Origin of the sequence: Streptomyces sp. NPDC090106 (genome assembly GCF_044747265.1) — a bacterium.
GTDB lineage: Bacteria > Actinomycetota > Actinomycetes > Streptomycetales > Streptomycetaceae > Streptomyces.
On the sequence record NZ_JBIVDS010000004.1, the window covers coordinates 279,357 to 391,558 of the forward strand.

At 71.4% G+C, this 112,202-nt stretch carries 108 protein-coding genes, 1 tRNA gene and 1 pseudogene (2 of these 110 cut by a window edge); 54 read left to right on the forward strand and 56 right to left on the reverse strand.

The features are described 5' to 3' along the window. On the forward strand, positions 1-304 hold the 3' portion of the coding sequence (locus ACIPSE_RS15000; RefSeq protein WP_401662373.1) for a helix-turn-helix domain-containing protein. 68 nt of this gene lie to the left of the window's left edge; the window shows 304 of its 372 coding nt (coding positions 69-372); its start codon lies off the left edge, out of view; it ends in the stop codon at positions 302-304. A gap of 10 nt (positions 305-314) precedes the next feature. After that, the gene (locus ACIPSE_RS15005; protein ID WP_401662375.1) at positions 315-863 is read left to right on the forward strand and encodes an ImmA/IrrE family metallo-endopeptidase; all 549 of its coding nucleotides are present in this window, start codon (positions 315-317) and stop codon (positions 861-863) included. Positions 864-938: 75 nt separating this feature from the next. On the opposite strand, the gene ACIPSE_RS15010 is transcribed toward ACIPSE_RS15005, so the two are convergent. Continuing rightward, the gene (locus ACIPSE_RS15010; RefSeq protein WP_401662377.1) at positions 939-1,466 is read right to left on the reverse strand and encodes a phosphoribosyltransferase; all 528 of its coding nucleotides are present in this window, start codon (positions 1,464-1,466) and stop codon (positions 939-941) included. Then, positions 1,463-2,038 (reverse strand): dCTP deaminase, encoded by a 576-nt coding sequence (dcd, locus tag ACIPSE_RS15015; protein ID WP_401662379.1) that lies wholly within the window; start codon positions 2,036-2,038, stop codon positions 1,463-1,465. The genes ACIPSE_RS15010 and dcd overlap by 4 nt, the downstream gene beginning before the upstream one ends. Positions 2,039-2,548: 510 nt before the next feature. On the opposite strand from dcd, the gene ACIPSE_RS15020 reads away from it, so the two are divergent. Next, a tRNA-Gly gene (locus ACIPSE_RS15020) sits at positions 2,549-2,622 on the forward strand. A 557-nt stretch (positions 2,623-3,179) separates the two neighbouring features. After that, a complete protein-coding gene (locus tag ACIPSE_RS15025; protein WP_401662381.1) occupies positions 3,180-3,680 on the forward strand; it encodes a DUF3761 domain-containing protein in 501 nt (166 codons plus the stop codon). Between the two features lie 224 nt (positions 3,681-3,904). Here the strand turns inward: ACIPSE_RS15025 and ACIPSE_RS15030 are convergent, their stop codons facing one another. From ACIPSE_RS15030 to ACIPSE_RS15055, 6 genes are all read right to left on the reverse strand, one after another. Next, positions 3,905-4,597 carry a hypothetical protein gene (locus ACIPSE_RS15030; protein ID WP_401662383.1) on the reverse strand — a complete coding sequence of 231 codons (693 nt, stop codon included), beginning with the start codon at positions 4,595-4,597 and terminating at the stop codon, positions 3,905-3,907. Between the two features lie 786 nt (positions 4,598-5,383). Then, a complete protein-coding gene (locus ACIPSE_RS15035) occupies positions 5,384-6,538 on the reverse strand; it encodes a helix-turn-helix domain-containing protein (RefSeq protein ID WP_401662385.1) in 1,155 nt (384 codons plus the stop codon). Between the two features lie 36 nt (positions 6,539-6,574). Continuing rightward, positions 6,575-7,234: a hypothetical protein gene (locus ACIPSE_RS15040; protein WP_401662387.1), complete on the reverse strand. Its 660-nt coding sequence runs from the start codon at positions 7,232-7,234 to the stop codon at positions 6,575-6,577. Positions 7,235-7,435: 201 nt separating this feature from the next. Next, the gene (locus ACIPSE_RS15045) at positions 7,436-8,587 is read right to left on the reverse strand and encodes a tyrosine-type recombinase/integrase (RefSeq protein WP_401662389.1); all 1,152 of its coding nucleotides are present in this window, start codon (positions 8,585-8,587) and stop codon (positions 7,436-7,438) included. Next, positions 8,587-8,799 carry an excisionase family DNA-binding protein gene (locus tag ACIPSE_RS15050; protein ID WP_401662391.1) on the reverse strand — a complete coding sequence of 71 codons (213 nt, stop codon included), beginning with the start codon at positions 8,797-8,799 and terminating at the stop codon, positions 8,587-8,589. The genes ACIPSE_RS15045 and ACIPSE_RS15050 overlap by 1 nt, the downstream gene beginning before the upstream one ends. 143 nt (positions 8,800-8,942) lie before the next feature. Then, entirely contained in the window at positions 8,943-9,200 is a 258-nt protein-coding gene (locus ACIPSE_RS15055) for a helix-turn-helix domain-containing protein (RefSeq protein ID WP_401662393.1), read from the reverse strand. Positions 9,201-9,674: 474 nt separating this feature from the next. On the opposite strand from ACIPSE_RS15055, the gene ACIPSE_RS15060 reads away from it, so the two are divergent. The 6 genes and pseudogenes from ACIPSE_RS15060 to ACIPSE_RS15085 all read left to right on the forward strand — a co-directional run bounded on the left by ACIPSE_RS15060 (position 9,675) and on the right by ACIPSE_RS15085 (position 15,406). Next, entirely contained in the window at positions 9,675-10,523 is an 849-nt protein-coding gene (locus ACIPSE_RS15060) for a helix-turn-helix domain-containing protein (RefSeq protein WP_401662395.1), read from the forward strand. Positions 10,524-10,528: 5 nt separating this feature from the next. Continuing rightward, on the forward strand, positions 10,529-11,218 hold the full coding sequence (locus ACIPSE_RS15065; RefSeq protein WP_401663103.1) for a hypothetical protein: 690 nt from the start codon (positions 10,529-10,531) through the stop codon (positions 11,216-11,218). 52 nt (positions 11,219-11,270) lie between these two features. Beyond that, positions 11,271-11,630, forward strand: a pseudogene (locus ACIPSE_RS15070) (ATP-binding protein); the annotation flags it as partial. Between the two features lie 88 nt (positions 11,631-11,718). After that, on the forward strand, positions 11,719-13,050 hold the full coding sequence (locus ACIPSE_RS15075; RefSeq protein ID WP_401662397.1) for a hypothetical protein: 1,332 nt from the start codon (positions 11,719-11,721) through the stop codon (positions 13,048-13,050). A 311-nt stretch (positions 13,051-13,361) separates the two neighbouring features. Next, positions 13,362-13,703 (forward strand): plasmid mobilization relaxosome protein MobC, encoded by a 342-nt coding sequence (locus ACIPSE_RS15080; RefSeq protein WP_401662398.1) that lies wholly within the window; start codon positions 13,362-13,364, stop codon positions 13,701-13,703. Then, a complete protein-coding gene (locus ACIPSE_RS15085) occupies positions 13,700-15,406 on the forward strand; it encodes a mobilization protein (protein WP_401662400.1) in 1,707 nt (568 codons plus the stop codon). The genes ACIPSE_RS15080 and ACIPSE_RS15085 overlap by 4 nt, the downstream gene beginning before the upstream one ends. A gap of 189 nt (positions 15,407-15,595) precedes the next feature. On the opposite strand, the gene ACIPSE_RS15090 is transcribed toward ACIPSE_RS15085, so the two are convergent. Genes ACIPSE_RS15090 through ACIPSE_RS15100 form a run of 3 tightly spaced genes read right to left on the reverse strand, consistent with a single transcriptional unit; the run spans position 15,596 to position 18,061 of the window. Beyond that, on the reverse strand, positions 15,596-16,390 hold the full coding sequence (locus ACIPSE_RS15090) for a WbqC family protein (protein WP_401662402.1): 795 nt from the start codon (positions 16,388-16,390) through the stop codon (positions 15,596-15,598). Continuing rightward, the gene (locus ACIPSE_RS15095; RefSeq protein ID WP_401662404.1) at positions 16,332-17,021 is read right to left on the reverse strand and encodes a YdcF family protein; all 690 of its coding nucleotides are present in this window, start codon (positions 17,019-17,021) and stop codon (positions 16,332-16,334) included. The genes ACIPSE_RS15090 and ACIPSE_RS15095 overlap by 59 nt, the downstream gene beginning before the upstream one ends. Further along, positions 17,018-18,061, reverse strand: a complete 1,044-nt coding sequence (locus ACIPSE_RS15100; protein WP_401662406.1) for a helix-turn-helix domain-containing protein — start codon at positions 18,059-18,061, stop codon at positions 17,018-17,020. The genes ACIPSE_RS15095 and ACIPSE_RS15100 overlap by 4 nt, the downstream gene beginning before the upstream one ends. Before the next feature lie 120 nt (positions 18,062-18,181). Here ACIPSE_RS15100 and ACIPSE_RS15105 point away from each other — a divergent pair, with 120 nt between their 5' ends. The 4 genes from ACIPSE_RS15105 to ACIPSE_RS15120 are packed head-to-tail and all read left to right on the forward strand — an operon-like array spanning position 18,182 to position 20,551. Then, positions 18,182-18,601, forward strand: coding sequence for a recombinase family protein (locus ACIPSE_RS15105; protein ID WP_401662408.1), 420 nt, complete (start codon positions 18,182-18,184; stop codon positions 18,599-18,601). Then, complete coding sequence (locus ACIPSE_RS15110) at positions 18,601-19,068, forward strand: hypothetical protein (protein WP_401662410.1); 468 nt, start codon at positions 18,601-18,603, stop codon at positions 19,066-19,068. Before ACIPSE_RS15105 ends, ACIPSE_RS15110 begins: the two co-directional genes overlap by 1 nt. An 11-nt stretch (positions 19,069-19,079) precedes the next feature. Continuing rightward, positions 19,080-20,201, forward strand: coding sequence for a hypothetical protein (locus tag ACIPSE_RS15115; protein WP_401663105.1), 1,122 nt, complete (start codon positions 19,080-19,082; stop codon positions 20,199-20,201). Continuing rightward, positions 20,198-20,551, forward strand: a complete 354-nt coding sequence (locus ACIPSE_RS15120) for an ASCH domain-containing protein (protein WP_401662412.1) — start codon at positions 20,198-20,200, stop codon at positions 20,549-20,551. Before ACIPSE_RS15115 ends, ACIPSE_RS15120 begins: the two co-directional genes overlap by 4 nt. A gap of 343 nt (positions 20,552-20,894) precedes the next feature. On the opposite strand, the gene ACIPSE_RS15125 is transcribed toward ACIPSE_RS15120, so the two are convergent. The 3 genes from ACIPSE_RS15125 to ACIPSE_RS15135 all read right to left on the reverse strand — a co-directional run bounded on the left by ACIPSE_RS15125 (position 20,895) and on the right by ACIPSE_RS15135 (position 23,684). Beyond that, positions 20,895-22,259, reverse strand: coding sequence for a hypothetical protein (locus ACIPSE_RS15125; protein ID WP_401662414.1), 1,365 nt, complete (start codon positions 22,257-22,259; stop codon positions 20,895-20,897). A gap of 544 nt (positions 22,260-22,803) precedes the next feature. Continuing rightward, positions 22,804-23,289 (reverse strand): hypothetical protein, encoded by a 486-nt coding sequence (locus tag ACIPSE_RS15130; RefSeq protein WP_401662416.1) that lies wholly within the window; start codon positions 23,287-23,289, stop codon positions 22,804-22,806. After that, positions 23,286-23,684, reverse strand: a complete 399-nt coding sequence (locus ACIPSE_RS15135; RefSeq protein ID WP_401662418.1) for a hypothetical protein — start codon at positions 23,682-23,684, stop codon at positions 23,286-23,288. Before ACIPSE_RS15135 ends, ACIPSE_RS15130 begins: the two co-directional genes overlap by 4 nt. A 222-nt stretch (positions 23,685-23,906) precedes the next feature. Between ACIPSE_RS15135 and ACIPSE_RS15140 the strand changes: the two genes are divergently transcribed. Both ACIPSE_RS15140 and ACIPSE_RS15145 read left to right on the forward strand, forming a co-directional pair. Then, a complete protein-coding gene (locus ACIPSE_RS15140; protein ID WP_401662420.1) occupies positions 23,907-24,257 on the forward strand; it encodes a hypothetical protein in 351 nt (116 codons plus the stop codon). Continuing rightward, the gene (locus ACIPSE_RS15145; protein WP_401662422.1) at positions 24,254-25,375 is read left to right on the forward strand and encodes a helix-turn-helix domain-containing protein; all 1,122 of its coding nucleotides are present in this window, start codon (positions 24,254-24,256) and stop codon (positions 25,373-25,375) included. Before ACIPSE_RS15140 ends, ACIPSE_RS15145 begins: the two co-directional genes overlap by 4 nt. Positions 25,376-25,459: 84 nt before the next feature. Here the strand turns inward: ACIPSE_RS15145 and ACIPSE_RS15150 are convergent, their stop codons facing one another. From ACIPSE_RS15150 to ACIPSE_RS15160, 3 genes are all read right to left on the reverse strand, one after another. Next, complete coding sequence (locus ACIPSE_RS15150) at positions 25,460-26,230, reverse strand: hypothetical protein (RefSeq protein ID WP_401662424.1); 771 nt, start codon at positions 26,228-26,230, stop codon at positions 25,460-25,462. Between the two features lie 505 nt (positions 26,231-26,735). Continuing rightward, on the reverse strand, positions 26,736-27,260 hold the full coding sequence (locus ACIPSE_RS15155) for a SigE family RNA polymerase sigma factor (RefSeq protein WP_401663107.1): 525 nt from the start codon (positions 27,258-27,260) through the stop codon (positions 26,736-26,738). Positions 27,261-27,478: 218 nt separating this feature from the next. Further along, positions 27,479-28,267, reverse strand: coding sequence for a sigma factor-like helix-turn-helix DNA-binding protein (locus ACIPSE_RS15160; RefSeq protein ID WP_401662426.1), 789 nt, complete (start codon positions 28,265-28,267; stop codon positions 27,479-27,481). A gap of 282 nt (positions 28,268-28,549) precedes the next feature. Here ACIPSE_RS15160 and ACIPSE_RS15165 point away from each other — a divergent pair, with 282 nt between their 5' ends. Continuing rightward, positions 28,550-28,765: a hypothetical protein gene (locus ACIPSE_RS15165; RefSeq protein ID WP_401662427.1), complete on the forward strand. Its 216-nt coding sequence runs from the start codon at positions 28,550-28,552 to the stop codon at positions 28,763-28,765. A 437-nt stretch (positions 28,766-29,202) separates the two neighbouring features. On the opposite strand, the gene ACIPSE_RS15170 is transcribed toward ACIPSE_RS15165, so the two are convergent. Next, positions 29,203-32,262 carry an FG-GAP-like repeat-containing protein gene (locus ACIPSE_RS15170; RefSeq protein WP_401662429.1) on the reverse strand — a complete coding sequence of 1,020 codons (3,060 nt, stop codon included), beginning with the start codon at positions 32,260-32,262 and terminating at the stop codon, positions 29,203-29,205. A gap of 186 nt (positions 32,263-32,448) precedes the next feature. Between ACIPSE_RS15170 and ACIPSE_RS15175 the strand changes: the two genes are divergently transcribed. The 4 genes from ACIPSE_RS15175 to ACIPSE_RS15190 all read left to right on the forward strand — a co-directional run bounded on the left by ACIPSE_RS15175 (position 32,449) and on the right by ACIPSE_RS15190 (position 36,813). Next, a complete protein-coding gene (locus tag ACIPSE_RS15175; RefSeq protein WP_401663109.1) occupies positions 32,449-33,072 on the forward strand; it encodes an RNA polymerase sigma factor in 624 nt (207 codons plus the stop codon). Beyond that, complete coding sequence (locus ACIPSE_RS15180; protein WP_401662431.1) at positions 33,069-34,130, forward strand: CU044_5270 family protein; 1,062 nt, start codon at positions 33,069-33,071, stop codon at positions 34,128-34,130. The genes ACIPSE_RS15175 and ACIPSE_RS15180 overlap by 4 nt, the downstream gene beginning before the upstream one ends. 152 nt (positions 34,131-34,282) lie before the next feature. Then, on the forward strand, positions 34,283-35,044 hold the full coding sequence (locus tag ACIPSE_RS15185; RefSeq protein ID WP_401662433.1) for a polysaccharide deacetylase family protein: 762 nt from the start codon (positions 34,283-34,285) through the stop codon (positions 35,042-35,044). Between the two features lie 146 nt (positions 35,045-35,190). After that, positions 35,191-36,813, forward strand: a complete 1,623-nt coding sequence (locus ACIPSE_RS15190) for a GMC oxidoreductase (RefSeq protein WP_401662435.1) — start codon at positions 35,191-35,193, stop codon at positions 36,811-36,813. A 124-nt stretch (positions 36,814-36,937) separates the two neighbouring features. Here ACIPSE_RS15190 and ACIPSE_RS15195 read toward each other — a convergent pair whose 3' ends face one another. The 11 genes from ACIPSE_RS15195 to ACIPSE_RS15245 form a co-directional block, all read right to left on the reverse strand. Next, positions 36,938-37,426, reverse strand: a complete 489-nt coding sequence (locus ACIPSE_RS15195) for a carboxymuconolactone decarboxylase family protein (protein ID WP_401662437.1) — start codon at positions 37,424-37,426, stop codon at positions 36,938-36,940. A gap of 2 nt (positions 37,427-37,428) precedes the next feature. After that, positions 37,429-38,505, reverse strand: coding sequence for a dihydrodipicolinate reductase (locus tag ACIPSE_RS15200; RefSeq protein ID WP_401662439.1), 1,077 nt, complete (start codon positions 38,503-38,505; stop codon positions 37,429-37,431). Between the two features lie 88 nt (positions 38,506-38,593). Beyond that, on the reverse strand, positions 38,594-38,881 hold the full coding sequence (locus ACIPSE_RS15205; protein WP_401662441.1) for a hypothetical protein: 288 nt from the start codon (positions 38,879-38,881) through the stop codon (positions 38,594-38,596). Positions 38,882-38,989: 108 nt separating this feature from the next. Further along, positions 38,990-40,372, reverse strand: a complete 1,383-nt coding sequence (locus tag ACIPSE_RS15210; RefSeq protein ID WP_401662443.1) for a phosphatase PAP2 family protein — start codon at positions 40,370-40,372, stop codon at positions 38,990-38,992. A gap of 476 nt (positions 40,373-40,848) precedes the next feature. After that, the gene (locus ACIPSE_RS15215; protein WP_401662445.1) at positions 40,849-41,262 is read right to left on the reverse strand and encodes a hypothetical protein; all 414 of its coding nucleotides are present in this window, start codon (positions 41,260-41,262) and stop codon (positions 40,849-40,851) included. Beyond that, positions 41,246-41,737 (reverse strand): RNA polymerase sigma factor, encoded by a 492-nt coding sequence (locus tag ACIPSE_RS15220; RefSeq protein ID WP_401662447.1) that lies wholly within the window; start codon positions 41,735-41,737, stop codon positions 41,246-41,248. Before ACIPSE_RS15220 ends, ACIPSE_RS15215 begins: the two co-directional genes overlap by 17 nt. Then, positions 41,734-42,345, reverse strand: coding sequence for a class F sortase (locus ACIPSE_RS15225; protein ID WP_401662449.1), 612 nt, complete (start codon positions 42,343-42,345; stop codon positions 41,734-41,736). Before ACIPSE_RS15225 ends, ACIPSE_RS15220 begins: the two co-directional genes overlap by 4 nt. Next, positions 42,342-42,722, reverse strand: a complete 381-nt coding sequence (locus ACIPSE_RS15230; RefSeq protein ID WP_401662451.1) for a sortase-dependent protein — start codon at positions 42,720-42,722, stop codon at positions 42,342-42,344. The genes ACIPSE_RS15225 and ACIPSE_RS15230 overlap by 4 nt, the downstream gene beginning before the upstream one ends. A gap of 149 nt (positions 42,723-42,871) precedes the next feature. Further along, a complete protein-coding gene (locus ACIPSE_RS15235) occupies positions 42,872-43,927 on the reverse strand; it encodes a formylglycine-generating enzyme family protein (RefSeq protein ID WP_401662453.1) in 1,056 nt (351 codons plus the stop codon). A gap of 167 nt (positions 43,928-44,094) precedes the next feature. Beyond that, a complete protein-coding gene (locus ACIPSE_RS15240; protein ID WP_401662455.1) occupies positions 44,095-44,874 on the reverse strand; it encodes an inositol monophosphatase family protein in 780 nt (259 codons plus the stop codon). Between the two features lie 272 nt (positions 44,875-45,146). Next, positions 45,147-45,398, reverse strand: a complete 252-nt coding sequence (locus ACIPSE_RS15245) for a hypothetical protein (RefSeq protein ID WP_401662457.1) — start codon at positions 45,396-45,398, stop codon at positions 45,147-45,149. 87 nt (positions 45,399-45,485) lie between these two features. Between ACIPSE_RS15245 and ACIPSE_RS15250 the strand changes: the two genes are divergently transcribed. After that, on the forward strand, positions 45,486-45,896 hold the full coding sequence (locus ACIPSE_RS15250; RefSeq protein WP_401662459.1) for a VOC family protein: 411 nt from the start codon (positions 45,486-45,488) through the stop codon (positions 45,894-45,896). On the opposite strand, the gene ACIPSE_RS15255 is transcribed toward ACIPSE_RS15250, so the two are convergent. After that, positions 45,880-46,950, reverse strand: coding sequence for a phosphotransferase family protein (locus ACIPSE_RS15255; protein ID WP_401662461.1), 1,071 nt, complete (start codon positions 46,948-46,950; stop codon positions 45,880-45,882). The genes ACIPSE_RS15250 and ACIPSE_RS15255 overlap by 17 nt on opposite strands. 81 nt (positions 46,951-47,031) lie before the next feature. Here ACIPSE_RS15255 and ACIPSE_RS15260 point away from each other — a divergent pair, with 81 nt between their 5' ends. The 4 genes from ACIPSE_RS15260 to ACIPSE_RS15275 all read left to right on the forward strand — a co-directional run bounded on the left by ACIPSE_RS15260 (position 47,032) and on the right by ACIPSE_RS15275 (position 53,174). Continuing rightward, on the forward strand, positions 47,032-47,364 hold the full coding sequence (locus ACIPSE_RS15260; RefSeq protein ID WP_401662463.1) for an antibiotic biosynthesis monooxygenase family protein: 333 nt from the start codon (positions 47,032-47,034) through the stop codon (positions 47,362-47,364). Between the two features lie 79 nt (positions 47,365-47,443). Continuing rightward, positions 47,444-49,129: a PucR family transcriptional regulator gene (locus ACIPSE_RS15265; protein ID WP_401662465.1), complete on the forward strand. Its 1,686-nt coding sequence runs from the start codon at positions 47,444-47,446 to the stop codon at positions 49,127-49,129. Positions 49,130-50,000: 871 nt separating this feature from the next. Then, positions 50,001-51,371 carry an MFS transporter gene (locus tag ACIPSE_RS15270; RefSeq protein WP_401662467.1) on the forward strand — a complete coding sequence of 457 codons (1,371 nt, stop codon included), beginning with the start codon at positions 50,001-50,003 and terminating at the stop codon, positions 51,369-51,371. 210 nt (positions 51,372-51,581) lie between these two features. Further along, the gene (locus ACIPSE_RS15275) at positions 51,582-53,174 is read left to right on the forward strand and encodes a carbohydrate-binding protein (protein WP_401662469.1); all 1,593 of its coding nucleotides are present in this window, start codon (positions 51,582-51,584) and stop codon (positions 53,172-53,174) included. A gap of 62 nt (positions 53,175-53,236) precedes the next feature. Here ACIPSE_RS15275 and ACIPSE_RS15280 read toward each other — a convergent pair whose 3' ends face one another. From ACIPSE_RS15280 to ACIPSE_RS15290, 3 genes are all read right to left on the reverse strand, one after another. Beyond that, a complete protein-coding gene (locus ACIPSE_RS15280) occupies positions 53,237-53,833 on the reverse strand; it encodes a Uma2 family endonuclease (RefSeq protein ID WP_401662471.1) in 597 nt (198 codons plus the stop codon). A 120-nt stretch (positions 53,834-53,953) separates the two neighbouring features. Then, a complete protein-coding gene (locus ACIPSE_RS15285) occupies positions 53,954-55,087 on the reverse strand; it encodes a sugar ABC transporter substrate-binding protein (RefSeq protein WP_401662473.1) in 1,134 nt (377 codons plus the stop codon). A gap of 245 nt (positions 55,088-55,332) precedes the next feature. Beyond that, positions 55,333-57,051 carry a lysyl oxidase family protein gene (locus tag ACIPSE_RS15290; RefSeq protein WP_401662475.1) on the reverse strand — a complete coding sequence of 573 codons (1,719 nt, stop codon included), beginning with the start codon at positions 57,049-57,051 and terminating at the stop codon, positions 55,333-55,335. A gap of 274 nt (positions 57,052-57,325) precedes the next feature. On the opposite strand from ACIPSE_RS15290, the gene ACIPSE_RS15295 reads away from it, so the two are divergent. Next, positions 57,326-57,700, forward strand: a complete 375-nt coding sequence (locus ACIPSE_RS15295; RefSeq protein ID WP_401662477.1) for a luciferase family protein — start codon at positions 57,326-57,328, stop codon at positions 57,698-57,700. A 24-nt stretch (positions 57,701-57,724) separates the two neighbouring features. On the opposite strand, the gene ACIPSE_RS15300 is transcribed toward ACIPSE_RS15295, so the two are convergent. Then, positions 57,725-58,774: an NAD-dependent epimerase/dehydratase family protein gene (locus ACIPSE_RS15300; RefSeq protein ID WP_401662479.1), complete on the reverse strand. Its 1,050-nt coding sequence runs from the start codon at positions 58,772-58,774 to the stop codon at positions 57,725-57,727. 79 nt (positions 58,775-58,853) lie between these two features. Next, positions 58,854-59,906 (reverse strand): hemin ABC transporter substrate-binding protein, encoded by a 1,053-nt coding sequence (locus ACIPSE_RS15305; protein WP_401662481.1) that lies wholly within the window; start codon positions 59,904-59,906, stop codon positions 58,854-58,856. Between the two features lie 164 nt (positions 59,907-60,070). On the opposite strand from ACIPSE_RS15305, the gene ACIPSE_RS15310 reads away from it, so the two are divergent. From ACIPSE_RS15310 to ACIPSE_RS15325, 4 genes are all read left to right on the forward strand, one after another. Beyond that, entirely contained in the window at positions 60,071-60,775 is a 705-nt protein-coding gene (locus tag ACIPSE_RS15310; RefSeq protein ID WP_401662483.1) for a hypothetical protein, read from the forward strand. 65 nt (positions 60,776-60,840) lie between these two features. Continuing rightward, positions 60,841-61,758 (forward strand): hypothetical protein, encoded by a 918-nt coding sequence (locus ACIPSE_RS15315; RefSeq protein ID WP_401662485.1) that lies wholly within the window; start codon positions 60,841-60,843, stop codon positions 61,756-61,758. 72 nt (positions 61,759-61,830) lie between these two features. Then, positions 61,831-62,349: a hypothetical protein gene (locus ACIPSE_RS15320; protein WP_401662487.1), complete on the forward strand. Its 519-nt coding sequence runs from the start codon at positions 61,831-61,833 to the stop codon at positions 62,347-62,349. A gap of 32 nt (positions 62,350-62,381) precedes the next feature. Beyond that, a complete protein-coding gene (locus ACIPSE_RS15325) occupies positions 62,382-64,964 on the forward strand; it encodes an immunoglobulin I-set domain protein (protein ID WP_401662489.1) in 2,583 nt (860 codons plus the stop codon). A gap of 70 nt (positions 64,965-65,034) precedes the next feature. Here ACIPSE_RS15325 and ACIPSE_RS15330 read toward each other — a convergent pair whose 3' ends face one another. Further along, positions 65,035-65,976 carry an SMP-30/gluconolactonase/LRE family protein gene (locus ACIPSE_RS15330; RefSeq protein WP_401662491.1) on the reverse strand — a complete coding sequence of 314 codons (942 nt, stop codon included), beginning with the start codon at positions 65,974-65,976 and terminating at the stop codon, positions 65,035-65,037. 127 nt (positions 65,977-66,103) lie between these two features. Between ACIPSE_RS15330 and ACIPSE_RS15335 the strand changes: the two genes are divergently transcribed. After that, on the forward strand, positions 66,104-66,466 hold the full coding sequence (locus ACIPSE_RS15335) for a DUF6479 family protein (RefSeq protein ID WP_401662493.1): 363 nt from the start codon (positions 66,104-66,106) through the stop codon (positions 66,464-66,466). Positions 66,467-66,819: 353 nt separating this feature from the next. Here ACIPSE_RS15335 and ACIPSE_RS15340 read toward each other — a convergent pair whose 3' ends face one another. Next, the gene (locus tag ACIPSE_RS15340; protein WP_401662495.1) at positions 66,820-67,323 is read right to left on the reverse strand and encodes a hypothetical protein; all 504 of its coding nucleotides are present in this window, start codon (positions 67,321-67,323) and stop codon (positions 66,820-66,822) included. 101 nt (positions 67,324-67,424) lie between these two features. Here ACIPSE_RS15340 and ACIPSE_RS15345 point away from each other — a divergent pair, with 101 nt between their 5' ends. Then, complete coding sequence (locus ACIPSE_RS15345; RefSeq protein WP_401662497.1) at positions 67,425-67,871, forward strand: FxLYD domain-containing protein; 447 nt, start codon at positions 67,425-67,427, stop codon at positions 67,869-67,871. Positions 67,872-67,904: 33 nt separating this feature from the next. Here ACIPSE_RS15345 and ACIPSE_RS15350 read toward each other — a convergent pair whose 3' ends face one another. After that, complete coding sequence (locus ACIPSE_RS15350) at positions 67,905-68,579, reverse strand: DUF6445 family protein (protein ID WP_401662499.1); 675 nt, start codon at positions 68,577-68,579, stop codon at positions 67,905-67,907. Between the two features lie 354 nt (positions 68,580-68,933). Here ACIPSE_RS15350 and ACIPSE_RS15355 point away from each other — a divergent pair, with 354 nt between their 5' ends. Next, a complete protein-coding gene (locus ACIPSE_RS15355) occupies positions 68,934-72,353 on the forward strand; it encodes an AAA family ATPase (RefSeq protein WP_401662501.1) in 3,420 nt (1,139 codons plus the stop codon). Between the two features lie 10 nt (positions 72,354-72,363). Here ACIPSE_RS15355 and ACIPSE_RS15360 read toward each other — a convergent pair whose 3' ends face one another. Next, positions 72,364-73,125: a carboxypeptidase regulatory-like domain-containing protein gene (locus ACIPSE_RS15360; RefSeq protein ID WP_401662503.1), complete on the reverse strand. Its 762-nt coding sequence runs from the start codon at positions 73,123-73,125 to the stop codon at positions 72,364-72,366. A gap of 220 nt (positions 73,126-73,345) precedes the next feature. On the opposite strand from ACIPSE_RS15360, the gene ACIPSE_RS15365 reads away from it, so the two are divergent. Continuing rightward, complete coding sequence (locus ACIPSE_RS15365) at positions 73,346-75,499, forward strand: M12 family metallo-peptidase (RefSeq protein ID WP_401662504.1); 2,154 nt, start codon at positions 73,346-73,348, stop codon at positions 75,497-75,499. Positions 75,500-75,569: 70 nt separating this feature from the next. Beyond that, on the forward strand, positions 75,570-76,319 hold the full coding sequence (locus ACIPSE_RS15370) for a DUF4142 domain-containing protein (RefSeq protein WP_401662506.1): 750 nt from the start codon (positions 75,570-75,572) through the stop codon (positions 76,317-76,319). On the opposite strand, the gene ACIPSE_RS15375 is transcribed toward ACIPSE_RS15370, so the two are convergent. Beyond that, the gene (locus tag ACIPSE_RS15375; protein ID WP_401662508.1) at positions 76,316-78,085 is read right to left on the reverse strand and encodes a glycoside hydrolase family 13 protein; all 1,770 of its coding nucleotides are present in this window, start codon (positions 78,083-78,085) and stop codon (positions 76,316-76,318) included. The two genes, ACIPSE_RS15370 and ACIPSE_RS15375, sit on opposite strands and share 4 nt — an antisense overlap. Positions 78,086-78,221: 136 nt before the next feature. On the opposite strand from ACIPSE_RS15375, the gene ACIPSE_RS15380 reads away from it, so the two are divergent. Then, a complete protein-coding gene (locus tag ACIPSE_RS15380; RefSeq protein WP_401662510.1) occupies positions 78,222-79,178 on the forward strand; it encodes an LAETG motif-containing sortase-dependent surface protein in 957 nt (318 codons plus the stop codon). Between the two features lie 365 nt (positions 79,179-79,543). On the opposite strand, the gene ACIPSE_RS15385 is transcribed toward ACIPSE_RS15380, so the two are convergent. Both ACIPSE_RS15385 and thrS read right to left on the reverse strand, forming a co-directional pair. Further along, entirely contained in the window at positions 79,544-80,533 is a 990-nt protein-coding gene (locus ACIPSE_RS15385) for a nucleoside hydrolase (RefSeq protein ID WP_401662512.1), read from the reverse strand. Between the two features lie 29 nt (positions 80,534-80,562). Then, on the reverse strand, positions 80,563-81,798 hold the full coding sequence (gene thrS, locus ACIPSE_RS15390; protein WP_401663111.1) for a threonine--tRNA ligase: 1,236 nt from the start codon (positions 81,796-81,798) through the stop codon (positions 80,563-80,565). 242 nt (positions 81,799-82,040) lie between these two features. On the opposite strand from thrS, the gene ACIPSE_RS15395 reads away from it, so the two are divergent. Then, positions 82,041-82,835, forward strand: a complete 795-nt coding sequence (locus ACIPSE_RS15395; RefSeq protein ID WP_401662514.1) for a hypothetical protein — start codon at positions 82,041-82,043, stop codon at positions 82,833-82,835. A 242-nt stretch (positions 82,836-83,077) separates the two neighbouring features. Here the strand turns inward: ACIPSE_RS15395 and ACIPSE_RS15400 are convergent, their stop codons facing one another. The 4 genes from ACIPSE_RS15400 to ACIPSE_RS15415 form a co-directional block, all read right to left on the reverse strand. Then, positions 83,078-83,872, reverse strand: coding sequence for a GAF and ANTAR domain-containing protein (locus ACIPSE_RS15400; RefSeq protein WP_401662516.1), 795 nt, complete (start codon positions 83,870-83,872; stop codon positions 83,078-83,080). Between the two features lie 95 nt (positions 83,873-83,967). After that, complete coding sequence (locus ACIPSE_RS15405) at positions 83,968-84,726, reverse strand: TIGR03943 family putative permease subunit (protein ID WP_401662518.1); 759 nt, start codon at positions 84,724-84,726, stop codon at positions 83,968-83,970. Then, complete coding sequence (locus tag ACIPSE_RS15410; RefSeq protein WP_401662520.1) at positions 84,723-85,730, reverse strand: permease; 1,008 nt, start codon at positions 85,728-85,730, stop codon at positions 84,723-84,725. The genes ACIPSE_RS15405 and ACIPSE_RS15410 overlap by 4 nt, the downstream gene beginning before the upstream one ends. Before the next feature lie 73 nt (positions 85,731-85,803). Continuing rightward, entirely contained in the window at positions 85,804-87,147 is a 1,344-nt protein-coding gene (locus ACIPSE_RS15415; RefSeq protein ID WP_401662522.1) for a helix-turn-helix domain-containing protein, read from the reverse strand. 142 nt (positions 87,148-87,289) lie between these two features. Here ACIPSE_RS15415 and ACIPSE_RS15420 point away from each other — a divergent pair, with 142 nt between their 5' ends. Then, positions 87,290-87,451: a hypothetical protein gene (locus ACIPSE_RS15420; protein WP_401662524.1), complete on the forward strand. Its 162-nt coding sequence runs from the start codon at positions 87,290-87,292 to the stop codon at positions 87,449-87,451. A 9-nt stretch (positions 87,452-87,460) separates the two neighbouring features. Here the strand turns inward: ACIPSE_RS15420 and ACIPSE_RS15425 are convergent, their stop codons facing one another. The 3 genes from ACIPSE_RS15425 to ACIPSE_RS15435 form a co-directional block, all read right to left on the reverse strand. Further along, complete coding sequence (locus ACIPSE_RS15425) at positions 87,461-88,519, reverse strand: hypothetical protein (protein WP_401662526.1); 1,059 nt, start codon at positions 88,517-88,519, stop codon at positions 87,461-87,463. 98 nt (positions 88,520-88,617) lie between these two features. Next, on the reverse strand, positions 88,618-89,772 hold the full coding sequence (locus ACIPSE_RS15430; RefSeq protein WP_401662527.1) for a PP2C family protein-serine/threonine phosphatase: 1,155 nt from the start codon (positions 89,770-89,772) through the stop codon (positions 88,618-88,620). 4 nt (positions 89,773-89,776) lie between these two features. Beyond that, positions 89,777-90,412, reverse strand: coding sequence for an NAD(P)-dependent oxidoreductase (locus tag ACIPSE_RS15435; RefSeq protein ID WP_401662529.1), 636 nt, complete (start codon positions 90,410-90,412; stop codon positions 89,777-89,779). Positions 90,413-90,557: 145 nt separating this feature from the next. Here ACIPSE_RS15435 and ACIPSE_RS15440 point away from each other — a divergent pair, with 145 nt between their 5' ends. Then, complete coding sequence (locus ACIPSE_RS15440) at positions 90,558-90,998, forward strand: hypothetical protein (protein WP_401662531.1); 441 nt, start codon at positions 90,558-90,560, stop codon at positions 90,996-90,998. Between the two features lie 61 nt (positions 90,999-91,059). On the opposite strand, the gene ACIPSE_RS15445 is transcribed toward ACIPSE_RS15440, so the two are convergent. Continuing rightward, entirely contained in the window at positions 91,060-91,596 is a 537-nt protein-coding gene (locus ACIPSE_RS15445; RefSeq protein ID WP_401662533.1) for an SH3 domain-containing protein, read from the reverse strand. A gap of 187 nt (positions 91,597-91,783) precedes the next feature. Between ACIPSE_RS15445 and ACIPSE_RS15450 the strand changes: the two genes are divergently transcribed. After that, positions 91,784-92,329, forward strand: a complete 546-nt coding sequence (locus tag ACIPSE_RS15450) for a hypothetical protein (RefSeq protein ID WP_401662535.1) — start codon at positions 91,784-91,786, stop codon at positions 92,327-92,329. Here the strand turns inward: ACIPSE_RS15450 and ACIPSE_RS15455 are convergent. Further along, entirely contained in the window at positions 92,232-93,560 is a 1,329-nt protein-coding gene (locus tag ACIPSE_RS15455) for a PLP-dependent aminotransferase family protein (protein ID WP_401662537.1), read from the reverse strand. The genes ACIPSE_RS15450 and ACIPSE_RS15455 overlap by 98 nt on opposite strands. A 97-nt stretch (positions 93,561-93,657) precedes the next feature. Between ACIPSE_RS15455 and ACIPSE_RS15460 the strand changes: the two genes are divergently transcribed. The 3 genes from ACIPSE_RS15460 to ACIPSE_RS15470 all read left to right on the forward strand — a co-directional run bounded on the left by ACIPSE_RS15460 (position 93,658) and on the right by ACIPSE_RS15470 (position 97,364). Further along, entirely contained in the window at positions 93,658-94,404 is a 747-nt protein-coding gene (locus ACIPSE_RS15460; protein WP_401662539.1) for an alpha/beta fold hydrolase, read from the forward strand. A 75-nt stretch (positions 94,405-94,479) separates the two neighbouring features. Then, complete coding sequence (locus ACIPSE_RS15465; RefSeq protein WP_401663113.1) at positions 94,480-95,412, forward strand: endonuclease/exonuclease/phosphatase family protein; 933 nt, start codon at positions 94,480-94,482, stop codon at positions 95,410-95,412. Between the two features lie 14 nt (positions 95,413-95,426). Continuing rightward, positions 95,427-97,364, forward strand: coding sequence for an FUSC family protein (locus ACIPSE_RS15470; RefSeq protein ID WP_401662541.1), 1,938 nt, complete (start codon positions 95,427-95,429; stop codon positions 97,362-97,364). Positions 97,365-97,447: 83 nt separating this feature from the next. Here the strand turns inward: ACIPSE_RS15470 and snpA are convergent, their stop codons facing one another. Further along, complete coding sequence (snpA, locus tag ACIPSE_RS15475) at positions 97,448-98,128, reverse strand: snapalysin (protein ID WP_401662543.1); 681 nt, start codon at positions 98,126-98,128, stop codon at positions 97,448-97,450. 152 nt (positions 98,129-98,280) lie between these two features. Here snpA and ACIPSE_RS15480 point away from each other — a divergent pair, with 152 nt between their 5' ends. After that, the gene (locus tag ACIPSE_RS15480) at positions 98,281-99,225 is read left to right on the forward strand and encodes a LysR substrate-binding domain-containing protein (RefSeq protein ID WP_401662545.1); all 945 of its coding nucleotides are present in this window, start codon (positions 98,281-98,283) and stop codon (positions 99,223-99,225) included. A 26-nt stretch (positions 99,226-99,251) separates the two neighbouring features. On the opposite strand, the gene ACIPSE_RS15485 is transcribed toward ACIPSE_RS15480, so the two are convergent. Beyond that, positions 99,252-101,312, reverse strand: coding sequence for a PhoX family protein (locus tag ACIPSE_RS15485; RefSeq protein WP_401662547.1), 2,061 nt, complete (start codon positions 101,310-101,312; stop codon positions 99,252-99,254). 305 nt (positions 101,313-101,617) lie between these two features. Here ACIPSE_RS15485 and ACIPSE_RS15490 point away from each other — a divergent pair, with 305 nt between their 5' ends. Further along, positions 101,618-103,186, forward strand: coding sequence for a VWA domain-containing protein (locus ACIPSE_RS15490; RefSeq protein ID WP_401662549.1), 1,569 nt, complete (start codon positions 101,618-101,620; stop codon positions 103,184-103,186). Between the two features lie 127 nt (positions 103,187-103,313). Next, the gene (gene metG, locus ACIPSE_RS15495) at positions 103,314-105,029 is read left to right on the forward strand and encodes a methionine--tRNA ligase (protein WP_401662551.1); all 1,716 of its coding nucleotides are present in this window, start codon (positions 103,314-103,316) and stop codon (positions 105,027-105,029) included. Between the two features lie 66 nt (positions 105,030-105,095). Here the strand turns inward: metG and ACIPSE_RS15500 are convergent, their stop codons facing one another. Together ACIPSE_RS15500 and ACIPSE_RS15505 are read right to left on the reverse strand one after the other, a co-directional pair. Continuing rightward, positions 105,096-105,308: a DUF397 domain-containing protein gene (locus ACIPSE_RS15500; RefSeq protein WP_401662553.1), complete on the reverse strand. Its 213-nt coding sequence runs from the start codon at positions 105,306-105,308 to the stop codon at positions 105,096-105,098. Beyond that, the gene (locus ACIPSE_RS15505) at positions 105,305-106,180 is read right to left on the reverse strand and encodes a helix-turn-helix domain-containing protein (RefSeq protein WP_401662555.1); all 876 of its coding nucleotides are present in this window, start codon (positions 106,178-106,180) and stop codon (positions 105,305-105,307) included. Before ACIPSE_RS15505 ends, ACIPSE_RS15500 begins: the two co-directional genes overlap by 4 nt. 158 nt (positions 106,181-106,338) lie before the next feature. Here ACIPSE_RS15505 and ACIPSE_RS15510 point away from each other — a divergent pair, with 158 nt between their 5' ends. The 4 genes from ACIPSE_RS15510 to ACIPSE_RS15525 all read left to right on the forward strand — a co-directional run bounded on the left by ACIPSE_RS15510 (position 106,339) and on the right by ACIPSE_RS15525 (position 109,517). Further along, complete coding sequence (locus ACIPSE_RS15510) at positions 106,339-106,875, forward strand: ATP-binding protein (protein ID WP_401663115.1); 537 nt, start codon at positions 106,339-106,341, stop codon at positions 106,873-106,875. A gap of 158 nt (positions 106,876-107,033) precedes the next feature. Further along, on the forward strand, positions 107,034-107,900 hold the full coding sequence (locus ACIPSE_RS15515; protein ID WP_401662557.1) for a helix-turn-helix domain-containing protein: 867 nt from the start codon (positions 107,034-107,036) through the stop codon (positions 107,898-107,900). Positions 107,901-108,003: 103 nt separating this feature from the next. Next, positions 108,004-108,588, forward strand: a complete 585-nt coding sequence (locus ACIPSE_RS15520; protein WP_401662559.1) for a DUF6932 family protein — start codon at positions 108,004-108,006, stop codon at positions 108,586-108,588. After that, positions 108,585-109,517 carry a hypothetical protein gene (locus ACIPSE_RS15525; protein ID WP_401662560.1) on the forward strand — a complete coding sequence of 311 codons (933 nt, stop codon included), beginning with the start codon at positions 108,585-108,587 and terminating at the stop codon, positions 109,515-109,517. Before ACIPSE_RS15520 ends, ACIPSE_RS15525 begins: the two co-directional genes overlap by 4 nt. A gap of 78 nt (positions 109,518-109,595) precedes the next feature. On the opposite strand, the gene ACIPSE_RS15530 is transcribed toward ACIPSE_RS15525, so the two are convergent. After that, positions 109,596-109,961, reverse strand: coding sequence for a VOC family protein (locus tag ACIPSE_RS15530; RefSeq protein ID WP_401662562.1), 366 nt, complete (start codon positions 109,959-109,961; stop codon positions 109,596-109,598). Between the two features lie 93 nt (positions 109,962-110,054). Here ACIPSE_RS15530 and ACIPSE_RS15535 point away from each other — a divergent pair, with 93 nt between their 5' ends. From ACIPSE_RS15535 to ACIPSE_RS15545, 3 genes are all read left to right on the forward strand, one after another. Then, the gene (locus ACIPSE_RS15535; protein ID WP_401662564.1) at positions 110,055-111,020 is read left to right on the forward strand and encodes a helix-turn-helix transcriptional regulator; all 966 of its coding nucleotides are present in this window, start codon (positions 110,055-110,057) and stop codon (positions 111,018-111,020) included. Between the two features lie 315 nt (positions 111,021-111,335). Further along, the gene (locus tag ACIPSE_RS15540; protein ID WP_401662566.1) at positions 111,336-111,800 is read left to right on the forward strand and encodes a hypothetical protein; all 465 of its coding nucleotides are present in this window, start codon (positions 111,336-111,338) and stop codon (positions 111,798-111,800) included. A gap of 151 nt (positions 111,801-111,951) precedes the next feature. Beyond that, positions 111,952-112,202, forward strand: partial view of a PH domain-containing protein gene (locus ACIPSE_RS15545; protein WP_401662568.1) — the 5' portion only. It continues 115 nt past the right edge of the window; only the first 251 of its 366 coding nucleotides appear in the window; the start codon lies at positions 111,952-111,954; its stop codon lies off the right edge, out of view.

Here is a 112,202-nt window from a genome sequence, read left to right on the forward strand (position 1 = left end):
GCAGGAGCGTGGGCTTCTCTGGAAGGACGTTGCGAAGCAGGCGGGGGTTAGTGCCTCCACGCTGACGCGTCTAGCACAGGGGCGACGCCCTGATGTTGACGGACTAGCGGCCCTAGTCTCATGGGCCAACCTGAGCGCGGATGACTTCGTGCGCAGGCATGATGCGCCACAAGAAGCCGGCACTCTGGCGAAGGTGGCCACCCATCTACGGGGAGACCGGAACTTGACTCCGGAGGCTGCCGATGCGCTAGAAGCGCTGATCGCTGTGGCCTACAAGCAGTTGGCGGAGAACGGCCCAGAGTAGGGGGAGCCTCATGGTGTTGCGGCACGGCTTCAAGGCGGAGGCCAATCGCTTGGCTGTACAGCTCCGGGAGGAGCTGGGGCTGTATGCCTCAGCCCCTCTGCCGTCGACCGTGCTGGCTGAACACCTTTCGATTCCGATCAGCACTTTTAGTGCCGCAGTGGAGGCCGATGCTCGCGTGGCGGTTCTGCTGGGAACGGAGAAGGAGTCGGTGAGCGCTCTGACGGTTCACTGCGGTCCGCGTCGGCACATCTGGGTGAACGACGCGCACGAGGTACCCCGGCAGAACAGTTCCGTGCATCACGAGCTTTCCCATGCCCTGTTGCAGCACACACCGGGCCCTGCCTTCGACCCGAGGGGTTGTCGACACTGGGACGGCGACGTGGAGGCGGAAGCAGACTGGCTTGCTGGCAATCTCTTGATCACGAACGAGGCTGCCTGGTTGATCGCCCGCCGCCGGATGAAGGACGGTGCAGCAATGCTGCATTACGGGGTCAGCAAGCAAATGTTGACGTGGCGCATGAACATGAGTGGTGCCGGGGCTCGGCGCCGATCGGCTTGATACCGAGCGTCCCGGGACGTACCAATCCAAAGATCCCCGGTCTGTCCAGGCCGGGGATCTCCTCAAAGCAGCAGTTCAGAGTGCCTCTTTCGACGGGGTGACCGGCTCCCCCGACTTGCGTACTACAGGCAAAACGCTCCACGGGAAGTTGATCCAGTCGTCCGTGCGCTTCCAGACGTACTCGCACTTCACCAGGGACTGGGACTTCTCGTAGACGACGGCGCTGCGGACCTCGGCGACGGTGTCGAGGCAGAAGTCGCGGACCAGCTTGAGGGTCTTGCCGGTGTCGGCGACGTCGTCGGTGATGAGGACCTTCTTGTCGGAGAAGTCGATGACGTTGGGCACGGGCGCGAGCATGACGGGCATGTCGAGGGTGGTGCCCACGCCGGTGTAGAACTCAACGTTCACCAGGTGGATGTTCTTGCAGTCCAGCGCGTACGCCAGCCCGCCCGCGACGAAGACGCCGCCCCGGGCGATGGAGAGCACGATGTCCGGCTGGTAGCCGTCGTCGGCGATGGTCTGGGCGAGCTCGCGCACGGCCGTGCCGAACATCTCGTAGGTCAGGTTCTCCCGCACGGGGTCCGACGGAGAGACCTCGCTCATACCTGGGTCCGGTGGAAGTTGAGGAAGGACCGGGAGGCCGTGGGACCGCGCTGGCCCTGGTAGCGGGAGCCGTAGCGCTCGCTGCCGTACGGGGACTCCGCTGGCGAGGTGAGCCGGAACATGCAGAGCTGGCCGATCTTCATGCCGGGCCAGAGCTTGATGGGGAGCGTCGCGAGGTTGGACAGCTCCAGGGTCACGTGCCCGGAGAAGCCCGGGTCGATGAACCCGGCGGTGGAGTGCGTGACGAGCCCGAGCCGCCCGAGGGAGGACTTGCCCTCCAGCCGGGACGCGAGATCGTCGGGCAGGGTGATGACCTCGTACGTCGAGGCGAGGACGAACTCCCCGGGGTGCAGGATGAACGGCTCGTCGCCCTCCGGCTCCACCAGGCGCGTCAGGTCCGCCTGCTCGATGGAGGGGTCGATGTGCGGATAGCGGTGGTTCTCGAACACCCGGAACATGCGGTCGAGGCGCACGTCGATGCTCGACGGCTGCACCATGGATTCGTCGTAGGGATCGATCCGTACCCGCCCGGCGTCGATCTCGGCCCGGATGTCCTTGTCTGAGAGAAGCACGCCCCGAGGATACGCAAGGCGCGCGGACCGACCACAATCGGACGGCCCACGCGCCTGGAACTGCCTACGGAATTCCTACCGCTGCTTCTCCAAGGTCACCGGTACGACACTGCGGAGCCGGGCACACCGTGGACATCGCACGAGCCGACCGGGGCCGAGACGCTCGGCCTGCTGCATCGGGAACGAAGCGGTGCTGAACACGTGCCCATCGGCACAACGGACGACGGTGGTTTCCATCAAGTCCTAGAGTCCCTTCCCCAAGAGCCCCGTCCGGCTGCTGCTCGCCGGACGCGAAATGCCACATTACGGGATCAAAGGAACGACTCTCCAGGCGGCACTCCGGCCACTCCCGGACCCTCTCCCACGTCTCCACCGTACGCCCCAACTCCGGCCCCCCGCAGCCGTGTCACCGGCCCGTAACGCACTCGGACCCCACGGCTCCAGCACCGGGGGTCCGCCATGAGGTAAGGTGACGATGCGTGCCGACACCGGTTCCGTCCGGCGTCTTACGCGGGTGTAGTTTAGTGGTAGAACATCAGCTTCCCAAGCTGAGAGTGCGAGTTCGATTCTCGTCACCCGCTCCAATTTGAACCCCCTGGTTACCGACCCGGGGGTTGTTTGTTGTCTAGACCACTTAGGGGGATCCGTGCCCTCCGCGTGCCCTAAGTGCAGGTCAACCCCTCTCCGCAGGGGTGCACGGGCACGGGTTGGGGCGACAGGACATCCGGCCGTCTCGAATGATGAGATATATTTTCGGTGACCTGGGTCACAGCACGAGCAAACGGTGGACAAGTCGCCTACGCAAAGAGGGACTTGCTGACCGATGACCCTGTCGGCAGCCGCGCGAGAACCGCTTCGACCGTTCCGCCCTGCCGATGTCGGCCGGTGGTCCACAATGCGCGGCATGTCCACCAGGTACACCCGCTCCCGAAGACGCCGTCCAGCCCCGCGGTGCGGGCGCCGCACCCAGAAAGGGACGCCCTGCAAGCTCCCTCAAGAGATAGGCCGTGGCTGCCGCCATCACGCCACACGGGCCGAGCGCGAAAGCGCAGAGGCAGAGGCCGAGCTCCGAGCCGAGAGGGCACGGCAGCGGGTCGAACTAGAGCGGAGGCGGATCCGCGCCGGCCTCGCTCTCGTCGCCTTGGCGCTGGTGACGGGTCTGGGCTCCTGCGCGTGGTCCTCCTGGAAGGACGACGGGCATGAAGCCGCATGCAGCCCGCCCCGAGACAAAGCGCGCACGCTGAACTACAAAGCGCAGGCGGTCCGGATCCCTCTCGTGTCTGCCATAGACCCGAGCATCCTCGACCTGCAGCTCGGCCTTGAGTTCCCGGCCGACCTTGGAGACCTCAATGCCACGTCGGCCACCGAGGTGGACATCTCGGCGGCGTACAGAGAGAAGCGTGAGCTGGCTGGAAAGGCGGCACAGGTCGTCCTCGATCAGCCGGATTGCTTCAACGACCTCTACACAGATCAAGCCTCCCGCATAAAGCGGTCCCCTGCAGAGGTCAGCCAGGTGGTGATGCCCTCACCCGCGCACTGCAAGGACGGGTGGCCCTCGACGTCCATCGGGCGGCAGGGGGCGTGCTCTCATCATGGCGGCGTCGTTCCCGCGCAGCCTTGGGCAACGCTAGTCTTCGATTAATCGTGTAGGGCAAGTCCCGCGCTATCGGTGCCGCGACCGTTGCTTTGCCCGGGCCACCAAGTCTCGCGGCACGTCGCGATGAGTGGCACCGGTGACCGCGGAGCCGGCCCAGGGCCTGTCGGTCTAGTTGATAACCGCGACGCCCTCGTGTTCCGCACCGATGCGTCGGAGCTGGAATTCGAGATGCTCACCTCTGCGGAGCAGCTCTAGCCCTGCACCGCCAGCTACCCCGTAACACGACTCAACAATTGATCCTTCTTGCTGTGACCGGCGCAAGCGCGGGCCGGGATCTCTGCCTGAAATTCAGGAAGGAGAGCTGTTACATCATTCACATCTCTCGTGTCCAAGATACCGCTACTCGTCAAGATTTTACAGGCGGCTTCTTCGACTGTAGAGCTCAGAGGAAAATCAGGCTTAGGCACGTGCAGCCATGCCGTCAGAGGATGACGGGCCGCGACTTTCGGATCTTTCAGACGCTCATCGATTGCCGATTTAATCAGATACCCCACAGCCATCAAATCGGACACAACTTTCGAGTCCACCTCAACACCACGGTGAATTACATCATTCCTTGCGGCCCAGATCTTCGTAAAGGCTTCCCTGGCAGGGTCCCAAAGCTTCGAAGAACCGCCGAGGTGAGCCTGAATGGCCGAGAACGCACTGCTGCTATTACCGGGTAGATTCTGGATCCCGAAATCAGATCTCCTCCAATTGTGGTCGACTAGAATCGCATCGAGCACGTGCCACAACAGTTGCTCTTGGGAAGCTTCGTAGGCGACGACAGCCTCAGCCCACTCACCTCGCGAAAGTCGGTGAAAGAAGCGCGCATCCCAGGACCTAAGGCGCCGAATATTCGAAAATGCATTGCTGAAATCTTCAGCAACGACGAGAAGGCCCCCGTCCTCTTCGGTGAGCACGCGCCCGGGGCTACTAATTCCCCAGCTGCCAATCGGAGAACTAGGCAATAGCGGAAGTAGGTACTCTTTCCCGTCGGGGGTCCCAAACTTGAGCGCCCCGGCACCCACCAGATCAGCTCGGCACAGAGGACCGACAGAACCCGGAGAACTCGTTGTATCCAAAGCGACTCTCATAGCTTCAGAAGTCAGGTCTAGCGTGAGATCGCCGATCCTGCTTAGACCAGAATAGCTGACCTCAAATGGTTCATCATCACCAGAGATCCAAATTACGTCATCAACCCTCGGAAGTTCACACATGACAGTCACCAAACAAAGCGGCTCCTCCCAGGAACCGCTCGCCAAGTCAGCGGTCGATGGATGCATCTCTCCATCACCGGTGACCATTTCCGCCACAGGGTCAATCATCGCCGTCTCATAGTCTCCGCTAGCAGGATTCACTACCTGGAAAGCTACGCGCGCGGCTACCGGCTCCGAGCCCAGAATACTTCCTACCGATACGGAAACGTGCTCTCCAACGGATACTCCCGGAGACCAGTGCAGCGCAAAATACGCCCACATACTTGTGATCGAGACAGCAGTGGCGTTACTGGCATTCAGCAAATTGGCCCCACTTTCCTAAACCGCCAAGCCATGGACGGAGAACTGGTAGATGGGGCGTGGCATGCTGTGCTCGCCCCTTGCGCCCGACGTATCTCGACCTTGCCAGGGAACGATCTGCACTCTGGGCTCGCCCAATCTGCCGCAGGTTCCACCAACTGCGCACCCCAGGACCGTTCCGGCACTTGGTCAGCGGACGACAGATAGTCGCGGCCGATTGGTCGCGCCCTGGTGCCGCTGCCCGTCGCCCTCCTGCGCAGTGACAACCAGGCCAAAGACCAAGTCATTTAGGTCGGCGGGCCGAAGATGCAGGTCGCGAGCCACGTCTACGAGCCTCGTACCTTCGCTGCGCAGGACCGCGAACACCTTGCCCAGCACCTGGGAGGTCTCGCGAGCGACTCCGCTGCGAGGCTCCGACTTGCGATAGCCGAGACGGCCGAGTTCCACGCAGTGGGTGCGGTATTGCCATTCGGTGGTCAGGCCCAGTTCGTGCAACCGGTGTGCGAGCGCCATGGCGGCGACTTTCCAACGGCGCTTGGCCTGGAGGATCCAACTCGTGCTCGCGCCATGCGGCGCGTAGGCGAGGACGTCCGCCCGTGGCATGAGCAATGCCGCTGCGAACCGATGCGCTTCCGCCTCAGCCTGCGGCCCATGCGGCATCTGTTCCTCACCATGCAAGACGAGGTGCCCAAGTTCATGGGCGGCGTCGAAGCGCCCACGCTCCGCGGTCTTCTCGGTGCTCAGCAGAACGAACGGGATCCCCCGGTCCCAGAAGGAGAACGCGTCGACTTCAGGACAGTCCCTGGAGAGGGAGAAGACGCGGACCCCATGCGCCTCCAGAAGGTGCACGACGTTGGGAATCGGTGTGTTCCCAAGTCCCCAGCGAGCGCGGACCAAGGAGGCAGCCTCCTCCGCCGGTACGTCCACACCGGCCGCCTCCCCTGGATGGGGAATCTGATCCTCGTCCGAGCCCAGGCGGCTGAACGAGGTGAGCGACGGGATATCAGGGACGGGCAAGCGGAAGTGCGCGCCCATCCAGTCTTGCAGCGCGCGCGCCAACCGTCCGGAGCTGAGGGCGATGTCCCGCTGGGACGCGGTCATCTTGCTCAGGGCACGGAAGCTGACCGAGTCGACCGTCAACTCGGCGACCTCCTCGGCGCTGAAGAAGGAAATGGGAAACTCCAGCGCTGTCGCGATCGCCTCCAGCGACGGAGGGCTCGGAGCTGCCCGTCCGTTCTCGAAGTCGGACAGTCTGCGTGGCGTCAGGCCGGCCATCTGGGCAAGTCGGGTGACGGTCAGCCCTCGGCGCTTGCGCGCCAGGACTAGCCGGGATGCGGTGGTCATGGGAGGAGCCAAGTGGGGAAGTCGGGAGCAGGGCGGTCAAGACAGGCGCTCGATAGGGATGTCAATGCCGCCGTCTCCGTCGTCATTGTCATCTTCGGCGAACGGAGTGAAGCCGCCCTCGAAGTCAATCCAGGGGAGGATGATCCGCTCGTACCAGCTGCTGATCTTGCCACGACCGCCGGTGTCGTTCGGAAACGACAGTTCGGAGTGGAGTCGGGTGCCCTGATCGGTCTTCGAGTGGTGGTAGAGCAGAAACCACGTCGGGATGCCGTCTCCGGCGTCATGTTCTTCGGGCTCCGCCTCGGTCTCGCCAAACAGCAACAGCTGCCGGTTGGCCTCCACTCGCTTCATCACCGCGTTGCCCTTGGCGTAGCGAGTGGAGGGTGTGAGTGCCGCGTATCCGGTCTCCGGACTACCGCTGGAAGCCGTGATCGCGAAGCCACCAGTGGGTGCGACGAGCAGCGGAACGTTGCTAGGACTGGCGCTGGTCCACCCGTCCGGGATGTACGTCTCCCGCAGGAACCGGATCGTCCGGCCCCAGAAAATGTTGCCGGGCAGAGACACCGGGTCCAGCGGGGTGCAGAAGTTGCGCTCCGACTCAGCTCGGCGCAGGGCGCCCTCGATTTGCTCGACGGACAGCCCCAGCTCGGCAAGTCGATTCCGGACCGGGAGGTCCTCCGCGTGCACGACAGTCATGTCCAGCCTCCCGACGCACCCTACTAGACTTCCGGAAATCCTCCCTCAAATGAGGTGGGAAATCAAGAAATATAGCTGGTCAGTAGCCGAACCGCTCGTGTCATGAGCGCGTACGATTCCCCTTCTACCGGAAACCAGCAGCTCAGCCACGTACGGTGTCCGGGCCGAGTCGGCAGGACACCGTACGTGGGCAGCGGCCCCTTACGCCTCGCGGGCACTCTGCTGGGCTCTACCCGCTCCACTGGGTTGTGCGCGTACTTCCGTGTCGATGCCCTGCGCCAGCTTTCGCTGATGCCTCTCAGTCGAGTGCTGGTAGATCAGCTGAGCCCGCTCAGAGGACTGGCCGGCGCGAACCATGAGGTCCTTGAGCTTGGCACCGGTGTCGGCTGCGAGGGTGTTGCCGGTATGGCGGAGGTCGTAGAAGCGGAAGTTGGCTGGCATGCCGACCTTCGTCCTCGCCTTGCGCCATTTCCGGCCGAAGGTCGAGCGGCGGAAGGGGGCGCCCTTCTCGCCGACGAAGATCAGGCCGTCCGGTTCCTTCTCGGCGAACCACTGGAGGTGGCGGCGGAGCTCGGGGAGCAGGAAGTCGGGCAAGTAGATCGTGCGTTTGCCCGCGCGGGACTTGGGGCCACCGGTGACCCGCCGCCCGTTCGTCAGCTCGGGGGACGCATGCGTGACTCGCAGGGAGCATTCGTCGAGATCGACACTGTGACGGCGTAGTTCGGCCAGCTCCTCCGGGCGGAGGGAGGCGAAGGCGCCCAGCAGGACGATCAGGCGCCAGCGCGGGCCCATAGCGTCGGCCAGGTCGAAGACCTGCTCGATGGTGGCCGTGGGGCGTTCGTCGGCCTCCTCCTTGCCGGCGCCCTTGATGCGGCACGGGTTACTGCGGAGGAGGTCGTCGTCGACTGCCGTCTGCAGGATGGCCTTCAGCAGGCGGTACGACTTGGCGACCGTCGTGGCACCGGTCGCCTTCAGTCGCTCGGCTCGCCATGTGCGGACGGAGGGTGGGGTGATCTCGTCCAGGTCCTTGCCGCCGAACGTCGGCAGGATGTGGAGGCGGAGCAGGCCGTTGTAACGGTCGACGGTGGTGGGTGCCAGGCCACGCTCCTCCAGCCAACGCAGCGCGTACTTCTCGAAGTTGACCGCACCGGCGTCCGGGTCGCGCCACACGTTGCGCTCGATGTCGGCGCGGACGAGGTTGAGCCAGTCCTGGGCATCGGACTTGGTCTCGAAGGTCTCCGGTGCGGTGTACCGCTCGCCATCGGGGCCGATGTAGCGAGCCTGCCACCGGCCGGAGGCGAGCTTGCGCACCGTGCCGAACTCGCGCCGCCGCTGCGGCTTGCGTCCCGCCATCAGGCCGCCTTCCCGTAGCGGATACGGATGCGGCGGACCGGCTCGACGGTGCGCGCCTCGACGTACTCGGCGACCGCGCTCTCGGGGATGCGGACCGGGCGACCGAGCTTGACGTAGCGGATGCGGCGTTCGGCTATCAGGCGGCGCACGAAGCGCTCACCGGTGCCGAGCAGTTCGCCGGCCTCGGCGACTGTCAGGAGGCGGTCAGCCATTCGCGATCACCTCCTTTGCGGTGCCAATGGTGCGGCGGGAGTGGGGAAGGGCAGGGGGTATTGCGGGTCGGCGCAAGGGCGACGGGTCCTTTACTCGGGGGCGGTTCGGGGTGGCAGGCCGGTCCGGCTGGCGACGCCTTGGCCTACGCGGCGCTGGGCCCTTGAAGGAGGGCCAGAGGCGAGACGCTGAGGGCCTGGGCGAGGGCGACGAGGTCGTCGATGTCGCAGCGGCGTTGGGCGCGTTCGATGCGGGACAGCATCGTGTTGGTCATCGGACGGCCGAAGCCTGTGACGCGGGCGGCGAGCTCGCGCTGGGCGAGGCCGCGTTCGGTACGGAGGATTTCGATGGTGCGGGCGGTCTGCATTCCGGCCGGACCGATTTCCAGGGATCGTGCTGCCATGGCTCCATTAGTAGCTTTCGATCGCCGGTTTTGGTAACCGGCGATCGTCGGCTATGTTGCCCCGCGCGGACGGCGGGGAGCTACCTGCGGGATGGGTTTCGGGTGGCCGGCGAACGTCGTCTTCGCCAGCCCCACGTCGTGCTCTGACGTGGGATGTTGTGTTGTAGCTTGCGCTCCGGCGGAGAGTCAACGGCCTTCCGATGTGATCATTCTGGCTGTTGTCTGACGGTGCATTATTTCGGCAACAGCCGATCCGGGTTTATGGTTTTGGTGATGCCTCACAGCATGCGTTCGCCGTCGGCTGTCTGAATTCCTGACGGAATGCTGGACTTGTGCGGCATTGATGTGGCTGTCTTGGCTATACGACGCCACCAGCCCTCCCAGTGCCTTCAGCCCAGGGCTGTGAACCCTCCCCCGCGCACGCCCGACGAGGGCCGACCGCACCTCCCCACCTGACCTAGGAGCCGCCGCCCGATGAGCCATGACGCCCGCGAATGTGTGTGGGACCACAGCCGCAGCAAAGGCACCGCCCGCATGGTCCTCGCCCTGATCGCCGACCGGTGCCGCGACCGGCAGTGCGTCGCATACGCGTCCGTGCCCACCCTCATGAAACGCGCCAACGCCTCCCGCACCGCCGTGCGTGACGCGCTGGCCACCCTGATCGCCAGCGGCGAGTTGGTGCCGCTCTCCGACCGCAAGGGGCCGCGGGGAGAGACGTACTACTGCCTCCCGCTCACCGCCCAGTTCCTCGCCGAGCGGGCCACGGCGGGGGACCGGAACCCGGCCCCCGAGGGGGGTCACATTCCGGCCCTCGGGGGGTCGGAATCCGACCCTGTCGAGCCCTTAGGGGAGGGGTCGAAATCCAACCCCGGGGAGCGGATTCCGGCCCCCAGGGGGGTCAGTTTCCGACCCGAGGGGGGTACGGATTCCGACCCCCAGAACAGAAGAGAACCGAAGGTGAACGGTAAGAGCAGCAGCAGCTCTGCCCCGCTCATCTCCGCCACCGAGTGGCAGATCGACGACGACGCCCGTGCCTGGCTCCAGCAGCACGGTCACCTCGACCGACTCGGCGAGCACGCCTTGCACGCCGCCGACGAGAAGTGGCGCGCCTACCGCGCCGCATGGGCGCCCCGCAGCGCCGCCGCGTGGGCCGCCGACTGGCGCGCGTGGATCACCCGCGAGCACGCCCCCACCCCAGGCCGTCCCAACCTCTACGCCCTGCCCGGCGGCACACCCGCCCCACCGACGCCGGGCATGACCCGCAACGAGGCGCACATGGCCGCCCTGTTCGCGGCCCTCGACGAACCGACCGGAACGGAATAGCCACCCTGGAACGAAACGAAGTCGCCGCCGTCCTGGCCTACATCGGCCGCCTCGACCCCCGCACCATCCGCAGCGGCACGGGCGAGACCCGTGACCAGCTCGCCCAGTGGCACGAGCTGCTCCACGACGTGCCCTTCACCACCGCCCACGGCTGGGACGTCCGCGAGGCCATACGAGCCCACACCCTCGACTCCCCGTACCCGATCCTCCCCGTGGACCTCGCCCGCAAATGGCGCGCGCACCGGCGCGACCGCCTCGACCGGCACACCGACCCCACACCAACTGCCGACCCGGACGATCCTGCCGTCTGGCGAGCCGAGCTGCTCCGAACCCGGAACTCCGTCGCCGCTGGTGTGGCTGCCCCTTCGACCCACCGGCAGATCACCAGGGGCAGTCCGCCCCGTCACGTCGAGGAGCGCCTGCGCGAGATCGGATCGCCCATTCCGCCGGCCGCCCGTGCCGAGCTGGCCCGCTACCGTCCCACCCGCGCCGCGCGCCTGGCTGCCGTCGACACCAGTGTTCCCGATGCGCTCGGGGTGCGGTGCGAGTGGTGCCACGCACCCGTGGGTGCCCCGTGCCGTCAGCGGCGGACGACCCCTGACGGTGCCGCCAGGGGCAATGCCGTACGTGCCACTCCCCACCCGTCGCGCATCGACCTCGCCGTTGCCCGCATGGGCCGACACAGGCCAGCGTGACACGGCCCGGTCGTGCACCTCTTCGTGGCCACGTAGCCCTCCGCCCGTCGGTCTCCTCGGCCGTGGCGTCCGCCTGCACTGGGACGCGACCACCGGCGCCGATCTGCACGCGCGCCGGCGTCCGCGCGCCGCGCACGACGCCGAACGGGACCTGCAGATGCTCGTCCGTTGCCAGCTGCTGCTTCTGGACGACCTCGCCGCGGCCAAGAGCAGCGAATGAACCGAGGAGCTCACCTACCGGCTCATCAACCACCGATACGAGCACATGCTCCCCACCCTCATCACGACCAACCTCCCCGCCGCCGAGCTGCGCACCGCGGTGGGCGACCGCGTCGCCTTCCACCTCGCCGAGATGACCGAACGCGTCATCCTGACCGGCCCCGACCAACACCGCACCGCGCCCGCCGCCTGACGGCAACACCGCGTCTCCCCTCCCTTTCCCTCACCCCGCCCGCGCACAGGCGTGCCCTCACACGCGCGAGCCCCAGGAGAGCCCCTGCATGACACCTGGCGACACCATGCCCGCAAGCGCCGAAGAGACTCCGGCAGCATCTCTGACGCACTGGATCACCTCGCCCACCGCCGCCGTACTGCTGCTCGTCGGTCTCGCCCTGACCGCTGGATGGCGGTGGCAGCGCGCCCGCAAGCCCGGCACAAGACAGCGACGTGACACCGCCGCGATCCCGGTGGCCGCCGTCGCCGCGATCGGCTGCACCGCCTACAGCGCGGACACCAGCTGGCGCTTCGCCGCCGACTACCTCGACATGAGTGGCACCACCGAGCGCGCCGCGATGTTCGCCGTCGCCGAACTCGCCTTGTTCTCCACCGCGCTGATGGCCCGGGCCAACCTCAACGGCCCGAAGCAGGCGCCCGGCCTGCCCGGCACTCTCACCTGGGTGATCACCGGCGTGCAGATCGTGCCCGCCTACGCCGAGTCCGGGCTGGTCGGCGGAACCATACGGGCCTTCGTCGGCCCGGTCCTGGCGGCGATGCTGTGGCACCTGGCCATGGGCATCGAACTGCGCAACCGCAGCCCGCACTCCGGCTCCCGCAGCCTGACCGCCGTCCTCGCCCGACAGGCACGCGAACGGCTGCTGGCCCGCCTGGGGATCGCCGACCGGGACGCGGACGCAGCCCGGCTCATCCGCGAGCGTGCCCTCGACCGGGCCGTCACCCTGATCCTGCGCGCCGAGGCCATGACGCCGGAGAAGCGCGCCAAACGGCGCGGCCGACGCCTCATCCGCCGCTTGCACCAGGCGCTGGAGCAGGCCGACGTCGACCGCGACGAACGACAGGACAAGTTGCTGCTGCGCAAGCTCGCCACCCGCCAACAGGCCCTCGCCCTGGCCACCGTCCCGCTGCCCGCCCGCTGGTCGCACCCCGCCCCAGGGCTTGCGGGCGGATCCACGATCGCCAGCCTGCGGGCCACCACGGCAAACCGGGCAGAAATCCCGGACAGCCCGCCTTCAAAGGTCGCGGGCGATATCGCCGCCCGCCGGGCAGCCCGCCCTCGGCCCGAAAATCGCCCGCCCCAGCCCGCCCGCACCGCCACTGACCCGGAACCGAAACCGGGCGAGGAACCGCCCGACGTCGGTGCGGGCAATGCGGCGCGGGCGGGGTCGTATCGCTCGGGCAACAAGCCGCGGGCGACACGGGACCTCCTCACCGAGTACGCCCATCGCCTCCACCGCGATACCGGACGTCTCTCCCGTGACCTGCTGGAGAGCGCCGTGCGCAGAGACGGCTACAGCGTTGCCAGCGACACCGCCGGAGCAGTCGTCCGCAGCGTCAAGGCCGACCTACGGACCGGGCCCTCCAGCCACCCGCAATGAGACCGCCCCTACACCCAAGCCCCAAGGAAGACAGCTAGATGCACGACTCGCACCACGAACTCCACGACGTCCAGAAGGAGATCAACACCCCCGCCTCAGCGCCAGCAAGTTGTACCGGGAGCAATGCTCCCGGGATTCCCGCCCCAGGGGTGGCGGGAACCCTCCGGTGCCAGGGGGCACCGGAGGGTCAGGCTGCGACCGAGGGCGGACCGCAGCAGGGAGGGGAACGGCAGGCCGAGTCCCTGGCGAAACGACGTCAGCGTCCGCGTCAGCCGACGTCACGCAAGCGCCTGCACCAGCCCAGCTGTCGCATGAACGACGCCGAGTTCCAGCGTTTCACCGACGCCGCCGCGCACTGCCAGATGTCCCACGCTGCCTTCCTCGCCTACGCCGTCGACAAAGCCGCCCGCGACCTGACCCGCACCGCCGCCGAGATCGCCACCGAACGAGAGGTCATCAACGAGCTGTTCGCCGCCCGCCGCCACCTGGGCCGGATCCACGGCCTGTTCAACCAGGTCGCCAAGGCCCTCAACTCCGGTGCCGACGCACCTCACCTGGACGCCACGGCCCGGGCCGTCGCCGGCGCGGCCCGCCGCATGGAGGACGCCGCCGATGCCCTGCTCGCCCACCGCGACGGCGGTGCCCCTGAGTGATCCCCAGCATCCACAACCGCGGCAGCGAGACGATCGGCCTGGTCCGCTACCTCTACGGCCCCGGCACCAAAGAGGAACACATCGACCCTCACCTGGTGGCCGCCTTCGACCCGCTCACCCCCGACCCCGGCCGTGATCCGAAGGCCACCTACGAACAGCTCCAGCGTCTGCTCGACCAGCCCGTCAACGCCCTGCCCGCTGGCAAGCGCCCCGACAAGCACGTGTGGCACCTGTCCGTACGGGCCGCCCCGGAAGACCCGGTCCTGTCCGACGAGGACTGGGCGGCCATCGCCCGCCGCATGGTCGCCGCCACCGGCATCGCCCCCGACGGCGACGAGCAAGCCTGCCGATGGGTAGCCGTCCGGCACGCCGACGACCACATCCACATCATCGCCACTCTCGTCCGCGACGACGGCCGTCGGCCCCGCCTGCACAACGAGGCCCGCCGCGCCCAAGCCGAATGCCGCCGCGTCGAAGCCGACTACGACCTGCGCCGCGTCCCCGCCGGCGACGGCACCGCCGCCAAGCCGCCCACCAGCGCCGAACGGCACAAGGCCGAACGCGAGGGCCGTGACCGCACCGCACGCGAGGAACTGCGCGAGACCGTGCGCCGCGCGGTCGCCGGCGCCACCTCCACGGACGAGTTCCTCAGCCGCCTCAAGGACGCCGGGCTTCTCCTCCGCACCAAGGCGCTGCCCTCCGGCGACCTACAGGGCTACAAGGTCGCCCTGCCCGACGACCGCAACGGGAACAAGGAGCCCGTCTACTACGCCGGATCCACCCTCGCCCCCGACCTCTCCCTGCCCCGTATCCGCAAACGCTTCTCCGGCAACACCCCGGATCAGGGCACGGACACGCCTGAGGTGTCGAGTGGGCCGGCGATGGCACGGCGCCGGACGGCCACGGCCGCCTGGCAGGCGGTCCTGGTCATCGATCACGGCGAGGACGCCCAGGTCGCCGCGTACATCGCTACCGCCGGGGAGGTGTTGGACGCGCTCGCCAAGACCTCCGCCGCCCACACCCGCGCCGAACTGCGTGAGGCGGCCTTCGTGTTCGAGCGGGCCACTCGCTCCCACGTCCAGGCCGAGCACGGGCATGACCGCACCCTGCGTCAGGCCGCACGCGACCTCATCCACGGCGGGCCCGCCCTCGGTCGCGGGGAAGACGGTGCCACCACCGCCATGGTCATCGACATGCTGTTCTTCCTCGTCACCGCCGCAGCTCACTGGCACGCCAAGAAGCACCACGCCCAGCAGGCCGCTGCCGCCCTCCGGGCCGCCGAGCACCTGCGGACCGCCTACCGGGCCGCCGCAGACATTCCGCTGGGCGCACTGCACCTGCGGGGCCGGCGTCTGTCCCAGCCGTTGCGCCAGAGGCAGGCTGCCTGCCTCCGACAAGCCGTGCCGGAGCTGGCGGAACAGGCTCTGGCCGAGCCGGGCTGGTTCGCACTGGCCGCCACGCTCGCCGACGCCGAGGCCGCCGGACACCACCCGGCCGGGCTCCTGGCCGAAGCGGTCGGACGGCGGGAGCTCACGACCGCGGACTCGGTCTCCGAGGTACTGGTGGGGCGGCTGCGCCGCATGGCCGATCTGCCCGCAGACGCCACTGCGATGCCTGAACGTGCCGCCACCGCTGCCCCGGGCAACGGCCGCACTGCCCGGCCTTCGGTGAGCCGAGGCGATCAACCCAGCAGGGCACGATGACGCAACACATACGGCAAGCCCCTCTGCCAAGACCGAGGCAGAGATGCGAGGGTCCGGGGGCGACCTGGGCCCAGCAAACACCTGCTGCGTTGAGAGCGCACGTCCGTTCCGTCTCGGAACAGGAGCTGCGAGGCGTTTCCTGAGTGAACAGACGTGATCCGAGGGAACCGAGCAAGGAGGCAGCGGCGGTCACGTCTGCACTCGATGGCGGTGGGCTTCTCGCAGGACAGCCAGTTCGTTCGCCAGCTCACCAGGGCCGATCGCGCTCAGGGCCCAGAGGCTGCTGGCTCGGCGGGCCCACTGCCAGAGCAGGTCATCCACAGGGGTGTGGAAGGGCAGCACAGGGATGCCGTGTGCATCGAAGGGATCGGCGTCGAGATAGCGCAGACCACCTGTACCGCACAGATAGTGGGTGCTGCCGGTGGCTGACGCGAGATCCGCCAGGCGCTCGGATCGACCTGGGCGGGTCGGGGTCTCGCTGCCGTCCAGCACGTCCCCTGCCCAGCCGAGGACCGTGAGCAGGGCAATCGTCGATGTTCTCGCGACATCGGCCAGGCGGTCCGAGGTGTCGAGCGTGTCCAAGACCGCGTCCAGGACATCCGACACGGCTTTCCAATGGCGGCTGCGGCCGTAGTACTGCCGCACGAGCAGATGGACCGTCCTGCGCGAGCGCCGGGGGTCAACGAGCCGTGCCTGGCTGATCAACGTCGAGCGCCCCTGGGGAAGATGCGTGGGGAGCGTGAGCCATTGCTGACGTGCGGGCTCGTCCAGATCGGCGAGACGGGCGCGGTGCTGGTAGTCGCGCCGGGCGAACTGCACGTCGTCCAGGGCGATCCACCGGTCGGCGGCGAACAGCTTGGCCAGCGTGGACAACCTCGGGAAGAGGTTCGGCTGATGGATCGCGCAGACCCCGCCCCGTGGCGGGTCAGGTGCTGATGAGGCGACTGTCGAAACCGGCGCCCAGGAGGCGCTCGTAAGCGTCATACACATCCCCCGGTACGTCCTGCTCGACGGCGAAGCCGAGCTTCGGGTACTCGATCACCCGTTGCAGGTCGCCGACGAGCATGTCGACGACGAGCTTCTCGTCGCCGATGGACTTGATGTAGTCGTCCAGCTCCAAGGGCTCGGAGGCACACACCACCTCCGCCTCGGGCCACAGCTTGCGGCAGGTCGCATACGAGCGGCGCTCCATGTACGGCTTGGAGATCAGCAGCAGTGAGTGGACCTCGACGCCGGCCTCAGCCAGCAACTCCCGCGAGAACGTGATGTTCTGGCCGGTGTTCGCGGCGTTCGGCTCGACGAGGATCGCCTCGTCCGGGACGCCCAGGCCCAGGGCGTGCTCGCGGTAGTGCACGGCCTCACCGCGCGGGAAACGGGCCCGGGTGGTGGGGCTGTTGCCGCCGCTGAACACCACGACCGGGAAAAGGCCGGCGCGGTAGAGGTCAGCGGCTGCGGTCGCCACGCCGAGGTCGTGGCTGCCCAGGCCGATCGCCGCCGAACAGGGCCGCGGTTCGTGGCCCATCTGGTGGTAGTTCCAGATCAGCGTCGCGTCGTGGAACTGCTCGTCGGTGATCTGGCGCTGCTGGTGCTCCGGCACTGGCACTCCCTGGCTCATCCCTGTTGGCCCTTTCGGATGCCCTCGATGCTGCGCAGCTGGTGGCTCAGCCCGAACTGCTGGGCCACCTGCGCCGCCTGGTCGAGGACGGACAGCCCATCATTCCGGGTCGCCGCATCCGACAGAAGGATGTGCCCGTACGCGGTGTCCAACCGCACGCGCTGCATCGGGGAGTCGACCGTGCCGGTGGTGCGCGCGATGTCGATGTAGTGCAGGGCCTGGTCCAGCTGTCCGGCGCCACGGTGGGCCAAGGCCAGCTTCTGGTGCGCCACGGACCAGTCCTCCGGCTCACCGAGCACCTCGAACTCGCAGGTGGCCGCCGCCATGACCTCGGTGGCGTACGCGTTGTCGCCCTCCTTGCTCAGCGCCGTCCCCACCCACAACCGGGCGCGGGCCCGGTCCCGCCGGCTCAGGCGCTCGTCCCGTGCGAGCTGCTCGTAGCGGCGGGCGGAGACCTCCAGTTGGCCGGACATCTCCTGCACCACGGCGAGGGACAGCTCGATCTGGGCCACCCGGCGCGGGATGTCGAGCTCGGAGAACATGCCGCGCGCGGTCAGATAGGACTGGCGAGCGGAGAGCGGACCAAGAATCGCGCCCTGGTCGCGTTGCACATCGCCCAGCAGCACGAGTGAACGGCCGTACAGGTAGAGGCCCTTGTCGTCGAGATCGCGCGGATCATGTCTGCCCAGCCAGCGGTTGAGCAGCGTCGAGGCGAAGGGGAAGTTCTGACGGCTCACGCAGACCACCGCGCGTTCGATGTCCTCGGTCCACGTCTCGTAGTCCGCCGGCCGTGCCCTCTTCCGCTCGGGGAACAGCAGCGCTTCGAAGCGGGCGTGGGCAGCGGAGTCGGCGCGGGCGAGAGCGGTGTCGAGGATGGCCTGGGTGTCCGGCCGGGGCTGCGTTTCAGTACCCAGGCTCTCCCACTTGGCCACCGTGCGCAGGGCGACGCCGAGGTGGTCGGCGAAGGCGCGGGTGCTCATGCGCAGCGCGGCACGCAGGGCGCTCGCCTCCCGGCCTGTCCAGTGCTGCACGCTGACCACAGATGACCTCCCTCCGTCACGTATGGAAGCACTCTCGGTGACGACGTGGGGCGGGAAGTGCAACGGAAGTACAACAGCAGGTCATTTCGAGGCCGTCCGAGACAGCCGACGCTCTTGGTCATGGACGACGAATGCATCGAGGACGAACCCCTCACCGAACGCCGCCCGGTCACCGGCCCACATGTCTTCGGCTACCTGCGCCACTCCACCGGCGGGACGCCACGGCACACCGCGCTCACCAACTGCCTCACCGAGTACTGCCGTAGCCACGAACTGACCCTGTGCGGCGTCTTCACCGACCGCGAACCGGCCGTCGCGCTCCACTCCCCCGCCTTCGTCGGCCTCCTCGACGCCCTCGGACTCCCCGACACCTACGGCGCCGTGATCCCGGCACTCAGCCACCTCGGCCCCAGGCCCGTCGCCACCGAGCGCAGGCGGCGGATAACGGCAACCGGCACGCGCCTCATCACAGTCCGCTCCACCAGGCCGACGGCAGGCATCGGACTGTCCTTCCGCCTCCAGCAGCAGGGAGGCACCTGATGTCCGTACGAGACGCGCTGCGCCGCGCCCCGATGATCGGCGACATTCCCGGACTGCGCCTGCTGCGAGTCGGCGACGACTGGGACCTTGTGCGAATGCCCGCGGAGACCGGATTCCCGGCGCTTGCCCACCTCCGCGCCATCGGCGCCTCGATCGGGCCGGTGCTCTACGACGGCCCCAACGAACGCCTCTACTACGCCATCCGGACCGGCACCACCGGCAGCGGCTGGGGCGACCTGCCGGTACGACACCTCTCCGGCAACTCCTGGCTCGTGGCACCGGGCCTGGAGCTGATGGACGACTGGTTCGGCGGCTGGTGCGAACTCCCCGACGACGACACCCTCACCGACCCCGAGGTCCTGTTCGCCGCGCTCCAGCACCCGTACGTCACGGCCGTCTGCCAAGACCCACCGTCCGACGCCCGACTCCAGAACGCCTTCCGAACCGACCACAAGGGGACCCCGTGACACCTCGCCCCGTGACACCCGACCCCGTCTCACCCAACACAGTCCTCGCCAACGCCCTCCTCCGCGCCGAAGACGTCCTGACCCCACGCATCCTGGCCACCCCGCCGGCGCGGATCGTCCTCGTCGTCGGCACCCAGATCAACGGTGCCCCGCACATCGGCACCTCCCTCGTACAGTCCCTGGCCTTCGCGATGGCCGCCCGCCTCTGCGACCGCTTCGGCATCCTCACCGAGGTCGTCTTCAGCGCCCTCGACAACGCCCCCTACCAACAGGCCACGGACCCGGTCAGCGGTCACCGCTACCAGCGCGCGTACGCCCAAGCCATCGACGAACAGGCCCTGACCGGCCTCGTCGACGCCCTCTACCAGCCCCTGTTCACCGCCCTGTCCCGGCGCCTGGGCATCCCGTACCGGGTCGAGACCTACACCCAGCAGCAGGCCGGCGAGCACTTCCGCCGTACCTGGCTGCGGCTCCTCCCCCGCCTCAACGCCGCCCGCTGGTGGCTCGCCCCCTCCACCGGCACCCCGCATCTCCGGATCCCCTGCTCCCAGCCCGGCTGCGGCTGGGCCGAGAAACACGCCGAACGCACGCGTGTTCACCTCACCGACCGCGACACGGCGACCGTCGCCGCCGTCTGCCTCCACCACGGCCCCTACCAGGCCACCATCACACCCACCACCGGCGCCTACCTCGACCTGGCCACCCTGTACCGCAACCTCGTCAAGGAACTCGCCCTGACCAACCCGCGCGAGGGCTGCACCCTGCACGTCATGGTCAAAGGCGGCGACTGGGTCTTCGGCTCCCTCCTCATCGACGAGGCCCTCCAGGCCGTCGGCCTCACCCGCGCCCAGCTCCCCGCCCGCCTCTTCTGCCCCCAGGTGGTCACCGACACCGGCGCGAAGCTCTCCAAGTCTCTGATCCGCGAAGGCCGCGCCACCGGGCCGACGGGTGCGGCGGACTGGATGCTCGACACTCGGCAATGGCCCGGCAGCGTCACCGAATACGCCGACCAGTTGCTGGCCATGACCGAGACAATGCTGTCCGACCCCCGCCACTTCTTCCGCTCGTACTCCGCAGCCGAGATCGGCCGCCTGATCACCGCACCAGCGCCCAGGAGCGTCTCCGCCCCATGACCGAGACCCACACATACGTACGCGAACTCAACCTCTACCGCCAGTACTTCGACCTCGTCTCCGCCGGTACCAAGACCATCGAAGTGCGCGTGAAATATCCACACCTCGCCGACCTTGCCGCAGGCGACACCATCCGCTTCCGGATCAAGGGCACCGACGAGACCTGCGAGGTCAAGGTCGTTCGAGTCACCGAGTACGCCGACTTCGAGGCCCTGCTCGACAGCGAGGGGCCCTCCAACGTCAACCCCACCGCGACCCGCGACCAACAGCTCGCCAACATCCGCGCCATCTATCCACCCGAGAAAGAAGCTCTTGGCACCCTGGCTATCCAGATCAGGCCCCTGGGCTGACACTCTGGCCGTCCAGCCGCCAAGCCGCTCGGAGTACAACTTCGGCCGTGGAGCCCAGACGACCGCGACACTCGTACGGTTAAGCTCGGCGCCGCGGTCGACTGAGAAACCCTGCTCGATGCAGCTGGCCAATCAGCAGGGACCCGGATCACGCCCGCTGTTCGTCCAATCATTAGCCATTAGACGTTTAAGCAGGACGGCGGGCGGCCGCTCGCTCAACCGAGCCAAGCACTGCCCCAACAAGGAGCGACGGGCTGCCAGAGGCCAACAGTCATTGAACCGCCTCGCCGCTGTGAAAGCCTCCGTAGCCCAGCTGGCGGCACTCTTCCTTGAAGGCTCGAATTCACACCGTAGACAACCGGGCTGGAACGACATCAACGAAGCTGCTGGCTAGGGCCGTTGAGAGATCGTCGGACCCCAGATGCAGGCTCAGCACGTCATGACCGATTCCGCCGACCAGTTCACGGCTCGCTTCACTAATCGCGAGGCAGGCGGCGACCACACCAACAAAGGCTGCACCGACCGCAGTTCCAGCGAGCTCGACAGCGCCGCATACGTCCCGTTGCTTTAGATCCTCGAAGGCGTCGTTGTTGGGCAGCTCGGCGTTTTCCGACTGAGGCTCGGCCCAAGCGGGGACCTGCTGGCTCGCACGGGCGGCCGGGAAGCGGCGGATCTGGATCGCGTTAAAATCCAGGGCCCCGGAACCGAGTCCGGCGTCGATAGCGAGCGGCCAGCCGACGGCGCTGATGGCTCGCCGTGTGGCGAGGTTGTCGACGCCGAGGAGTGCGACGTGCGTGTCCTGCTGGGCAGCACGGGTGTTCTGGTCCAGTCGGCGCTCGATGAGGCTTGTGTCGAAGCCGAGCCTGTCAAGCGTTTCCGCGACCAGGCGCGTCTTGCGAGTGGGGGCCGGAAGCCGCGGCGTCAGCAGACCGGTGCTGTGATTCGCCTCGACTGCCTTGTCCACATCTTGCAGGACGACGGAGATCTGAGCTGGATCGGTATAAGGCAGCCAGGACAAAACCCATGCGTTGGCCTGTCCGAGGTGCCCGAGACCGACGAGCCACCAACTGGCGGGCGCGAAGGTGAACGGAGGACCGTCGCTGGACTCTGTTCCCGGGCGCCACAGGTTGAGGTTGAGCGGGCGGTGGCCGGCGTCGCTGCCTGGGCGGGCCTGCACGGCGCCGAAAGCCTCGTGCACACCGAGTGCAGCGGCGGTGATCGCGGCCAGAAGGTTTTCCGGAGAGTCACCCGACGCGGGCTCCAACCGCGCGCCCGGGTACACCCGAGCGGTCCAGCCGCTCCAATCAACCTGCAGAGTGATCGCGCGACCGGCCAAGTCGCGTGGATACTCGGTCGCGCAGATCAGCAGTACCGGCCAGTGTTTCGGCACGTCACGCAGATCCGAGGCCAGACAGGCTCCCTCGGCACCGACGACGTCAGCAACGGTGTGGCTGCGGTGCGGTCCGGCCGTCATCGCGCCACGGCCTTCGGCCACCACTACGACGTTGCCGAAGGCCCGTACGGCTGTGGCAATCGCGGTGCACAGTGCGGCTTGACCGGTGATGCGCTCGCAGATCTGTGGGTCGGTCGCGATGGCGATGCCGGTGGCCGCGTGGGCGGCGAGGACAGCCTCGAAGGTCGGATGGGTCCCGCCGTGCAAACCGATCAAAGCGGTGCGGTTGACGGCGTCAGCCTTCGGCACGTTCATGCTCTCCTCCAAAGGCGCTTCCACCTTGCGAGCAGGCGGGATAGCAATGGGCTGGCGTATCGCCCGCGGATGCATACGAGAGCCGCGGCCTGGGCCCCATATGAGGAGACCCACCGGCGTTGCTCTCGTACGTGGACGCCCAGCGCGTCAGCACTGGTCACACCGACGGCGAAGTGCGGAGCAATAAGGGCGACGTGCCCGTCGAGGGCGAGCATGGGGTGGGCAGCATCAACGGGACTCTGGGCGACCCGCTCGAAGGGGTGGGTGTGGATGTCCCCGACTACCCGGAGTCGATCGCGACGGCAGCGTGCGCTCAGAGCGGTGTATCCATCAGCATGGAATGTGATCGCGCCGGTCAGACAGCTGGGGTCGAGGTCGTCGTAGTACGCGACAGCGGTCACAGGCGTGGGCACCCGGTCCGAAGGGTGGTCGTGGTCGGTCAGCAGGAAGGCCCCGGACTCACGTCGGCCTTTTCCTCGGCGGGCGAGCTCGCGGATCAACTCATCGAACAGGGCGGCATCAAAGATCAGCCGGGGCGTGGTCATCAGATGCCTACCGACGGGAGGCGTGCGCCGGAGAGTGCGCGGTGCAGTTCCTGCAGGTAGAACCCGATGGTACGACTGCGACTCCAGGCTCGTTCTGGATGTTCAGTGGCCCAGTTGGGATGAGTGGCCAGGCCGACTCGGTCGCAGGGCAGGTACGGGGCGTCGCCGTTGCCTGGCGACCAGTCCGGACGGAAAACTTCAGGGTTACGACCGGTGATAGGCCACCGATCGACGGGCAGCAGAGTGTTACCGGCCAGGTCCCAAGGCCGGCCCGCTGGCGCCGCTAGCGGGTAGTCCTCGACGTCCAGACGCATGCCAGCCTCCGCACCGTCCCCGACTGTGATCGCGACGGTCAAGACCGGCCAGGCCATCTCGACGATGCGCCAGAATCCGGCGTCGACTCCGGCCTCGACCTGCGCAGACTGAAGGTCACGGCGCAGACGCGATTGGCAGGGGTCGACGCCGGGAGCCGAGGTGGTGGTCATCCCTGTGCTCGGACCGCGTGGACCAGGTCGAGAGCCACGGCGCACGAGCCCTTGGGAACGATTGAACCGATCGGCTCGGCGAGGCTCAGGTCCTCGGTGGTACCCGGCAGGCGAAGGACCAAGTCGGCTGCATCTTCATGAGCAATGCCGAACGCCTTGATTGCCCGGGCTCGGACCGTGCGGATGTGAGTCGCGGGGTGCGCGCGCACAAGCTTCTCCGCACCGCCATAAGCGACGGTGACCCCAATCTCGTGGCACTTGTGGATGACGACGTGGCCCGGCCCCTCACCGAAGAGCTCGACCACCGTCAGCTCGACGTCGAGCTCAGCCTCGTCGCCGACCCGGTAGACGCGCTCATCAGCCTCAACGGCCACAACATCGCCCAGCACCGCCATCGGCTCAACCTCGCGGGTCTGTGCCGGACCCGGTCCTGCCGCGTACGAGTGAAGCCTCATGACCTGCCCTTTTCTTCAAGAAGTTCCCCATACAGGTAACTCCTGTGACGGTAGTGCATCGATCATAGCGGATAGAAGTCGCGATTCCGGTAAAGATTTTTTCCCACTCACCCTCACCCTCCTGGTTGATCACGCCACCGGGAACGAGATAAGTTGGGGGCGATGCTCATGACGATCCCGGATGCTGGCCTCGGCGAAGTGCTCGCCTCCCAGACCCTGCTTGCCCAGGTCTGGCCCGACGCGGCACGGGAAGTCATGCTCCTGCTGCAGGTGCTCCGCTCCTCGATGCCATCACTGGCCGACGCCCTCGCGGTCGGGCTGATCGCGTTGGCGACACCGACAGCGCGGTCCGTCATCGAGCTGAATCACCAACGCGCCACGCTCACGGCCATCGGTCTCCGCGACGACGGCAGCCAGGTGGTGGTGCCCCACAAGCACCTGCACGAAATCACCTGGCTGGAGATCCAGGACGTCTGCGCTGACGGACGATCGGGATTGCGGGTACAGCAGTGAGCTCCGCCGCTTCCGAGTTCAAGCCCGACTGGGGACTCCATCCCGGCGCCGTGCTCAGCACAGTCCTCGACACGCGCGGGATGCGGCAAGTCGAACTTGCCGAGCGCACCGGGCTCTCACCGAAGCACGTCAACCAGATCGTCAAGCAAGTGATCGGGATCAGTCCGGACGTGTCGATCCTCCTCGAACGGGCGCTCGACGTACCTGCGGGCTTCTGGATGCGGGTCGACACCGACTATCAAGCGTTCGAGAGCCGACAACGCGCAGAAGCCGCCCTCGGCGACTACAGCACGTGGGCCAGCAAATTCCACACCGGCACCCTGCTGCGGCACGACATCATCGAGCCGGCCGATACCGGCGTCACTCGCGCCGAGAAACTCCTCAAGCTCTTCCAGGTCGCCACACCCGACGCCTTCACTCAGACCTGGCTGCGCCCCTCGGTCTCCTTCCGACGCAGTCAGGCGTTCACCGTCCACGAGCCCAATACCGCACTTTGGTTGTGCCTGGTGGAGCGCTCCGCCCGCGACCTGCCGGTCGAGCCGTTCAACGCCCGGAAGCTGCGTGCCGTCGCCAGGTCCATCCCGACAATGACGACGATGACCGTGCCCAACGGATTCGTAGCGGCTCGTGCCGCGCTCGCCGAAGCCGGCGTCGCCCTGACCTTCATTCGGGAGATTCCCGAAACCCGCGTCTGCGCAGCCACGTGGTGGATCAACGGCGAACGCCCCGCAATCGGCATCACGGAACGTCACCGGCGCTCAGACATCTTCTGGTTCAACCTGGTCCACGAGATCGGACACATCGCGCGTCATCCGCGCCGCACGAGCTTCCTCGATTTGGACATTCGGCGTGATGCCGCCGACCCCGCAGAAGAAGAAGCTGACTCCTTCGCAGTCGACACATTATTCCCCGACAAAAGCAGTGATTTGATTGCACAGGCGCGAAGCCAACGCGAGCTGATTATCATCGCAGCACGACTCGGTATCGGAGTCTCTGTAGTCGCTGGACGCTACGGCAAGCTGACTGAAGAATGGAAGTTGGTCAGTCGCCTGCGCGAGCAAATCACAGACGATGACATCGCGACTCTCGAAGCAATCGTCAACGAAACCTCTGCATAGGTCCGCCCACACACGCCTCAGTGCTGAGCCTCTAGCGCTACTCTAAGAGAAATTATTCACACTTGGCGAGATTCTTCTACATCCCTAGCCACCAAAGACTCGATCATATTCCCGATTGAAATCTGCACACTCGCGCAGATAAGCATCGATGTCAGTCTTGTATTTAAGGGCAATTCGATCGAACAACCACTTGTCGAATTCTCCAGCCTTGCGGGCATAGATGTCGACCGCATCAACGATGGCCACCACACCTCCCTGACCAGCAATCCACGCGCGCTGCGTGCCGTTCCACCCCTTCCACTCAAGCAAGGGTTCGCCAGGCAGGGTGAACGTGATCTCGCATGAGCCATGCCCAAACGTCTGGTTGCTCTGCGCCACAGGAAGCTGGGTGTGCGTGATGTAGTTACGCAAGCCCTTCAAGAATTCTGCGTGCGGGTTACTCTTAAACAGAGAGGCAATCTTGCCGCCATATTCATCCACCAGCACCTGGTCATCCTGGAAGTGCTTCTCCATAAAGCGGCGCTGCTGATCAACTCGCGTACTTAGCGCAGTAAGAACGTTGTGCAGAAGGCGCTCCGCCTCAGAGAGCAGCTCGTCATGCGCCCCGGGGTTTCGGATGTCAAAAATTGGATTAGAGAATTCGGGATCCTGCAACCTGGCAACAAGGGACTTGTACTGCGCAACGTTGCCCTGGAACACGTACCCTATCCGCTTTACTCGGTCTCCGAGCGCAATCGCCCGATATCCAGAGGAGGCATTGAGTCGCCTCTGCCAATCCACAAGGGAAGGCCGCCCCGCGCCTTCAGTAGTGATCTGCTCGCCAGCAGGCTCGGCCGGAACATCAGTGTCGGTCACGCTGGAAAACGTTACCGGTCGCACCGACCCGATGCCGATGTATTTCCGAGGGTAGGTTCATGCCCGGCCCCGAAGCTGGCATTGCAAGGGGCAGAGGTGTCGAGACGCTCACGGAGTGGCCGCCACGTCTACGCAACGCGGCACCTGAGCGGTGAGGAGAAATCCAGCCGGTACGAAGCACTCGGTGACGTAGGCGCAGCACTGGCTCGGAGGATGCTCTGGCCAGGAAGTACACGGCCCTGCCCGGCTCAGCTCTGGTCTCATTCGCGCCCATCCGGCGCCGTCTACGAGCGCCGGCACCACCCACTCCACCCCAGGTCAGAACACCCCGTCCCCCGTCGAGCCCCCGGACGAAGACTTGGAAGGCGCGTTGGGGGCAACCCGCCGAGCACGGCGGGCCTCGCCCCACCAGCAGGACAGGGCGGCGAGCCATCTCGCCTGAACAACCGGACTGTATAGCGGCGATCAGACTGGCGTGAGCACCGCCCGAAGGTCGGCAACGGGGCTAGGCCGGGCTCTCCATTGCCACGCGCAGGCTGGCGATCCCGCGGGATCTGTATGCCTTGACCGATCCGAGGCTGATACCCAGCGTCTGCGCGATCTGGGCCTCCGTCATATCGACGAAGTAGCACAGCACCAGAACTTCTCGCTGCCTGCGCTGGAGGGATTTCATCGCCTTGATGAGCGAATCCCGCTCCAACTGGTCATATGCGCCCTCCTCGGCGCTCGCCATGTCAGGCATCGGTTTGGACAGCAGCTTCAGACCAAGGAGGCGTCGGCGCAGTGCCGAGCGGGAAAGGTTCACAACCGTCTGCCGCAGTTGTGCGAGGACCTTCTCCGGGTCACGCGTTCGCCTGTTGCGGGAGTGCACCCGGATGAACGCCTCTTGGACGACGTCCTCGCTGGAGGCGGTGTCATCGAGGAGGAGAGCCGCAAGCGTTACCAGAGAGCGGTAGTGGCTTCGGTACAGGTTGACGAGCGCGTCCGCGGCGCGCTCTGGCGAGACGTCCAGGTTCTGGTGCGTACGCACTTCACGACTGCCAACGGAGGACCGGTCCAAGGCGTCCAGAAACCGGCCCGTTCGGTGCCCAGGGCTGTCTGCCGGAAGCGCACTCCAGTCGCCGTCAGCGGCCTGGATCTGCCGAATGCCGGTACGGGTGAGCTGTGAGTCTTCGGCGTCCGAGCTCTGCCGCGCGCTCTCCCCTGCACGGTCCACCAGCCCCGGGTCCAGACGACGTCGCACCGCGGTCATGGCTGGGCCTCCTCCCACAACTGGCTTCCACGCAAGGCGCGGCGCAAGCGGTACAGGCGTGCTCTCACACGATCCGCGGGCATGGCGAGCCTCGACGCGATCTCGGCAGGTCCGTGTCCCTCGATCCGCAGCTCGACAATCCGCCTGTTCGTCTCCTCCAGGGTGCTCAGGAAGTCGGCCACGATGTCTTCGCCGACGACATCCCCCTCCACGTCGACACTGACCTCCTCCAGCGGAAGCCAGGTGTCGATGTCGGCGCCGGTCCCTCCCAGTACCTCTCTATGACGGTGTTGGTACTCGCGGGCCCATCGGGCATGCGTGTCCTTGAAGACCAGGATGATCGCTCCGACGAAGTAGCTCCTCAGCGAGGCGCCGCCTTCCGGATCCCAGCGTCCACCGCTCAGCGCGTGCCGGTGGAAGTGCTGCAAGCCGGCCGCGACGGCGTCGTGCGCCAACTGCTCCCGCGCGTCCCCGTCTTCCCGGAGCAGTTCACGCAGTTCCTCCCATCCTTTGACGGGACGGTTGCGTTCAGCGCAACGCCGGTAGATCTCGCCGGTGATGAGCCATCTGCGCATCACCGGACGCCCGTACGCTGCCAGTTCGTTGCAGAAGATCTCGTACCGCACGCCGACGAAGCCGTCGCTTTTGAGCTCGGCAAACAGTTCGCGATCGGCCAGGAGATGTGAGGGCTGATCGGGACAACTCCCTGTCATGCCCTCGATATTGAGGGTGCCTCCGGGGATGCCGTCGGCCAGTTCTATCGAAGCGGACGGCGTCGGATCCATAACCCGATGAGGCCCGCGACGCGCCATGCTGCCGGACGCCCCGCTCCCCATCCGACCTCCCTGCGCGATGTCGCTACGCGGTCCCTCCGCGACACCGCAGCCAGCTACTCCACTTGTAGGGCAGGTGGTTGCCCGGCCGTGACGCGAATTTCAAAAAAATCTTGGCCACCTTGAAAACCGGCGTCACACACGCCCCACCGGACTCCCTATAGCTCGAACAACAGGGCGTCGACGAGCACCCCTCGTGACCGAACCGCCCGATCGAGACCTCCGCAGCCACGCATGGAGAACCACACCGTGAACCCAGCCGACCGCGACCCTTCCGGCACCCCACTGCTGACACTGCGGGCCGCCGTCATCCTGCTCCTGGGAGTACTCAGCGGTGTCGGTGCAGGGGTACTCACGTTCTTCGCCGGCAACGACCTCGCCACCTGCGCCATGGCAGGGTGCGGCTCCAGTGCCATGGCAGTGCTCTTCTTCCACAGCATCATCAACTGAACCGGCACGCACCTGCCCCCATCACGACTGCAATGCCCGGTTCCAGCCATCGTATGAAGCAGGATGCAGCGCGACGGTTCGGACCTGGCGGCGACCACGATCGGAGCCTTGGGTGCGTCCCGTGCCCAAGCCGTGCCCAAAAGACCGGACAGCCGCGGTAAACAGCGGTGCGAAACCACTTCTTGAAGCAGCGCCAAAAGCGATGTACTCCCAGGTCAGAAGCCTTGACCCCGTTCAAGCGCCGTCGCTTCCCAAGCTGAGAGTGCGAGTTCGATTCTCGTCACCCGCTCCATGAGAAACCCCCAGGTCGATGACCCGGGGGTTTTTGTTGTCTCGTCCTGTTCGGGTGGCGGGTAAAAGCAGGACGCACCCGTTGGTGCAGGGGACAGGAGCCTTTCCCTGGCGGGGGAGGGGGCGCCCGCCAGGGAAAGGGTGGGTCAGAAGACTCCCTTGTAGTTCTGCCAGCCTGTGGTGAGTTTGGTTCGGGGGGCGAAGGAGCCCTTGCCGTTGCCGTTGTTGCGGTAGAGGGTGCCGGAGGTGTCGCGGGAGACGAGGTCGGCCTTGCCGTCACCGGTGATGTCGCCGGCGCCGATCACGACGTCGTACGAGCCTCCCCAGTCGGTGAACAGCTTCACGCGGGTCTTGAACTTGCCCGTCGCCGTGCCGTCGTAGCGCCACAGTGCGTTCGACTTGTCCTGGGCCAGGAGGTCGCCGTGGCCGTCGCCGTCGAGGTCGCCGGCGCCCATGATCTTCTTGTAGCCGGTCCACTGGGACGCGATCTTCGTGCGGGCCGACAGCTTGCCCGTGCTCGTCGCCTTGTAGAGGTAGATGTCGCCGGTCGAGGACTGGCGGGCTATCAGGTCGGCCCGGCCGTCGCCCGTGATGTCGCCCGGCGAGGTCAGTACGTCGTACTGGGTCCAGCCGCTGGTGCCCAGCGAGGTGTAGGCGGTCGACGGGGTCACCGCCGCTCCGCACGCGGGCCGGTAGGCGCGCAGCGCGCCGCTGGTGTAGCGCACGAGGACGTCGTTGCACCGGTCGCCGTCCAGGTCTCCGTACGGGACGAACTTCGCGGTCGTCGGCCAGCCGTTGCCGGTCTTCTTGCCGGTCAGGGTCCCGGTGCCGGTGCCGTACTGGTAGGTCAGTCCGCCTGAGCCGTTGAGGGTGAGGACCTCGCCGAAGCCGTCCGCGGTGGCGAAGTCGCGTCGGACCGGGGTCGCGCCGGTGACCTTCAGGGTGCCGGTCCTCGTGAGGGCCGCGCCCGCGCCGTCGGCCGGGGTCGCGGTGAGCGTCCAGGTGTAGGCCCCGTTGGCGACCGGCTTGCCGGCCGTGTCCTTGCCGTTCCACGACGCCGCGAGGACACCCTGTGCGGTGCCGCCGGTCAGGGTGCGGACGGTCGTACCGGTGGCCTTGTTCCTCAGGTCCAGCTTCCAGGAGGCGGCGGCCTTCGACAGCCACCAACGGGGGTTCCAGGACGTGCTCTTGACGTCGACCGAGCCGGCCACGGAGGAGTCGAGCTGGGCCAGCGCCGAGACGGGGACGCCACTGGGCACCACGTGGGTGTTCTGCTTGCTGTCGACGTACGCGATCAGGCCGGTGTACGGGTCGACGTCCCAGGGTTCCCCGCCGGAGACGGTGGCCACGGAGTGCGTGACCGGGGTGGCGCCGCGGACGTCGGTCACCTTCAGCTCGCCGCCCGTGGCGGTGACGACGAAGCCGTCACCGAGCTTCGCGGTCCCCCAGGCGCCCTGGGTGAGGGTCAGCCTGTTCCCGGTGACGGTGTCGTAGACGCCCTGGCCCTCGCCCGAGCCGACGCACGACCACAGCAGCAGGCTGCCGACCGCCTGGAGGTTCTCCAGCAGGCACTTCGAGAACCCCACGGGGTCGCCCTGGGCGCCGGTGCGGACGTCGACCGGAACGGCGCCGTCGCTGCCGTCCCGCACCCACAGGGTGGTGCCCCACATCGTCATGCCGTGCGTCGCCGACGTGCGCACGGTGGCACCGGTGTCGAGATCGACGACCCTGGTCTCCGAACCGGCCGCGTCGGTGTACTCGGTGGCCATCGCGACATGACGGCCCTTGGCGTCCCAGACGTAGGTGTAGTCGTGGGCGGCGTCGACGGCCGTGCCGGGGGTCGGGCCCGTCGGCTGGACGACCCGGGGGACCGGGTCGCCGTCCGTGGACCGCAGGTTCCAGATCACCGTACGGCCGTCCCCGGTGCCCAGGAGGTTGGGCGAGGAGTCGGTGCTGACCCCGTGCGAGGTGCGGGTGCCCGCCGTGAGGGCGTCGCCGGTGGTGCCGATGTCCCGGCTGTAGAGATGGGCGCGGCCCTGGTCGCGGTCGAGTTCGGTGACGGTCAGGCGGCCGTTGTCCAGGGTGAGCCGCTGCACCGGGTCGGCGACCGGGCTCATCACGGAGGGGGCGACCTTCCGGACCACGGGGGTGCCGTCGGCGTCCGCGCGGACCAGGGTCACGCCGAAGTCGGCGGTGTCGGCGGCGCTGCCGGGCACCAGCAGGCCGCCGTCAGGGGTGGGGACGGCGAGCGCGAGGCTCTGCGAGCGGGCCAGCACGGCCTTGGTGGTCGAGCCGTCGGGGGCGAGCGCGTCGACGCGCCAGACGGGCAGGCTGCCGTCCTGGGCGCCGAGCGAGGAGTCGTAGCGGGAGACCAGGAGCTGGTCGCCGACCATGCCCAGCAGGTGCGTCGCGACATCGTCCCGCAGCGGCACCGTGCGGACCGTGGCGGTCAGGTCGTCGCGGGAGTGGACGGAGACCGTGCCGGAGCCGTCCCAGGACACCAGGTGGGTGGCGGTGAGCACCGTACGGCCCGTGGTGCTGACGGTGGGGTTGTACGGCAGCTCGACGAGCCTGCCCTCGTCGGCGTCGAGCCAGCCGCTGCGCAGCCCGCCGTCCACGCGGTACTGGACGACCGTGCCGTGGGCGTCGCCGACCGGGGAGTTGCCCGAGCTCAGGGCGGTGATGCCGTCCGGGACGTCCGCCGCCGCGCGGTCGCGCACCGTGCCGTCGTCCTGGAGGTCGAGCAGGTGGAACTTGTGGCCGCTCGACGAGACGGTCGTGACGACGGTCCGGCCGAGCGTCCCCTGGTAGGTGTGGCCGCCCGGGAGCGCGAGCGTCGTCAGCGCCCCGCCCGCGGCCATGTCCCGCAGGGTCACGGCCCGCGTGTCGTCGTCGTAGCGGGCGACGACGTCCGATCCGGCGCCGAAGTCGGGCATGCCCCACACCTCGGTGGCCGAGGCGTCCACCACCGTGTCCTCACCGGTGTAGGTGGTCCACAGATGGCCGCGCCCCGGTTCGTAGCGCAGGAAGCCGGAGGCTCCGGCGCTGAACAGGGCGGTCGCGGGCCGCAGGGACGTCTGTGCCGGGATGACCACCTCGGCGGTCGCGGCCGCGTGCGCGTCGAGGCTCAGCGGTCCCGGACCCAGGGTCAGGGCGAACGAGGCGGCGACGGCGATACCGCCATGAACGAGGGCACGTCTGCCCACTGGTTTCCTCCACGGGAGCCGAAAGAGACGACACTTGCACGATCAAGACCCGGCAAAGAGCGACAAGGTTGCGGTCGTGGGAGGCGGCGCTTCGGGAGCCGAGGGCCGTACCGGTGAGTGACCCAGGCCACAGGAACTCCTCCGGTGCCGTGGAGAGAAGTGGTTGTGAGGGAGTCAGAGAACGAGGTGCGGCGCCGTGTGCGCGAGGGGGATCGCGAGGCGTTCGCCCAGTTGTACGAGGAGTTCGCCCGGGCCGTGTACCACCACGGGCTGCGGCTGACCGGTGACTGGTCGACCGCCGAGGAGATCATGTCCGAGACCTTCCTGGCCGCGTGGCGGACCCGTGAGCGGGTGCACGAGGACGGCGGGTCGCTGCTGCCCTGGCTGCTGGGGATCGCCACCCACAAGGCGGACAACGCCCGCCGGGCCCGGCGCAGGCGGCAGCTGTTCCTGGCGCGTCAGCCGCAGCCGCCCGCGGAGGAGGACTTCGCGCCCCGGACGGTCGAACGGCTCGACGACGCACGGCAGTTGCGGGCCGTGCAGGTCGCGCTGGGCCGGCTGCGGCGGCAGGAGCGGGAGGTGCTGGCGCTGTGCGTGTGGTCCGGCCTGGACTACCGGCAGACGGCCGAGGCGCTGGGCATCGCCGTCGGCACCGTGCGCTCGCGGCTCTCGCGGGCCCGTAAGAAGCTCGCGCGGCTCGCGGAACGCGTGGAACTCGCGGAGGAAGAACGGGAACCCGCGGTCACCCGCGGAGAGATGACCGGTGCGGCCGCGATCGCGGCCCGGCCCGTACGGGAGGAGCTCGCATGAACGACAGGACCACCGGCGCTTGTCCGGAGCGCGACGGCGACCGCGAGGAGATCGCCCGTCTGCTCCCGGTCCCGGCCTGCCGGGACCTCCCGCGCGAGCGGCACCTTCGTCACAAGGAACTGCTGATGGAACTCATCGACCGCGACCAGGCGGCCCCTGCCCGTACCCGTACCCGGCCGCCCTTCCGTCCGGCCCTGCGGCTGCCGCGGCCCGCGCTGCTGGTGCCGGCGACCGCGCTGGCCCTGGCCGGCGCGCTGGCCGCGGGCCTCGCCCTGCACGACGGCGGCCCGGCGCCCGCCGCCGGTGGCTCGCACGGCGCGGCCACGGACATGGCCCCCGCCGCGGCCCTGCTGGGCCGGCTCTCCACCGCCGCCGGGGAGCGCGCCACGCCCGCCGTGCGCGACGACCAGTTCGTCTACACCCGGGAGAAGACCCGGGGGGCCGATCTGACCAGCGGGAAGGCGGTCCTCGGCCCGCTGACGGACCGCGAGGTGTGGGCCGCGCAGGACCCGAAGCCCCTGCACAAGCTCGGCCTGGTCCGCGAGGGCGGTGAGACCTTCGCCCTCAACGCCGAGTTCGGCGACACCGACGGCACCCCGGCCGGGCTCGGCCGGCCGACCTACCGCTGGCTCGGCTCCCTGCCCACCGATCCCGACAAGCTGCTGACCTACCTCTACGCCCACACCCCGCACGCCGAGGGCCGGGGGCGTGACCAGGCGGTGTTCGAGCAGATCGGGGCCCTGCTCGGCGGGGTGACGCCGCCCGCCACGGCCGCCGCCCTGTACCGGGCCGCGGCGAGGATCCCCGGAGTCGTCCCCGCCCCGCAGGCCCGCGACGCGATCGGCCGCCGGGGCCTCGGCATCGCCCGCGACGACACCCGGTACGGGGTGCGCACCGAGTGGGTCTTCGACGAGAAGGACTTCACCTACCTCGGCTCCCGCAGCTATCTCGTCGAGGACACCTCGTACGGCAGGACCGGGACGCTCCTGTCCAGCGAGGCCGAACTGGAACTGGCCGTGGTCGACAAGGCGGGCCAGGAACCCGACAGCGCCGGCTGAGCCGTTGCCCCGCCCCCGGTTGTCCCCGAAATTCCCCGGAATTGTTCTTGATCGGTAACGGACGCATCCTCCGGGGCGGGATCGTCGTCCTGGGGTGTGGGTCGGGTGGCGGCCGTGGGGTCGGCGGGGAACTACGGGAAAGCGGGGCGGAGATGGCGCGGCACGGTGGCGGGCGGGGCTGGTACGGCAAGGTGATCGGGGCGGCGCTCGGGGTGACCCTGCTCGCGGGCGGGGCCTCCGTGTGGACCGCGCAGGCCGGCCCCGTGACGGACACGCCGGCGAAGGCGAGCGCCACGCCGCGGGTGAAGCCGGTGGACGTGACGATCGTGCACGCCTCGGACGCGGGCGCGCGGGGCGTCAACATCACCATCGACGACGGGCCGGACCCGGTCTGGACGCCCCAAGTCCTGGACGTGCTGCGGCAGTACCACGTGAAGGCGACGTTCTGCATGGTGGGGACGCAGGCCAAGGCGTACCCGGAGCTGGTGAAGAAGGTCGTCGCGGAGGGGCACCGGCTCTGCGACCACTCCGTCTCGCACGACACCACGATGGACAAGCAGTCCCAGACGTACCAGTCGCAGCAGATCCTCGACGCCGAGCGCATGATCACCGAGGCGTCCGGGGGTGTGCGGCCGATGTACTACCGGGCGCCGGGCGGGGCGTTCACCCCCTACAGCCGCAAGCTCGCCGCGTCCCGCGGCATGCGTCCGCTGGGCTGGAACGTGGACACCAAGGACTTCGAACTCCCGGGCACGGACGCCATCGTGGCCACCGTGCAGCAGGAGATCTCCAACGGCCCGACCCTTCTCTTCCACGACGCGGGCGGCGACCGCGAGCAGACCGTCGAGGCGTTGCGCCGCGTCCTGCCGTGGCTGAAGGGGCAGGGGTACACGTTCGGGTTCCCCGTGCGCTGAACCCCGGCACCGGCGGCCCCGCCGGTGACGGCAGCCCTGGCGGCCCTTTGGTACGTACCCGAACAAGTTACTCGCAGGTTTCTCGTGACTTGTTTCGCGCTTCTCAGTAGAACCCGTTTCGATTGGAGAAGCGAAAGGGGATCTACATGGACTCCATATCAGCCAGACAGCTGGAAGGAAGAGGTCTCTCCCGCCGTCGATTCATTGGTGGAACAAGTTCTATTCTGGGCGCTGTCGCCCTGGGTTCGCTGCATGTTCCGGCCGCCGCCGCGATCGAGCCCGGCGCGCAGGTCGACGCACTGGTCATCGGCACCGGATACGGCGGTTCCGTCACCGCGCTGCGGCTCGCGCAGGCCGGGGTGGACGTACAGATGGTGGAGATGGGCATGGCCTGGGACACCCCGGGCACGGACGGAAAGATCTTCGCCAACACCACCAGCCCGGACTACCGTTCGTTCTGGCTGCGCACCCGCACCAAGCAGCCGCTGAGCAACTTCCTCGGTTTCCCGATCGACAAGGACGTACCGAAGTACACGGGCGTCCTGGACGCCGAGGAGATGGGCGGCATCATCGTCTACCAGGGGCGCGGCGTCGGCGGCGGCTCCCTCGTCAACGGCGGCATGGCGGTCACACCGGACCGCTCCCGCTTCCCCGGGGTGCTCCCCTCGGTCGACGCCGACGAGATGTACGACGTCTACTACCCGCGGGCCAACAGCACGCTCGGCGCCGCCACCGTCGACCCGGACTGGTTCGAGACGGCGGACTGCTACCAGTACGCGCGCGTGGGCCGCAAGCACGCGCAGCGCTCCGGGTTCCCCTTCCGGTTCGTGCCCAGCGTCTACGACTGGGACTACATGAAGAAGGAGGCCGCGGGCACCGTCACCAAGTCGGCGCTGGCCGCCGAGATCCTGTACGGCAACAACTACGGCAAGAAGTCCCTCCAGAAGACCTACCTCGCGCAGGCCCGCGCGACCGGCAGGGTCGCCGTCTCGGCGCTGCACAAGGTCACTTCGGTCTCCCCGGCCACCGGCGGCGGCTACTCGGTGACCATGGAGCAGCTCGACACCACCGGGGCCGTCACCGCCACCAAGACCGTCACCGCCCGGCGGGTGTTCTTCGCCGCGGGCAGCGTCGGCACCAGCAAGCTCCTGGTCAAGCTGAAGGCCACCGGCGCGCTCTCCGCCCTCAGCTCCGAGGTCGGCAACGGCTGGGGAGAGAACGGCAACGTCATGTGCGGGCGCGCCAACCACCTGTGGGACCCGACCGGTTCGCTCCAGTCGTCGATGCCGACGGCCGGGATCGACAACTGGGCGGCGGGCGGCGCGTTCGCCGAGGTGGCACCGCTGCCGACCGGCATCGAGACCTGGGCGTCGTTCTACCTGTCCATCACCAACAACCCGAACCGCGCGCAGTTCACGTACAACGCGTCCACCGGCCAGGTGCAGTTGAACTGGCAGACCGCGTGGAAGCAGGCCTCGATCGACATGGCGAAGACCATCTTCGACAAGATCAACGCCACCGAGGGGACCATCTACCGCACGGACCTCTTCGGCACGTACAAGATCTGGGGCGACCATCTGACGTACCACCCGCTCGGTGGCGCCGTGCTCAACAAGGCGACCGACAACTACGGTCGGCTGCGCGGCTATGCGGGCCTGTACGTGATGGACGGCGCGCTCATCCCGGGGAACGTCACCGTCAATCCCTTCGTGACGATCACCGCGCTCGCCGAGCGCAACATCGAGAAGATCGTCGCCGAGGACTTCTGAGCCGCTCCCCGCGCTCCGTCCGCTCAGCCCGCTCCGTCCGCTCCATCCGTCCCACCCGCTCCGCGGGCCGTGGCCGTCGTGCCCCGGCCCGCTCCTGGCCGCACCCCCGCCGGAGAGCCCCCTCTCACGCGCTCCCCGCCGACGGCAGCACGCACACGCTGTCCAGTCCGAGCACATGGTTGAGCCGCCCGAACGCCAGCCACGAACCGATGCACATGCTCAGTTCGACGATCTCGGCCTGGGTGTAGTGGGCCTTCATCCGGTCCCAGAACGCGTCGTCCAGGTTGTGGTGGTCGAGCGCGTACCGCTCGGCGTACTCGGCGGCCAGCCGGGTCCGTTCGTCGAAGACGTCGGTCGTACGCCATTGCCCGACCGCGTCCAGGAACCCCTCGTCGACCTTGCGGCCGTCGCGTTCGGTGCGCCAGTCCAGGCAGAACAGACAGCCGTTGATCTGCGCGACACGCAGCCGGGCGGCCTCGAACTCGCTGAGCCCGAGAGTCGTGTACTCGTAGACGGACAGGGAGTAGGTGCTGGCGGCCTGGCCGATCCTGGGCACCATCTCGCCCCACACGTACGGGATGGGCTCTTCGCCCTCGGGAATGTCGATGCGCATGGTCACTTCTTCCCCAGTCTGCCCACCGCGGGCCGCAGCGGGACGTCGAGTGCGTCATAGAGGCCGGGTCCGGCGTCGGCGAGCCAGTCGATGGCGTTGACCAGGCGGCCCGCCGCGGTCGCGTTGCCGCCCGCCGCCCGGTTCTCCCCCTCGTCCGTCGCCTCGACGGTGACCTCGATACGGGGGCGCCCCTCGACGATCACCCGGTGGGCGCCCGCCCCGCCGTCGGGCGGCACGGGCCAGTCCGGGGCGCAGGAGGCGTGGATGCGGGTGACGTGCTCGACGACGATCCGGGGCGTGCCGTCGACGATGCCCTGGACCTCCAAGCGGATCGCGCCCTGGGTGCCGGCCGCGAACTCCCCCATCCCCTCGGTGCGTACGGCCGTCTCCAGCGGGCGCCGCTCCAACGTCTCCTCGATGGCGTCCAGTTCGACGCCGAGGGCACGGGCCATCATCCGCAGCTGGCCGCCCCAGATCATCGTGGGGATGCCCTCGACGAGCATGAGCGGCTGGTGGTCCAGCGGATGCCCCATGCCGATGAGGTCGCGGACGGCCTCCTCCTGGTCGTACGTCGAGTAGTCGAAGATCTCCTGGCAGCGCAGCACGTCGATGTCCGACCCCAACCCGCTGACCAGCAAGGGGAGTACGTCGTTGGCCCAGCCGGGGTCGACGCCCGACACGAACAGCGTGCCGCCGCCCTCCTCGGCGGCCCGCACGAGGACGTCGCGGATCTCCGCGGGCGCGTTCACGCAGTCGTACATGCCGTACAGGGACGGGGTGACGACCACCGCGCCGGTGCGCAGCGCGCGGGCGATGTCCTCGATCGCGCCGTCCGGGCGGACGTCGCCGGACGCCGCGTAGACGACCGCGCGCGGGGCCGCGGCGAGCACCCCGGCCACGTCGTCCGTCGCCGCCACGCCGAGACGGCGGCCGAGGTCCGCGAGTTCGCCCGCGTCCTTGCCGACCTTGGCGGGGTTCGACACCAGCACGGCCACCAGGCTGAGCGTCGGATGTGCGGCGACGGCCCTGACGGCCGCGCGCCCGACGTTGCCCGTGCCCCAGACCACCGTGGGAATCATGCGCCGGAGGGTAACCACGGCCCCTGGAACTTCCCATAGCCGTGCACGAGGAAAAGCGGCGGCCCCGCACGAGGCGGGCCCGCCGGGGTCAGCGGGTGCGGGTGGCCGGCCTGCGCCTGCGCAGCACCCGCACGGCGACGACGGAGGCGCCGGCCGCCGCGACGGCCGCGCCGATCGCGAGGCCCTTGACGGCGTCCTCCTTGTCCTGGGCCGGGATGCCGTCGGAAGCCGGAGCCGAGGCGGCGGCGGTGGCGGGCACGGCGGCGGTCCGCGCGACGGCGGCCGGCGGGAGCAGGACCGTCAGCCCCAGGGCGGCGGCCGGAGCCAGGGCGGACCAGAGGGGGAGGCGCGGCAGACGCGGGCCGGGGAGGAACACGGCGCGGAATCCTTTCCGTACGGGCACGGCTCATCGCAGCACGTGCCGTCGACGGAACAAGGCCGACATTCCGAACACCCCGGGGCCGTGAGCCTCCCGGGGGACGGATCAGATCAGTTCGGGTTGCGGCCGCGGCTGCCGGACGGGCGCCGGCTCCGCCTCCCACGCCGCCGTGGTCCGGACGTAGGCGTAGATCACCGAGACCATCGCGAGGACGAGGAGCGGGCCGTAGAGCCAGGGGTGCCCGGCCAGCTGGAGCGGGAACCAGCGGTACGACACGAGGAGCGCCGTGAAGACGGCCGTGCCGTAGGCGACCAGCCGGAGGCCCGCGGGGTCGGGGCGGAGGCCCGAGGGGACCTGGCTCCGGTCCCAGGTGCGCAGGGCCGCCTCGATGGTGAGGGTGAAGACCACGCCGGCCAGCAGGTCGGCGCCGTAGTGGTAGCCGAAGCCGAGGGTCGCGGTGAGGGTGGCGACCAGCCAGAACGTGCCCGCCCAGCGCAGGGCGCGCGGACCCTTGCGGGAGTGGACGAAGATCGCGGTGGCCCAGGCGGTGTGCAGGCTGGGCATGCAGTTGCGCGGGGTGAACTCGTCGAACGGCATGGGCTGCGGGGTGCCGACGGGCGGCGTGGTGTGCGGCCACAGGTCGCCCAGCGCCCACTGCGCGCTCGGTTCCATGTGCGGCGACCACAGGGCGACCGACTCCCAGTGCTCGGCGCCGGTGCCGTAGGCGAAGATCGGGCCGACCACCGGGAAGAGCATGTAGAACGCGGGGCCGACCAGACCTATGACGAGGAAGGTGCGCACCAGGTGGTGGCGGGGGAAGCGGCGCTCGGCCGCCACATGACGCAGCTGGTAGAGCGCGACGACGACCGCGGCGACGGGGAGCTGGCCGTAGACGAAGTCCAGGACGTTGTAGCCGACGGCGCCACTGGCCTCCACGACCCGGCCCACCAGCCAGGACGGGTCGCCCAGCGCGTGGTCGGCGGTCGCTACGTACGGGTCGAGCACCAGGTGGCGGGTCTTGGAGGTGATGAACAGCCAGGTGTCGCCGGTCTTGCGGCCCGCGATCAGCAGCAGGGCCAGCCCGACGCCCTTCAGCAGCAGGACGCGTTCCCGGCCGGTGCGGCGGGTGAGGGCGAGGACCGCGCAGCCGAGGACGACCCACAGGGCGCCGTTGCCGAAGGGGTGGCCGTGGCCGTGGACCCTGATGTCGGCCGCCCAGCGGACGGCGAAGAGGACGAGGTCGATGCCTATCGCGGTGCCCAGCGCGACGAACCGCTGCCGCCAGGTCAGCACCACCATCATCAGCGCCATCCCGGCGTACAGCATGCCGCCCGACTTCGGCGGCAGGAGCACCTCCCGGGACTGGGTGGTGATCGGCCCCGGCATGCCGTAGTGACGGGCGGCGAACTCCAGCGCCAGAAGGAATCCGAGGACCGCGACAGCCGCCGCGGCCCAGAGTCTCGCCCGCGCTGGGTGACGTATGTCCATCGATGCTGACCGCTTCACTAGATGTCGGTTGCGCCCGTCCGTCCGAGCAAGACGCACCGCGCACAGTCGGGGTTCCACCACGGTTCCCGCCCCGTTCACCGGGCGGCGCCGGTGGGGCCGGGACCGTGAGCGGTGGCAGGGGGGTGGGGCGGGGTGCCGTCAGGTGGCCGCGCGCACGCGTGTCACCTCGGCCTCGCCCACCTCGCGCATCGGTCCCCCACAGCCCCGTGTCATCCCAAGCCCCTCGGTCCGGCTCCCCGAAGTGAGCGAAACACAGCCGATCTGCGCAGGTCAAGAGAGACAGCGGGAGTGCGACGGCGCCCGGCGGGCGCGGGACGGCGCACGGCCCGCCCAGGGGCCGCGCAGGGGCAGCGCACCGCGCACCGACACGGAACCGACAGGAAGACGACGAAAAGCGCGGGTGGCCCGCGGCGCACAGGCGGCGGGCCGGCGGCCGTCACCGAGGACGCCTCACCTCACTGCGGCGACGGTGCCGTCGTGGCCGCCGCCGACGGCAGGCCGGGCACCGCCGACGGGGCCGTCGTCGGCACCGTCGAGGGCACCGGCGACGCCGCGTCCACAGGGGGCGGGTCGGTGGGGACCCGCGTCGAGGGAGGCGGTGTCTGCTGCGTCCGGGACGGCGGGGCCAGCGGGGGCGTCGACCGTCCCGGCCCGTCGTCCGTCAGCCACCCGGGGACGACGACGAGCAGCGCCGCCGCCGACGTCAGCACCGCCCCGGCGGCGACCCGCAGCACCTTGCGCCGGGACGCCCGACGGCGCAGCGTCTCGTAGTGGCCGGCCGGCGGGGACAGATGGTCGGACGGGGGCCGCAGGAGCACCGCGAGCGGGTCGTCGGGGGTGAACTCCTCGTCGTCAAAGCGCGTGGTCAAGGCTCCTCCTCAGCCGGCCGCGGAGCAGTTCACGGGCCGCGTGCAGATCGGCCTTGACGGTTCCCTCCTTGCGTCCGGTCAGCACGGACACCTCCCGGATCGGCATGTCAGCGTAGTAGTGCAGCAGGATCGGGACCCGGAGCCGGTCGGGCAGGGTCTGGATCAGCAGCCGCAGCGACGGGTCCCCCTGCTCGTTCGGGGCGCCGACCGCGGCCTCCGCCGTCGCCCGCCGCAGCGCCCTGCGCTCGCGCTCCAGCTTGCGCCAGTGGTCGCGGACGAGGTTGGCGGCGGTGACGTACAGGAAGCCGCGGGGCTCCTCGACCTTCGTCCAGCGGGCCCACAGCCGGGTGAACGCCTCCGAGGCGATCTCGTGGGCGGTGCCGTCGTCGTCGACGAGACGACGGCACCAGCCGGCCAGGCGCGGGTACAGGGCGGCGAACAGCTCGGACGCGGCCTCGTCGCGTGACCCCGTCAACGGCGGTCCCCGGCGCGTTCGGCGAAGACGATCACGTTGTCCCGGTACTCCGCGCCCGTACGGGGTCCCCCGCAGGTGATCAGACGCAGCTCCGGCCGCTCCACGTCCCCGTACACCTCCTCCGTCGGAAAGTCGGCCTTGGCCACGGTACGCACCCGCGTCACCGTGAACTCCGGCTCGGTGCCGTCCTCCAGGCGCGCCACGACCCGGTCGCCGGCCCTGAGCCGGGCCAGCCGCCGGAAGACGCCGTCGCCGTAGCGGCCGACGGTGACATGGCCGAGGAACACCGACGGACCGGTGCGGCCCGGCACCGGTGAGTACCGGTACCAGCCCGCGCGGTCGTGGTCGGTGATCGGCGGGACCTCGACGGTCCCGTCCGCCGCCAGCCCCAGCACGATGACCGGGGTGTCGACGCCGATGGCCGGGATGCGGAGCCGCACGGGAGGGGAACCGGGCTTCGCCGCGGGGGAGTTCCGCGACGGTGTGCTCGGTGTGCTCGCGTCGGGCTCCGCCTTCACGTCGGCGCCGCCGCCCCCGCCCCCGCCGCAGCCCGTCACCAGGGACAGCGTCGCCGCCGCCGTGAACGCGCGCCGGGAGACCGGGGTCATGCGCCGGTCGACCGACGACGCCGTACGACGACGACGGCACCCCCGGCGGCCAGCAGCGCGGCGGCGCCCGCGCCCGCGAGTCCGGCACCGGCGCCCTGCTGCGCGGACGTGTCGGCGACCCCGGTGTCGGGGGCGCCCGCGGGGACGGCGGCGACCTGGCCGGGGGCGGGCGCGACGGTCGGCTCGGCGCTCGGGACGGTGGTCGCGGCGTCGGCCGGGGCGGCGGTCGTCGCGGCGCTGGGCTCGGCGCTCGGGACGGTGGTCGCGTCGGCCGGGACCGGGCTGGGGGCGGTGCCGTCCGCGAACGCGGGGGCGGTCACGGACAGCAGGGCGGTGGCGGCGAGTGCCAGGGCACTGAGGACGGTGGTTCGGCGCATGGGGGTTGCTCGCTCTCTTCGTCGGTGACGGATCGAGCGGAGAGACGAGACAGCCGGCGGACAGGTTGTAAAGAGATGGCAAAGCCGGTCGGGGCGGTTCCCTACATCCCGGTCGGGACGGTTTCCTACATCCCGGTCGGGGCGGTTTCCTACGTCCTGGTCGCGGCGACGCGGAAGCCGACGGTCGGGTAGCGGCCGGTCGCGTCCCGGCCCTCGCCGCGGTAGACCGCCGTGCAGCTGTTGAGGTTGGCGTACCAGGAGCCGCCCCGGATGGCGTTGACCTGCCGGCCCGTCTCGCCGCCGTGGGTGGCGGTGATGACGGAGGTGGTCCACTCCCAGCAGTTGCCGCACAGGTCCAGCACACCGTCGGCGCTGGCCCCGCCCGGGTAGGCGCCCACCGGGGTGGTCCAGCCGCCGGCGTCGGTGATCGCGTCGTACACGTCGGTGTAGACGAAGCCGGTGCGGCTCGCGGTGACGTTCCATCCGGCGACCGTGCCGGTGGCGCCGATCGAGAGGATCTCGTCGATCGGGAAGCTCTGGCCGTACAGGTCGGAGGAGGAGTCGGTGTAGGTGGCGAGTTCGGCGCCGTGCTCGGCCAGTTCGTACGCCGCGCAGACGGCCATGTAGTTGTAGACGCAGGTCAGCACGGAGTCCGCGTAGGTGGTGCCGGACCGGTCGCCCCACGGGTAGGTGAGGCCGTCCGGGCCGCGGGCGGCGTTCTCCCACTCGGCCTCGGTGGGCAGCCGGAAGCTCCAGCCGTCGTTGTCGGAGCGGCCGTCGAGCCAGGCGCAGTAGGCGGTGGCGGAGTCGAGGGAGATCTCCAGCACCGGGTGGTCCGCCTTCCCGGCGGGGTAGGCGCCGGCGTCCCAGTACGAGGGCGCGTCCCGGCCGTCGGCGGTGAGGAACTCCAGGTACTGGGCGTTGGTGACCTCGTAGGTCCCCAGCCAGTAGGCCGAGTCGACGGGCGCCGCCTCGCCCGATCCCGCGGTGCCGGCGAGATCGGTGGCGAAGACGAAGGAGGGGTTGGCGGCGAGGGCGGTGAGCTCCTGCCCCGCTGCGGTGACGGTGGCGCTCGTCGTGTCCGCCGTCGAGGCCGCGGCGCGCGTCGGCCGTAACAGCGCGGCCGTGGCGGTCAGGACGAGGAGGGCTCTTCTGTCGATGCCGGGGGCGGGGGCGGAAGCGGGAGTGGGGGCGGGCAGGTCCATAGCGGCTCCTGAGGGGGGCGGTGTGCGCGGGTCCCTGGGCCGCCGATACTCCATCAAGTCCCGTGCACTGTCGACACTTTGGCCGTAACAGTCCCCTGAGAGCGGGCTGTGACGGGCCATCGGTCGACAGTCGCTCACCCTCTCACCGACGGGCCGCCCCTACGGCGTCACAGCCCCGCCCCTCGCCACACCTCCGCCGCCTCGGCCGCCACCCCCGGTGCGGCGAGCAGCAACGGGGTCTCCCAGGAGGGGAGTCCTGGGAGGGCGACGGCGCCCGCCTCCGTGGCGAGGAGGAGGGCCGGGAGGCCGTCGACGGGATGGAAGGAACCGATCGCGGCGGCGGTGGCGCGGCCCGCGGCGACCTGGGCCAGGGAGAGGGCGGTGGAGCCCATGACACGGACGGTGCAGTGACGGCCGGCGAGGTCGCGCAGGAGGGCGTCCATGCCGGGCCAGTGCGCGTGGGCGGCCCACTCGGTGAGGAAGACGTGGCCGGTGAGCGTGGTGTGCGGGGCCGCGCGGACGGGCGTGCCGTTGAGCCGGGCACCGCCGCCGCGCACCGCCGTGAACGTCTCGCCCCGCCAGGGATCCGCGACCACGCCGAGCAGCGGGGTGCCGTCGGGGGCGACGAGACCGATCGAGACCGAGCACCAGCCGATGCCGTGGGCGTAGTTGGTCGTCCCGTCGACGGGGTCGATCAGCCAGTGCGGGGAGTCCGCGGAGCCCGGGGTCACGCCGTACTCCTCGCCCACGATCCCGTGTCCCGGGAAGGCCCGTCCGAGCACCTCGCGCAGGTGCGCCTCCACGGCCTCGTCGGTGTCGGTGACGATGTCGGCGGGACCGTCCTTCTCCCGCACGCCCTCCGGCCGCGGGCGGCGGATCCGCTCGCACGCCCAGCCCGCCAGTCCGGTCGCCACCGCCAGGGCCCGGTCGAGGTCCAGCTCACGCACGACGCCTCCTGTCCCCCGGCCTCCGCCTGCCCCGTCCGGGGCGTCCGCCGTGTCCGGGGCGTCCGCCGTCCGGGCTCCGCCGTCCGGTCCTGGTCCGGACCCTAGGGACTCCGGGCCACCCTGACATGAACCGCGTCTTACGGCTCGTGGGACGACGAGGACCCCGGCCCGGGAACCGTCCGGGCGGGGCCCTCGCGCGTGGCCGGGGCGGTGGGCGGGGGAGCTGACACCGCCCCGGCCGTCAGGGGATACGTCCGGCATCCCCCGGCTGCTCAGCGCGGTGACCGTGCGCACTCTCCGGCGCAGGCGTCCGCCCGTCCGTCCGCGTGCCCCTCGCACCCCATCGACCAGCAGGCGAGCGCGCTCCCGGCCGCGTCGACCGTGATCCGCTCCGCCCTCCGGGCCGTGTGATCCGGCACGGACCACCACTCGTCGGTGTCGGCCGGAGCTCCGGCCGACACCGCCTCCGTCCGCGCCGCCGTCTCCGTCCGCGCCGCCGTCTCCGCTCCCGCCACCAAGGTCATCGCGGAACCTCCCCTTCGGGGTGCCGTTGTCAGTGCCCGCCACTAACCTCCGGAACAGTGACCTTCACCCCGTTCAGGGAGGTTTCCATGGCTTCGCGCCTCAATCCGTACATCAGCTTCGACGGCACCGCTCGAGACGCCCTCGAGTTCTACAAGGAGGTGCTCGGAGGCACCTTGACGCTGAACACCTACGGCGAGTTCCACCACCCCGATCCCGCCGTCGCCGACCGGATCATGCACGGCATGCTGGAGACACCGGCCGGCTTCACCGTGATGGCAGCCGACTCCCCGCCCGAGGTGACGTACAAGCCGGGCGAGAACATCTCCCTCAGCCTCAGCGGGGACGACGACACCGAACTGCGCGGCTACTGGGAGAAGCTCTCCGCCGACGGCACGGTGACCGTGCCGCTGGACAAGCAGATGTGGGGCGACGTCTTCGGCATGTGCACCGACCGGTTCGGCATCGTGTGGCTGGTGAACATCACCGGGACCGGGTGACGCCCCGCACCTCCCGCACGGCCTCGGCGAGGTACCGCGCGCAGAAGTCGAGGTGGCCCGGGTCGGTCGTGCCGCGCGGGCCGCACTCGACGACGAGCAGAACGCCCAGGTAGAGCCGGTAGAGGGCGAGGCGGTGGCGGAAGGCGGGGGTGAAGTCCAGGGTGCCTCCGGCCTCCCGGTACCCGGCGACGACCTCACTGTCCGGGCCGATGTCCCCGCCGAAGGCGAGGGAGACCAGCTCGGCGGCCGGGTCGCCCCAGAACGCCCGCTCGTGATCGATGATCCCGGTGACGCGAGGGCCGTGCGGGCCGGGCGGGCAGGACGGGCCGGACAGGCCCTGCGGGCCGGGCAGGCCAGGCGGGCCGGGCGGGCCGTCACCGTGCCGGTCGACGAACACGTTCCCCGGCCACAGGTCGAAGTGGACCAGCCGCGGCTCCGTCACCTCCTCCAGCGCCCCCGCGCCCTCGGCGACCATCCGCCGCACGTCGGCGGGCGCCGCACCGAGCGGCACACCCCAGCGTTCGCCGTCCGCGAGCAGCGCGTCCGTCATCGCGCCGAAGGCCTCCGGCCAACTGTCCGCCGACAGACCCGCCTCGGGTGCCGGATACCCGAACCGGCCGTCTTCGGCGACGAGTTGGTTCAGTCGCGCGGCGATCCCGCCCAGCTCCCGCCGCAGGGCGCGCCCCACCGGCTCCCCGATCCCCTCGGCGGCCTTGTCCCACGGAGTGCCGTCGAGGAAGGACACGACGAGGAACTCGCCGTCCGCGTAAAGGAGTTCAGGTGTCGGGACCGCCCCGTCGGGCAGTTTCGCGAGCCGCCGGTAGACCATCGCCTCCGTCGCCATGATCCCGCGCTCGTAGCGCAGCACCCCGGTTCCGGCCGGCGGCGCGAGCTTCACGACGGCACGCCGGCCGTCGTCCAGCCGTACCCGGTAGGCCGTGTTGAAGCAGCCGTCGGCCAGCTCGGCCTCGACCCGGCAGCCGGTCCCGGCGCGGGCCCGGAGCAGGGCGTCGAGATCGGCGGGGGACAGCTGCCGCTTGGTCAGACTCTGCATGGGGCGCGTGACCTTTCCGGGAGCGCTCCCAAAATGCCCACCGGCCACCGCTCCGTCAAGGGCGGACGCGACAATGGGCCCATGAGCATCGTGAAGATCAACGTCCTCACCGTCCCCGAAGAGCAGCGCGAGGTGCTGGAGAAGCGGTTCGCCGCCCGGGCCGGGGCCGTCGAGGGCTCCGACGGCTTCGAGTGGTTCGAGCTGCTGCGTCCCGTCGAGGGCACCGACACCTACCTCGTCTACACGCGCTGGCGTTCCGAGGAGGACTTCGAGAAGTGGATGTCCGGGATGGGCGGCGCGCCCTCCCACGGCCGGGGCGACGCCGCCGAGGGCGAGCGTCCCCGGCCCGCCGCGACGGGGGCGACCCTGTGGTCCTTCGAGGTCGTGCAGCAGGCGGCGCCGAAGCAGGGCTGACGCCGCCCGGCGGCCTCCACCGCGAGGGGGAGAGACCGCCGTTACAGACGTGTCAGGGTCCCTGACCTACCCTGCTGCCGTGAACGAGACGGCACCCCCCGGTTTCCCCGAGCCCCCGGCCTCCGTCGGCGCCGTGGCGCGCCGGATCGGTGATCTGCTGGGGGTGGGGCTGTCCTGGTGCGGTCCGGGCGAGGACGAGATCGGGGACGTCGTCATCGTCGAGCCCGGCGACACCGCGCACGACGTGTCCGGGGCGCTCGTCCTCGCCGTCGGCGCGCGCGAGGACGACGCCGTGGGCATGGTGCGCGACCTGCGCGCGGCGGCGGCCGTCGCCGTACGGGTCCCGGAGACGGGGGTGCCCGCGGCGCTGCGCACGGCGGCCTCGGCGTACGGGGTGGCCGTGCTCGGGATACCGGCCGGGGTGCGCTGGGACCGGGTCGAGGCGGAGGTGCGGGCGGCGCTGGTGCGCGGGCGGGAGCCGGAGCGGGGCGACGACCTGTACTCGCTCGCGCAGACCGTCGCGCTGCTCACCCACGGCGTGGTGAGCGTCGAGGACGCCGCGTACCGGGTGGTGGCGTACGCCGGACCCGGCGACCAGGCCGACGAGCTGCGGCGGCTGTCCGTGCTGGGCCGGTCCTGCCCGGAGCCGTATCTCACGCTGCTGCGGCGGCTCGGCGTGTACCAGCGGGTGCGCGAGAGCGACGAGGTGATCGCCGTGGACCCGCGGCCCGAGCTGGGGGCGCGGCGCCGGCTGGTGATCGGGATCAACGCGGGACGGCGCCCGCTGGGCACCGTCTGGGTCCAGGAGGGGGACCGGCCACTGGCCGAGGGCTCGGCGGAGATCCTGCGCGGCGCCGCCCGGCTGGCCGCGGCGCAGCTCGTCGACCACTACTTCCAGGGCGACTCCACCGCCCGGCTCGCCTCCCGCGAGGAACTCAGCCACGGCCTGCTGACCGGCCGCTTCGACTCCGCGGCGCTCGCCGCGCATCTCGGGATCGACCCGGCCGCCGCGGCCCGGGTCGTCGCCGTGGACCTGCGGCTGCCGGACGCCGCCGGCACCGGCGACGCGGCCCGCGCGGACGCCCGCCGCGCCGAGGCCGCCGGGGTCATGTCGGTGCACGCGGCGGCGTTCCGGGACAACGCGCTGGTCGTGCAGGCGTGCGGGCAGCTCTACGCGGTGCTGCCGGAGGCGGCGGGCGGTGCGGGCACCGTGGGCGGCGGGTCCGACGAGGACGAGCGTCTCGTCCGCTGGACCGAGAGTCTCACCGTCACCCTGCGCCGCCTCACCGGCACCCCGGTCCAGGCGGTCGTCGCCGGGCGGGCGGACCGGCTGGCGGCGATCCCGGCCGTGAAGCTGCGCGGCCACCGCGCGCTGACGCTGCTGGCCCGCACCCCCGAGGTGACCGTCGGCACGCACACCCGCCTCACCCCGGCCCTCTTCGTACGGGACGCGCTGGAGCTGCTCGGCCGGGCGGGCGACGCCGTCCGCTTCCCGGCGATCGCCTCGCTCGTCGCCCGCGACCGGGAGCAGGGCACCGAGATGGCCCGTTCGCTGCTGCTCTACCTGGACGCGTTCGGTGACGTGGCCACGGTCGCCAAGCGGCTCAACGTCCACCCCAACACCCTGCGCTACCGGGTCCGCCGCGCGGTCGCCCTCACCGGCCTCGACCTCGACGACCCCGAACACCGCCTGGCGGCCACCCTCCAGCTCCGCCTGGACCTGGAGGGCCCCGGCTGGACGGACACGGCGTTCCCCACGGTGTGAAGGCTGCGGCGGGGAGCTGCGGGGGGGCTTGGCGGGGGTTTCCGCCGTCGCGGGAGGACGGTTCCGCCGTCGCGGGAGGACGGTTCCGCCGTCGCGGGAAGACGGTTCCGCCGTCGCGGGAAGACGGTTCCGCCGTCGCGGGAAGACGGTTCCGCCGTCGCGGGAAGACGGTTCCGCCGTCGCGAGAAGGGTCTGCCAGGCCCGAGGGCGGTCCCGGGAGGCCGCGCGTGTGGTCCCGCCGGATTCGCGTACCGGCCGGCCCCGGAATGTCGGCGTCCTCGGGGGATCCCCGGAGGATCTTGTCGGCTCGGGGCGCGCCTATCGGACCCGAGGGCGGTCCCGCCGGACCCGAGGGCGGTCGCACCAGCCCCCGAGGGACTGCCGGCCCAGCCCGGTCCAGTCCAGGAATCCTGACGGGTCGGGAAATCCCGGCGCCCTGGGGTGACTCGCCGGGCCCCAAGGGGATTCCGGAAGACCTGGGAAGGTCATGCCGGACCCGGGCGTGGTCCTGCCGAACCGGAGAGACCTGTCCAGGCCCGGAAATCCCGGCGGCCCGGCAGACCCACCGCCCGGAGGGCCCAACGGGCCCGGGAAACCGGCCCGCCCCGGAGGACCTCCCCGGCCCCGGGGGCACCCGGGACGGTCACGCCGGGCACCCTGGACGGCCCCCAGCCCTCAGCCCCGTCCCGTCTCGTCCCGTCTCGTCGCCCCGGAACCGCGTCAACCGGCAAGGCGCTGTCCGTTCGGACACACCCCACCCCCCAGCGCTGTCCCCTCGCACAAGCAGTGCCGCCTCCCGTGCGGCTTAGGTTCGCAGCCTGTTCGCGTTCTGCGGCAGCGTCCCCGTTCCATACCGCCCCGGAGGCCTGTCATGTCTTCCTCCGCGCACGTCCGTACGACGCCCGCGTCCCCACCCTCGTCCCCGCCCCCGTCCTCACCGGACTCGCCGGACTCGCCGTCCTCGCCGTCCTCGTCCGCCGATCTGCGGCGCGTCGCGACGGCCAGTTTCATCGGGACGGCGATCGAGTTCTACGACTACTACATCTACGGAACCGCCGCCGCGCTCGTCCTGAACGACGCCTTCTTCCCCGAACTGTCCAGGACCGCGGGCACGCTGGCGACGCTCTCCACCTTCGCGGTCGGTTTCGCCGCCCGGCCGCTGGGCGCCGCGGTCTTCGGGCACTTCGGCGACCGGGTCGGGCGCAAGGCCGTCCTGGTCGTGTCGCTGCTGATGATGGGCCTGTCGACCGGCCTCATCGGCCTCCTCCCCGGCTACGACACCCTCGGCGTCGCGGCGCCGATCCTGCTGGTACTGCTGCGGATCGTGCAGGGGCTGGGCCTGGGCGGCGAGTGGGGCGGTGCCGCGCTGCTCGCCGTGGAGCACGCGCCCAAGGGGAAGCGAGGCCTGTACGCGGCGGCCCCGCAGATGGGCTCCCCCGTCGGCTACTTCGCCGCCACCCTCACCTTCCTGGCCATGTCGACACTGCTCGGCGACGCCGCGTTCGACAGCTGGGGCTGGCGGATCCCGTTCCTGATCTCCTTCGTGCTCGTCGCGGTCGGTCTGGTCATCCGGCTGAAGATCTCCGAGACCCCGGCGTTCGCGAAGGTCACCGAGCAGCGCGAGACCGCCAAGGCGCCGCTCCTGGAGGCGTTCCGGGTGCATCCGAAGGAGATGCTGCTGGGCGCGGGCATGATCACGGTCGTCTACGTGATGTTCTACACGGCGGCCACGTACTGCATGACGTACACGACCGGCGACCTCGGCATCCCGAAGAACGACATGCTGCTGCTGACGCTGGTCGCGGTGACCGTGCTGGGGCTGTCCACGTACTTCGTCGCCCGCTGGTCGGACCGGGTCGGCAGGCGTCGGCTGATCATCGGGGGCGCGGCGTTCGGCGTGGTGTGGGGCCTGGTCCTGTTCCCGCTGCTGGACACCGGCAACTACCTGCTCATCGCGGTGGCGTTGAGCGGCGCGCTGCTCTGCATGGGCATCATCTACGGCCCGGCGGGCGCCTACATGCCGGAGCTCTTCGGGACGCGCATGCGCTACTCCGGCGCGGGGTTCTCGTACAACCTGGGCGGTGTGCTGGGCGGTGCGGTGGCCCCGCTGATCGTGACCGCGCTCTCGGAGAACTACAGCGCCACGGTGGGCGGTTGGTTCATGAGCGGCATGGCGCTGCTGTCGCTGGCGTGCGTGCTGGCGCTGCCGGAGACGGGCGACCGGGACCTGGACGCCATCTGAGGGTCGAACTCCCGTACAAGTTCACGTCTCTGAACAGCAATCACGTACGAGTCTATTGACGCGTACCCCGGGCACCTCTACGGTCCCCCCGGAGAAAGCGCTTTCCCCTCTCTGCACGTGGTGCCCGGCGACCGCCCCGTCCATGCCCTCTTCCCCCGGACGGGCCGCGGATCGCCGGGCACCCCGAACCCGCAACGGAAAGGGCACGGCATGACCCACCCCCTCCGGCACCGTACGAGAGCCGCGGCGGCCTCGATCGGTCTGCTGACCGGCACCCTCGTCGCACTCACCGGCACCGCCCCCGCGCACGCCGCGACCACCCGCTACGAGGCCGAGACCTCGCCCGCGGTGTGCACCGGCGTGATCGAGACCGAATGGACCGGCTACTCCGGCAGCGGCTACTGCAACGGCACCAACGCGTCCGGCGCGTACAGCCAGTTCACGGTCAGCGCGTCCGCCGCGGGCACCGCCACCGTCAGCGTCCGCTTCACCAACGGCACGACCACCGCCCGCGCCACCGATGTCGTCGTGAACGGCACGACGGCCGCGTCGGCGTCCTTCGAGGGCACCGGCGCGTGGACGACCTGGGCGACCAAGACGTTCAGCGTCCCCGTGACCGCGGGCAGCAACACGATCCGGCTGAACCCGACGAGCGCGAACGGCCTCGCCAACATCGACGCCGTGGACGTGGAGACGTCCGGCAGCGGCACCGGCACCCCGGCCACCGGCGCGCTCTACGTCTCCCCGAGCGGCACCGACAGCGCGGCGGGCACGATCGACGCCCCCACCACGCTGACCTCCGCCATCTCCAAGGTGGCCTCCGGCGGCACGATCTACCTGCGCGGCGGCACGTACGCCTACTCCTCGACGGTCACCGTCCCGGCGGGCAGCAACGGCACGTCGAGCGCGCGGACGCTGCTGTCGGCGTACCCCGGCGAGACGCCCGTGCTCAACTTCTCGGCACAGAGCGAGAGTTCCTCCAACCGGGGTCTCCAGCTCAACGCCGACTACTGGCGGATCTACGGCCTGGTGGTGGAACGCGCGGGCGACAACGGCATCTACGTCGGCGGCAGCAACAACGTCATCGAGCGCACCGTCACCCGCTACAACCGTGACACCGGGCTCCAGTTGGGCCGTATCTCCTCCTCGACGCCGAGCAGCCAGTGGCCGTCGAACAACCTGATCCTGAGCGCCGAGTCGCACGACAACGCCGACTCCGACGGCGAGGACGCGGACGGCTTCGCCGCCAAGCTGACCACCGGCACCGGCAACGTCTTCCGCTACGCGGTCTCCCACCACAACATCGACGACGGCTGGGACCTGTACACGAAGACCGACACGGGCGCGATCGGCCCGGTCACCATCGAGTACTCGCTCTCGTACGGCAACGGGACGCTCTCCGACGGCTCCCAGTCCGGCAACGGCGACCGCAACGGCTACAAGCTGGGCGGCGACGACATCGCCGTCAACCACGTCGTCCAGCACAGCATCGCCTACGACAACGGTCACCACGGCTTCACGTACAACAGCAACCCCGGCTCGATGACCATCACCAGCAACGTGTCCGTCGGCAACACCGAACGCAACTTCAACTTCGACGCGGGTACGTCGGTCTTCCGCTCCAACACGTCCTGCGACAGCGGCGCCACCGACCGGTACGTCGGCGACGCCGACTCCTCCAACCAGTTCTGGTCCGGCACGAACGGCTCCCGCTGCTCCTCCTACTCCGGAGCCCTCGGCTGGTCCTACACCTCGACCGGCACCCTCACGGTCACCTTCGGCGGCGTCCAGGTCACTCTGTGACCTGACCGGCACCACCCCGCGCGCACCCGTCCGATCCACCGGTACGGGTGCGCGCGGACGTCTCAGAACTCCGCCGTGTCCAGGGTGAAGCCGAGCGGTTCGGGGAGGGGGACCTGGCGGCCCAGTTTGTACGAGGCCTTGGTGGCGTAGTCGTCGCCCTCGGGGGCCGCGCAGACGGTCACCTGCCCGGCCTCGCGGTCGATGAGGAGGTAAACGGGGATGGCGGCACGGGCGTAACCGCGGATCTTCTGGACGCGGTCGCGCCCGGCGGTGGAGTCCGACGTGACCTCGACGACCATGAGGACGGCCGCCGGGTCGTGCCACTCCTCCTTGTTGTCGAACGTGCCCTTGGGCGCGACGACGAGGTCGGGGACGACATGGCCGGTGCCGGAGGCGCCGGGGACGTTCAGACCGATGCCACCGTAGTTGCGCAGTTCAGGGCGTAGCTGGCGCAGCGTGACCTGCCGGCTGACCTCGGACACGTACTCTTCATGCTCGCCGTTCGCCGGAGGCGTCACGTGGATCTCCCCTTCGATCAACTCCGCGCGCCATCCCTTGGGGACGGCCGCGCTGACCTGAGTGAAGGCCTCCTCGATGTCCCGGGCGTCCAGACGCCCGGAGCCCACGGGCGGCTGCTCCGGGACCGGCAGAGCTGCCATGACAGACCTCCTCCTTCGCTCAGCGCGACGCTCCCAGCGTAGACCGGAGCACGCCCGCCGACTGTGAGGCCGTTCACCCGAACGAGCGTGCTGAACCGTTCCCGCGAGGCAGGACGGGGCCTACTTGATGCCCGCCTCCCGGCAGGCCTCCGCGTAAGGGGCCGTGCAGATCTGCTTGGCCGTGTAGACGCCGTCCTTGATGACCGTGTCCTCGATGTTCTCCTTCTGGACGGTCACCACGGGGACGAGGTTGGCGGGGATGTCCTTCTGGGTGGGGCTGTCGATGGTGTCCTGGGCGAGGGCGTCGAAGACGATGTCCTGGCCCTTGACCTTGGCGACGGCGATCTCGGCGGCGTTGGTCGCTTCGAGGAGGAAGGACTTGTAGACGGTCATGTACTGCTCGCCGCTGAGGACCCGCTGGACGGCGGCGAGGTCGGCGTCCTGGCCGGTGACGGGCGGGACGGTGGTGGCGCCGGCCGACCGCAGGGCCTCGACGGCCGCGCCGGCCATGCCGTCGTTGGCGGAGTAGACGGCGGCGATGTCCGACAGGCCGACGTCCTTGATCGCCTGTTGCATGTCCGCCTTCGCGGTCTTCGGGAGCCACTCGTCGACGTCGTAGGACTTGGCGATGACGACCTTGTTCTGCAGGACGCCGAGCGCGCCCTCCTTGAAGCGGGCCGTGTTGGGGTCGGCGGGGGAGCCGTTCAGCATGACGATCTTGCTGGTGCGGGCGTCGTCGCCGAGGGCCTCGATGAGGGCGCGGCCCTGGACCTCGCCGACGAGTTCGTTGTCGTGGGAGATGTACGCGTCGACCGGGCCCTCGGCGAGCCGGTCGTAGGCGATGACGGGGATGCCCGCGTCCTTGGCCTCGCGGACGTCTGTGGCGATCGCCTTGGCGTCGACGGCGTCGACGAGGATCGCGTCGACCTTGTCGGAGATCATCTGCCGGAACTGGGCGCTCTGCCGCTTCGCGCTCGCGCCCGCGTTGGCGTAGCGGACCGTGCCCTTGCCGTCGGTGAGGTCGGCGACCCGCTTCTTGATCAGGGGGTGGTCGAACTGCTCGAACCGCTTGGTCTCCGTGTCGGGCAGCAGCAGCCCGATCGTCATGTCGTCGCCCTTCTTCGGCGTCTCGCCGCCGTCGCTGCCGCTGACGGCGTCGACGGCTCCGCAGGAGGTGAGCAGCAGGGCCGAGACGGCGACGGCCAGCGCGGTGCGGGTCGGACGGGGGGCGGTGCGGGGTGTGGGGGTGTTCACTCTGTACTGGCCTTCCGGAGGGGCTCGCGGCAAGGCGGTGTACGTCGGACGTCCGTTCACGTCGGGGAAACAACCGCCTGCGGAGTCTGAAGCCTCTCGCGCGAAATCCGTCACCAGGACGCCGGTACGAAATCTCCTCCAGGCACCACGGCATGATTCACACGGTGGTCACAGGCGGACCGGGGACGAGGGTGCGTCGCCGTCGCCTCTCCCCCGCGCCAGGGGGAGAGGCGACGCGGTCGCTTCTACGGGGCGTTGATCAGGTCGTGCGGCGGGACCTTCACCGTGCGCTTGCCCGGCTCGCCGCCGAGGACCACCTTGCGCAGGGCCACGTTGTTGCCGAGGTCGGTCTCCTTGAGGCGCTTGGCCGGGTTGGCGATGACCTCGATGTAGTACGTGCCGTTGGGCAGGTCCGTCACGTCGAAGGACTGGCCGGGGCGGTACTGGGTGTAGGTGTCGCCGGAGCCGACGTCGAGGACCTCACGCACCGAGAGGGAGTTCTGCTGGCCGCAGGCGGTCGACAGATCGGTGTTGTACGGCTTGAAGTTGGCGTTCTTCACCGTGTAGTCGACGGCGTCGGTGTTGGCCAGGCAGAAGGCCTCCTTGCCGCTCTTGACGATGTCCTTCTTGTCGGCGCCGAGCAGCCGGTAGCTGGCGAAGTCGGTGAAGTGCCAGTGCTCGTGGCCGATCCGCGGGTCCCACTCCATGGTGCCGGTGGGGGCGTAGCCGATCTGCTTGCCGTGGGCGTCGTAGAAGTACTGGTAGGCGTCCATCAGTCCGGCGCCCGGCTTGCGGAAGCCGTCGACGACGAGGGGGGCCGGCCCGGCGTTCCAGACGTTGGCGCTGAAGGCGAGGTAGTCCTTGCCGGCGGCGTCGCCGTCCTCGCCGTCGGTGATGGCGATGTCCCAGGCCGGCAGGGACCGCAGGTCCGGCAGCGGGGTGTTCGCGGGGACGCCCGTGCGGCCGGTGGGCCGGGCTCCTGGGCGCAGCGCGGGCGCGATCCGGGAGCCGTCGGTGTGACCGCGGCCGTCACCGAGGTGGTGGGCGGTGCCGCGGTCCTCCAGGGCGTGGGACAGCGCGCCCGGGGTGGGTTCGTCGGCGCCGCGCGGGCCGTAGTGGTGCGCGGCACCGTGCGCGGAGTGGTCCATGCCCGGGTGGCCGGCCATGCCCTGACGGGCGGTCGAGCCGCGGGCGGCGCCGCTGCCGTCGTCGCCCTTGCGGACGGTCACCGCGACGGTGGGGCGGTCGTTCGGGATGCCGAAGAGGTCGCGGTACTTCTTCGCGACGCCGATCTTCGCCGTGTACCGCCCGACGGGCAGGTCGACGGGCTTGTCGTAGTCGACGGTGCTGGAGTTGGCCGCCCAGCCCTTCTCCACGCCCCACACCGAGCCGAGCGTGAACGGGTTGGTGGGGCAGCTCTCCGGGTAGCGGGAGGTCGCCGGGGCGTCCGGGCGCAGCCGTCCGGAGGCGTTGTTGGGGCAGAAGCCGCCCGTGGTCCTGGAGACGACCCGGCCGTTCGCGTCGGTGAGGCTGACCTCGATGAAGCCGGGCAGCCCGGAGAAGTCCTTCGCCAGCCCGGCGGGCAGCGTCCGGGTGCGGGTACGGGTGCCGTCGCGCAGGATCTGCCGGACGACGACGGGGTCCTTGTAGGACCTGCGGGTCACCTTGAACTCGAACGGCGCGTTGTCGACGGTGAGATACGTGCCGAGGTCGAGATAGACCCCCGGGTCCCCCTCCCACCGGTCGAGCGTCACGGAGTCGGTGGCGGCGATCAGCTTGAGCCGCGGTGTGCCGGGCGCGGCGGACGGCGCGGCGCCGGCCCCGGGCGCGGCACCGGCGGCGGTGACCACCACGGTGAGCGCGGCACAGGCGGCGAGCACGGCCCGCCGGGGGCGGCTTCCGGGGCGGCCGGTGGGACTGCTGGCGGGACTGCTCGTGGGACTGCTGGTGGGACGACTGGTCATCGGTTCCTCGTCTGCGAGTGCCATGGTCGGTGGCGGCGGACCGGACAGCCCACGTCCGCGGGAGGATGCCGACGCGCCCCCGCGCGCCGCTCCCCGGCTGTGAGCATCCTGTGAGATCGGCGAACCGGGAGCCGGGGTTGCCTTCCGGGGGCGAACTCGCCCGGAAATCCCTCCGATGGGGCGACGTCTCCGTACGCACGTCCCGTACCTCACGCCACGGTTACGTTTCGCTCAACCTCTGGTTGCGATGCGGTGATCGGGCGACCATGGGGTCATGACTCTGGCCGAGCGCGCTCTGGAGCGCCTGGAAGTCTGGCCCGACCTCGTGACAGGTCAGCCCAGTTGCGGCGCCGGGCGGGCCCTGCGCACCGTGCACGGCGAGATCGTGCACTTCCACTCCGGCCACGACGTGGACCTGCACCTGACCGGGCACGCCATCGAACGGTTCGCCCGCGACCTCGCGGAGTCCACCGCGATCCGGCTCGTCCCCGGCTCCCGCTGGGTCACCGTCCATCTCGACTGCGACACCGACGTCGATCTCCTGATGAGCCTCGTCAGCATGGCGCTGAAGGCCCGTCAGGGGCAGGACGACGGCACGGCCGACGCGTGCAACTTCCGCCGGGTGACGGTCCTGCCGCGCGAACGCTGAACCGCGGTCGCGGGCCCGGCGGGGTCATCGCGCCGGTGCCCGGCGGTGCTCCCGCCATGCCCGGTAGTGGTCGAGGACCGTCTCCTCGACGGGGCGGTAGCCGATCCCCAGTTCGCGGATGCCGCGGCTGTTGTCGACGCGGAAGCGGATGCCGAGGTGTGCCCGGATGTACTCCTGGGTCAGCCCGAAGGCGGGGCCGAGGATCCGGACCGGCCAGTGGGGCAGGCGGGTGCGGGGCAGGCGCGGGTCGCGCGGGTAGGCGGTCAGCAGGATGCGGGACATGTCGTGGAACGACGTCATGGTCTCGGCCGCCACGATGTATCTGCCGTGCGCGTCCGGGCGTTCCGCCGCCGCGATGTGCGCGTCGGCGACGTCCCGCACGTCCGCGGTGGTGAAGCTGAAGTCCGGGGCGCCGTAGAAGAAGTAACCCTTGAACAGCTCCTCCAGGAGGAAGAGGCTGCCGGAGTCCGAGGCGGAGGTGAGGGCGGGGCCGAGGATCAGGCCGGGGTTGACCGACACCATGGTCCAGCGGTCCTGTGCCCGCGCCGCCTCCCACGCGGCCTGCTCGGCGACCGTCTTCGCGTAGTGGTACGGGTTGTTCGCGACCGTGCTGGTGGTGTTGACGTATTCCTCCGCCAGGGTGCGGTCCTTCATCCCGTCCACGTCGCCGTAGTCGCCGAAGATCGCGCCGACGGTGGAGGTGAACACGAGCCGGCGGACCGTCGCGGTGCGCTCCACGGCCCCGAGGACGTTGCGGGTGCCGAGCAGCGCCGGGTCCACGACGTCCCGCTGCCCGTCCTTGATCTGCTCCGGCATCAGGAACGGGGAGGCGACGTGGAAGACGGTCGCGCAGCCCTCGGCCGCCTCGTCGAAGGAGCCATCGGTGAGCAGGTCGGCCTCGAACAGGGTCAGCCTGCCGTCGAATTCGACCCGCATCGCCTCAAGCGCGCTGTTCTTCGCCGGGTTGGTCAGCGACCTGACCGTCGTGCGGACGGTGTAGCCGCGTTCCAGCAGCCTGCGCACCAGATGGCCGCCCACGAAACCGCTGCCGCCCGTCACCAGGACCGTGTCCACATCCGCCTGCCCGAAGTCGCACCGCACCCGCGCCCGCATCCGCGCCCGTCGCCCGGACTCGCCCGGGTGCCCCCATTGTTCACACCCTGTGGATGGCGTCCACCAGGATGTCGATGACGAGCGGGGTGCGCGGACCGAAGCTCAGCAGCACGCCGTCCTCCAGGGTCACCACGCGCCGGTCGGCGCCCGCCGGGGTCTCGCGGATGCCGGGGATGTCGAGGAGGCCGTCGATGCCGCCGACGGATTCGAGCCCCTTGTCCATCATGAGGATCACATCGGGTGCGGCGGCGATGAGCGCCTCGCTGGTCAGCGGCGTGAACGGCTTGTCCAGGCCCTCCTCCACGCCCGCGTCGACCGCGCCCGCCGCCTCGATCAGGGAGTCGGCGCCCGATCCCTTGCCGCCCATGAGATAGACGGCGGCGCTGCCCCGCATGTACAGGAAGGCGACCTTGGGCCGGCTGCCGTCGGGCACGGCCTTCTTCGCCGCCGAGAGCTCCCCGGCGATACGGGAGTCGAGCGCCTTCCCCGCGGCGGGCACCCCGAGCGCCTCGGCGACACGGGTGGTGCGGGTGGAGACGTCGGCGAGGGTCGTCGCCGGGTCCAGGACGACCACGGGGACGCCCGCGTCCCGGATCTGGTCGATGGCCTCCGAGGGCCCGGTGTCGGTGTCGGCGAGGACCACCGTCGGGTGCAGCGACAGCACACTCTCGGCGCTGACGTCGTGCGCCTTGGTGACCTGGGGGAGCTCGGCCGCCTCCGCGAACGTGGCGGTGATGTCCCGGCCCACGACCCGGTCGCCCAGGCCGAGCGTGAACACGGTCTCCGCGACGCCGCCGTTGAGGGGCAGGATGCGCGAGGCGTCCCGGACGGTGACCCGGCGGCCGTCGGAGGAGTCGACGGTGACCGGCAGCTCGGGCGTGGGGGCCGCGAGCGGTTCGAGGGTGTTCTTCGCGAGTCGTTTCTCGGCCGCGGCGGCGCGGGCGCTCGCGGAGGCCGGGGTGGCGTCGGCGGCCGTCCCCGCCCCCGCCCCGGAGCCGCACGCACTGGCCAGCAGCGCCAGCACCAGCGCGGCCACCGGTGCCGGCCAGCCCCTGCGCCGCCCGTTCCCGGGTCTGTTTCCGGACATCCGCATCGCGCGCCCCTTCGGTCTCGTGCTCCGCACACGGTTGAGAAATAGATTAGGTTAGGTTTACCTTAATAGCTCGTGGCGGGGGTGCTGCCGTGTTTTCAGCAAGTGGCCTGCGGTACAAGGGAGTTGTCTGTCTGACTGGGGCGACCGCCTCGGTCTCCCTGCTGTTGACCGCGGTTTCACCGGCGTTCGCGGCCACCTCCGCCACCGGCCCCGAGGGCCAGCGCCTCACCGTTTCCAAGAGCGCGGGGCTCACCGCCGCGGGCGAGACGGTCACCGTCTCCGGCACCGGCTACAACACCGAGAAGGGCATCTACGTCGCCTTCTGCGTGGACAACGGGCCCGGCAGGACACCCACCCCGTGCGTCGGCGGCGTCGACATGTCCGGCGAGTCCGGGGCGTCGGTGTGGGTCTCGTCCGACCCGCCCTCCTACGGGGAGGGGCTGGCCGAGCCCTACGAGGGCGACGGGCACGACGGCTCCTTCTCGGTGCGGCTCAAGGTGCGGGCCAAGGACGCCAACACCGACTGCACCGCCTCCGGCGTGACCTGCGCCGTCATCACCCGCAACGACCACACCCGCGGCGGCGACCAGAGCCAGACGGTGCGCGTCCCGGTGACGTTCGGCGGATCGGCCACCGCCTCCGCCCCGGCCGGCCCGACCACGACCGCCACCCCGGACGCCGACGCGAGCGCGAGCACCACCGGCGGCAGCGGCGGCTCCGGCACGTCCGACACCTCCGACACCTCCGGCGGCGGCCCCCTGGCCAGCACCGGCTCCACCGCCCTGGCCGCCGGGCTCGCCGCCGCCGGGCTGGTCGCCGCGGGCACCGGCACCTGGCTGTGGGCGCGCAGACGCCGCACCGCCGACTAGGGGGCGGTGCGGGGAAACCCGGAACACCGGAGCACCCCCCGACCCAGATCCAGGGAGAACCGAAGATGGCGAAAAGACCCGGCGCCGCCACCGTGACGGGTGGCGCCGCCCTGCTGTTCCTGCTGACCCCGGGCGTCGCGACCGCACGGGACGCCGGGTTCCCGGCCGAGGTCTCCGGCGGCTACGCGTCCTGGAGCACGGCCGGCACCGGCCTGGACCTCGGCGCCGGCGCACCGGCCTCCCCGGGCGGCACCGGCCGCGCCTGGTTCCCGGCCACCGGCGGCGGCGCCGACCCCGGCACCGCGGACGCCTCGATCGACCTGGGCGGCACGGCCGAACTCGGCTCCGCCGACGAGCCGTTGACGCTCACCGGGCTCCACCTCGACCTCGACGGCAGCACCGGCACCCTGCGGTCGGGCGCCCTCGCCCTCGCCGAACTCACCGGCGCCGCCGCCCCCGCCGTACGGACGGGCGGGGTGACCTGGAGCGGGCTGCGCGCGAGCCTCACCGCGGACGGGGCGGCGCTGCTCGCGCGGTGGAGCGGGCAGGAGTACGCGCCCGGGGACGCGCTGGGCGTGCTCGACGTGACCGTGGGGACGGGCGGCGCCGCGGAGGCACCGCAGCCCTCACCCTCCCCGACACCGGCCCCCACACCCACGCCCACGCCCGAGGCCGAGGCCGCCGCCACCCCGACTCCCGTGCCGCGGAAGCCGATCGCGTCCGTCGCCCACGCCGCGCTCGCCCCGGGCAGCCGGCAGCGGGTGACCGGGGAGGGGTTCACGCCGGGCGAGGTCGTGCTGGTCGCGGTGGACGCGGACACCCGGTACCAGGCCGTCGCCGACGAACAGGGGCGGGTGGAACGGGAGTTCCCCGTGTACGAGACCGCCGCCACCGGCGAGCACACGGTCGAGCTGTACACCGTGACGTCCGGTTCAACTGGCCTCGAGGACAAGCGTGTTGAAGCTCGCTTTGCGATCCGTTGACAAACACCCCCAGGGATAACTTAGGTTAGCCTTACCTAAGTACGACTCAGCCACCTCCTGGAAGGCTCCCCCATGAGACCCCTCCGCGCCGCTCTCGTCGTCGCCTCCTCCGCCGCCCTCACCCTGGGTCTGGCGACCTCGGCCTCCGCCGCCACCTCCACCCGGACGGTCACCGACGGCGGCACCACGTACAACCTGTCCCTCACCGCCCCGGACACCGCCTCGGCGGCCGGTCAGGTCGTGACCGTCACCGGCTCCGGCTACAACACGGGCCAGGGCGTCTACGTCGGGCTGTGCGTGGTCAGCGGCACCCCGGGCGCGGCCAAGCCGACACCGTGTCTGGGCGGCCAGGACGAGACCGGCTCCACCGGCGCCTCGCACTGGGTCAACAACACCTTCGGCGGACTGTTCGCCAACAGCTCGAAGTTCGGCACCGGCGGCACCTTCAGCGTGAGCATCTACGTGAAGGCGACCCTCGACGACGGCAGCGTCTGCGGCGAGGACGTGACCTGCGCGGTCGTCACCCGCGCCGACCACTTCGACAGCGAGGACCGCAAGTACGACGTCCACGTCCCGATCACTTTCCAGTAGGCCCGCGAGGCAGGGAAGACAGGGAAGTCCCGATGCAGCTACGACGCCCGGCGGCGCTTCTCGGCGCCGCCGCGCTCATGACCGCCTCCGCCGCCCTCGGACCGGCCGCGCAGGCCTCCGGCACCCCGCGCACCGCGCTCGGCAAGGACGGGCAGAAACTCACCGTCTCGGCCTCCGCGGGCCTCGACCCGGACGGCGAGACCCTGCGGGTCACCGGCGAGGGCTACGACGCCGGCAAGGCGATCTACGTCGCCCTGTGCAAGGACAACGGCGACAACCGCATCCCCACGCCCTGTCTGGGCGGCGCCGACCAGGGCGGCACCGGCAGTTCCTCGCAGTGGATCGTCCCCGAGGGCGACACCTACGCGGGCGACCTCGCCGTCACCTGGGGCGCGGGCGGCACCTTCGCCGTGGACATCGCCGTCCGGGCCAGGGACTCCGGCCTGGACTGCACGCAGGTCGCCTGCTCGGTGATCACCCGGGTCGACCACCGCAACGCCGGTGACCGCTCGCAGGACGTGCGCGTCCCGGTGACCTTCGAGGGCCAGGACCCGGGCGACGGCGGCGGGGGCGACGGCGTGGACGTCCCCGCGGGGACCGTCTCCTACGTCCGCGGCGCCGAGTTCACCACCGCCGGCCGCCCCCTCGACCTCCTCCTGCACCCCGACTCCGGGAAGCTGTACGTCGGTTCGGACGACGTGGTGGACACCGCCGACGTCAAGGAACAGGGGCTGTACGTCCTCGACCCCGCCGACGGCACGGTGCTCGGCCACATCCAGCAGGCGCCGGGCTCCACGGGCGCGCTCGCCAACCGGGTCGTGCGCTGGATCGCCGCCCCGCTCGCCGGGGACGGCGTCGCCTTCCACTACCCGCTGCGGGGCCTCGGCACCGCGAGGAGCGGTGACACCGTCGCCCAGGGCGTCTGGCTGGCGGGCGCCACGGTCACCGGCGTCGGCCCCGGCGGCTCCGCGGACACCACGCTGGTCGCGCAGGGCGCCACGCTCTCCGAGGTCGAGACCGCCACGGGTGCGGTGAAGCGGACGGCCGCCCTCGACGGCGGCGGTGTCCTCGGTGTGGACAGCGCCCGGAAACTCGCCTGGTCGGCGGACCCGGCGGGCGGCAGGCTCTACCGCTTCGGCACCGACGCCTTCACCACCGGCACCGCCGTGGCCGAACTCCCGGACGCGTCGGTCTACTTCGTCGAGGTCGACCCGGCCACCGGCAACGTGTGGGTGGGCAGCTCCTACGAGGTGCTCGTCCTCGACCAGGAGGGCCGGCAGCTCGCCCGGCTCAGCGGCACGGACCGGGCCACCGCCATGGCCTTCGACTCCGTCACCGGTGAGGCGTTCGTGCTCCGCGAGGACTGGGGCACCGCCGACGACGGCGCGGACAACGTCGGCGCCCTGGAGACCTACGACAGCGCGACCTTCGAGCGGGCCGCCGAGCCCGTCGCCCTCCCGGGCAGCCGCGCCGGCGCCTACGCGGGCGTCGCCGTCACCCCGGGCGCGGGCTCCGTCTACGTCACCGACCAGGCCCAGGGCCAGGTCGTGAAGCTCGACCGCCGGGTCTCCCCGAGGGTCGTGCAGGCGCCGACCGACCAGACCGTCACCGAGGGCGACGCGGTGACGTTCGTCGCCGCCGCCGAGGGCACCCCGGCACCGGACGTGGCCTGGCAGGTCAGCCCGGACGACGGCCAGACCTGGAGCACGGTCGAGGGGGCGACGCGCACCGCGTACGGGTTCACCGCGAAGGCCGCGCAGGACGGGTACCGCTACCGGGCCCAGTTCACCAACACGGCCGGTACGACCCGCACCTCGCCGGTCACCCTGACGGTGAAGGAGAAGTCCGCCCCCGAGGAGCCCCCGGCCGAGGAGGAAGAGGAGCCCTCCGGCACCAGCACGGTCACCGGACCCGAGGGCCAGAGACTGACCGTCACCCCGGTCAACCACCTCGCCACCGAGCACCAGAAACTGAAGATCACCGGCTCCGGCTACGACACCGCCAAGGGCGTGTACGTCGCCCTGTGCGTCGACAACGGCGACGGTGAACTGCCGACCCCGTGCATCGGCGGCGTCGACATGACCGGCACCTCGCACTCCTCGGCGTGGATCTCCTCCGACCCGCCCGACTACGGCGAAGGACTGGCGACCCCGTACGGCAGTGGCGGCACCTTCGAGGTGGAGCTGACCGTCGACGCGAAGGACGCGTACACGGACTGCTTCCAGGCCACGTGCGTCCTCGCCACGCGTGCCGACCACACCCTGTCCGGCGACCGCAGCCAGGACGTGAAGGTCCCGGTCAGCTTCGTCGGCCAGGACCCGGTCGGCACCGACACCCCGGACGACGGCGGTGACGGCTCCGGCGGCACGGGCTCCACCGGCGGCACCGGAACCGGCACGGGCTCCGGCGGTTCGGGGACCGGCACCTCCGGCTCCGGCACCTCGGGCTCGGGCACCTCGGGCTCGGGCACCTCGGGCTCCGGGGGCACCGGCACCACCACCGCCGGCGGCAGCCTCGCCGCCACCGGCGTGACCGTCCTGTCCGTCGCCGCCCTCGCCGCCGCCCTGCTGGGCGCGGGCTGGGTGGCGTACCGCAAGGGCCGCACCGTCACCTGACGGACGGCACAGAGACGTCCGCCCCCTCCGAGTGTGGCCGGAGGGGGCGGACCCCTGTCCGGTGACGGTTCTACGCGAGCGGTACGGCGACCGCGCCGTACGTCGTCTCGGGCGTCGGCGGAGTCGTGAAACGGGCGTTGACGAGATAGAGCCGGTCGCCGAAGCGGGCGGCCGTGGTGGGGACGTCGAAGCGCGGGTCGGTGATCGTGGTGCGCAGGGTCGCGGTGGTGGCCCGGGCGTCCAGCTCCCAGACGCTCACCAGGTTGAGCCGGTTCTGGACGACGTACAGGGTGCGGCCGATCCGCCACAGCCCGTCGCCGTTGACGACCGTGTCCTGGCCGACGAGCGCGATGCGCGTGGTGCGACCGGTCCGCGGGTCGACATTGTGGAGCTCGCCGGGCGTGGACTTCACGACGATCAGGCCGCGCCCGTCCGGGGTGGGGACGACGCCGTTGGCGTTGTTGACGTCGGGCAGCTGCACCCAGTCGCCGGTGAGCGGGAGGGTGCGGACGGCGCCGTCCCGGCCGCGCGGGACGGCGTAGAGCTGGGCGGCGCGGGAGTCGGTGAACCAGGCGCGGTTCCCGAGCAGGGTGACGTCGTTGACGAAGTGTCCGGTGGCCTCCGAGAGCTGGAAGGTTCTCAGGACGTCTCCGGTGCGCGCGTCGTGGACGCGGGCGACTCCGGTGTTGCCCGCGACGTACAGCAGCCCGTCACGGTCGATCTTGAGGCCGACGGCGATCCGGCCGGTGGCGCCCGGGTGGAGGACCGTGCCCGCGCCGGTGCGCAGGTCGACGCGGTAGAGGGCGCCGTTGGCGCGGGAGCCGAAGTACGCGTACGGCCGGGCGCCGATCGCGATGCCCTCGGGCAGCCAGCCGTCGGGCAGGGGGAAGGCGGTGGGCCAGTCGCTCGCGCTCGCCGGACCGGCACCGGCGGTCACCGTGAGGGCGGCCAGCGTGGCGGCGGCACCGCCGAGAACGGTGCGGCGGGAGGGCTGCGGACGGTTGTGGATCATGTTCGGGGAACCTCCGTGGGATCCAACTCCGTTTACTGTTCCTTTAGTTGGCAACGGAACGGTGTCGGGACGAGTTCCCCGGAGCCCCGGGCTCCCCATTTACACCAAAAGGGTGATACTGGGACGTATGAGTACGGCAGCGTTCGTAGTCGCGGCAGCGGGGAGCGATGTGCTCAACGTGGTCGCCGCGTTCATCGGTGGCGCCGTCATCGCCGGTGCGCTGATCTGGGCCGTGCAGTTCGGCATGCGGGTACGGGACCGGGAACTGCCCCGGCCGCGGCCCGAGGACCAGCCCAGCCTCCCCACCAGCGGCGCGATCCACGAGATCAGGGAGATGCGGGAACCCGACGAGGTCCCGCGCACGGAGCGGCGGCTCATGCCGTACGAGCTCCACCATTCCGGCAGCAGACGGGGAACCGACCAGAAACGAAAGCGCTGGCTGCCCGGATCCAGCGGCTCCTTCGGCAGCGGGGGCCTCGGACACTCCTAGGAACGGCGCGCGGGGGCTGCCTCGCCGACCGAGGCAGCCCCTTCTCGCCGGCTGCCGCCCGGGGCACGCGCGTGACCGGGCGCCTTGCCATGACAGCCGTGGGGTTGGACCAGCACTGCCGCGTCCGGCCCGTCCGTCCCCCGGGCGGCCCCTCAAGGCTGCCCCGGCCCGGTGCCGTGTACAGCCGCTTCGGCCGAAGATCGGTATACCTACTCCCCGCCCCGGGCTACCTACGGCCCCGCCCCCTCGGGGGCCGCCGCGTCCCGCGGCAGACGTGACCCCGTGCCACGAGACGCCGTCCGGTTCGGCGGACGGCGTCTCGCGGCGCGGGGGGGGGGCTGCGGCCCGCCGGGTCAGGAGGCCGTGCGGTGGCGGGGGCGGCGGTCCGGGGCCGTGGCCAGCGCCCAGATGACAAAGAAGTCCACGCCGATCATGATCACGGACCAGACGGGCGCGTACGGCAGGAACAGGAAGTGCAGCACCATGCTCGCCGACGCGAGGAAGATGCCGGTCATCCGGGCCCACCAGGCACCCTTGAGGACGCCGTAGCCGACGGCGCCGAGGACCACGCCCAGGACGAGCATGATCACGCCCCAGCCGGTGAGGTCGATCTTGTAGATGTAGTCGCCGACCACGTCGTACACGTCGTCCTTGGCGAGCGCCGATATGCCCTGGAGGATCGCCAGGACGCCGTTGACGAGCATCAGCACACCGGCGAAGACCAGCCCGCCGGTCATCCACCCCTTGTCCGGACCGCCGCCCGGGGTCGGGGCGGCCGACTGCTCCGGCCGCTGGTGGTCCTTGTCCCAGACGGGAGGAGGCGTCGGGGACGGTGTCGCGTGCGGTTGTTGAGTCATGCCTCGACGATCGGCTCGGGTGCGGACCGTCACCACGGGGAGTAGGCCGTTCGGGTGACGGTCCACGTGCGCGCTCCCGCCCGGGGATCTTCACTGAACCCATGACCGCTCACCGCACGGCCCTGGCCACCGCCACCCTGCTGACCACCGCCGCCCTGGCCCTGACCGGCTGCTCCGACGACGAGACCCCGTCCTCGGCGGTCAGCAAGGCCGCCTCGGCGCTCCAGGAGGCGACCGCGAAGGCGGGCGAGAAGTTCGACGACATCAAGAGCGGCGTCGACGTCAAGGACGACGTGAGCGTCGGCACGCCGGACGTGGGCTCCGACGGGCGGGCCTCCGCGGAGCTGACCGTGCACAACACCGCGGACGCGCAGAAGTCCTTCCTGGTGCAGGTCGAGTTCACCGACGGGAGCGGCAACGTCCTCGACACGGTCGCCGTGACCGTCTCCGACGTCCCCGCGGGCGCCACGAAGAAGGCGACCGCGCGGGGCAACCGCAGTCTGTCCGGCAGCCCGGAGGCAGACGTGCCCCGCGCCGTCCGGTACTGATCCCCGGGACACCGGGACGTTGGACGCGGCGGTTCACGCCATCCAGAAGAACACCGCCGTCATCCGCTTCTCCGCCAGCGTCCGGCCCGTGTAGGCGGTCGCGCTGTGGATCAGGTTGGCGTTGTAGAGGAGCAGCCGGTTGAAGCGGTGCGGTACGCGGACGTCCTCCTCGAAGGCGTCCGGGGCGACGAACCGGGTGCCGAGGGCCTCGACGAGGTTGGTGTGCGGGGCCTGGACGACGTTGCCGCCGAGCCGGCCGCCGGGCAGGGACTGCCGGTAGAAGCTGGTGCCGCAGTCCCGGGGCACCGCGGGGTTCAGGTACAGGACCGCCGCGTAGCGGCACAGGGCCCGGGAGTCGGTGTGCGGACGGGGCTCGCTCTCGCCCTCGCCGACGACCTGGACGCAGTTGTGGTTGAGGGTGCCGCCGCCGGGCGCGGCCTGGACCCAGAGCCGTCCGGCACCGGTGGCCTCGCGCACCAGGCGTTCCACCCGGGCCAGTTCGGTCTCCTCCAGACCCGGCATGGCCCGCAGCCCCGGCCAGGTCTCGGGCTTGTGGGGGTGGCCCTCGACCCAGTCGTCCTTGGCCAGGCAGCGCTCGCGCACCGCGTGGGCGTCGGGCAGGACGTCGTCCAGGACCCAGTAGTCACGGCCCTTGGTGGGCTTGCGGTAGGGGAGGACGGGCAGGGGCGCGGGGGGAGGTGGGGGCATGGCGCGAATCTAGGGCGGAGGGGGCCGCGGACTCGCCCGTGAACAGGTCCTGAACAGGTCTGGACTCCGCATTCCGAACGGAAAGAGTCGGCAATCGGACCCAAAGAGTCAGTAATTCGCCAGTAACGCTCACCGCTTACCGTGCAGGTCTCGGCCCTGTTCCCGACATTGGCCAGCAGCAGGGCAGGGTCATGCCACTCGGGACGGAGCCGCCGTGTCCCTCCTGTGGGGGGTAGGGACACAGCCGGGGGTCCCGTACGGCCGGTGAGGCAATCGACGGGCGAACACTGCGGGGCCTCCGGACCCAACGCCGCGCTACGGCCCCGACCGGATCCGGGCTAGAGTGCCGCCCTCATGACCAGCGGAAACAGCAGAAACAGCGGACGCGGCGGACACGGCGCACCCGGCAGGACGCCGGCGTCGGCGGCCCCGCCCGTCCTGCGGCTGTTCCTGCTCGGCGGCTTCCGCGCCGAACGCGACCGCGGCGCCCCCGTCGCCGACCGCTGGCCCCGCCCCAGCGCCCGCCGGCTCGTCGAGATGCTCGCCGTCTCCCCCGGCCGCACCCGGCACCGCGAGGAGATCATCGAGATGTGCTGGCCCGAGACGGCCGGCACCCCCGCCGCCCTCGGCAGCCTCCGGGTCGCCCTGCACGCCGCCCGCCGCGCCCTGGAGCCGGAGCTGACCGCCCGCACCCCGTCGTCGTACCTCGTCGGCGAGGGCGCGCTGCTGCGGCTGGCGCCGCAGACCGTGTGGATCGACGCCGACCGGGCGGAGTCCCTCGCCGAACGGGCCCTGCACTCCGGGGCCACCGCCGACCTGGCCTCCGCGCTCGGCGCGTTCACCGGCGAGCTGCTCCCCGAGCACCGCTACACGCCCTGGGTGGAGGCGCGCCGCGAACGGCTCGACGCCCTCGGCGACTCGGTCAGGCTCGCGCTCGCCGAGGCGTACCTCGCGGACGGCGCGGTCCAGCGGGCCGCGGCCACCGCCCGCCGGGTCCTCGCCGACAGCGCGGCCGAGGAACGCGCCCACCGCGTCCTCATCGACGCCTACCTCCGCCAGGGCATGCGCCGCCGCGCCCTCGCCCAGTACCACGCGTGCCGACGCGCCCTGGACGCCGAGTGGGGCATCCGGCCGGGCCCGCGGACCGAGGCCCTGCACCGCGCCGCCCTCGCCACCGAGTCGGCGACCCTCGCCCCGCGCCGCCCCGCGCCCGCCGGTCCCCCCGTCCCGCCCGCCGTCGTGCACGCCGTGTCGGCGGCGCCCTTCGTGGGCCGCCGCGCGGAACTGGACCAGCTCCTCGACCCGGCGGGCCCGGCCGTGCACGTCGTCGTCGGCGAGGCCGGCATCGGCAGGACCCGGCTCGCCGCGGAGGCGGCCCGCCGCGCGGCCGGTGCCGGGGCGGCCGTCCTGTGGGGCGCGGGCCACGACGACGGCGCGCAGCTGCCGTACGGCGTGTTCGTGGAGGCCCTGGAGGGCCGGCTGGCCGGGCGTCCGGCGGCCGAACGGGCCCGGGTCGGCGCCGAGTTCCCGGAGCTGGCGGCGCTGCTGCCGTCCCTCGGCCAGGTCGGTCCGGTGCCCGGACGCGGCGGCCCCGAGTGCGAGCGGGAGCGGATCCACGCGGCGGTGCTGGGCCTGCTGACCGCCGCGGCCCCGCCCCGCGGGGACGTCCTGGTCGTCCTGGACGACGTGCACGCCGCCGACGCCGCGTCCCTGCGGCTGCTGGCCCGGCTGGCCCGCCGCACGCCCCCGCCGGGCGGGCCCCGGCTGCGTTTCCTCGCGACCTGCCGCCCCGAGGACCTGCCCGAGACGGACCCGCGCCGGACCGTCCTGGACACCCTGGTGCGCCAGGGCACGGCCCGGCGGCTGCGGCTGCCGCGCCTGGACCGCGCCGACTGTCTGGCACTCGCGGCGGGCGCGCTGGCCGACCCGGCAGGCGACGGGCCGCAGCGCGTCTGGGAACTCTCGCTGGGGCACCCCCTGTTCGCCCTGGAACTGGCCAAGTCGGCCCCCGCAGGCCCGTCCGCCTGCGCGGACCTGACCCCGCCCGAGGGGGTCCGGCTGCTGGTCGCGGACCGGCTCGCCCGCCTCGGCCCCGCCGCGCTGCGGGTCGTCGAGGCGGTCGCGGTCGCCCGCGGCGGGGTGGCGGCGCTGTCGGACGTGACGGAGGTGGCGCGGGCGACGGGCTCCACGGACGCGGTGGACGGCATCGACGCGGCGCTCGCGGCGGCCGTCCTGGAGGAACGTCCGGTCCCGGCCGACGGCACGACCGTCCCCGGCCTCGGTTTCCGCCACCCGCTGATCCGTCTCGTCTGCCGCGAACGCCTCTCCCTGGCCCGCCGGCGCCGGCTCCACGCCGCCCACGCCGAGCTGCTGCTGCGCCGCCGTCCGGGCGCGGTCGACGAGGTGGCCGCCCATCTGACGGCCGCCGACGACCCGCGGGCCGCCGAGCATCTGCACCGCGCCGCCCGCCGGGCCGCGTCCGTCGGCGCCGACGACACCGCGGACCACTACTACGACGCCCTGACGACCCGCCTGGACGAGATCGCCGCCGAGGCGGCCCGGATCCGCCTCGACCACGCCGCCGTGCTGCGCCGCATGGCCCGCCACCAGGACGCGGTACGGGTGCTGCGCGAGGCCCTGACCGACCTCGGCCGCCACGGCGCGCCCCACGAACAGGTGCGGGCGGCGGCCCAGCTGGCGGAGGCCCTGGCCCGCACGGGCGCCCCCGCGGAGGGCTTCCGCCTGCTGACCCTGCACGCCCCCGGCCCCACCGCACCCCCCGAGACCCTGGCCGCCCACCGCCTCTCCCGGGCCGCCCTCTGCTTCGTGACAGGCGACTACGAGGGCGCGCTACGAGCAGCCGGGGAGGCGGAACACACGGCACGAGCCGCGGCAGCCGCCACCACGGCCGCCGAGGGCGGGCTGCTGGCGCGCGCCCTCGCCCAGCGGTCCACCGCGCTCGCGCTCACCGGCCGTCTCGCCGAGGCCCGGTCCGCCGCGGACGAGGCGCTGCCCCACGCGCAGGCCCACGGCGACCCCCGTCTGCTCACCCACGTCCTGTCGATCCTGCGCGAGCACGCCCGCCGGTCGGGCCGGCTGCGCGAGGCGGTCGCCCTGGGCCGGCGCGCCCTGGACCTCGCGGAGCGCTCCGGCGACCCGGAGGCCACCGCGTTCGAGCGGGCCAACCTCGCCGAGGTGCACCTGCTCCTCGGCGACACCGACGAGGCGGCGGCCCTCGCCGAGGGCGCCGTCGCCGAGGCGGAGGCCCACCCCGGCCCGGCCCTCCCGTACGCGCTGGCCGCCCTCGCCCGGGTGCGGCTGCGCGGCGGCCCCCGCCCCGGTCTGCCCGCGCCCCGCGAACTGCTGGGCCGGGCCGAACGCGCGCTGGAGCGGCGCCCCGACCACCAGGCCGCGTACGAGGTGCGGACCGCGCAGGCCGAGTCCGCCCTCAAGGACGCCCGCCCGGACCGGGCCCTCGCCCTGCTCGCGGACGTGCGGGGCACCGGCGTGCCCGTGCTCGCCGCGTGGGCTCATCTGACGGCGGGCGACCCCGTGCGCGCCGCGCGGGTGGCCGCGGCGGAGGCGGACCGGGCGGCGGGCGCGGGCGAGACCGTCACCGAGTGCGAGGCGCTGACGGTGGGCGCGGCGGCGCTGGCCGCGCAGCGGCGCACCGAGGAGGCCGCCGTGTGCGCGGCGCGGGCCCGCGCGCTCGCCGAGGCGATGCCGTACCCGACGGTCCTGCGCCGCGTGGCGCACGCCGACCGGTCCGGGTGACCTGGGTGACCTAGAGGCCGTCCTGGCCGACCGTGACCGAGATCTGTTCGCTGACCGAGCTCACCCCGTTGAGGGCCGCGCTCGCCTGGAGCCGTCCGGGTCCCGTCGGCAGGGGCGCGGCCGGGGCGCAGGACCAGGTGCCGTCCGCCGCGGCCGTCGCCGTGCACACCTCCAGCGGCGGTCTCGGCCCGTTGCCGGTGACGGCGGCGTCGGCGGCCTCCTCGTACTCCACGGTGATCTGCGCCCCGGGGTAGGCCGTACCGCCCGCCTGGGGCCGCACCGTGAGGGCGGTGCCCGCCACGGGCCGGGTGAGGGTCGGTTCGGGCAGGCCGACGACGACCGCGCACGTCCCGTGGTCCACCCGGGTGCCGCGTTCGTCGGTGAGCCGGGTCGCGCAGCCGTCGAGCCGGGTCCCGGGCACCGCGCCGGCGGGCACGGCGAGGACGAAGGGGAAGGTGCGCCCGGCCCAGGGCGGGTCCGCGGCGGTGCCGGTGTAGAGGTAGGCGGCGCTGTCGCCGTCGGGGTCGACGGTGCCGCGGTACCCGGAGGCGGCGGCCAGCGGGGTGTCCGTCACCCGGGCGCCGCCGGGTGCGGTCAGGGTCAGCCGGGAGCCCCGGCCGAGGGGTTCCCCGTCGTACCCGGTGACCTCGACGATCCCGGAGCGGCCGGGCAGGATCGTGGCGGCGGCCCACAGCTCACGGCTGTCGGCGCGGGCGGGCGGGGCCAGAGCGGCCAGCAGGACGGCGGCGGCGAGGGCGATCGGCTTGCTCATCGTGTGCGGCACTTCCTCTGCGGAGTTCCCCGGGTCCCCCCGCCGCGATTCTCACGGCCCGTCAGCTCCCCCGCTCCCGCGGTACGACCGTATGGCGGAAGGCGTCGCCCTACGGGTGATTCCGGGGGTCCGCGCGTACAGGGCGCCGGTCCTGACGGTGAAGAAGGGTGAGGAAAAGCTGACAGGTCATCTCATCCGCCCGGAAGGCGAGACGGAAGGCGTGACACCCCCTGTGAACCTCAAGCACCTGACCCGGCGCACCCCCGCCGCGGCCCTGCTCGTGGGCGCGCTCGTGCTCGGCACCACCACGGCCGTGACCCCGGCGCCGGTGGCCGCGGCGGCCGTCCTCACCAGCGACGTCATCACCCCGGAGGGCACCGCGGCGACACCCCGCGGGGCCCGGACGCATCCCGAGGAGGGGTCCGACGGCGGCGAGGAGTTCGGCAAGGACGCCGTGCGGCTGCGGTACGCGGTGGTGCGGGAGGGGGCGCTGAAGCGGATCTGCGGGCCCACCGAGCTGGGCAGCGAGGCCCGTTTCCCGCTGTTCGACGACACCGTCGTGGAGGCCACCGAGGTCTCCCGGCAGACCATCGGATCCGTCCTGACCTGGCAGGGCGAGGTGGAGGGGACCACCGACCAGGAGGTGATCGTCACTCTGCGGGGCGGCTGCGACGGCAGGCCGGGCAACGAGGAGCTGAGCGCCCACTTCATGCTGGGCGGCGACCGCTACGACATCGTCCCGGCGGGCGGCTCCGGCCGGGTCGTGGTGATGCAGGCGACGCCGGAGACGGACGAGAACGACCTGGACGTCGTCCCGCCCGCGTCCCGCCCGCTCCAGCCGCTGCCGAGCGGCGGGACGCAGGCGGGGACACCGGCGGGCGAGCGGGCCGCGGGGCCGCGGGCGGCGTGCAAGGGCGGCCAGAAGATCGCGGTGATCGACGTGCTGGCCGCGTACTCGGCCAAGGCGCGCAGCGAGGCGGGCGGCGACTCCCAGATCAAGGCGCTGATCGCCAAGGGCATCGCGCTCACCAACGACGCGTTCGCCACCAGCGGCACCCTCGCCCGGGTCCGTCTGGTGCACAGCGCGTACGTCAGCCTGCCCTCGGCCTACGACACCCAGTCCTCGGCGGCGCTCGGCAAGTTCGCCACCAAGGGCGACGGTGTCGCCGACACCCTGCCGACGCTGCGCGACCGGTACGGCGCCGACCAGGTCACCGTGGTGACCGGCGGCAGCAAGATGGGCGGCATCGGCTACACGCCCGAGACCCCGGGCCCGACGTGGAAGGAGTGGGCGTACACGATCGTCGCGCGCAACGCGATCGCCCACTACTCCCTCGGCCACGAGCTGGGCCACAACCTCGGCGCCAACCACGACTGGACGACCGAGCCGAACCAGCCCGACAACGGGGCCAGCGGCTACTTCCCGAAGAAGGGCGCCTGGTCGACGGCGATGGCGTACGAATCGAGCTGCCGCACCGCCACCAAGGGGGCCTGCGGGCGCGTCAACCGGTTCTCCAACTACCACCAGACGTACCGGGGGGAGCGGCTCGGCGCCAAGGCGACCTCGGCCACCGGCGCGGACTCGGCGATGTTCTTCAACACCTCCGCGAAGGCGGTCGCCGCGTACCGGACCGCGAAGTCGGACTCCTCGTGGTGCGACGTGACGCCGTCGTCGGCGCCGTCGGTGAGCGCGGGGCGGATCGTGCCGAAGATCATGGGGCCGTTCGCGCAGAAGGCGACGGCGACCTTCACCGCCGTACCCGCCAAGGGCTACGTCTTCTCCTCCTGGACCCTCGACGGCAAGAAGCAGTCCTCGACGAGCAAGACCATCAAGGTGAGCCTGGCGGCGAAGGACCACACGCTGAAGGCCACCTTCAAGAAGGGCACCAGCGCCACGTCGAAGGTGTCCACCGCGTCCTCCGGCAGCGGCACCGTGAAGTCGTCCTCGAAGAAGGCCCTCGCGGGGGCGCCGGTCCTGGAGGGCGAGGAACTGCACTACACGGCCGTGCCGCGGGACGGCTGGCACTTCCGGGGCTGGCTGCTGGACGGCTCGTTCGCCGGTGACGACGACGACATCTTCCTGCGCGTCGGCGAGGACGACTCGACGCTGACCGCGGTCTTCGAGCCCCGTGACCTGGCGCTGACGACGGAGGTCCGGGGCGGCCGGGGCCGGATCGGCCTCTCCGAGCAGGGCCCGTACGCGGACGGCGACACCGTGCACGCCGCCGCGGTGCCCGCCGCCGGGTACGTGTTCACGGGCTGGCTGCTGGACGGGCGGTCCTACGGCGGGGACAAGGAGCGCGGCAGGGACTCGACGGCGGTCCACTTCGACGAGGACGGGCACACGCTGACGGCGGTCTTCGCTCGCGGGTGAACGGTTTGAACAACCGTGGCTCCTGATCCGTACTCCAGGGTCGAACGACCCCGACCGGACAGGAGCCACGGTGCGCTTTTCGCGGAACGCCACGGGAACGCTCTTCGTGGGCGGTGCGCTCAGCCTCACGATCGTCGCGCTCGCGTACCCAGCGATGCTCGGCCTCGACAAGGTGTCGACCGCGCAGGACAGAGTGATCGCCCAGACCCAGTGGGGTCCGCTCACCGAGCAGGACCGTGACTTCGTGGTGAAGGTACGGGCCGCCGGTCTGTGGGAGTACCCGCTGGGCAACGTCGCCCTGCAGAAGGGCACGACCGAGGAGGTCAAGGAGGCGGGACGGCACCTCCTGGACGGTCACGCGGCGCTGGACGCCGCCTGCCGGAAGATCGCCCCGATGCTCAACATCACCCTGCCGAACGTGGCCTCCCCGCAGCAGCAGCAGTTCGTGAACCAGATCCAGTCCAGCTCGGGCAAGCAGTTCGACGCGACCTTCGCGAACATCCTGCGCACGACGCACGGATCGATCTTCAACACGATCTCCAAGATCCGGTCCACGACGAAGAACTCGCTGGTGCGGTCGCTGGCCGACATGGCCAACGACACGGTCCTCGACCACATGACGGTCATGGAGAAGACCGGTGACGTCGACTTCGACCAGGCACTCTTCCAGCAGACCACCCCGCCGAAGCTGCCCCAGTCCGACATGACCCCGCCGGTCCCCCAGCCCGGCGAGCCCATGGTCGTGCTCAGTCCTCCGGCGAACCCGACCTCCACGCCGATCGCGATCCCCGGCGAGAGTTCGAGCCCTTCGAACGGCTAGCCGAGCCAGACGGTGGTGTCCGGCGCCAGCAGGCCGTTGTCCTCCGACGGCCCGCTGGCGAGCAGGAGTTCGCCCTCCGGAAGCGGTACGGGCACGGCGGACAGGTTGGTCACGCACCGCCATCCGTCGTGCCGGGCGAAGTCCAGCACCCCGTCACCGGCGCCGGGCGTCCAGGTCAGCGTCTCGCCCTGGAGGAGCTTGCGGCGCAGCTTCAGGGCGGTGCGGTACAGCTCCAGCGTGGAGCCCTCGACGCCGTCCTGCGCCTCGACGGAGTACTCCGCGAAGCTCTCCGGCTGCGGCAGCCAGGCCCCGCCCGCGCCGAAGCCGTACGAGGGTCCGCCGCGCGTCCACGGCAGGGGCACCCGGCAGCCGTCGCGGCCCTTGCGGACGTGTCCCGTCTGCTCCCAGACGGGGTCCTGGAGCACCTCGACGGGCAGCTCCGCGACCTCGGGCAGCCCGAGCTCCTCCCCCTGGTAGAGGTACGACGACCCCGGCAGCGCCAGCATCAGCAGGGTGGCCGCGCGGGCCCTGCGCAGGCCCTGTGCGGCGTCCACGGGCGGGGTGCGGCCTCCGGAGAGCAGCCACGCGTTGTCGTCGGTGCCGGGCGGCAGCACGAGCCGTGAGGCGTGCCGGACGACGTCGTGGTTGGACAGCACCCAGGTGGCCGAGGCGCCCGCGGCGCGGGCCGCGCCGATCGAGTCGGTGATCACCGCGCGCAGCCGGCCGGCGTCCCATCCCGCTTGCAGGTACTCGAAGTTGAAGGCCTGGCCGAGTTCCTCCGGGGTCGCGTACCGCACCCGTCGCGCGCCCGGCACCCAGGCCTCGGCGACGGCCGTGCGGGGCGGGCGGTAGGAGTCGAGGACGGTGCGCCAGTCGCGGTAGATCTCGTGGACCTCGTCGCGGTCGAAGAAGGGGTGGGTGCCGGGGGCGAGCCTGCTGAGCGCGTCCTCGCCGCCGGAGGCGTCCGCGCCGAGGTCGCGCAGAGGTTCGGTGAGGTCCTTGGCGAGGGCGTGCGCGACGTCCACGCGGAAGCCGTCCACGCCCCGGTCGGACCAGAAGCGCAGCGTGGTGCGGAAGTCGGCGCGGACCTCGGGGTGGCTCCAGTCGAAGTCGGGCTGCTGGGGTGTGAAGAGGTGGAGGTACCACTGGCCGTCGGCGACGCGCTGCCAGGCGCTGCCGCCGAAGACGGACTGCCAGTCGGTGGGCGGGAGTTCGCCGCGGCGGCCACGGCCGTCGCGGAAGACGTACCGGGCGCGGGCGGCGGAGCCGGGTCCGGCGGCGAGGGCCTCCTGGAACCAGGGGTGCAGACGGGAGCTGTGGTTGGGGACGAGGTCGACGACGACCTTCAGGCCGAGCCGGTGCGCCTCGGTGACCATCGCGGTGAAGTCGTCGAGGGTGCCCAGGCGTGGATCGACGTCGCGGTAATCGGCCACGTCGTAGCCGCCGTCGGCGAGTTCGGAGGGGTAGAAGGGGCTCAGCCACAGCGCGTCGACGCCGAGCCCGGCGAGGTGGGTGAGGCGTTCGGTGACGCCCTTGACGTCACCGAGTCCGTCGCCGTCGGCGTCGCCGAAACTGCGCGGATAGACCTGGTAGACGACGGCCTGCCGCCACCAGTCGGGGTCCTTGGAGGACAGGTCGGCGGACGGTTCGGGGTCGGGTCGGGGGGTCGGATCGGGGGTCGTCCGGTCGCTCGGCTGGTCCACAGGCGCGGAGCCCTGCCTTCCCTGTGTGGCGGAATTGTGATGACTCCTGAACGGCGTTGACATTCCCGCAGGTTGACACTGTTCCACGTGGAGATCCACGATGTCCGGACGCTGTGGCGCGTGTGGCTCATGTGACCAATGAGCCCAGTGCCTTTCCGCGTTCTCTTTTTGCTGCCCTCCACACCCCGATGGGATACGTATGTCCATAGCGAGACGTGTCACTACGCGCCGCCTGCTGGGGACGGGCGCCGCGTCGCTCGCCCTCTGCTTCGGCACCGCCTCCGTCGCCTACGCGGGCGACTGCCCCGGTGGCGAGGGCTGGGACAAGGGCGGGAGCGGGAGCTACAAGCCCGGGACCGGCGCGGGCTCGAAGACCGAGACCGACCGCTGCGAGTTCTCGCTCGACGGCACGAGCTTCCACGCCTCGGTGAAGGTCGACGACCAGAACCTCAAGCCCGGCGACGACGGCAAGGTCCACGTCAAGGTCCGCACCTCGGGCGACGCGACCACCTGCACCGCCTCCCTCGCCTCGTACCGCACCCACGGCGCGACCTGGCAGACCTCCGGCGAGCAGGTCTTCCACGACTTCGACACCGTCACCGTCAAGGCCGGTCAGACCGACACCCTCGACGTCGCCGTCCCGGACGTCGGCTGCTTCGCGCAGATCGACCTGTACCGCGGCAAGGTGAAGTACGACGGCAAGCTGGACGCCAACGACGGCTTCGAGCACGGCGACCTGCCGGTCGGCCCCGACCACGCGGTCATCAAGGACAAGCTGATCGCGGCCTGGAACGGCGGCACGAAGGACTGCACCGAGCAGGAGATCCCCTCCTCCTCGCCGTCGCCGTCCGCGAGCGAGTCGACCCCGGAGTCCGAGGAGTCCACCCCGGCCGCCTCCGAGACCCCCTCGGAGTCCGCGCCCGCGTCCGAGACCCCGGCCGAGTCCGAGACCCCCGCCGCGTCGGAGTCCGCGACGCCGTCCGCCTCCGAGTCCACCACCGCCCCGGCCGCCACGCCGAACGGCGGCAGCGGTGACCTGGCGGAGACCGGCGCCAACAGCAACACCCCCGTCATCATCGGTGGCGCCGCCGCGCTGCTGGCCGCCGGTGCGGGCTTCGTCCTCATCTCGCGCCGCCGCAAGGGCGCGCGCGCGTAGGGACCGCGACCGTTCGACGGGACGCCGGGCAAAGGGGACCTGCCCGGCGTCCCGTCACGTCCGGGCCCGTCCGGCGGACCGGGCCGCGGGAGCGGCGGTGCGTCGCGCCGCCGGTCGGCAGGGGGTCCGCTGCGTGCGGCTGCACGGCGCGGGAGACGCGGCCCGTCAGCCGGCTGCCGCGACGGGCGACGCGGTGGAGGCACCTCCCGGCCGAGCACCGGGGAACGTCGGCAAGCGACGACAACACCGCTCCCGGCCTCCCGTCACATCCGGCGGACCGGGCCGCGGGAATGACGGTGCGTCGCGCCGCCGGTCGGCAGGAGGGGCCGCTGCGTGCGGCTGCACGGCACGGGAGGCGCGGCCCGTCAGCCGGCTGCGGACAGGCCCTGGGGCCCCTCGACCGCGTCGAGCCACAGCTTCACGTACCGCTCCACGTCGACGTCCAGCGCCACGTCCACCAGGTGGAGTTCGCGCTCGCCGCCGTGGATCTCCGCCTCGCCGGGGCGGGGCCTGCGGTCCACGACCGTCTGGCCGCGGGTGGGGCCCGGGGCGAGGCTCACCTCGACGGGCAGACGCCGCGTCAGGATGCCCGCCGGATCCACGACCGCGCACACCGCGCCCGCGTCCCCGAGACCGCCGTCCGGGTCGTCGCCGTCGGGGTCGGGCGCCGAGGGCCGGTGCGCGAGCAGCTCGCCGGCCAGCCGCGTCCCCGGCTCCTCGCTCGCCCGCAGCCGCCGTACGTCCGCGGCCGGTACGACGACCCGGGTGAAGACGTCCAGCCCGTACATGGTGATCGGCACGCCCGCGGTGAGCAGGACCGCCGCCGCCTCCGGGTCGTGCCACACGTTGAACTCGGCGACCGGCGTGGCGTTGCCGCACTCCACCGCGCCGCCCATGAACACGATCCGCTCGATGTTGCCCACCACCTCCGGGTGGGTGCGCAGCAGCAGCGCGATGTTGGTCAGGGGCGCCGTCGGCACGAGGGTGACCGGCGTCGGCGAGGCGAGGATCTCCCGGCGCAGCAGACTCACCGCGTCGAGGTCGACGGGCGCCCTGGACGGCGCGGGCAGCCCGGGGATGTCGCCCATCCCGTCCTCGCCGTGCACGTGCCGGGCCGACCGGGCGGGCTCGATCAGCGGCCGGGCGGCGCCCCGCGCCACGGGCACGTCCCCGGCGCCCGCGAGCTCCAGCACGGTCAGCGTGTTGCGCACGACCCCGTCCACGTCGGTGTTGCCCGCCACACAGGTCACCGCCCGCAGATCGATGCCCGGGTGGCGCACGGCGAACAGCAGGGCCAGGGCGTCGTCCACGCCGGTGTCGCAGTCGATGATCACGGGGATGGGCCGGTCGGTCACGAGGGACTCCTTCTGTCGTGTGCCCGACCTTACGAGGCCTCCCACAGTTCGGCGCCACGAGCCCGCGCCACGCCCCCGATCCGCCCGAGCAGCTCCTCCACCGGCACCGCACCGGGCCTGCGCCCGTCCCTCAGCCGTACGGCGGCCAGTCCCGCGCCGGCCTCCCGCTCCCCGAGGACGGCGACGTACGGCACGAGCCGCGCGGCCCGCACGCGCGCGCCGAGGGTGCCCTGCCCGGGGTCAGCGACCTCGGCGCGCAGTCCCAGGGCCAGGGCCCGGCGCACGACGTCGTGGGCGTCCTCCTCCTGCGCCTCGCCGACCGGCAGCACCAGCAGCTGGACGGGCGCCAGCCAGACCGGGAACGCCCCGCCGTGCTGTTCGACGAGGTGCGCGACGGCCCGCTCCACGCTGCCGACGACGCTGCGGTGGACCATCACGGGACGGTGCCTGGCCCCGTCCGCGCCGATGTAGCCCAGGCCGAACCGTTCGGGCTGGTGGAAGTCGATCTGGACGGTGGAAAGGGTGGACTCGCGGCCCGCCGGGTCGGCGATCTGGACGTCGATCTTCGGCCCGTAGAAGGCCGCCTCGCCCGCCGCCTCCTCGTACGCGATCCCGTCGAGCGCCTCGCGCAGCAGGGCGGTGGCCCGGCTCCACAGCTCCGGGTCGGCCACGTACTTGCCGCCCTCGCCGGGCAGCGAGAGCCGGAAGCGGGCGGCCCGGATGCCGAGGTCGACGTAGGCGCGGCGGATCAGGGCGAGCGCGGCGCGGGCCTCTCCGACGGCCTGCTCCAGGGTGCAGAAGACATGGGCGTCGTTGAGCTGGATGGCCCGCACCCGGGTCAGCCCGCCGAGCACCCCGGACGGCTCCGAGCGGTACATGCACCCCAACTCGGCCATTCTGAGAGGCAGTTCGCGGTACGAGCGGGAACGGGACCGGTAGATGAGCGCGTGATGGGGGCAGAGGCTGGGCCGCAGGACCACCTCCTCGCCGCCCAGCCGCATCGGCGGGAACATGTCCTCGCTGTAGTGCGCCCAGTGCCCGGAGATCTCGTACAGCTCCCGTTTGCCGAGCACCGGCGAGTACACGTGCCGGTACCCGGCCGCCCGCTCGGCGTCCCGGACGTACTCCTCCAGGACGTGCCGGACGACGGCCCCGTCCGGCAGCCAGTACGGAAGTCCCGCGCCCATCAGCGGATCGGTGTCGAACAGGCCGAGCTCGCGGCCCAGCCGGCGGTGGTCGTGCATGGCGTACTCCTCGGTTCGGATGCCGAGAGGGCGGGCGCCGCACGCGAAAACCCCGGGGCGCTCGCCCCGGGGCTTCGGACAACAGGTCAGGTGTCAGCGCGCCGGGACGGGGTCCGGCGTCGTCGTGGAGAACGGCTGGGCGCGCTGCATGACAGGGACGGTAACCGCCCCGGGGAGGGCGGCGCGAGGGCTTTTCCGCCCGCCGGTCACCCGTACAGCCCGGAGCGCTGGTGCCGCTCACCCGGCGATGCTCCCGTGGAACCATGATCCGCCGCCCCCTGTGCGCGCTCCCGCTCGCCGCGCTCCTCGCCACGACCGCCTGTTCCGCCATCACGACGGAGAAGGCGGCCCCGGCCGCGTCGTCGCCGTCCGGCGCCGCGCACCGGCCGTCCCCGAAGAAGTCCGCCGCGCCTCCGGCCTCCCCGTCACCGGCCGCCGCTCCGGCCCTGACCGCCGCCCAGGCCCAGGCCGCCCTGATCACCGACGCGGACCTGGGGGAGCCGTGGGCCGCCACCCAGGGCGCGGCGACCTGGCGGGACGGGCTGCTGAAGGCGACCGCGAGCGCCCCGGACTGCCAGAAGCTGCTGGACGCCCTGTACGCGGAGGACCTGTTCGGCACCGGTGCCCGGGTCCGCGCCAGGACCGGGCTCGACGACACCTGGAACGACGCCCAGCTGCACCACCAGGTCGTCGCCGTACGTCCCTCCGACGCGGACCGCACGCTGGCCTGGCTGAAGCAACTGCCGGGGAAGTGCGCCCGGTTCACGGCGTCGACCACGACGGGCGCCGTGCAGCGGGGCGCCGTCGCCGAGGAGACCCTGCCGGACAGCGCCGGGGACGCCCGCCAGGCGCTGCGGCTGACCCTGACCGGCGAGGGCACGGACGGGGAGGCCACCACGCTCACCCTCGACGTGGCCGTGGTCCGGGCCGGCGACGACGCGGTCGTCGTCACCAACGGCGGACTGGGCGACGTGTACGCCGAGATCACCCAGGCCGTCGCGGACCTGGCCGCCAAGCGGCTGACGGAGGTCCGCAAGCAGGGACGGGTCCAGGTGTGAGGCAGGACGCCCGGGGCTGACACGAGCCAGGGGGTGTTGCGAAAGTCCTGTGCGGTGCCCGCGGTGCCCGCGGTGCCCGCGGTGTCCGGTGCCTGGCCTCGGTGTGCCGGACGAAGGCCCTCGTGGCGGAGCCCCTTGGGCCTTTGGCCGGGTGCGGCTAGAGGGGGCACCTCCCACGCCCTCAAGGCAGTGGGGGAGCGTGCCGGGCGCCGCGGGTGCTGTGCGGGGCTTCGCAACACCCCCTACGGCAGGTCGTCGAGGCCGACGCCGTGGGTGACGACGTCGCGGGCCGTCTGGAGGACGGTCCGGTCGTGGGCGAAGGCGTGGGCCCGCAGCCGGGCCAGAGCCTCGTCCGGGCCGACGCCCAGCCGGGCCATGACCATGCCGGTGGCCTGGTGGACCTCGTCGTGGTCGGCGGCCAGCCCGTTCAGCCACCGGTCGCCGCCCGGGAGGTCGCCGTCGCCGTCGTGCGGCAGCACCGTCAGGGCGGCCGTCATGACGGCGGCGACCAGGAGGGCGGTGTCCAGGTCGGCGGTGCCGAGGACGCCGGGGGTGTCGCGGTACAGGTCGAGGGTGCCCACGCACACCGGCCCGCTGCCCAGCGGCAGGGAGTACGCCGCCCGGACCCCCGAGAGGGCCGCCTCGTGGGCGAACAGCGGCCAGCGGCGCAGATCCTCACCGCACGTCAGGTCGGCGGCGAACGCGGGCGCCCCGGTGCGCGCGGCGGTCGGGCACGGCCCGTCGCCGAGGGTGGCCTGCAACTCCGTCAGCCACGCGGCCCGGCCGGAACTCGCGCCGAGCCGCACCGGCAGTCCGCCGCCGTACAGGGACACGCTCGCGCCGTTCACCGGCAGCAGGTCGACGGCCGTCGCGCACAGCAGTGCGGGCGCCTCGCGGGGGCCGACGTCCCGGACCGCCGCGGCGATCACGCGGGCGGCGGGCCCGCGCCCGCGCGCCGGCCGCGTGCGCGGGAAGTCCTCGGCGGGCGGGCTCCCGCCCGCCGCCTCGTGGTGATGGTCCGCGGGCCGCACACCCACCGCCTCCTCCCCGCCGGCACACCCCGCACCTCGGGCGCCGCCCGACTACCCCCGGACCCGCGGGCGAAACACGCGCCGCGCCGGACGGCACGCCGTCACCGCTGCTCGTAGGGGTCGGTGGGCTGCGCCACCTTCCTCACCCCCGTCGCGTCCAGCGCCGACGGCCACGCCGCGTCCGTGCCCAGCTCGCCCCGGGGATGCCAGGTGCCGGTGACCGTGACCCAGGTGCCGGAACGGGGGGCGTCGGCGCCGCGGATCTCGACCTTGCTGGTGGTGGCGTCGGCCGCGCAGCAGGAGACGAGGAGGCGGGTGACGTACCAGGTGCCGTCGTCGCCGAGGGTGGCGAAGCCGGTCATCGAGACGGTGCGGCCCTTCAGGGAGCGGCTGCTGTCGTAGACCGCGCGGGAGCTGAACTCGCCCACCCCGAGCACCACCGGGTCGCCCGCGGGCAGCGCGGGGAACGCCCCGACGCCCTGCGCGGCCCGTTGCTCGGCCTCCCGCTCGGCGCTGTAGGAGCCGAGCGCGGGCGGCGGGAAGAGGAGCAGGGCGAGCGCGGGCAGGGCCAGCAGAGCGGCGACCCGCGGGGCGCCGTGCCGGTGCCCGTGGCCGTCCTCATGCTCCTCGGCCCCCTCGTCCCCCTCGTCCCCCTCGTCCTCCCCGTGCTCCTCGGAGCCCTCCGCGCGCCGCAGGACGGCCATGAGGAGCGCCAGCAGGACCAGCAGCGCGCCGGACACCACCAGGTACGGACGCAGCCCCGCCCGCACGTACCGCAGGTACAGCTCGCTGAACGCGGAGATCCGCAGCACCGCGGCCCCGGTCAGGAGCAGCAGCAGGGGCGCCCCGTACCGCCTCACAGCAGCCACCACCCCACGAGCACACCGCTCACCACGGCCACCGCCCAGGTCACCGCCGAGAAGCGGACCGCGAAGCCGCGGCCGAAGGTGCCCGCCTGGAGGGCGAGCAGCTTCAGGTCGACCATGGGGCCGACGACCATGAAGACCAGCCGCGCGGTGGGCGAGAAGCCGCTGAGGGAGGCGGCGACGAACGCGTCGGCCTCGCTGCACACGCACAGCACGACCGCGAGGACCGCCAGCAGCAGCACCGATGCCCAGAAGGAACCGGTGAACAGGCCGAGGACGGAGGCGGGGACGACGATGTTGAAGGTCGCCGCGGCGGCGGCGCCGAGGACGAGGAAGCCCCCGGCGTGCAGGAAGTCGTGCTGGAGCCCGGCGGCGAAGGCGCGCGGGCCGCTGCCGCCGTGGTCGTGACCGGCCCGCTTCGTCAGGCGCAGCCAGTCGTCCCTGCCGAACCTGGCCCACAGCCAGCCCATCACCACGGCCGTGGCGAGCGAGGCGGCGAGCCGCGCCAGGACCATCCACGGCTGGGCCGGGAAGGCGAGGGAGGTCGCGACGAGGACGACCGGGTTGATCGCGGGCGCGGAGAGCAGGAAGGCGAGCGCGGCGGACGGTGCCACCCCGCGCCGGATCAGCGAGCCCGCGACCGGGACGGAGGCGCACTCGCAGCCGGGCAGGACGGCTCCGGCGGCCCCGGCGACCGGGACGGCGAGCGCCTGGTTGCGGGGCAGGAGGCGGGTGAAGACCCGTTCGGGCACGAAGGCGCCGAGCGCGGCCGAGACGACCGTCCCCAGCAGCAGGAAGGGCACCGCCTGCACGGTGACGGCCGTGAAGACGGTGAACCAGGCGGCCACCGCCGGGGTGTACAGGTCCAGGGCGAGCGTCGGACCGAGGACGACCGCGACGGTCGCCACGGCGGCGAGGGCGAGCCCGCCGACGACGGCGTGGAACAGCGCGCGGACGGCGAGCCGCAGCACGTCGGCCACCGTTCTCGTCTTCTCCACGCGGCTGTCCCGGGTCGTCGTCGGTGTGTCCCCGCGAGGAAACCCGGCCGCGCTGTGCGCGGGCTCGGTGAGGTCATAGAGGGGGCTGTGCGGGCGCGGGTCCCAGGGTGGTGGTGCCCGGCGCCGTGCGGTGTCCCAGGCCGGTGCGGTAGGCGTCGAGCGCGGCCTCCACGCGGCCCTCGCGGCGCAGCAGGTCGCCCAGCAGCCGGCACAGGTCGGCCAGGTCGCCGGCGGCGCCCGCGCGCTCCAGGAGGCTGAGCGCGCGGACGTAGTGCTCCTCGGCGGTCTCGGGGTCCCGGGCGTCCTCGGCGATGATGCCGAGCAGCCGGTGCGCGGCGGCGGAGTGCACGGCGCCGCGCTCGGAGGAGAGGTCGCCGAGGACCCCGTTCAGCAGGGAGGCCGCCTCGCCGGACTTGCCGCGGCGGTGCAGCACGTCGGCCAGCTCGACGGCGGCCTGACTGCTGTACAGGACGGCCCGCTTGGCGGAGAGCATCTCGAGGGCCTGCCTCAACTCGCTCTCCGCGAGCTCCAGTTGGTTGTTCTGGGCGTAGACGTAGCCGCGCATCCAGTGGCAGTTGGCGAGTTCGGTGCGCAGCTGGAGCTGGCGGTACAGCTCGGCGGCCTTGGCGAGCGAGGCGTCGGCCTCGGCGACCCGGCCCTCGGCGATCAGGGTCCTGGCCACGGAGCGGTGCATCCGGGCGACCAGGGCGGGATCGCCGGACTGCGGGGCGAGGGCGAGCGCGAACTCGGCGGCCTGGGCGGCGCGCGCGTGGGCGCCCATGTCCATGTAGGGGCCGATGACGCTGGCGTAGAGCAGCAGCAGGGCGTCCGGGTCGTGCAGTCCGGAGCGGTTCAGCTCGTCGAGGGTGGACTCCAGCAGGTAGACGGCGTACCGGAGTTCACCGGCGAGGTAGTGCGCGAGCGCCCGGCCGCGCAGGGCGGGCACCCGTACCGGCAGCGGCGCGTCGGCGAGGGCCTCCTCGGCGCGCTCGAAGTACTCGCGCCCTTCGACGAGTTCACCGGTCTCCACCGCGCACTCGCCGAGCCCGAGGAGGGCGGCGACGCGTACGTCGGCGAGCTGGAGGGAGTCGCCCTCGGCGAGCAGGGCGGCGTACTGCGCGGCGGCCTCCTCGGTCTCGCCGGTGGCGAGGGTGCGCTGGGCCTCGACGATCCGCAGCCGCAGATCGGTGGCGAGGCGGGCGGGCCGTCCGGTGGCCAGCTCCTCGAAGCCGACGCCCAGACGCTCGGCGAGATGCCGCAGGGCCTGGTCGGAGGGGCGCACCCGGCCGGACTCCAGGGTGGAGACATAGGCGGCCGTGTAGGCGGGCTCGGCCACCTGCTTCTGTGTCAGGCCGCGTTCGACCCTCAGCTGCTGCACGCGGCGTCCGATGACCGACGGCTCGTCCCGGTCGTCCATGAGCCAACCCCCTTGTGCCTCTTGCCGTTCGGCGGTCCCCGGCCCTAGGTTAAACGGCGTATTAAGCCTGCTTAATAGACACCCGGTAAGTAGTGGGCCGTCCGTCAGTCGCTGTTGCCGCCGCCGTCACTGCGAGGTCGTCGTGCTCGAACGCACCAGCACCACCGAGCGATACGTGCGCGGTGTCGTCGCCGCCCTGATCGCCGTGGCCGCACTCGTCCTGGCGGCCAACGCGGGCCCCGCCCGCGCCACCGTCACGGAGCAGGACAGCGCCCCCCAGGTCGGCGTGACCGTGGAGCGGTGACCCGCGCGGTCAGGAACCGAGCGCCTGCAACTCGCTCAGATGCCGGTGCACATGGTCCAGGGCGCCCTCCCGGCGGCCCGGCACCCGGCCTCTCAGACCGGCCAGCACGGGGCCCAGTTCACGGGCCCGCGCCGGGTCGGTGATCTGCCCCCACTGATGGTGGGCCCGGTCCACGGCCGCCTCCACGGACGGCGCGTCCGGCGCCTGCCCCGCACCCAGCCGCGTGGTCGCCACCGACAGCCACGCCCGGCAGCTGCGCTCCGGGTCACCGGCGAACATCGCGAGGTCGGCCCGGACCTCGCTCCAGTGCAGCGCCTCCTCCGAGCCGGGACCGTGCGCGCGCACCGCGTCCAGCTCGTGCCGGGCGGCGAGCGCGTCCGCGTCCCCGTGCCGGCGGGCCGCGACGGCCGCCGAGATCAGCTCGTGCGGGTCACCGGCCTCCGGACCCCGCGCGGTCAGGACGTACCCGACGCTCTCCTGCGGGATGCGGCCCAGCGCCTGCTGGTGCAACTGCTCCAGGGGCGGCCGGTGTCCGCTGCGCAGGATCGTCGCCACGGTCCGCATGTACGCGGGCGCGCCCACGCTCCTGCGGGCCGGGGGCGGCGCGACCCGGCCGTACACCGCGTTGTCGCGGCCGGTGTCCAGGGGGTGGGCGCGCAGCCACTCCCACACGTCCTGGTCGGCGTGCAGATCCACGACGAACGTCGTCGCGCCCGCCGGGCGCAGCCGCAGTTCGTCCTTGAACCAGTGCCAGGGGAACGCGGTGTAGCGGACGGTGGCGGGCGTGGTGCGGGCCAGCGCGAGATGCGGCAGCCGCTGGCGGCGGTCCAACTGGAGCTGGCCGGTGACGAACACGGTCAGCGGGCCGGGCGCCGCGGCGGCGGCCCGCAGCCGGGTCAGCACCGCCTGCGGGTCCAACGGGTCGGCCAGTTCCACCACGTTGGCGGTGTCGGTGCCCGACAGCACCGCGGGCGGGACGGCGGCGAGCACCGGAAGCACGGACGCGGCGTCCACCAGACACCCCCGGCCCGCCGGCGAAGCGGCGAGCAGCAGCACGGTTCCCGGCATCGGTCCCTCCCCATCCCGTCGATCACCTAGGGCAGCACCGTAACCGCTGCGGGTGCAAAGGGTCGCCCCCAGGACCGTTCAGGACCGCCCAGGACCGCTCAGAACGGCATCCGAACGGCATCCGGGCCGGATCTGCGCACCGCGAACACCGTGGTGTCGTCGGCGAGACGGCCGCCGCAGTGCCGCAGCGTCCCGTCCCGGACGAAGGCGACCAGCGGCCCGGGTGCGGCGATCCCCGGGTCGGCGGCGACGGCCCGGGTGACCTCGGCGGCCAGCGGATAGAAGGCGCCGGTGGCGTCGCGGGCCTCGGTCACGCCGTCGGTGGTGAGCAGCACCGTCTCGCCGGGCGCGAGCCGGACGCGGTGCACCGGCGGCGGTCCGCCGCCCGCGAGTTCACCGAGGCCGAGGGGGAGACCCTCGCCCGGCGGCAGGTGCCGCACCCCGTCGGGACCCGCGATCAGCGGCGGCTCGTGGCCGAAGATGACGACGTCCAGCCGGCCCGGGGCGTCCCGCGGGAATCCGAGGAGTACGGCGGTGGCGAACCGGTTGACGTCGCCGCGCCCGAGGGCCTTGATGTGCGCGCGGTGCCGCAGCATCCGGGTCTCCAGCCGGTCGGCGACCGTCCGCAGGTCCGGCTCGTGGTAGCCGACCTCGCGGAACGTGCCGAGCAGCGCGGCGGCGGCCTCGACCGCGCCGAGGCCCTTGCCCTGGACGTCCCCGACCAGGAGGCGGGTGCCGTGCGGTCCGGGCTGGATGTCGTAGAAGTCGCCGCCGACACGGGCCTCGACGTCGGCGGCGAGATACACGGCGGCGTGGTCGAGACCGCCCCAGTCCGGCGGCAGGGGCCGCAGCACGGTGCGCCGGGTGGTGTCGGCGACGTCCCGCATGTGCAGCATCCGCTGTTCGCCGCGCACCCGCACCGCGCAGGCGAGGACGGCGAGGGCCCCGCCGACGAGCACCAGGACGAGATCGCCCAGCCCGCTGCGGTAGTCCGCCGGCCACGCCAGGTCCCCGAGAAGGTAGGTGATCTGGGCGAGCACCGCGAACACGGCCGTGCCCCACACCCCGCAGATGGCCGCCGCGATCCCCGGGACCAGCACGACCCAGGAGATCATCCGGAACTCGCCGGCCGTGTTGAAGTCGATGGCCGCGATCGCGAGGAGCATGACCAGCGGCGGCACCCACGCCACGCTCCGGCCCCCGATCCGCAGCAGTTCGTGCCGCGCGGGCCTGTCGCCCTGATCGACGTTCACGGGCTCAGTACGCCACCGACATCCGGGCGCGCGGGTGGGCGTCCTGTTCGAGCTCGTCGACGAAGGCGACGGCGTAGTCCTCGGCGCTGATCCGGCTGTGGCCGTGCGCGTCGGTGAGGAACGCGTCGCCGCCGGTGCGGAAGCGGCCGGTGCGGGTGCCGGGGGCGATCTCGGCGGCCGGGGAGACGAACGTCCAGTCGAGGTCGTCGAGGGTGCGGTAGAAGGCGAGGGCGTCGCCGTGGGCCCGGGCCTCCGGGAGGTAGGCGTCGGGGAAGCCCGGCTGGTCCATCACCGTCCGCCCGGGAGCGACCTCCAGGCTCCCGGCGCCGCCCACCACCACGAGCCGCCCGACCCCGGCCGCCCTGGTGCCGTCCACCAGCCCTCTGTTCAGCGTGAGATAGCGCTCGCGCGGGTCGCTCCCGTCCCGGGGCGGCACGCACGCGGAGGCCACGGCGTCGGCGCCCGCGGCCAGTTCGGCCACCTTCTCCGCGTCGGCGGCGTCCGCGGCGGTCGCCGTCACCCCGGGCACCGGCGACCGGCCGGAGCGGCTCACCGCGAGCACCTGGTGCCCGCGCGCCGAGGCCTCGGTGGCGATACGGCTGCCGACCATGCCGGTGGCGCCGAACAGTACGAGTCTCATGCGGTTCAGCGAAGCACGGGGGTGCGGGGGCCGCATCCGGGCGTCCCGGGCCCCTCGGGACCGGGAACGCCGGTCCCCGCCGACTTGCCAGCGCCCCGCCCGAGGTGTGCGCTGGTATGCGGGGGCGAGAGAGAGGAGTGCTCTCATGGCTCACGCGGCACCCACGGCCGGACAGATGCCCGGCGGCGCCCGTACACCCGATGTCTTCAGCGCACAGGTCCACCAGGCGGCGAGGTACGGCGTCCCCGTCGCCCTCGGCCTGGTCTACGGCTACTGGGCCGCCGCCAACCGGCGCGGCGGCGGGCCCATCACCGGCTGGAACATCCTGTTCGGCTTCCTGACCGCGCTGGCGTTCATCGTGCTGTGCCTCGCGGTGGCACGGTTCGCCCCGCTGCTGAAGCGGGAACTGCACTCGCTGGTGAAGTCCGCGTTCGCGGGCGCGTCGATCGGCTTCCTCTACAGCCAGACCGGCGAGAGCGTCCTGCGCTGCGTGGGCCTCGCCCTCGGTGTCACGGCGCTCGTGTTCCTCGCGTTCTTCTACCGCTACTACACGCACGAGGACGGCGAGGGAAACCGGCTCAGGTGATCCGGCGCGCAACGGCAAAGGGGCCCGGCGGCGAACCGCCGGGCCCCTTCGTCTCCCTCTCTCACCACCCCGCCGCGCTCCAGCTCCACGAACCGGAGGCGCTCCAGGAACCCGACGCCGACATGCTCCAGGCGTCGTCCGTGTACGGATACGGGTTGTACGGGTTGTAGTACGGGTCCTCCCAGTTGCTCCAGGAACCGTCCTTCCACTGCGGACAGGGGTCGGAACAGTCCGGCACCCAGGCACCGCCGGTGTCCACGTACGCCGCGGACGCCCAGCCCTGGGCTCCGGTGAGCCAGTACCAGTCCGGGTTGCCGTGGACGCTCTGCCCCTGGACCTTGCATTCGACACGGTCCTGGCTGCCGGGCGAGAGCTGGGTGACGGGATAGGCGCTCGTGGTGGGCGCGGCCCGCACGTTGAGTGCGGCGCCGGAGACGACGGTGCCCCAGATCGGACCGCCGGATCCACCGCCGTGATCGCCGTCGGCGTACGTCGGCGGTGACGCGGCCGCCGCCGTGGTCCCCAGCGCGGCGACGGCCAGACCGCCACTCGCGAGGAGCGCCACGGACAGGGTCCGCAGGGCCAAAGTGGTGCGCATTGATCGGCCTCCTTCTCCCCAGAACCAGGAAACACCCGTTCGGGTGAACCCTCCACCGGAGCGCCCCGCACCCGGCCCCACCTGCGCCGACGTGCCGTCGGACCGGGGTCGGCGCCGGGCCCCCCGGCGTACCCCGAATGCAGTCCCCCCGCTCGCGGCACGGGCCGTCACGGCCTTGCCTGGGAGGGTGCGCCCCCGTTCCCGCAACACCCTGTCGGCCGTCCTGATCGCGACGGCCTGTCTGCTGGTGCCGTTCGGTGCCCTCGCGGCCTGGGCGACGTACTGGACCACCGTCGAACTCGCCTGGGTCAGACGCCGGATCAGCGACGCCTACGTGCCGTTCGACCTCGCCGGTTTCTGGCTGCCCGTCAGCGCCCTGGTGCTGGCCGCCGTCGGCATCGCGGTCGCCGCCTGCCGTCGCCGCGCCGTCACGGCCACCTCGCTGGGCACGGCGCTCGGCGGCGCGCTGCTCGGTCTCTCGGTCGCCGTGGGCCGCTGGATGACGCTCGCCGACCTGCCCGACCCGACCCACCGCACGGCGGCCGGCGCCATCTACGACACCCTCACCGCCACCCTGCGCACGGTCTCCTGGCTGCTGGTCGCGCTCGGTCTGACCGCGGCCTTCACGACCTGGCTCAGCGCCTGGCTGCTGGCCCGCTACGCGCCAGCGCGGCGAGCGTCCCGAGCGCCCGCTCCAGATCCGGCACCGCGGCCGACGCGAGCCCGAGCCTGACCGCGTCCGGCGTCCGCTTCGGGTCGACGACGAAGGCGGGACCCGGTGTCACCGCGATCCCGAGCCCGGCCGCCGCGGCGGCGAACGGGTCGGCCCGCCACGGCGCGGGCAGCTCCCACCAGGCGAAGTAGCCGTGCGGATGGGCCCGTACGGCGAACCCGCCGAGCGCCTGGGCCACCAGGCGCTGCCGCCGCGCCGCGTCCGCCCGCTTCGCCGCCACGAGCCGGGCCACCGTCCCGTCGGCCACCCAGCGCACGGCCGCCTCCAGCGCGAACCGCCCGGCGCTCCACCCCCCGGAGCGGATCGCCGCGGCCACCGCCTCGCCGCGCCCCCGCGGGACGACGGCGAACCCGGCCGTCAGGCCGGGCGCGACCCGCTTGGACAGGCTGTCGACGACATACGTGAGACCGGGCGCGTGGGCGGCGAGCGGGTCGGGCGCACCCGGGTCGAGGAACGCCCAGATCCGGTCCTCGACCACCGGGACGCCCAAGTCGCCCACGACGAGGGCCAGTCGGGCGCGCCGGTCCTCGTCCATCGTCGCGGACGTCGGGTTGTGCAGGGTGGGCTGGAGGTAGAGCGCCGCCAGGGGCGCCCTGCGGTGCGCGGCGGCGACGGACGCGGCCGACAGGTCCGGCAGCGGCACCAGGGTCGCGCCGAGCCGGGCCGCGATCTCCTTGACCAGCGGATACGTCAGCGCCTCGATGCCGATCCGGCCGCCGGGCCGCACCAGGGAGGCGAGGGTGGCGGCGATGGCCTGGCGGGCGTTGCCGGTGAACAGGACCCGCTCCGGTGCCGGACGCCAGCCGGGCGTCGCGAGCAGCGCGGCGACCGCCTCGCGCGCGGGCGCGGTGCCGTCGGCGGCGGCCGGGAGCAGTGCCTCGGCGAGCACGTCGGGCCGCAGCAGCGGTGCGAGCACCGGGGCGAGCAGCTCCGACTGACCAGGTGCGACGGGGTAGTTGAGCTCCATGTTCACCGGGGCCGGGGTCGCCCGCTCGATGAGCGACCGCGCGTCCGGGCCGGTCTCGGCCGCCCGGACGAAGGTGCCCCGCCCGACCTCCCCGACGACCAGGCCGCGCCGTACGAGTTCGGCGTACACCCGGCCGGCCGTCGACCCGGCGATGCCGCGGCGGCGCGCGAACTGCCGTTGCGGGGGCAGGCGTTCGCCGGGCCTGAGGCGGCCCTCCGCTATGTCGTGGGCCAGTTGGTCGGCGAGGCGCCGGTAGTCGTCCACTTCTCCCCCTGGGTTCGCGCGCCCGCCGGAGGGGCGATTGCACCGAGGGCAAAGATCTTATTGCACCGAGGAGTTGGCCCGTCCTAGGGTCGGGATCATGACGACGGTCCCCCTGGTCCTGATCCACGGCCACCCCTTCGACCACACCATGTGGAACCCGCAGATCGCACGGTTCTCGCGCTCCCGCCGGGTCCTCGCCCCCGACCTGCGCGGCTACGGAACCCCCTCGCCGACCGCCGTGGCCGGGGACTTCTCCGACTTCGCGCGGGACGTCGAGGCGCTCCTGGACGCGTCGGACGTACCGGAGTGCGTGCTGGCGGGGCTGTCGATGGGCGGGCAGATCGTCATGGACTGCTACCGGCTCTTCCCGGAGCGGATCCGCGGCCTGGTCCTCGCCGACACCTTCCCCGCCGCCGAGACCCCCGAGGGCGCGACCGCACGCCACGCCCTGGCGGACCGGCTGCTGGCGGAGGGCCTGCGCGGATACGCCGACGAGGTCCTGGAGAAGATGGTCGCCCCCTACGCCGCCGCCCCCGTCAAGGCGCACGTCCACCGCATGATGACGGCCACCTCCCCCGAGGGCGCCGCCGCCGCGCTCCGCGCCCGCGCCGCCCGCCCCGACTACCGGCACCTGCTCACCCGGGTCACCGTGCCCGCCCTGGTCGTCGTCGGCCGGGACGACACGTTCACACCGGTCGCCGACGCCGAGGCCCTGCACGCGGCCCTCCCGGACGCGGACCTGCTCGTCGTCGAGGGCGCCGCCCACCTGCCGAACCTGGAACGCCCCGCGGAGTTCGACGAGGCGCTGGAGGCATTCCTGACAAAGGTGGACACCCGCTCGTAGGCTCGGCCCGTGACGCACCGGTCCCGCACGGACGATCCCGGGGTACGCGCGACGCCGGAGCGGCGACGACGGCGGCTGCGGGCCGCCGCCTGGCCGGCCGGGCTGCTCCTCGCCGCCGGGAGCGCGGTCGCCGGCTGCCGGGCCGCCGGCACCGACGGCGTCACCCCGGTCCCCCAGCTCCTCGCCTTCCTGCCGTGGCTGCTCGCGCCGACCGTGCTCGCCCTGGCGCTGGCCCTCGCCGCCCGCTGGTGGACCGGGCTCGTCTGGGGCGTGCTCCTGCTGGGCCTGCTCACCTGGTCCGTGCGGCCCTACGGCCCCGGCACCGAGCCCGGCGGCCCGGCGCTCGCCACGTTCCGCGTGCTCACCTCCAACGTGGAGTTCGGCCGGGGCACCGGCTCGCTCGTCGACACGGTGCGCGCCCAGCGGCCGGCGATCGTCTTCGTCGAGGAGTGCGAGCACACCTGCGACGCCGCACTCCGCCGCGCCCTGGACTACCCCTACCGGCAGGCCGTGGAGGCCGCGGGCTCCTCCGGATCGGTGGTCCTCAGCCGCTACCCGCTGCGGCCCGCCGCCCCGCTCCCCGGCACGATGGGCATGCCGGGCGCCACGGCCGACGTCGCCGGGCACGCCGTACGCCTCCAGCTCGCGCACCCCATGCCGCCGCTGCCCGGCCAGGTCGGCGTGTGGAAGCGGGAGCTGGGCACCCTGCGGACGTTCGCCGCCGCCCACGCGGACACCCCGACGATCCTCGCCGGCGACTTCAACGCCTCCCAGGACCACGCCGCCTTCCGCCGCGTCCTCGACACCGGCCTGCGCGACGCGGCCCGCCTCGCCGGGCGGTCCCGCACCCCGAGCTGGCCGGCCCGCACGGCACCGGCGCTGGGGGCGCAGATCGACCATGTGCTGCTGTCGGCGGACTTCGCCGTGCGCGGGGCCCGCTTCCTGGACGTGGCGGACACCGACCACCGGGCGCTGCTGGTGGAGATCACACTGCACCGCAGGTCATGACGTCTAATAGGCGCATGTCCCGAGAGTTCCCCATCGGCCTCACCCCGCCCGACTGGCTGGTCAGGAACCTCCACTCGCCGCCCGCCCCCGTCAACCGGGCGGCCGTGGCCCGCGCGGCGATCGCGATGACCCTGCCGCTGGCCGTCGGCATGGCGGCGGGACAGCCCGCCTACGGGGCACTGGCCTCCATGGGCGCCCTGTCCGGGGTCATCGGCGACACCGCCGACGCGTACCGCATGCGCATCCTCAACATCGCGATCCCGCAGCTGTTCGGCGCGGTCGGCGTGACGCTCGGCTCGCTGGTGTACGGACACGGCTGGGTCGCCGTCGCGGTGGTCACCGCCGTCGCCCTGGTCTCCGGGATGATCTCGACGATCGGCGCGGTGGCCTCGGTGTCGGGGCTGTTGCTGCTGCTGAACGCGGTCGTCGGCGCGGGCCTGCCCATGCCGGGCGCCTGGTGGCTGGCCCCGGTCCTGATGACGGGCGGCGGACTCCTCGTCCTCGCCCTCGCCCTGCTGGCCTGGCCGCTGCGCTCCGGGGTGCCGGAACGCGCCGCGGTCGCGGACACCTACCGGACGGTCTCCGCCCTCCTGACGGCCGTCGGCACCCCGTCCTACGACGACGCCCGCCGCACCGTCACCCAGTCCCTGAACCAGTCGTACGACACCGTCCTGGCCCGGCGTGCCCTGCACCACGGGCGCAGCCGTGAACTGACCCGGCTGCTGGCCCAGTTGAACGCGCTCACCTCGGTGGTCGAGGCGGCCCCCGCCGCCCACCAGGCGGGCCTGCCCCTGCCGCCCGAACTCCCCGGCACCATGGGGCACCTGGCCCAGGCGGTGGAGACGGGCTACTCCGGCCCGATAGGGCTCGCCCTGCCCGAGGCCCGCACGGAGACCACCCGCGCCGTCGACCACGCCCTGCGCCACGCCGCCGAGGTGGTCACGACCCCGGACGTGGACCCCACCGGCATCGACGACCGCCTGGGCCGCCCGGCCGCCCTGCGCGTGCGCGCGGCCCGGGCGGCCCGCAACGTCGCCCTCTCGGCCGCCTCCTGGCGCTACGGCCTGCGCCTGGCGCTCTGCATCGGCCTGGCCCAGGTCCTCGTCTCGATCGTCCCGGTGCCCCGCTCGTACTGGGTGGCCCTGACCATCACCTTCGTCCTCAAGCCCGACTTCGGCTCGGTCTTCTCCCGGGCGCTGCTGCGCGCGCTGGGCACCGTCGGCGGCCTCGTCGTCGCCGCGGCCGTCCTGTCCCAGGTGCCCCGGGGCTGGTGGGACATCCCCGTGATGCTGCTCCTGGCACCGCTGATCCCGGCCCTGACCCCGCGCGGCTACGGCTACCAGACGGCCGCGATCACCCCGGTGATCCTCCTGCTGTCGGACCTCCTCAACCACCAGGGCACCGGACTGCTCCTGCCCCGCCTGCTGGACTCCCTCGTGGGCTGCGCGATCGCCCTGACCGCCGGCTATCTGCTGTGGCCCGAGAGCTGGCGCACCCGGGTGGGCGACCGCCTCGCCGACGCGGTCGCGGACACGGCCGACTATCTGGAGGCGGCCTTCACCCCCACCCCCGCCGACCCCGCGTCCCGGGCCCGGATGCGCCGCCGCCTGCACCGCGACCTCTCCGTCATCCGCACCGAGTTCCAGCGCGCCCTGACCGAACCCCCGCCCACCGGCCGCCGCGCCGCCGCCTGGTGGCCCCTGGTGGTCGCCGTGGAACGCGTCGTCGACGCCACGACCGCGGCCCGGGTCCGCACCAAGCACGGCGCCCCGCTCCCGGCCCCCTCCGAGGTCGACCAGATCCTCCGCCAGCTCCGGGAACTGGCCGCCGGCATCCGGGAGACCACGACCCTCTACGCCGTCCGCACCGACCTCACCGGCCCTGCGGACAGCGTCCTGGAACCCCTGCGCCAGGAGGTCGCGGCGGCCCGCGCCATCGCCTCCCCGCGCTGACCCCCGGGCACACGAGTACGGCCGCCCTGTGCAGGAGGGCGGCCGTACCGGTGGGGGGTGGTGGGGTCAGCTCTTGTGGTGGGTCAGCTCTTGTGGTGGGACTTCTCCGCGGCGTCCGCCAGGGCCGAGGCGAGACCGTTGGCCCACAGCTGGTTCACCCGGGCCCGCTCGTTCGCGTCGGGCTGGGAGTTGGTGCAGGACGTGCCGGGTCCGCCGCCCGACATCAGCTCGCTGCACGGACCCGAGTAGTGGTCGGGCAGACCGAGGACGTGACCGGTCTCGTGGGCGGTGACCCGGGTGGAGTCGTACTGCTGGTTCTGCCGGTAGTCGAGGAAGATGTAGCCGCTCCCGTGGCCGTTCGTGGAGGCGTACGAGCCCCGCGAGTCGTTGCCCTCGCGGTAGGAGAAGTCGGCGGAGGACGCCGAGCCCGACTGGAGCTTCACGTTGCTGACGGCGCTGTTCCATATCCGGGTGCTGGCCGCTATCTGCGCGCTGAACGTGGGCGCGCGGGAGGCGTCGTAGACGACGGTGACCGCCGCCGCGGCGGACGGGTTCGCGGCCCGCTTCTCCGCGACGGAGGCGAGGACGGCCCGGAAGAACGCCTCGCTGCTGTCGGCGCCCACGGACGCGGAGGCCGTGTAGCCCGCCGTCGAAGGCGCCTCGACGGCCGTCGCGGGAACGGCCGTCGCGGGAACGGCCGTTCCCAGTGCCGCGGCGGTGAGGGTCGCGGCTGTCAGGGCCACGGCGAAGGTGTGCTTGCGCATCGATGACTCCTAGGTGGGGGGTGAGTCGTCGATGACCGAGTCTCGGGGCCTGTGAGGCCGCTGTGATGATGGCAGTCGGGGATAGGGCGAAGCTATCGCCCGGTTCCCCCGCGTCTGGTGAAACCTGTGACTCCGCTTTACGCTCCCCTGGCATGGAGCTCGAGGTGAGGCATCTCCGTGCGCTGTGCGCCATAGCCGACACCGGCAGTCTGCACCGCGCCGCCCGTCAACTGGGCGTCGCCCAGCCCTCGTTGAGCACCCAGCTCAGACGCATCGAACAGGAGCTGGGCGGGGCGCTGTTCAGCCGGGGCCGCACCGGCTGCCGGCCCACCCCGCTCGGCCGGTTCGTGCTGAGCCGGGCCCGGCCCGTCGTGGCCGAGATGCGCTCCCTCGTCGCCGAGGCCCACGCCGCCGCCGCTGCCGCCGCGGCCGGCGGACCCCGGCTGCGCGTCGGCTCCACCGCCAGCCGCGCCCTCGCGGGCTGGCTGCGCCGGCTCCGCGCCCAGGCCCAGGAACCCACCCTGCGCATGGACGTCTCCGCCGACGCCCTGCTGCGGATGCTCGCCCAGGGGCAGCTGGACGTCGCGTTCGTGCACGAGGTGGAGGGCAGCCCGCTGCTCGTCCCGGACGGGCTCAGGGTGCGCGTCCTCGTCGAGCGGGAACCGCAGTTCGTCCTGCTGCCGGCCGGCCATCCCGCCTGCGCCAAGGACGTCGTCGACCTGTCCGACCTGGCCCGGGACCGCTGGATGGTCGACCCCACCGTCGACGGCGAATGGGACGCGGTGCACCGGATGTTCCGCTCCGGCGGCCTCGACCCCCTGGTCCTGCAAGGGGATTACCACACGGCCGCCGCGCTCGTCGCCAACGGCGAGGCGGTCACCGTGTGCCAGCCGTCCTGTCTGCCCCAGCCCGGCATGGCAGTCCGCCGGCTGCACGGCGACCCGCTCCGCGTACGGCTGCTGCTCGCCGCCCGCAACGAGACCGAACTGGACGGCGTACGGCCCGCGTTGGAGGCCGCCTACTGGGAGGCGGCCCGGGAGGCGCCGGCCTACCGGGAGTGGCTGGAAAGTGTGGCGACCCCAGCCGCTCCCGCGTAGCCCGGACCTCCCGGTCGCACCGGCGCTCAGACGCCGATGTCGTCGCCGTCCCGGCGCCACACCGCCACGACCGCCGGGCGGACGATCTTTCCGGGCCCGTCGGGCCAGGTGCTGGCGGGGTTCTCGACCGTGGCACCGGTGATCTCACCGGGGTGCTGCACGGCCACCAGGACACGGCGGTCCTGGATGACCGGTCCGCAGGTCTCCGCGCCCTTCGGCATCGTCGCGAACTGCTTCAGCTCACCGCGCCGGTCGCCCTTGGTGGCGACGCCGAAGAGGCCGTCGTGGGTGCCGAGGGCGTTGCCGTCGGTGGAGATCCACAGGTTGCCGTGGTCGTCGAAGGCCACGTTGTCCGGGCAGGAGATCGGGCTGACGCCGTCCTTCGGGAAGCCCGCGAAGTACGTCGCCGGGTCCTCCGGGTCACCGGCGACCAGGAAGAGCAGCCAGGCGAACTCGGTGCTCTCGGGCCGGTTGCGGCGCTCGGTCAGCTCCAGGATGTGCCCGTGCTTGTTGGCGTTGCGCGGGTTGGCCTCGTCGGCGGCGGCGTTGGAGCCGACTCCCCGGTTGGTGTTGTTCGTCAGGGCGACGTACACCTTGCCGGAGACCGGGTTGGGCTGGATGTCCTCGGGACGGTCCATCTTCGTGGCCCCGGCCTTGTCACCGGCCAGGCGCGTGAAGACGAACACCTCCTCGGCGCTCATGCCCTCGACGTGCGAGACGGCGCCCTTCGCGGTGGCGGTGGCCAGCGGGATCCACACGCCGCTGCCGTCGAACTCGCCGTCGGCGGGCAGCTTCCCGGTGCCGTCGATCTCGACCGCGGGCGAGTCGCCGGTGAGCTTGGCGACGTACAGGGTGCCCTCGTCGAGCAGGGAGAGGTTGTGCTCGCGGACGGAGCGCGAGGTGCCCTTCCTCATCCGCTTGCTGCTGACGAACTTGTAGAAGTAGTCGAAGCGCTCGTCGTCGCCGGAGTAGACGACGGGACGGCCGTCGTCGGTGAGGCGGACGGTGGCGGCCTCGTGCTTGAAGCGGCCCAGCGCGGTGTGCTTGCGGGGGGTCGACTCCGGGTCGTAGGGGTCGAACTCGACGACGTAGCCGAAGCGGTGGACCTCGTTGGGCTCCTGGGCGACGTCGAAGCGCTTGTCGAAACGCTCCCACTTGCGCTCGGTGGCGCCCGTGCCGATGCCGTAGCGCTTGTCGGTGGCGCTGGAGGAGTTGGCGAAGTACTGGTTGAAGTTCTCCTCGCCGTGCAGGGTCGTGCCCCACGGGGTGGTGCCGCCGGAGCAGTTGTTGAGGGTGCCGAGCACCTTGCGGCCCGACGGGTCCGCGGAGGTCTTCAGCAGGTCGGAGCCGGCGGCGGGGCCGGTCAGCCGGAACTCGGTGGTGGCGGTCACCCGACGGTTGAGCGGGTGCCGGGGCACGGCGGTGAGCCTGCCGGTACGGCGGTCCTCCTCGACCACGACGGCGGACAGCCCGTGCGCGGCCCAGGCGATCTCGGCCTGCTCGCGGGTGGGGTTCGCGGCGTCGTAGCCGCGGAACATCAGGACCTCGTCGGTGTACTCGTGGTTCGCGACGAGGAGCTGCCTGCCGTGACCGAGCGGCAGCAGGGCGAGGAAGTCGTTGTTGTACCCGAACTGACCGGCCTGCGCGGCGGCGGTCTGCTTCTCCGGGTCGAACGCGGGCGCCCCGCGCAGGATGGGCTCGCCCCAGCGGATCACGACGTTCTGCGCGTAGCCGTCGGGGACGGTGACGGTGTCGGCCGTGTTGGGGGCGACGGGGGTGAACCGCAGACCACGGGCGCCCTGCGCGGGCTTGCCCGGCCTGGACTTCGCGTCCGCGCCGGTCGCCGCGGCGGCCTGCTGGGCGCCGGCGAGGGTGGAGGCGCCGGCGGCGGCCACGGTCACCACGGCCGCGGCGGCCATCATCGAGCGGCGGCTGAGGCCCTCGGCTATGACGTCACCGACGTACGGGTTGGTGGTGGTGTTCGGCACCTCGTGGAAACAGGCGTTGCCGCAGCGGTAGAGGCAGGTCATGGCATCACGACCGCCCGCGTGCGCGCCGGTTCCCACCAACGGCAGGTATTTACGCATTTGGTACTCCCCTTGCTTCCCCTTGGAATCCCCTTGAATCCGCGTCACGGACGCTAGGGCGGCGGTCGAGCGGGAGCGGGGCGGCACGGTGAACGGTCGGTGAACCGGGGGTAGCGGTACGGCAGTTGACAACCAGAACCGGAGCGTCCACGGCTTCGTGATCTACCCGCGTCCGGCTGCGGGCCTTGACTTCGGGGGGTCCACGTGTCAGCCCCTCCCCAAGATCACCATCCGGGGCCGCTAACCTTACGTGTCCGTCCTGGCCAGGGATTGACGGGCATCAACTCATGCGAAGGGTTGCGCACATGGGCATTCTCACTCTCCTGCGGAACGCGTTCGGCCGGTCACGCAAGGGGCGTACCGCCGAGGCGGAGGGTGCTGACAGGACGACCACGCCGGTGGTGCCGTCCCCTTCGCCGGAGCCGGTGCCTGCGGCGCCTGAACCGGCCAAGATCGAGGTCCCCGAACCCCGCCCCGCGTCTCCGACGGTCAAGGAGGACGACGAACACGATCTGGTCGCCGCCGCCTTCGACAACGTGACGGTCCCCAAGCAGGCGGACCCGTCGGAGGAGCCGCCGGCGGAGCCGGCGGCGGCGGAGAAGCCCGCCACCGAGGAGCCCCCGGCCGCCGAGCCCGCGGCCGAGGAAGAAACACCGGTCACCGAGCCCGCCTCCGCCGAGGAGCCGGTCGTCGAAGAGACGACTCCGGAGGCCGTGCCGGAGACGGAGGCCGTCGCGGAGGAGCCGGTCGTCACCGAAGAGCCGGTGGCGGAGGAGACGGCCCCCGAGCCCAGCGCCGAGGCGGAGCCCGTAGCCGAACCCGAGCCCGCCGAGGAGCCGGTCGCCGAAGAGGCTCCCGCCGCCGAGCCGGAGCCCGTCGAGGAGCCGGAGCCGGTCGTGGAGGCCGAGGTCGCCGAGCCCGTCGAGGAGCCCGAGCCCGAGCCGGTCGTGGAGGCCGAGCCCGAGCCCGAGCCGGTCGCCGAGGTCACCCCGGAGCCCGAGGCCGTCACCGAGCCCGAGGCCGCCTCGGAACCGGAACCCGAGCCCGAGCCCGAGCCCGCGGCCGTCACCGAGGCGGAGCCCGTCGCGGCAGCCGTCGAGCCCGCGGTCGCCGACGGCGGGGACGCCCCGCAGGGGCCACCCGCGGACGACATCGAAACCGTCACGGGTGGTGCGGGTGGGAACACCTCCGCGGCCGAAGGCGAAGCCGAGGCCGAACACCCCGAAGCCCAAGCCGAGCGCACGCGCCCCGTGGGCGACGCCGCGTCCCTCGCCCTGGCGAAGGCCGGCCTCACCACCGCCCGCGCCCTCACCTACCTCGTCCTGGACCGCTCCGCGAGCATGCGGCCGTACTACAAGGACGGCTCCGCCCAGGCCCTCGCGGACCAGACCCTGGCCCTGGCCACCCACCTCACCCCCGAGGGCACGGACCCGTCCGTCCACGTCGTCTTCTTCTCCACGGAGGTGGACGGCACCACGGACCTCACCCCCGCCTCCTCCGAGAACGCGGTCGACGAGGCCCACGCCGGCCTCGGCCGCATGGGCCGCACCAGCTACCACGCGGCGGTGGAAGCCGTCCTCGCGCACTACGACAAGGCCGCCCCCGACGCGAAGACCCCCGCCCTGGTGGTCTTCCAGACGGACGGCGCCCCGGACGCGAAGACCCCCGCCACCCAGTCCCTCACGGACGCCGCGAAGTCCCACCCCGCCCTCTTCTTCTCCTTCGTCGCGTTCGGCGAGCACGAGAACAAGGCCTTCGACTACCTGCGCAAGCTGAAGACCGACAACACGGCCTTCTTCCACGCGGGCCCGACCCCGAAGGAACTCACGGACGCGGAGCTCTACGACGGCGTACTGATCGACTGGCGCCCGTAACCCCCGCAGCACGACCGATGCCGCCCGCTTCTCACCCCGTAAAACGGGAAGCGGGCGGCATACACATGTCGGCTACGATTTCAAGGTTCGAAAACCCGAGACAGCACCGACCTGGGAGCAGCCCCCGATGGCTCGACACCTCATCACCAGCGCCCTTCCGTACATCAACGGGATCAAGCACCTGGGCAACATGGTGGGGTCCATGCTCCCGGCGGACGTGTACTCCCGGTACCTCCGCCAGCGTGGCCACGACGTCCTGTACATCTGTGCGACGGACGAGCACGGCACCCCGGCGGAGCTGGCGGCCAAGGAGCAGGGTCTCCCGGTGGCCGAGTTCTGCGCGCAGGCGCACGACGCCCAGAAGGCCGTCTACGACGGTTTCGCGCTCGCGTTCGACTACTTCGGCCGCAGCTCCTCGCAGCAGAACGTCGAGATCACGCAGCACTTCGCCCGCCGCCTGAACGAGAACGGCTTCATCGAGGAGCGGGCGATCCGCCAGGTGTACAGCCCGGCCGACGAGCGTTTCCTCCCGGACCGCTACGTCGAGGGCACCTGCCCGCACTGCGGCTACGACAAGGCCCGCGGCGACCAGTGCGAGAACTGCACCCGCGTCCTGGACCCGACGGACCTGATCGACCCGCGCTCGGCGATCTCCGGCTCCACGGACCTGGAGGTCCGCGAGACCAAGCACCTCTTCCTCCTCCAGTCCAAGCTCCAGCACGAGGTCGAGGAGTGGGTGGCGGCCCACGAGGCGGAGTGGCCGCAGCTCGCGTCCTCCATCGCCCGCAAGTGGCTGACCGAGGGACTGCACGACCGCGCGATCACCCGTGACCTGGACTGGGGCGTCCCGGTGCCCGCCGACACCTGGCCGGAGCTGGCGGCCGAGGGCAAGGTCTTCTACGTCTGGTTCGACGCCCCGATCGAGTACATCGGCGCGACGAAGGAGTGGGCCGACCAGGACCCGTCGACCCGCGACTGGAAGTCCTGGTGGTACGAGTCGGACGACACCGTCCGCTACACGGAGTTCATGGCGAAGGACAACGTCCCGTTCCACACGGTGATGTTCCCGGCGACCGAGCTCGGTGTGCGCGAGCCGTGGAAGAAGGTCGACTACGTCAAGGCCTTCAACTGGCTGACGTACTACGGCGGCAAGTTCTCGACGTCGCAGAAGCGCGGTGTCTTCACCGACCAGGCCCTCGACATCCTGCCCGCCGACTACTGGCGCTACTTCCTCATCGCCAACGCCCCCGAGTCCGACGACTCCTCCTTCACCTGGGAGCACTTCACCGCGACGGTGAACAAGGACCTGGCGGACACCCTCGGCAACTTCGTCAACCGGGTCCTCTCCTTCTCCAAGAAGCGCTTCGGCGAGGAGGTCCCGGCGGGCGGCGAGCCGGGTGAGGCGGAGACGAAGCTGGGCGAGGAGATCGCCCGCCTCCTCGCGGAGTACGAGACCCAGATGGAGTCCCTCCAGTTCCGCAAGGCCGCGGCGGCGCTCCGCGCCCTGTGGTCGGCCGGCAACTCCTACCTGGAGGAGAAGGCCCCCTGGCTGGAGATCAAGACCAGCCCGGAGGGCGCCGCCCTCACCCTGCGCACGGCGATGAACCTGATCCACCTCTACTCGGTGGTCTCCGAGCCGTTCATCCCGACCTCGTCCAAGGCCATGCGCCAGGCCTTCGCCCTCAAGGACGACACGGCGGCCTGGGTCTCCGCCACCGAGGCGAAGGCCCTCACCGCCGTCCCGGCCGGCACCCCCTTCATCGTCCCGCCCGTCCTGTTCGCCAAGCTCACGGACGAGGACCTGGCGACGTACAAGGAGCGCTTCGGCGGCGACCCGGCGTAACACCACCCGACGAGGTCGGCCCGGAACCGAACGGTTCCGGGCCGACCTCGTTCCAGGCGCAAGGAATCAGCCTCGCGACGCATACCCCACGAACTCCGCCCATGCCTCCGGCGCCAGCGCAAGGCGAGGACCGGCGTCCAGGCACTTGGAGTCACGGACGTGGACGGTGCCGGAAGTCGTGGCGACCTCGACGCACGAGTCACCGTCCGGGCCGTCGCTGTAACTGCTCTTGAACCACGCCGACTCGGAGGCGTCGCCGGCGGTGGGCTTGCGAGTCATGTTTCTCCCAGCAGTCGTTCGATGAGGGCCAGCGACTCCCCTGGCGGAAGAGCCTGGGCCCGGATGGTGCCATACCGCAGCTCAAGGATGCGCAGCTCCCTCAGATCCGAGACCGGGCGACCATTGAACGCACCATCGGAGCGCCCGACGGCTGTGCCGTCCTCGAATTTCAGCAACTCGATCCGGCCGCTCATGCCGGGGTGCGGCGCGCTGTCCAGCGGCATCACCTGAAGCGTGACGTTGGAGAACCGCCCTACCTCCAGCAGACGTTCGAACTGTTGTCGCCGCACCATTGTGCCCCCAACATTTCGGTGCAGCGTCGCCTCTTCCAGGACGAACGCGAGGGCTGGAGCAGGCGAGCGTTCGTAGATGGACTGCCGCGCCATGCGAGCGGCCACCCGCCGCTCCAAGTCCTCGGGTGAATAGGCAGGCAGCCACGATTCGAGCAGCGCCCGCGCGTGCTCGGGAGTCTGCAACAGACCGGGGACGCTGCTGCACACGTACACACCGATCTCGACCGCCTTCGCCTCCATCTTCGCCAGGTCCCGCACCTTCTTCGGGTACCGGACCTTCTTCACGTCCTCCCACGAGGCCGAGACGAGCCCGCTCGCCCCCAACACCTCGTCGGCCTTGTCCAGATACTCCTGCCGGGGAATCCGCTTCCCGGCCTCGATCTTGTAGACCAGGTCCTCGCCGTACCCGATCGCCTTGGCGAACTCGGGCACCCGCATCCCCACCGCCTCCCGCCGCAGCCTCAACTGCCGCCCCACGGTGGCGATCACGGCCACGCCCCAGTCGTCGTCCGGGTCCACCTCCCACCCCGGCTCGTCCGCCTCGGTCCTGAGCCGTCCCGCCTCCGCGTCCACCGACATCCCGCACCCCTCCGTCGTACGACCGTGCCGCAAGCGCCCGTACCCGCACGCACCCCCTGGACAGCCCGGACACGTCTGGACAAGCCCTGGACAGTCGCTCTACGTACCGGCGTGATCACTCCTCACGGTACGCACGCGCCGCCACGCTGAGTGACGTGATGAAGAAACCCGCCGACGGCCCCGGCCGCGACTTCAGTGTCCTGCTGTCCCCCACGCCACGCGGAGCCCGCCTCGCCCGTCTGCTGGCCACCGAGCAACTGCGCGCCTGGCAGCTCCCCTTGGACCCGGCCGCGAACATCGTCGCCGAGCTGGCGAACAACGCGGCGACGCACGGTCGCGTGCCGGGCCGGAACTTCCGGCTCCTGCTCCACGTCGTGGGCGGCACCCTCCGTATCGAGGTCACCGACACACACGGTGATCGGCTGCCGCACCCGCAACCCTCCGCCCCCGACAGCGAATCCGGCCGCGGCCTGACGCTCGTCAGCGCCCTCGCAGACCGCTGGGGAGTGTCCCGGGGCCGGCCCCCGCGCAAAACGGTCTGGGCCGAACTCACGCTTCCGGCAACGGAATCACCGAAGCCTGAAGACCCAAGACCCGGTGCGACCGGCGCTCCCCATGAACCACCCACCAGGGAGAAAGCACCCCTCCAAGCCCCACCCCTCCCTCCCGCCGGGCAAACTCACTCGCGCGAGTGAATATGCCCAACTCGACTGGATTTGGGGCAGGTTGGGTGCCCTACGCTCAGCGCCAGCAGTACAGCGACACGACGACAGCCGCAGACATGCGACGGCCCCCGCCGGGACTAGCGATCCCAGTGCGGGGGCCTGACCACCAAGGAAGTAGGAGCTTCCCGATGGATACCGAAAACCCTAGCGCGCCCTCGCACCCCCAGTCCCGTATCCCGGGCAAAAACCACCCCCACGCGCGACCGCGATCCGGCGTCGTCCACGACAACGCCCGCCACACCGAGAACTTCACGGTGATCGGCAACGACCTCGTCCAGCACCGGCAGCTCTCCCTGCTCGCCATCGGGCTGGCGTGCTACATCCAGTCGGTGCGACAAGGCACGTCGGTCGACATCAAGACCCTCGCCGACCGCTTTCCCGAGGGCCCCACCCGTATCGCCGCCGCCCTGCGCGAACTCGAAGCCCATGGATATCTCCGCCGTACCCGTGAACGCACCGCCACCGGCCGGGTCGTCACCCGCACGGTCTCCTGCAACAGACCAGGACACCGGACGGCCACCGACGATCCCTCCGACCGGCGGCCCACCCGACGCGCGGCCCCGGACGAGCCACCCCCACGAAAGCGCCTCCCCGCCGTGCCCCGGCCCTCGTACACCTCCCCCGACCTCCTCCGGACAGCCGTCGACGTCCTCGCCGGCCTCCGCCGCCGCGACCCGCGCCTCCTCCTCTCGGCCACGGACGCCGAGCACCTCGCCCCGGGCGTCGCCGCCTGGCTGGAGCGCGACATCACCCCCACCGCCGTACGCCACGCCCTGACCGAGAACCTGCCGAACGAGCCCCTGATCCGCCCGGCCGCCTTCCTCGCCCACCGCCTGTCCGCCCAGCTCCCACCCCTGCCACCCCTCCGGCCCCCGTCCCCACCGGCCCCGGAACCCGGACACCCCTTCCAGACCTGCGACACCTGCGACCGCGCCTTCCGCTCCCCCACCCCCGGCCACTGCCGCGACTGCCGATCCGGCGTTCCGAGCTCGTGAGCTCTCCGGGCCCGGCACCGTCGGGACCTTTTCCTGAAATCCCCCCACAGCTCCGAAGCCGACCAGGCAGGATGACTTTCCCTTTCGTCGGACAGGACCTCGCGTGCCGCCCTCATTCGCCAAGAACGGATTCCTTCCCCTGGGCCGTTACTCCGTCTCCTTCGATGAGGCGGAATCCATGCTGGTCAGCGCACCTACGTTCGCGGACTCCCTGACGCGCACGCGACTGTGGGACGGCCTGCGCGACTACCTCGATCCGTTCCTCACCCTGGAGGACACCTACACCGACGACCTCGGCGGCATTCCGCTCATCCACAGCCTGTGGTTCGGCGGCAGCTTCGTCAGCGCAAAACTCGACCCAGCGAACATCGACGTGACGCTCCTGATCGACACCCGTGCCGAACGAGCCGTACGAGGGAAGCCGGGATCGAAGTGGCTGACCACCGCCTTCCAGAGCCGGTCCAGGATGCGGGAGAAGTACGGCGTCTCGCCGCTGCGCATCGGGTACCGACCTGTCCCCCATGTCTTCGAGCCGGAGCGCTTCACCCCGGACGAACGGACATACTTCACACAACGAGGTGTGTGGGACGACTGGTGGCAGCGCCGCCGACTACCGGACGTGGACGACCGCTCACCGTCAGAGGACAGTGCCGCCCCGGCACGCGGATACCTGGAGGTGCGACTGTGACCGGCGACAGCTGGCGCGAGCGCAGGCGCGCGCTCCGGGGAGACGATCCCGACGCGTCCCGACGTGCCGCCCAGCTGCTGGACGCTCTGGGCTCGGAGGAGAGGGACGACGAGGAAGTCGAGGCCGACCACCGCGCGAGCCGACTGGCCGCAGCTCGGGAGTACGCGCCGGACGCGCAGCTCGACGAGGAACTCCAGCTCCGGCTGACCGGACCGGACACCGACGGTGGCGCCCTTCGTTTCCAGTGGGGTGACGCGCTGCTCGAACCCGTGGAGAACCTGGTCTCCGCCGCCGCGGGAACGCCCGTGCAGCTGGAGCTCACCGGGATCTCCGCAGGCAGCACCGTTGTACACGCCCGGCCCGTCCCCACGCCCGTCGAGTCCTCACACCCCGACGTCCTTCTCGCTCCAGCCACGTCCGCCGCAGCCACAGGTCTCGGCACCCTCACCCTGCTGCTCGACGCGCTGGAGTCGGAGCGGGACATCCGAGAGTGGACAAAGCTCTTCGACGCGCTCGAATCCGTGTCCCGGGCTTTGAGCAGGCACGCTCTCGACCTGGGCGTCACCTGGTACGGCGCTGACGGCAGCATGCGCCGTGCCCGGCTGACCGAGCGTGGCAGGAGCTATGTGAAACGGCTCCGGGAGACCAGGGACCGGGACCAAGAGATGATCGTCTCCGGTCGTATCACCGAACTCCGGGAAAGCGGCGTGGTGAAGGTCAAGACAGGAACGGCCAAGAACTCACTCGCGTACGAGGTCCATTTCGAGGATCCCGAGGAACTGCTGCGCATGCGCCCCGGGCTCGGAGACAACGTCCACTTCCGGGTCCGGTTCCGGCAGCAGCTGGACTCCATGGGTATCGCTCGGTCCGCCGAATACACCTACCTCGGACCGGCCGCCGAGCAGACATCCCTCCGGCTCGAACCCTAGATGGATGAGGGCTCGACGTCGACGTAGCTCTCGCGGAGGCGGGACGCCTGTCGTGCGTGCCTGCCTCATTGCGGCCTCTCAGTCCTGCGGTGCGACGCGGATACGGTTCCCGTCAGGATCAGCTGCGAGGAAGGTCAACCCGAACCCCGCATCGTGAGGCTCGCGCAGGATCGTCACGCCCTTGGACTGCCACCGCTCAAAGATCGCGTCGACTTCGCCGGGTCCACCATCGACGGCCAGGCACACCTCACCGGTGCGCGGGACGTCCGGTGACAGATCCTCGAACTGGCCGGACCACAGTCCGAGGTCAGCTCCTGGGCCGAGGTCGAAAGTGACGTATCCCGGAGTCTCGAACGAAGGGCTCATGCCGAAGAGGTCGCCGTAGAAACGGGCAGCAGCGGGAGCGTCGTTCACATAGACGATGGACATGACGGATCTGGTCAAGGTTGTTCCTTCTCGCAGGCGGTAGGCGCGTACCCACCAGCCTGACCGGAATATGCGCCGCATCGTGTCGCAAATTCCTGAACTAATTGCTGTGTGACGCCAGACCGCTTCTTCACCCTGATGCTGCTCCTCACTTCGAGGGGTGCCGTGACCACACAGGAACTGGCCTCAGCGCTCGGGGTGTCCCTTCGCACCGTCACCCGGGACCTGAACTGGCTGCGCGACGCCGGTCTGCCGGTGAGCGCGCACCGGGGCCGCCTGGGCGGCGTCATCATGCTGCCCGGATCCGGACTCGACCCCACGCGGCTCACCCCGGGCGAGCGGGACCATCTGTTGCTCACCGGGCTGGACGAGAAGCAACGTGCGGAGCTCAACACATCAGCCGAAACCCAGCGCGCGCTCTCCAAGGTCGCCGCTACACAGCCGCGTCGAGTTCCTGAGCTCCTGCCACTCACCGACGTGGTGCACGTGGACAGCCGCCCCTGGCATCAGACACGAGCTTTCGACGCAACTCCGGCTTCAATGATCGGCGCGGTGCGGCAAGGCCGCAGACTCCGGATCGAGTACGACAGCCCACGCGAGTCATCCCCACGCGACCTGGTCGTGGATCCTTATGGGCTGTTCGCCAAAGCCGGCATCTGGTACCTCGTCGCCGACTGCGCCCGGGTGCCACGGATGTACCGACTCGAACGGATCACGACGTGGAAAGCAGTCGACCAGCCACGACGGATCCGCGAGAGCCAGACCCTGGCCACCGTCGCTGCAGCGCTCATCGCCCAGTGGGAACACGACCACGCGATAGAGGTCAGCGCCACCATCGACCCGACCCAGATCGAGCGAGCGCAACGGATCTTCGGCCAACGACTCGTCCGGGACGATTATGAGCAATCCGCCACCGGCCACAAGGTGACAATCCGCTTCCTGTATCTGGAGGATGTGGGAGCACTGCTGCCGTTCGGGAGCGCCATCACTGTGCACGGCCCCACCGAGGCCAGGGCTCACCTGCGCGACCTCGCCATCCGTCTTGCCCACCACTATGCGCCGTCACCAACGCCGTGACCCACAGCACCTGGACGCGCCTCCTGCGCCCCGTCCACCCCCGCTGCCGGCCGGCCGAGCGCGCCACTCCGCCCACAACGGCGCCCGCCTGAACGACGCCGGACACCAGAACCGGGGTCCGGCGCCCGCGTGGGGAGCGGCGGTGGGAGGATGCGGTCACGGATGAGTCCTCCTGCTACGGGAGGGGCGGGGAGACCCGCGGCTCGTCCGTGGTCGTGGAGATCGACAAGGGGGCCGTGAATCTTTCCGCCGCTGGGTGATCAAGTGGTGGACAGGGGGCGGAACTTGCCAGAAAACATACGTAGGGTTTGCGCCATGGCAGTACCACGGGTCATCCCGATCGCCTACGAGCCGCGCGGGCACACCGAGGCCATCGGGTTTTACGAAGACGGGCAGTTCCTGGGGTCGGTCACCTATGCCTTCCCCAAGGGGTTCCGCCCCGGCGACGGCTGGGAGGAGCAGAAACGGCTGTACGCCGTGCTGCACACCTTCGACGCCGAGGGCGGTTACCGCGACTCGGAGATCTGGTGCGCCGGCACCTGGGCCGAGGCCCAGACCGACGGCACCGTCGTCGGCCGTGCCCGCGCGCGCCTCGCCCAGCTGCTACGCAGCCTGCCGCGCCGGACATACACCGACATCGCCGTCATGCCCTTCCAGCTCACCTTCGAGGGCGTGCTGTTCGGGCTGGTCGTGGAGGAGGACGACGAGGAGCCCTGGGCCGAGCTCTACCCCGACCGGCTGGGCTTCGGACCGCCGTGGGACGGGACGTACGACACCTGAGCCGGCCCCGGCGGCCGACCGGTTCGCGACGGGCACGTGACGGTTCCGCGACCGATCGGCCACCGACGGGCCGACGAGCTAGGCAGAGACCCCCACAAGGCGCTATACATGCCCGAAGATCATCAGAAGATCACTCGTGGGGGGTTCATCCATGGCACTTTTCGGCAACGCGCACACGATCGATCCGGGTCAGGCCCAGGCCGACTTCGCCAAGCTGCTCGGCGCCGGTGAGGGCGTCCAGGCGGCGTACCAGCTGGTCCGTGACGTCATCATGTTCACCGACCGCCGGCTGATCCTGGTCGACAAGCAGGGCATCACCGGCAAGAAGGTCGAGTACCACTCGATCCCGTACCGCAGCATCACGCACTTCGCGGTGGAGACGGCCGGCACCTTCGACCTCGA

What these genes read in the sequence shown, in the direction of transcription:
- ACIPSE_RS15005 (WP_401662375.1), top strand. Translation starts at nt 315, where the DNA reads ATGGTGTTGCGGCACGGCTTCAAGGCGGAGGCCAATCGCTTGGCTGTA.
- ACIPSE_RS15010 (WP_401662377.1), bottom strand. Translation starts at nt 1,466, where the DNA reads ATGAGCGAGGTCTCTCCGTCGGACCCCGTGCGGGAGAACCTGACCTAC.
- ACIPSE_RS15035 (WP_401662385.1), bottom strand. Translation starts at nt 6,538, where the DNA reads ATGACCACCGCATCCCGGCTAGTCCTGGCGCGCAAGCGCCGAGGGCTG.
- ACIPSE_RS15040 (WP_401662387.1), bottom strand. Translation starts at nt 7,234, where the DNA reads ATGACTGTCGTGCACGCGGAGGACCTCCCGGTCCGGAATCGACTTGCC.
- ACIPSE_RS15045 (WP_401662389.1), bottom strand. Translation starts at nt 8,587, where the DNA reads ATGGCGGGACGCAAGCCGCAGCGGCGGCGCGAGTTCGGCACGGTGCGC.
- ACIPSE_RS15050 (WP_401662391.1), bottom strand. Translation starts at nt 8,799, where the DNA reads ATGGCTGACCGCCTCCTGACAGTCGCCGAGGCCGGCGAACTGCTCGGC.
- ACIPSE_RS15055 (WP_401662393.1), bottom strand. Translation starts at nt 9,200, where the DNA reads ATGGCAGCACGATCCCTGGAAATCGGTCCGGCCGGAATGCAGACCGCC.
- ACIPSE_RS15060 (WP_401662395.1), top strand. Translation starts at nt 9,675, where the DNA reads ATGAGCCATGACGCCCGCGAATGTGTGTGGGACCACAGCCGCAGCAAA.
- ACIPSE_RS15075 (WP_401662397.1), top strand. Translation starts at nt 11,719, where the DNA reads ATGACACCTGGCGACACCATGCCCGCAAGCGCCGAAGAGACTCCGGCA.
- ACIPSE_RS15080 (WP_401662398.1), top strand. Translation starts at nt 13,362, where the DNA reads ATGAACGACGCCGAGTTCCAGCGTTTCACCGACGCCGCCGCGCACTGC.
- ACIPSE_RS15090 (WP_401662402.1), bottom strand. Translation starts at nt 16,390, where the DNA reads ATGACGCTTACGAGCGCCTCCTGGGCGCCGGTTTCGACAGTCGCCTCA.
- ACIPSE_RS15095 (WP_401662404.1), bottom strand. Translation starts at nt 17,021, where the DNA reads ATGAGCCAGGGAGTGCCAGTGCCGGAGCACCAGCAGCGCCAGATCACC.
- ACIPSE_RS15105 (WP_401662408.1), top strand. Translation starts at nt 18,182, where the DNA reads ATGGACGACGAATGCATCGAGGACGAACCCCTCACCGAACGCCGCCCG.
- ACIPSE_RS15110 (WP_401662410.1), top strand. Translation starts at nt 18,601, where the DNA reads ATGTCCGTACGAGACGCGCTGCGCCGCGCCCCGATGATCGGCGACATT.
- ACIPSE_RS15120 (WP_401662412.1), top strand. Translation starts at nt 20,198, where the DNA reads ATGACCGAGACCCACACATACGTACGCGAACTCAACCTCTACCGCCAG.
- ACIPSE_RS15125 (WP_401662414.1), bottom strand. Translation starts at nt 22,259, where the DNA reads ATGAACGTGCCGAAGGCTGACGCCGTCAACCGCACCGCTTTGATCGGT.
- ACIPSE_RS15130 (WP_401662416.1), bottom strand. Translation starts at nt 23,289, where the DNA reads ATGACCACCACCTCGGCTCCCGGCGTCGACCCCTGCCAATCGCGTCTG.
- ACIPSE_RS15135 (WP_401662418.1), bottom strand. Translation starts at nt 23,684, where the DNA reads ATGGCGGTGCTGGGCGATGTTGTGGCCGTTGAGGCTGATGAGCGCGTC.
- ACIPSE_RS15140 (WP_401662420.1), top strand. Translation starts at nt 23,907, where the DNA reads ATGCTCATGACGATCCCGGATGCTGGCCTCGGCGAAGTGCTCGCCTCC.
- ACIPSE_RS15160 (WP_401662426.1), bottom strand. Translation starts at nt 28,267, where the DNA reads ATGGATCCGACGCCGTCCGCTTCGATAGAACTGGCCGACGGCATCCCC.
- ACIPSE_RS15165 (WP_401662427.1), top strand. Translation starts at nt 28,550, where the DNA reads ATGGAGAACCACACCGTGAACCCAGCCGACCGCGACCCTTCCGGCACC.
- ACIPSE_RS15180 (WP_401662431.1), top strand. Translation starts at nt 33,069, where the DNA reads ATGAACGACAGGACCACCGGCGCTTGTCCGGAGCGCGACGGCGACCGC.
- ACIPSE_RS15185 (WP_401662433.1), top strand. Translation starts at nt 34,283, where the DNA reads ATGGCGCGGCACGGTGGCGGGCGGGGCTGGTACGGCAAGGTGATCGGG.
- ACIPSE_RS15190 (WP_401662435.1), top strand. Translation starts at nt 35,191, where the DNA reads ATGGACTCCATATCAGCCAGACAGCTGGAAGGAAGAGGTCTCTCCCGC.
- ACIPSE_RS15195 (WP_401662437.1), bottom strand. Translation starts at nt 37,426, where the DNA reads ATGCGCATCGACATTCCCGAGGGCGAAGAGCCCATCCCGTACGTGTGG.
- ACIPSE_RS15200 (WP_401662439.1), bottom strand. Translation starts at nt 38,505, where the DNA reads ATGATTCCCACGGTGGTCTGGGGCACGGGCAACGTCGGGCGCGCGGCC.
- ACIPSE_RS15210 (WP_401662443.1), bottom strand. Translation starts at nt 40,372, where the DNA reads ATGGACATACGTCACCCAGCGCGGGCGAGACTCTGGGCCGCGGCGGCT.
- ACIPSE_RS15225 (WP_401662449.1), bottom strand. Translation starts at nt 42,345, where the DNA reads ATGACCCCGGTCTCCCGGCGCGCGTTCACGGCGGCGGCGACGCTGTCC.
- ACIPSE_RS15230 (WP_401662451.1), bottom strand. Translation starts at nt 42,722, where the DNA reads ATGCGCCGAACCACCGTCCTCAGTGCCCTGGCACTCGCCGCCACCGCC.
- ACIPSE_RS15235 (WP_401662453.1), bottom strand. Translation starts at nt 43,927, where the DNA reads ATGGACCTGCCCGCCCCCACTCCCGCTTCCGCCCCCGCCCCCGGCATC.
- ACIPSE_RS15245 (WP_401662457.1), bottom strand. Translation starts at nt 45,398, where the DNA reads ATGACCTTGGTGGCGGGAGCGGAGACGGCGGCGCGGACGGAGACGGCG.
- ACIPSE_RS15250 (WP_401662459.1), top strand. Translation starts at nt 45,486, where the DNA reads ATGGCTTCGCGCCTCAATCCGTACATCAGCTTCGACGGCACCGCTCGA.
- ACIPSE_RS15255 (WP_401662461.1), bottom strand. Translation starts at nt 46,950, where the DNA reads ATGCAGAGTCTGACCAAGCGGCAGCTGTCCCCCGCCGATCTCGACGCC.
- ACIPSE_RS15260 (WP_401662463.1), top strand. Translation starts at nt 47,032, where the DNA reads ATGAGCATCGTGAAGATCAACGTCCTCACCGTCCCCGAAGAGCAGCGC.
- ACIPSE_RS15270 (WP_401662467.1), top strand. Translation starts at nt 50,001, where the DNA reads ATGTCTTCCTCCGCGCACGTCCGTACGACGCCCGCGTCCCCACCCTCG.
- ACIPSE_RS15275 (WP_401662469.1), top strand. Translation starts at nt 51,582, where the DNA reads ATGACCCACCCCCTCCGGCACCGTACGAGAGCCGCGGCGGCCTCGATC.
- ACIPSE_RS15280 (WP_401662471.1), bottom strand. Translation starts at nt 53,833, where the DNA reads ATGGCAGCTCTGCCGGTCCCGGAGCAGCCGCCCGTGGGCTCCGGGCGT.
- ACIPSE_RS15290 (WP_401662475.1), bottom strand. Translation starts at nt 57,051, where the DNA reads ATGACCAGTCGTCCCACCAGCAGTCCCACGAGCAGTCCCGCCAGCAGT.
- ACIPSE_RS15295 (WP_401662477.1), top strand. Translation starts at nt 57,326, where the DNA reads ATGACTCTGGCCGAGCGCGCTCTGGAGCGCCTGGAAGTCTGGCCCGAC.
- ACIPSE_RS15305 (WP_401662481.1), bottom strand. Translation starts at nt 59,906, where the DNA reads ATGCGGATGTCCGGAAACAGACCCGGGAACGGGCGGCGCAGGGGCTGG.
- ACIPSE_RS15315 (WP_401662485.1), top strand. Translation starts at nt 60,841, where the DNA reads ATGGCGAAAAGACCCGGCGCCGCCACCGTGACGGGTGGCGCCGCCCTG.
- ACIPSE_RS15320 (WP_401662487.1), top strand. Translation starts at nt 61,831, where the DNA reads ATGAGACCCCTCCGCGCCGCTCTCGTCGTCGCCTCCTCCGCCGCCCTC.
- ACIPSE_RS15325 (WP_401662489.1), top strand. Translation starts at nt 62,382, where the DNA reads ATGCAGCTACGACGCCCGGCGGCGCTTCTCGGCGCCGCCGCGCTCATG.
- ACIPSE_RS15330 (WP_401662491.1), bottom strand. Translation starts at nt 65,976, where the DNA reads ATGATCCACAACCGTCCGCAGCCCTCCCGCCGCACCGTTCTCGGCGGT.
- ACIPSE_RS15335 (WP_401662493.1), top strand. Translation starts at nt 66,104, where the DNA reads ATGAGTACGGCAGCGTTCGTAGTCGCGGCAGCGGGGAGCGATGTGCTC.
- ACIPSE_RS15340 (WP_401662495.1), bottom strand. Translation starts at nt 67,323, where the DNA reads ATGACTCAACAACCGCACGCGACACCGTCCCCGACGCCTCCTCCCGTC.
- ACIPSE_RS15345 (WP_401662497.1), top strand. Translation starts at nt 67,425, where the DNA reads ATGACCGCTCACCGCACGGCCCTGGCCACCGCCACCCTGCTGACCACC.
- ACIPSE_RS15350 (WP_401662499.1), bottom strand. Translation starts at nt 68,579, where the DNA reads ATGCCCCCACCTCCCCCCGCGCCCCTGCCCGTCCTCCCCTACCGCAAG.
- ACIPSE_RS15355 (WP_401662501.1), top strand. Translation starts at nt 68,934, where the DNA reads ATGACCAGCGGAAACAGCAGAAACAGCGGACGCGGCGGACACGGCGCA.
- ACIPSE_RS15360 (WP_401662503.1), bottom strand. Translation starts at nt 73,125, where the DNA reads ATGAGCAAGCCGATCGCCCTCGCCGCCGCCGTCCTGCTGGCCGCTCTG.
- ACIPSE_RS15375 (WP_401662508.1), bottom strand. Translation starts at nt 78,085, where the DNA reads ATGTCAACGCCGTTCAGGAGTCATCACAATTCCGCCACACAGGGAAGG.
- ACIPSE_RS15380 (WP_401662510.1), top strand. Translation starts at nt 78,222, where the DNA reads ATGTCCATAGCGAGACGTGTCACTACGCGCCGCCTGCTGGGGACGGGC.
- ACIPSE_RS15395 (WP_401662514.1), top strand. Translation starts at nt 82,041, where the DNA reads ATGATCCGCCGCCCCCTGTGCGCGCTCCCGCTCGCCGCGCTCCTCGCC.
- ACIPSE_RS15415 (WP_401662522.1), bottom strand. Translation starts at nt 87,147, where the DNA reads ATGGACGACCGGGACGAGCCGTCGGTCATCGGACGCCGCGTGCAGCAG.
- ACIPSE_RS15425 (WP_401662526.1), bottom strand. Translation starts at nt 88,519, where the DNA reads ATGCCGGGAACCGTGCTGCTGCTCGCCGCTTCGCCGGCGGGCCGGGGG.
- ACIPSE_RS15435 (WP_401662529.1), bottom strand. Translation starts at nt 90,412, where the DNA reads ATGAGACTCGTACTGTTCGGCGCCACCGGCATGGTCGGCAGCCGTATC.
- ACIPSE_RS15440 (WP_401662531.1), top strand. Translation starts at nt 90,558, where the DNA reads ATGGCTCACGCGGCACCCACGGCCGGACAGATGCCCGGCGGCGCCCGT.
- ACIPSE_RS15445 (WP_401662533.1), bottom strand. Translation starts at nt 91,596, where the DNA reads ATGCGCACCACTTTGGCCCTGCGGACCCTGTCCGTGGCGCTCCTCGCG.
- ACIPSE_RS15460 (WP_401662539.1), top strand. Translation starts at nt 93,658, where the DNA reads ATGACGACGGTCCCCCTGGTCCTGATCCACGGCCACCCCTTCGACCAC.
- ACIPSE_RS15470 (WP_401662541.1), top strand. Translation starts at nt 95,427, where the DNA reads ATGTCCCGAGAGTTCCCCATCGGCCTCACCCCGCCCGACTGGCTGGTC.
- snpA (WP_401662543.1), bottom strand. Translation starts at nt 98,128, where the DNA reads ATGCGCAAGCACACCTTCGCCGTGGCCCTGACAGCCGCGACCCTCACC.
- ACIPSE_RS15480 (WP_401662545.1), top strand. Translation starts at nt 98,281, where the DNA reads ATGGAGCTCGAGGTGAGGCATCTCCGTGCGCTGTGCGCCATAGCCGAC.
- ACIPSE_RS15485 (WP_401662547.1), bottom strand. Translation starts at nt 101,312, where the DNA reads ATGCGTAAATACCTGCCGTTGGTGGGAACCGGCGCGCACGCGGGCGGT.
- ACIPSE_RS15490 (WP_401662549.1), top strand. Translation starts at nt 101,618, where the DNA reads ATGGGCATTCTCACTCTCCTGCGGAACGCGTTCGGCCGGTCACGCAAG.
- metG (WP_401662551.1), top strand. Translation starts at nt 103,314, where the DNA reads ATGGCTCGACACCTCATCACCAGCGCCCTTCCGTACATCAACGGGATC.
- ACIPSE_RS15500 (WP_401662553.1), bottom strand. Translation starts at nt 105,308, where the DNA reads ATGACTCGCAAGCCCACCGCCGGCGACGCCTCCGAGTCGGCGTGGTTC.
- ACIPSE_RS15505 (WP_401662555.1), bottom strand. Translation starts at nt 106,180, where the DNA reads ATGTCGGTGGACGCGGAGGCGGGACGGCTCAGGACCGAGGCGGACGAG.
- ACIPSE_RS15510 (WP_401663115.1), top strand. Translation starts at nt 106,339, where the DNA reads ATGAAGAAACCCGCCGACGGCCCCGGCCGCGACTTCAGTGTCCTGCTG.
- ACIPSE_RS15515 (WP_401662557.1), top strand. Translation starts at nt 107,034, where the DNA reads ATGGATACCGAAAACCCTAGCGCGCCCTCGCACCCCCAGTCCCGTATC.
- ACIPSE_RS15540 (WP_401662566.1), top strand. Translation starts at nt 111,336, where the DNA reads ATGGCAGTACCACGGGTCATCCCGATCGCCTACGAGCCGCGCGGGCAC.